Source organism: Staphylococcus caseorum (genome assembly GCF_049943195.1).
Taxonomy (GTDB): Bacteria; Bacillota; Bacilli; order Staphylococcales; family Staphylococcaceae; genus Staphylococcus; species Staphylococcus equorum_A.
This window is the reverse complement of sequence record NZ_JBNFUA010000001.1, coordinates 2422206-2537548: the sequence shown is the minus strand read 5'-3', so window position 1 is coordinate 2537548 and position 115343 is coordinate 2422206. Positions and strand designations below refer to the sequence as shown.

Genomic DNA, 115343 nt, shown 5'->3' with positions numbered 1-115343 from the left:
TATCTCTAGCTATAACGATTACGTTGGCACCTAGCTGAGCGAAATCGATTGCAATTTCTTGCCCAATACCTCGGTTGCCACCAGTTACAATAACAGTCTTACCTTCTAAATCATTAAAGTTTTTTTGCACTATAAATCATCCTATTTATTTTCTTGATCTTTCTTCAAAAAATACATCAATACTTCGTCACGCTTATCAATAATTTCTTGAGACTTGCTTTCTCCCCAATCATAAAACCCTTTCCCGGTTTTATATCCAAGGTTGCCTTTATCAACATGTTTATTCAAAGTTTCACCAGATGCTTTTTCAGTACTTAAATCTTCAAATAAATAATCAGATATGGCACTAAAAACATCCAACCCTCCTAAATCTGCCGTCATTAGTGGACCAACCACAGGATATCTTCTTCCCACACTATAGGTTACTGCGGCATCAATATCTTCCTTAGACGCTACACCTTGATCAAGTAATGATTGCGCTTCTCTAAATAGCGCATATTGTAATCTATTACCGATAAATCCTGATATTTCTTTTTGTATTAATATCGGCTTTTTGCCTATAGCATTAATTACATTTTCAGTACGTGCAACAGTTTCAATATCTGTGTCTTCATTTTTCACAATTTCTACTAATGGAACTAAATGTGCGGGATTCCAAAAATGTGTGATGATAAAATGATTGGGAAATTTATAATTTTTAGTTAATTGTTGTAATGTAAAACCAGATGTATTGCTAGCTAATATGGTTTTTTCATCTAATAAAGCATTTAATTTTTCATATAGTTCACTTTTAATAGTTAAATCTTCTGGCGCAGCCTCTATGATAAATGTAGTGTCTTCCACTACCGCTTCAACATCTGTGTCTAAGGTAATATTATTTTTGATGTTTTGCATTTGAACGTCACTAATTAAATCATTTTTATATAATAACAGTACCTTTTTATCAATTTCTGTTTCAGCTCTTTTTAAATCTTCTAGATTGATGCTGTAAACTTTCACTTTATAATTCGCCCAAGCAACGGATAGAGCGATTGAATGTCCCATCGTTCCACTACCTAATACAGCAATATTCTCCATCATTACACCTCTCTTGGCTAAACTTTTTTAATTTATTTATATCAGTAACTTTTCAAATAATTTTATAGACCTAACATAAATAGACCGATTGCGATAATCACTGCTACGAGCGGAACAACGACTGTCATAGCTCCGAACGCTCCATATGCATCTTTATGTGTTTCGCCTGCGATAGAACGAATCGTCGTTACGGTATACCCACCATGTGGCAGTGAATCTAACGTGCCTGAAGACATCGAAACAGTTCTATGCATTGCATCAGCATCTACACCCATATCTAAATAATGTGGTGCTAATATAGGTAAGGCTATCGATTGTCCACCAGAGGACGAACCGGTTAAGCCGGCGATAACCATGACCGCAAATGCACCTGTAATTAGGGGAGAACCTGGCAAATTCGTAACGTAATCAATAGCGTCATTAAAAGCTGGTGTCACTTTAGCAACACCACCAAAACCTACAACTGCTGACGTATTACCTAACGCAATCAATGCACCTTCAGTACCATTTCCGACTGCTTTCCAAAAATCTTTAAAATAACTTTTATTCAATAACCACGTTGCGATGATACCACTCGTTAAAGCGACTATTAGCGCTGATTGTTCTAACGTGTCATGTAAGAAAAATGATACTAACAACACAATAAATAATGGAATCATACTTAAAAATGGATTAGGTAGTTTATTCCTATCTTCCATTTGATCCCCTGTTCTACTAATAAAATATTCACCTTTTCGTTTTGCTTTTTTAATCATGTGCATCAACCATAGATAACCTGCAACTAACATAAACAATGCAGTGATGATACTAACAGTCCACCCTGCATATGGACTTGTATGTAAGTATGGTATTGGTATCCAGTTTTGTATTTCTGGAGACCCAGCTGAAGTCATTGTAAATGTAGTGGAACCTAAAGCTAAAGTAGCCGGAATAAATCTTCTTGGAAAATCAGATTCCTTAAATAAATTTACAGCCATCGGATAAACAGCGAAGGCGACTACAAATAGACTAACCCCGCCATAGGTCAATACACCACAGGCTAGTACAATTGCCAAAACGGCTCTTTTCATACCTACTTTTTTAATAATCCAATGTGATACACTTTCTGCAGCACCACTATCTTCCATGACTTTTCCAAAAATTGCTCCAGTTAAAAACATTAAATACCAAGATGTCACAAAACCAGAAAATCCATCCATATAACTTGTAACAAAATCCATTTCCTTACCTGTAGCAAGTTGAGAAAATAACGGTAAACCATTTAAAACGCCAACAAACAACGCAGATAAAGGCGCTGCGATTAATAGATTCACGCCTCTCATTACTAGAATAGTTAAAATAACTAACCCACCAACTAATCCTATAACACCTAACATATAAGTATGTCCCCCTTTAGAACATAAACGGTTTTATTTATTTCCTTTATCTCCATACTTTCTTACACGTAATAATGCTTGTTCTGCGTGTCCCGCGAAATTCTCATAACCGCATAGTCTCGCTGCATACTCACCCATAACTGCACTTTGGTCTTCAGATGTAATACGTTGATAAGTCACTGTTTTAATAAATTTACCTACCCATAAGCCCCCTGTATAACGTGCTGCTTTTTTAGTAGGTAGTGTGTGATTCGTACCAATGACTTTATCGCCATAAGCTACGTTTGTTTCTGGACCTAGGAATAGCGCGCCATAATTTGTTAAATGATTTAAAAAGTAGTCTGGTTCTTTAGTTAATACTTCAACATGTTCAAAAGCGAGTTTATTCGCTTCTATTACAGCTTCTGCTTCATCTTTCACAATAATCACTTGCCCATAATTTTCCCAAGATTCACTTGCAATATCAGCTGTTGATAACGTTTGTAATTGTCTTTCTATCTCTTTTAAAGCTGCTTCAGCAATTGCTTCAGAAGTAGAAATAATCGCACCTGGAGATGTGGGTCCATGTTCCCCTTGACCCAGTATATCTGTAGCAATCATTTCAGGTTCTGATGTTTCATCTGCGATTACTAATGTTTCTGTAGGTCCCGCGAGTAGATCGATACCGACTCTGCCAAATAGTTGGCGTTTCGTTTCTGCCACAAAAGCATTACCTGGCCCAACAATCATGTCTACAGAATCTATCGTTTCTGTACCTATCGCCATACCACCCATGGCTTGAATACCACCGAGAATATAAATTTCATCGGCACCTGCTTTGTACATTGCGTATACAGTTGTTTCTGGAATTTTACCATCTATTGGCGGTGTACAAGCTATAACACGTTTCACCCCAGCAACCTTGGCAGTTAAGATACTCATATGCGAAGAAGCAATCATCGGATATCTACCACCTGGAATATAACACCCTACACTATCAACCGGTATATTCTTTTGACCAAGTATGACACCAGGTGAATTTTCTGTTTCGAAGTCTTGTAAGGAAGCTTTTTGAGCTTCAGCAAATCTTTGAATGTTATTTTGCGCGAATGCGATATCATCTTTAACTTGTTGTGGAATATCATTAACAATGCTTTCAATTTCTTCGTCACTTAATTTAAAACTTTCTGGACTCCAGTTATCAAATTTCACTGACAAATCGCGTAAAGCTTTATCCCCTTCAGCTTCAATCGTTTTAATCGTATCACTTACAATTTGACTAACCTTCTCATCAGATTGTTTTATTTCTTCTTGGCTTTTACCATTTTTCAGTTTGTAAGACATTTAAAAATCCCCTCTCCCAGTGCGTGCGCATGCAATTAAACACAAAAAAAGAACTTTGCATACGTATGCAAATATTTCACTTTATGTTATAGTAAGCGTTTTCAAATGTCAAATTGTTTTCGTTGTTTTTCTGAATTTAAACTTCCCTTTTAACTTCCTTTGTTCTATCTCATCTAAGTTATCTTTTAATAGGATTTCAATTGTTTCATCGATCATTTCATTCAGTGGCTGTGACCAAGTAGACAACTGATGATTGGGCCATGAAGCCATTCGTATATCATCGAATCCTATCACTTCAATTTCATTAGGTACCTCAATATTCATTTTCTTCACTGCCTCTAATACACCGAGTGCTGTAATATCATTTGCGCCAAATATACCTCGAGGTCTGTTGCCATCCTTTAGATATTTCAATGTAGATTTATACGCTGTCTCAAAGGTGAAATCTCCCTCAACCACATCTATATCTTGTTTTTTTTCACTAAAATACTGCCTAAATCCATATAATCTATCTCTATTTGTAGAGGTGTTATGTTGACCTGACACGTACAAGTTGTGCTTGTATCCTTGATTATAAAAATATTCAGCTACCGATCTTGCTGCAAAAATATTATCACTTGAAACTGAATTACAATTTAAAGTTTCATCATATCTATTAAATAACATGACTGGAATATTTGAGCTTTTTAACTTTTTCACCAAATCTGACGATAAAACTGCATCCGTGATAATAATTGCTTCAACATTAAACTCAATAAATTGGTTAATTTCTTCTTGTTGAATTTCTTCATTTTCTGTATATACAAATAGTACAGAATAGCCAAATTGTTTCAGTTTTTGTGTAAATAATGCTAAGACTTCATGATAGAATGGGTTCTGTTTATTTTTCATAGCTAAACCAATGAGTTTAGATTTGTTAGTGATTAAACCTCTAGCTAAAGCATTGGGTTTATAATTTAATTCATTGGCAACTTTTAACACTTTTTGTTTTGTTTCTTCTGACACACTTTTACCAGGTGTAAAAACTCTGGAAACTGTAGATTGTGATACATTCGCTTTTTTAGCTACCAATTCTGCTGAAACATTCTTCTTTTTCAACTTTACCACCTCATCTATACGTCTTCATATTTGTATGTAGCACACTATATTTTATAACTCTTTATATTACATTATAGAATAAGAATTTCAAATGTTGCACTATTTTAATAGTAAAAACACTTCCGTAAGCATCCATAACATATGAATTTACACGAAAGTGTTTTTAGATTTTTATCTTAATGTGTATAAAATTTCAATATCATTCTTTATACTTTTCTGTAACGTTTAAGTCCAATGATATTTAGTATTGTAAATATCAAAATAAATAGCAACAGTATAACAATATCGAACCAAATAAATTCAAATCCCTGTCCCTTAATCATTACATTGGTCAGAGCATCACCGGCATATCTTAACGGAAATACATAGCCAATAGCACTAACCCAATTAGCAATGCTATCTAAAGGGATAAGTCCAGAGAAAAAGACTTGAGGTATAACAACTAACGGTATAAATTGAACCATTTGAAATTCTGAATTTGCAAAAGTTGAAACAAACAAACCTATAGCTAAAGCAGATAATGCAATAAGTATATTAATTAATAATACCCACCATATACTTCCTACAACCTCAACTTTCAGTAAGTATATGGAATAAAATACAATAATTAATGTTTGTAATACCGCAAACAAACCATAACCTGCTAAATAACCAAAGACAATTTCACTTCTTTTAACAGACGTTGCAAGTACACGTTCTAAAGTCCCTCTCGTACGTTCTCTTAAAAGTGCTATACCAGAAACTAAGAATACAAAGAAAAAGACAAAGAAACCAATGAGAATTGGAAATATTTTATCAAAAAATGTACTATCAGCATCACCATAAAGATAGTGACTATCTACGCTCAATGACTCTGTCTCTTGTCCATTGCTTTGTTTCATATTGTCCGGTATCTTTTCAACAATTTTAGTCATATCCTGCATCTTAGTCTTTTGGATTGCACTCGCTAACAATTGTTTCGTTGACCCTGTAAGACTTGGATCTTCATTTTTATAAGTGACTTCTAGATTAGACCCTTTTTGTTCAATATATGCATCCAACTCTGAATCCACAATTGTATCTTTAATTGAGCTACACGCATCATATTTTTCAATATCTACTTTATCTGAGGGCAAAGCGTTCACAATTTCATCTGGTACTGAAGCATTCATACCTATTTTTATATTTGTTTCATTATTAGTATCAAATATAAAATACATCAGTGTTAAAACCAAAATAGGTGCAAATAACATTAAAGCTAACGTTCTTTTATCTCGTAATAATTCTTTAATAACTCTGATGAAAATCGCCTTAAATCTCATTATCGCACCTCCGCTTCTGCTTTTATAAACACTTCTTCTATAGAATCAGCGTCAAATTTATCTTTTAATTCTTGAGGGGTTCCAATCGTAAATAGTTTCCCTTCAACAATTAAGCCTATATAATCACAACGTTCCGCCTCTCCCATAACATGGGTTGTAACAATCACCGATTTACCCTCATTTGCTAAACCATTCAATTGCTTCCAAACATCTTTTCTGAGTTTAGGATCAATACCAACCGTAGGCTCATCTAAAATAATAAGGTTGGGATTAGCTAACAGTGTTATAGCCAAAGAAAGTCTACGTTTCATACCACCTGAAAAATGAGAAACGACCTTTCCTAATTCAGGTTCTAAATTTACTATTTTTGTATTTTCAGCAATTGCTTCTTCTAATTTCTTACCTTTTAACCCCATCAAATTACCGAAAAACACTAAATTTTCTCGAGCTGTTAATGACTCATATAACGCATCACTTTGCCCCATATAGCCTACTTCATTCAGTACTTTACGATTTGGTATTTGTTTATTGAAAATTTGAGCCTGTCCTTCATCTAAACTTTCCATACCCATTAAACATTTTATTGTCGTAGTTTTTCCTGAACCACTAGGACCAATCAATCCTAAAATTTCTCCCTCAGTTAATTCTATATTAATGCCATCTAAGACTTTCTTTTGATCATAATATTTTACTGCGTTTGTTAACTTTGCTACAAGGTCAGCCATAGAGTTCCCTCTCCCATGTATATTATTGTTTATAAAACGAGTATATACCTCTCATTTGTAAAATCAATTTAGCACTAAAAAACTGTGCCGTACTTCCATAATATGGGCGTGCGGCACAGTTGAATCATAAATACACTTTTTGCTAATTTATTTTTTAATTAAACATACAATATTACTACTTTGATTTCACTGATTCACTAAAAGCTAGATAGCCTTCTCTTACATTAACGATATGATTAAAACCTTTATCTTCTAATATCCCTACTGCTATAGAACTTCTTACACCTGATTGACAGTGAACATATATTTTATCTTCTTTATTAAATGGTATATCTTCAATCATCAATTTGCCATGTGGAATATGAATCGCTTGTGATAGATGTCCATTCTGCCATTCTTCTTCAGTACGCACATCTAATATGTGTTGTTCTTTGCCAGTTATATCAGTTCTATGAATAGATGCTGTCATCGTTAAACTCTGTAGCAAACGGTATCCGCTAACATAATCGAATCCTATTAATTGTAGTGTGTGTACCGCTTCTTCTACAATTTCTTTGTCACCTATTAAATCAATGGGTTGATTATAATTTAAATACCACCCGATTTGGTTAATAAAGTTCTTATTGTAAGGGATATTGATTGTACCTTTAGTATGTCCACCATGAAAGGCTTCTTTAGTACGTAAATCAATTGCTAAATTATCTTTATTCAAACTAGGATAAACGTTATATGAATGATATAAGTTCATCCCAAACTGATTGATTTTTTTCATTTGTGCAAAGTGATGTGGTGGCGCGGGTTGATTTGACGTTAATGTCTCAATGAACGTTAGTTTATTCGTTTCATTAAACGCCCAATTGTTTATTTTTTCATAACCTAAGGTAGACATTGGCACCGCACCTAGTGACTTACCACAAGGACTGCCTGCCCCATGTCCCGGCCATATTTGAATAGAGTCAGGTAACTCTTTAATAGTCTCAATAGAGTGATACATTTGTTCCGCACTAACTTCAGTAGAACCTTCCATTTGAACTGCTTTTTCTAATAAGTCAGGTCTACCGATATCACCAACAAATATAAAGTCACCGCTAAATAACCCCATAGGTACTTGGCTCCCCCCACCTTCGTCAGTTAATAAAAAACTAATACTCTTCGGGGTATGACCTGGCGTGTGTAACACTTTTAATTTAATGTGACCTACTTTAATTTGATTTTGGTGTTTAACGTAATGTGTTTGGTCTGGCATATTTTGATAACTTAATTGGTTATCACCTTCTCCAGATACATAAATTACTGCGTTTAAACGCTCTGCGACATCACGAATACCTGAAGCAAAGTCAGCGTGTATATGTGTTTCTGCGGCATGTGTAATCGTAAACCCTTCACTATCTGCTACTTCTATATATTCTGCTAAATCGCGTATCGGATCTATCACTATTGCTTCACCTGTACGTTGACATCCTACTAAATAAGAAGCTTGCGATAATTGTTCATTATAAAATTGTTTGAAATACATAATAAATCCTCCTTTTTAAACGTTACACTCTTACTAAATAAATAAATTATGACTCGCGTTTTCAGTGTCGCCGATATACGTACCTACGCCGCCATATGCAACTTCATCTCTCAACTCTTCTTTTTTAATGCCCATAACATCCATACTCATCGTACATGCAATCAGTTTGATATCTTGATCTATCGCTTGGGTGATAAGTGATGGTAGTGAATCAACATTTTTCTTTTTCATTACATAACGCATCATCACATTACCCAATCCAAACATGTTCATTTTAGAAAGTGGCATTTTTAAAGGAGACTTTGGCAACATCAAATCAAACATTTTCGCAATACCTTGTTTACGCACTTTTGAAGTTTTTTCCTTTTTCAAGGCATTAAGTCCCCAGAAAGTAAAGAAGATAGTAACATCTCTGCCAGCAGCTTTAGCACCATTAGCGATAATCATCGCTGCCACTGCTTTATCTAACTCTCCACTAAACAATACAATTGTAGTGCCTTTAGTTGTATGCCTAACTTCCATAGTTTTGGGTTGTTCTTTTTGGATAATAGCTTTAATCTCATGCCCATCTTCATTTAAATTAACCAAGGTATGACCTGTTTGTTTCACCCAACTTTTAATATCACTAGAGAAGCCTGGATCTGTAACAGTAACCTCCATTTGGTCACCTTCTTGAATATTTTTCACTTCTTTACTGATATTAACTATAGGCCCTGGACATTGAAGATTACTGTAATTAAATTGTTTACGGTCTGACTTAATATCTCTTTCTACTACTGCGTCACCTTCACTCACATTGTTCTGTACATAAGCTTGATAACCACCTTCTAAATTAACTACATCATAGCCTTGCTCAGATAAATATTCGCTCACTTTAGCACTGCGATTTCCACTTTTACAGTGTATATAGTAAGTTTTATTTTTTTCATAATTAAATGTTTCAATGTTATCTACAGGATGTAGTATGGAACCGTTGATATGCCCTAATTCATATTCTTCTTCTGTTCTAACATCAATCAGTTGGCCCCCAGAAGCTAATCTTGCTAATTCTGATTCACTTAAATCATTGATATGTTTTTTGTTATATTTTTTCATATTCACCCTCCTAAAAATACCTACAGGGGTATCATAAAGTCTGTATACACTATTGTCAAATACCCCATACCCTATTTGACACTTTTAATTTATTCACTTAGTATGTAGGTAATTAGTTTTAATATGGAGGGAAAATTATGGATTACGATAAAAAAATGGTTAACCGCATAAAACGAGTACAAGGTCAGTTAAATGGTGTCATTAAAATGATGGAAGATGAAAAGCATTGTAAAGATGTCATTACTCAACTTAGTGCATCTAAAAGTTCTATCCAACGATTAATGGGCGTCATTATTAGTGAAAATTTAATTGAGTGTGTAAGAGAAGCAGATGAAAATAATGAAGATTCGCAAGAATTAATTAACGAAGCCATTGAATTATTAGTGAAAAGTAAATAATGGATATTCTCACAATAACTATTATGTTATTTATTGGAATATTTGGGGGATTTATCGCTGGGTTCGTAGGTATTGGAGGCGCAATTATTATTTACCCAGCTATCCTATTATTACCACCATTATTTGGTGCCCCTGCATATAGTGTATATATCGCATCAGGCCTTACTTCAAGTCAGGTTTTCTTTAGTACATTGAGTGGTTCAATAAAAGCCAGAAAAAAACCTCAATTTTCTCTACAACTTGTAATTTATATGGGCGGGGGTATGATTGTAGGAAGTATTTTTGGTGCGCTCCTAGCAAATTTATTTAATGCTGCATTTATAAACGGTATATATATTATAATCGCTGTACTAGCGCTAATACTGATGTTTATTAAAGTGAAGTCTTCTTCACAAACTTCTCAATTTAACGGTCCTTTACTCATAAGTAATGGAGTTATAATCGGTATTATTTCAGGTATAGTCGGTGCAGGTGGCGCCTTTATTATTATTCCTATACTACTCGTAGTATTTAAATTACCAATGAATACTGTTGTCGCTAATAGTATTGTCATTGCTTTTATGTCTTCAATAGGCGCTTTCGTTATAAAGTTTATGCAAGGTTATATACCTATGACAGATGCACTATTTTTAATTATTGGGAGCATTCTTTTTGCGCCATTAGGTTTAAAAGTAGGCAATAAAGTGCCAAGCTTTGTACAAAAATGGATTGTGAGTATTTTAATTATTATCGCAATTATGCAACTGATAATCTAACTTAATTTAAAAGGAGGCTTATAATGAATCATTGGGATGAAAAATTCGACTCAGACAATTATATCTATGGCGAGGAAGCAAACGAGTTTGTGAAAAATATTTTTCAAACTAACACTACAAACAATGAAAATATAGTATTATTCGCAGAAGGTGAAGGCCGAAACGCGATCTATCTTGCACAACTTGGTTACGATGTCACAACATATGATATGTCTAAAGTAGGTATCGATAAACAATATAAGCTAGCACAAGAGACCGGTGTTAATATAAAAGCAAATTATGGTGACATCACACAACCTGACCTAACAACTCAATCAACATTTGATTATAGTATTAATATTTTTGGTCATGTCCCTGCCGAGGGCAAACAAGCTATGTTTAATAATCTTATTCAATCATTAGTCAAAAACGGTCACAGTTATTTTGAATTTTACTCAATAGAACAACTAGAATATCGTACAGGCGGTCCTAAAGATAAGTCAATGCTTTATGAAATAGACGAAATTAAGCATTACTTATCTCAACACACTATTAAAATTCATATGCTAAAAAAGCGTGAAACATACCGCTACGAAGGGACAAAACATACAGGTCTGGCTTCTGTAATACAAGGTCATATTGAAAAATTATAATTCATCAATAAATCATCAAATTCTATTAATAACCCTTCTATGCAGTTCACAGCAGTATCTAAATTGTATAGAAGGGTTTAAATCACTTAAATCCCCCTCTATATTCCTCGGCTATTTAAAGTGCTGTTCAATAAAAAATTATAAAAACCAAAGGAAATACCTAATTCTTACAAATCCAATAAAATAAGTAATATTACACTTGGGCATAAAAATCCTCTAGTTAGGCAATTTCGTGCAAATTAACAGTGAAATATTTTATATTGTAGTTGATAAATTAAAACTTTGTTTTAATTTTAAATACTTGGAAAGGGGTGTTTTATATGTCAGCAATCATAGAAGCACTAAATAATGCCATCCAAGCAGGTATCGCTCATGATTGGGTAACTATGGGTACAAGCATTGCAAGTGCATTAGCTAGCGGTGTAGACTTTGTTTTAGGTTTCTTAAAATAAAGTCATTTTCCTCACAAAAAGGACCTTCTCTAAAATCACGTGTGATATTTTTAGAGAGGGTCTTAAATTCAACTTCTAAACATTTGTAATTTTTGAAAATAAAAAAATGGCTGAGACATAAATATATGTCTCAGCCTCAAAGTAATATTTTAACTATACTTTTTCAGTTTGTGCTTGTGCTTTTTCATTGTTTGACGCATGTGTAGCACCGATTGCTTCGATTTCTTCTAGTGTGCGTCCTCTAGATTCTGGAACGAATTTTTTCACAAATAGTACGCCGAGTATACAAATAATGCCGAATATCGCAAATACGATTTGTTGAGGGAAATACACTGTCATAATTGGGAATAGTAATCCAACTAAGAAAGAACCAATCCAATTTAATGAAGATGCAGCACCAGAAGCAAATCCTCTAATTGCTAACGGGAAGATTTCTCCTACGATCACCCATGTTAATGGTGCCCATGTAAATGAATAGAATGCTACATAGATACTTAAAAATACCACGATGAGTATCGGATTCGCATTTGGTAAGAACAAATGGATGATTGCCGGTAATATGAAGGATAATCCCATCACAGTACCACCCAACATAAGCAATGTTCTTCTGTTAAATTTATCCGCTATCCAAATGAAGAGTAATGATCCTAATACTAAAATTACACCTTGAATAATTGGCCACATTAAAGCTGTACTTGCTGAGCTACCAGTAGCTTGTTCAACAATTAATGGAATATAATAGAATATTGCATTTGCCCCTTGGAATTGTTGAAACGCAGCTACACCCAATCCAGCGATAACTAAATATTTATATTTGCCACTAAATAATGTTGCTAATGATTGGTTTACTTTATTCTTACTTTCTATTTGAATTGTCTTGTTTATTTCTTCAAATTCTTTATCTACATTTTGGTTATTTCTAAGGTTGCTTAAGACCATTTTAGCTTCTTTAAATTTATTATTTTTAATTAAAAATCTTGGAGACTCTGGTAATTTTAATACGCCCCAGAATAAAATGATTGGCGGAACTGCTGCTGCTCCTAACATTAATCTCCAACCCATTTCAACAGGTAAACCTCTTAAGAAATAGTCTACGATGTATGATAACAACATCCCAGATACAATCATTGTTTGGTTCATACCAGACAATTGGCCACGGTACTTGGCAGGAGCCATTTCTGACATGTAAGCTGGTACTAATGCTGATGCAGCACCAACTGCTAATCCCAGAATTACCCTTGATATAATTAAGAAATAACTACCATCATGTGGTGCGATACCTGACAAAACAGAACCAATTACGAAAATGATTGCAGAAATTAAAATCATTTTCCTTCTACCAAGCGTATCAGATAATTTACCTGCTAAAATACCACCAAATATTGCGCCTAGCATTACTGACGAAGTAATTAAGCCAATTATAAATCCACTATTAATATTCCAGTCTTCTCTTAAAAATGGTAACGCTCCGGTCATAACACCTATGTCATAACCAAAAAGTATCCCACCAAAAGCGCCGAAGAAATAGATAAAGCGATTCGAAACTTTACTGTTTATTTTCATCCCATTCACCCTTTTTTAAAACAAAATATGCCTTACATTACGTCATTTGATTAACGACAAATCTACTGTAATTTAATTTATTAATGTATATTCTGAATCAAACATGTTTAATAATATTTCTATTTGCGATGTATTCAATTTAAGTGACAGTACTGTGTGATGACCGCCGCCTTCTTCAATCCAACGTTTCACGCCTTGTTCTAATGATGGTTTAACATCCCATAACACTCTAGCTACTGGTAAGTTAGGTGCAGGTTCATCTAATTGTTTAGCAGTAATTTCATTCACAATAAACTTGAAGTGTGTGCCAAGATCCATCATTGTGACAACTACGCCGTCGCCTGCTTTTCCATCGAATACTAATCTTGCTGGATCTTCTTTACCACCTATACCTAGGGGATTTACAACGATTTTAGGTTTCTTATCTGCTAGTGTTGGATCAACTTCCAACATATGTGCGCCTAGAATATGTGATTGATGACTTCTTAAGTCGTACGTGTAATCTTCCATGAACCCTGTTGCTTCATTTTCTGCAGCAATTTTAAGTAAGCGGTCTAAAGCAGCAGTCTTCCAATCGCCTTCACCTGCAAAGCCGTAACCTTGTTCGTTAAGTCTTTGTACTGCTAAACCTGGTAATTGTTTCATGCCATGTAAATCTTCAAAGTTAGAAGTGAAAGCAGTATATCCACCGTCATCTAAAAAGCGTTTAATCGCAATTTCATATTTGATTTGTTCTTTAACAGAAGCATTAAATGCGTCTTCACTGTACGCTCTGTAATCAAAGTCATATAAATCTTCATATGATTTAAATAATTGATCTACTTCAGAATCTGTTACTTGATTCACATATTCTACTAAATCACCTATACCAAAATAATCTACAGTCCAACCGTATTGGATTTGTGCTTCGATTTTATCCCCTTCAGTAACAGCTACATTACGCATGTTGTCACCAAATCTTGCAACTTTTAAGTTAAAGCTTTCATTATAAGCATTGGCTACAACCATCCATTCGCTTAATTGTTTTTGTACACTTTCATCTTTCCAATGTCCAAAAATGATTTCATTTTTCTTATTAAGACGGCGGTTAATATAACCGTATTCTCTATCTCCATGCGCTGATTGATGTAAATTCATATAATCCATATCAATGTTTTCCCATGAAATATCATTGTTGTATTGAGTTGCTAAATGTAACAATGGTTTTTGTAATAATTTAGTACCTCTAATCCACATTTTCGCTGGTGAAAATGTATGCATCCATGTAATCACGCCTAAAATATCATCACGATAATTCGCTTCTTTCATAATATCTGTAATAACATCTGCAGAAATTGCTAATTTCGTTTGTAATTCAATTTCAAACGGTAATTGTGCCTGCGCGTTTAATTCGTCCGTAATATTTTGTGCATTTTGTTTAACTTGTGCGAGTGCATCGTCACCATAGAGTTCTTGTGATCCAATCACAAACCAGAATTTTTTTGTTGTAGCCATTTTATTTCCTCCTTAGTTTTGTCCGTAATAGGCATTAGCGCCGTGTTTTCTTTCAAAGTGTTTATCAAGTACTGCTTTAGGTAATGTTTCAGCGAATGGATTTAATTGTCTTGTGAAGATATTCATCTTACATACTTCTTCTAACACTACTGCGTTCATAACAGCTTTTTCGCAATTATCTCCCCAAATAAATGGTGCATGACCATGCAATAATACTGCAGGTACTTCATGTGGGTTAATATTTTTTTCTTTAAATGTTTCAACAATGACATTGCCTGTTTCATACTCATAATCTTTATTGATTTCTTCAGTCGTTAAAAATCTAGCACACGGAATTTCGCCGTAGAATGTATCAGCATGTGTTGTTCCCATAGCTGGCACGTTTAATCCTGATTGCGCCCACGTTGTTGCCCATGGTGAATGCGTATGTACGACACTGCCAATATCACCAAATTCTTTATAAAGGACAGCATGCGTTGGCATGTCTGAAGAAGGTTTTAAATCTCCTTCAACCACTTCACAATCTAAATTACAAACCACCATATCTTCTGGTTTCATGACATCGTAATCTACGCCACTCGGCTTTATAACAAATAATTGTGATTCTGCATCAAAGGCACTCACGTTACCCCATGTATATTTAATCAATCCTCGGTTTGGCAACTCTAAATTTGCTTTATAAACTTCAGCTTTTAACGCTTCTAACATGTTATTTGCCTCCTAAATACTTAACTATCGATTGTTCTATAGGTAAACCTTTTTTAACTTTTTCTACATAGTTATTAAAGTTAATCACTTCTTGTTCTGCTGGTTCCACAGTTACTTCTTCTGTGTTTAAAAATACAACTTCATTTAAAAATGTAGCTAAAGGTTGTTGAGATTCTTGTGCGCTATAGTAAGCTAAAACACTGACACCCCACGCGCCACCTTCACTTGCCGTATCCATTACGGTAATTTTATTTTCAAGTGCTGATGATAATACTTGCTGTGCGACACCTTTCGTTTTAAAAATACCGCCATGTGCTATTAATTTATCTATGTTAATCGATTCATTATTTTTCAATAAATCCATTCCAATTTTTAAAGTACTGAACGCACTATATAAATGCATTTTCATAAAATTAGCTAAATTGAAATTATAGTTTGGTTCACGTACAAATAATGGATAACCTGTCTCTACGTCTGTGATGTTTTCGCCTGAAACATAGTTGTATGAAAGTAAGCCACCAATGTTGTCATCACTTTCCAATGAACGCCCGAATATTTGTCCGTACAACTCATCTGATGAAAAATCAACACCCATGACACTTAATACTTCGCCAAATATGTTCATCCAATCATTAATATCAGAAGTACAGTTATTGGTGTGAATCATTGCTACTTCACTACCATCGGGCGTTGTTACTACATCAATTTCCGGGTACATACCTTTTAATGCATCAGATAATACAACCATTGCAAACGCACTAGTACCGGCTGATATATTACCTGTATTCTGCGCTACTGTATTCGTTGCTACCATACCAGTACCAGCATCACCTTCTGGAGGGCACATCACGCTACCAGCTTCAAGATTTCCTGAAGGATCTAATAATGTTGCACCATCACTTGTAAGACGACCACCATTTTCACCTGCCAATTTAATTTCAGGTAATATAGTTTCTACTGACTTTGCAAATCCTTTACTTTCAAATAAGTCATTGGCTTTATTTAATAAATCTGACCTATACGTTTTGTTGTTAACATCTATTGGGAACATGCCTGAAGCCTCGCCAATACCGACAACTTTTTCACCAGTTAAGTACCAATGTACATATCCAGCTAACGTTGTTAAATATTCAATTTGATTCACATGGGCTTCTTTATCTAATATGGCTTGATATACATGCGCAATACTCCAACGTTCTGGAATATTAAATTGAAACGCTTCGCTAAGTAACGTAGCTGCCTTTGCTGTATTACCATTTCTCCAAGTTCTAAATGGTACAAGTAAATCTTCATTATGATCAAACGCTAGATAACCATGCATCATACCGCTGATACCAATCGACTTCACTTGTTTTAATGTTAAATTATGTTTTTCTTTCATTTCTGTTGTCATTGCATTATAACTTTTCTGTAAACCGACCCAGATATCATTAATTGAATATGTCCAATATCCATCTACGAATTGGTTTTCCCATTCAAAATGTCCAGATGCTACTGTATTCAAATGCTGATCAATTGCTACGGTTTTAATTCTTGTAGAACCAAGTTCAATACCAATCGATATATCTTCACTACTTAATGCTTTCTTCAAACCATCCATTTCCAACACTCCTATTGAAACCGTTTTCAAGTATACTTTATAATATTTGTCCGTACATGTCAACATTTATTATTTTGTGTCCGTACATGTTTCTAGGAATAAAAAGACTCAAACCAATAGCGTGATTGATTTGAGCCTGCTTTTATATTTTTTTTACAGAATTACGTTCGATAATATATGTATCGATAAGTTGTGACGTTTGGTTTTTTTCTGTATCTATCGCGTTAATCATCCATTCTGCTGCTTTTCTACCAAGTAATTCTTGGGGATGTGACGTTGTAGTCAAATCCATCTCACTCAATTTACTTAGTACTGAGTTATCTTCGCCAACCACAGATAAATCGCTTGGTATCTGCACGTTTCGCTGTTTCAATCTTTGGATAACCTCGTAAGCAATTTCATCGTTATAACAAACTAAGCCAGTGATATTAATCTTTTTATCACAAACATGCTGAACAATTTGTTCGATGACTTGTGGCTTACTTTCGGTATCGAATGTATAAATATGTTCACCTTTAAAAAGAATATGATTACTTTCAAAAGCATTAAAATAACCCTTCATTCTTAATTTACCTTGGTTATCGTCTATTTTTGTGATTAAAGCAATATTTTCATGTCCTTGATCTATTAAATATTTTGTTGCTAAATAGCCAGATTTCACATCATCGATTGCGATATAAGGTAAATTCAACTCATCATACTTAGCATTAATCATTAAAATCGGAATATCTCGCTGTTTGAATAATGAATAATAGGACAAGTTCGGGTTATAGACATTACTCTTAGTAGGTTCTATAATAAGTCCCGTCACACCTTGATTCAGCATCATCTCTAAACATTTACGTTCTTCCTCATGATTATTATTCGTACTTGCTAATATTAAAGAATAGCCATGTTTTTTTAATACATTCTCAATGCCTCGAATAATACTCGGGAAAATATAATCCGATAAGTAAGTCACGATTACGCCTATTTTTTTAGTTTCATTGTTCTGATTTGTATTTAAGTAATTGTAACTCACATATGATCCAGAACCTTTTTTCTTTTTAATGTATCCTTCTTTGACTAATAAATCCATTGCTTGTCTGATTGTATAGCGACTTAAATTATATCTATCCTGAAATTGCTTTTCTGTAGGTAAGAGCATTCCAACTTGATAGCTTTTGTTAATTATTTTTTCTTTAATTTCGTCCGCTACAATTTGATATTTTGGCTTATTCATAATCGAAAATCTCCTAGTCTCACCAATTTGTCTTAATACCGCATATTATAGCATACGTCATATTTATTCAATGAATCAAATTTTAAGAAAAATTGAATTTCAACGCTAAATTCATCACATAATCTTAAGCATTTACGTACTTATTTAAACGTCGTATTTTATACTACATTCTCTCTTTAAAAACTACTGTAACACCATTGAAACGTCACTCACTAAAATCTTTTGACTTATGAATTAACTGTTGTTATATTAAAATTAAGAAGGAGATATGCGTGAACATACCTCCCTCACAGACCCGTTAAAAAGACGGTGGCTTTTGGTTAAAATAACCTTAACTTGTCCAAAGTTGGAAGGTTATTTTTTTTGGCTATTACAAACTAATATGAGTCCAATGATTGTTAACACAACCATTATGATTTCATAATCAGTCATCTTCTATCCTTTCTAGGAGGAGAGACCAAAATCATAGGCATCACCCCATTTTTTATGAGATTAGCCACCTTTATTCCAACTTGTCTGTAAAAATATTTTACTACATGAACTGCTTCACTCCTATCTTTTCTTCACTTTTTGAAAAATTTAACTATCCCTATATGAATAATTCTAATGAAGTCTTAAAACGTCTCTATGTAAGCTTTTAAAAATATAATAAAATCTTTTGACTTATGAATTAACCGTTGTTATATTAAAATTAAGAAGGAGATATGCGCTAACATACCTCCCTCACAGACCCGTTAAAAAGACGGTGGCTAGACAAAGTGAAAACAACGTCCCAACATTTATCTGCCTAAAGTTGGAACGTTATTTTTTTTGGCTATTACAAACTAATATGAGTCCAATGATTGTTAACACAACCATTATGATTTCATAATCAGTCATTTTCTATCCTTTCTTGGAGTAGAGACCAAAACCATAGGCATCGCCCCATTTTCAATGAGATTAGCCACCTTTATTCCAACTTGTCTGTAAAAATATTTTACTACACGCTCTGCCTCACTCCTATCTTTTCTTCACTTTTTGAAAAATTCCTCTCAAAATATAAAACGTTTTCATTTTATTAATAAGAAATTGATACATTTTACTTTGTACATGGTACGCTATAATTAATAAAAATATTACTTATTATATTAAATGGATAGATTGTATAAGGAGTGAACTTGGATGAAAAAAGTTTCTATCAAAGATGTAGCTAAAGCAGCAGACGTGTCTTTGACTACGGTCTCGCAAATTTTAAATAAAAAAAGTAACCGTTTTTCAGAGGAAACAGTAAACAAAGTCATTGCTGCTAAAGAGCGATTAGGCTACTTCCCTAATAAAAATGCGCAACAATTACGTGGTAGCAATACAAAATTAATCGGTGTGCTATTACCAAATTTAACTAATCCATTCTTTTCCACGATGATGCAAACTATGGATGATCATAAACCAGATGATGTCGATCTATTCTTCTTAACCACAAAGGAAGATAAAATCGAAGAAGGTATTATGCATCTTGTCGAACGAGGCATGGATGGTCTGATTATTGCGCAGATGATTAAGAACCCGTCTCGTTTAAATCAATATTTATTAAATCATAATATTCCCTATATCGTACTAGATCAAAGTGATGACCATGGATTTACAGATATCGTAAAAACAAATGAACGCAATGGTGGTGAACTTGCAGCCGCACATCTTATTGATTACGGCCACACGCACATTTCAATCATTCAACCTTATAATTTAACGAGTAATATGAAAGCAAGAACAGATGGTTTCATCAAATATTGTGAAATGCATGAGATACCATCGCCTATAATTATCGAAACCCCTTTAAATAAAGAAGGTGGATTTGCAGTCATCGATGACATTATAAAATCCAAATCCAGTGCTATTTTTGCAACGAATGATGAGATGGCTATTGGTATTATGCGTGGTCTCGCTGATAAAGGGGTTCGCGTGCCACACGATATTTCAGTAATTGGGTTTGATGATATAGATATTGCAAAGTATCTTGTTCCTTCCCTTACAACAGTTGCACAACCGATTAAAGAAATAGGCGAGTCAGCATTAGCTTTAATTACGCATAAGCTAATACAAAATGATGCAACTTTACATAATGTTGCTTTACATAATGAGTTAATTATTAGAGAAACAACGCAATATTTTAAAAAATAAAACACACATAATATAAGACCAAATGATATGTCATTGATGCTTAATTCGAGTTAGCAGTAATCAATTTTCAGTTTATCATTTAGGTCTTATATTTTTTTGCACGAATGAAAGCGTGTACAAAAATAGAAATTGATGTTACTATGACGTAGTAAAACGTTTTACTAAATCGTTTTACCTAAAAATTATCACTACATAAATATATATAGAGGTGTCTTATGGATATTATAGCAATTTTAATTGGACTTGGACCATTACTGGGTTGGGGGCTATTCCCTACCATCGCATCTAAATTTGGTGGTCGACCAGTTAACCAAATATTTGGTGCAACAGTAGGAACGTTGATTTTCGCATTATGTTTCGCATTCATTCAAGGTATCGATTTCCCAACAGGAATGAATCTTATATTTTCATTGATCTCAGGTGTTGGTTGGGGCTTTGGACAAATTATTACTTTTAAAGCATTTGGTCTAGTCGGTTCTTCTAGAGCTATGCCAATCACAACCGCATTTCAACTTTTAGGTGCATCTCTGTGGGGCGTTTTCGCATTAGGTGATTGGCCAGGAGTAACAAATAAAATTATCGGATTCGCTGCCCTACTTGTTGTGCTCATTGGTGCATATATGACAGTTTGGAGTGAAAAATCAGGACAACAGCATAATAAGAAATTAAGAAATGCAGTTATTTTACTACTTATAGGTGAAATAGGTTATTGGGCCTACTCTGCAGCACCTCAAGCAACTAATATCAGTGGCATGGAAGCATTCTTACCACAAGCAATGGGTATGGTGCTTGCTGCAGTCATTTATGCATTTATGAATATGAAACAAGGCAATGCTTTCTTAGAGAAAGTCAGCTGGAAACAAATTATTTCAGGATTATTCTTTGCATTTGGTGCATTAACATACTTAATTTCTGCACAGTCAGATATGAATGGTTTAGCGACAGGATTTATACTGTCACAAACATCAGTAGTGTTAGCGACGTTAACAGGTATTTATTTCTTGAATCAGAGAAAAACACCAAAAGAACTTATCGTTACTATTATTGGACTTGTAATCATATTAATAGCAGCAGCAGTTACAGTATTTATTAAATAAAGTATAAGATGGGAGATTTAATTATGAAAAAAACAAAGGTATTAAATAGTCATGTATCACATGCAATTGCAACATTGGGGCATTTTGATGTAATAACAATTAATGATGCGGGCATGCCGATTCCAAATGACGAACGTCGAATTGATTTAGCGATTACTAAAGATTTACCACGCTTTATCGATGTTTTAGAAAACGTGTTATCCGAAGTTGAAGTTCAAAAAATATTTCTTGCAGAAGAAATTAAAACGCAAAACGCTGACCAACTTAAACAAATCAAATCATTAATTGGTGACAATGTAGAAATTTCATTTATTCCACACGAAGAAATGAAACAAAATTTAAATCATTCACTAACAAAAGCTAATATTCGTACAGGGGAAACGACACCATTTTCAAATATTGCACTTGAATCTAACGTGACATTTTAAAGAAAAAAGGAGAATATACTATGACAAATAAAGTTGTAATTATTGGTTCTACCAATGTAGATAAAATTTTAAACGTAGATCGTTTTGTTAAACCGGGAGAAACGTTACATCTTCAAAATGCTCAAAAAATTTATGGTGGCGGTAAAGGCGCAAATCAAGCACTTGCAACTGCACGCTCAAATGCCCAAACAACTTTTATTTCTAAGATTGGAACTGAAGGCGATGCAGATTTCATGTTAGAAGATTTTGAACAAGCGCATATGAATACAGACTACATCATGACAACAGATACTGCTCAAACAGGTCAAGCATTCATAACAATTGATGCTAATGGACAGAATACAATTTTAGTTTATGGTGGCGCAAATATGGAATTAAATGACACAGATGTAAATAAAGCAGCTGATGCGATTGCAGAAGCAGATTACATTATTGCTCAACTTGAAGTGCCTGTACCTGCGATTATTAGTGCTTTTAAAATTGCTCGTGAAAACAATGTCACTACCATTTTAAATCCAGCTCCAGCAAGTGAATTGTCTAAGGATTTACTTACTTTAACTGATATTATTCTGCCAAACGAAACAGAAGCAGAATTATTAAGTGGTATCCCAGTTACAGATCGTTCATCAATGCATCAAAACGCAGAATACTTTTTATCTTTAGGTATGAAAGTTGTCATTATCACACTTGGCGAGCAAGGGACTTATTACGCAACAGCAAATTCTGCTGGTTTAATACCTTCGTTTAAAGTGAAAGCAGTTGATACAACAGCAGCAGGTGATACTTTTATCGGTGCACTAGCAAGTCGTCTCAATATGACAGACTTTAATATAGAAGAAAGTATTACTTACGCAAATAAAGCAGCTTCGCTTACAGTCCAAGTTGAAGGCGCTCAAAAATCAATTCCATTAGAACAAGATGTATTGAAAGCTTAAAGATATACTACTTATTTTATGCATCATCAGATAGTTCATAATCATTGCACATAAATAAAGGCGGTTCTCATTATTCTGAGAGCCGCCTTGTTCATTTATTTATATTTATTTACAAGTGCTTTAGGAAGATGACAGTAATCATCAGGGAATCTTGTTAGTCTATCTTGATTTTCTTCTGCACTTTTCACGTAATTTGTCAGTGGTAATACTTCTGTTGCAATCAGATGATGGTCTTCAATTGCGTCTATAAACGCTTGCGCCTCTTTTAAATGCTTGGCGTCTTCGCTGTATAATCCTGTTCTATATCTTAAGCCAACATCTTCACCTTGCTTGTTTACACTATAAGGATCAATAATTTCAAATAGGTATCCCATTAAGTCTGTAACTGTTACTTTTTCTGGATCAAATGTTGTCTTAATGACTTCTACATAACCATCATATTCTCCATCGAGTGTATCTGTAATACCGTTTGCCCTACCGCCTTCTGTATCTGCGACGCCAGGTAAAGTTTTAACAAAGGCTTGTACACCCCATAGACATCCGCCTGCCAAGTATACCGTTTCCATTTACATCTCTCCTTTTTCTACTAACAATTATCAATTCAGTATAGTAATAACCACATCTATTTGCAATTACTTATAGTTTAGCGCTTTCAAAGGTATATGATTGATTTTTTGTCAAAAGGGAAAACATTAAAGTAGTACACAAGGAGGAATTACATGCCTAAAGTTGAAGAAAGAATGTTAGAAGATATCGAAGAAAAACCTTCAAGATCACAAAGCGATTTAAGCTCTGAAAAAGAAATGCAGCAAAATGCCTTTGAAAGATTAGGCAAAGACGTCGTAATCATCGAAACTTTAGCAATTATGAACATCATTTTTGCTATAAGTACAATTGGCTTAGTGGCTGCACTTGTTTGCACAAACAAAAAGAAATAAGTTCATCATAGCTACTTCTAAATTTTAAGAAGTATAAAATAAATGCTATACACCTATGCTCTTTTCATGGTAATCACTTTTAAAGTGACGGCTTTGAGAAGAGCATATTTACTTTTCTATTTCTTAGAATGTACTTTTCATATATAATAAAAATATTGCACTAATTTAAATTAATAAATTGAATATTATCCTTTTTTTGTTATAATGCAATAAGGAGAATTTTGTTCTTTTACTCGAAATAATGAGTAAGTAAATTATAAATGAAGCATCACACTGCTTCAATACAACCAACCACTTCAACCATAAATTTTATATTAATAATAATGAAAAGAATAGATTAGAGGAGAATCGAATTATGGATTATAGAGTATTATTGTATTATAAATATACAACACTTGATGACCCCGAAACTTTTGCCACGGAGCATTTAGAATTTTGTAAGGATTTAGAACTTAAGGGTCGTATTTTAGTATCTACAGAAGGTATCAATGGTACTGTATCTGGAACAGTCGAAGCTACTGATAAATATATGGAACAGTTGAAATCAGATGAAAGATTTAAAGGGATTACTTTTAAAGTTGATGAAGCTGAAGGACATGCTTTCAAAAAAATGCATGTACGTCCAAGAGAAGAAATTGTTGCACTAGATTTAGAAGATGACGTTGACCCAAGAGAATTAACAGGAAATTACTTATCACCACAAGAATTTAGAGAAGCTTTATTAGCTGATGATACTGTAGTCATTGATGCAAGAAATGATTACGAATACGATTTAGGTCATTTCCGTGGTTCAGTTCGCCCTGATATCACGAGATTTAGAGACCTACCTGATTGGATTAAAGAAAATAAAGAGCAATTCATGGACAAAAAAATTGTCACTTATTGCACTGGCGGTATCCGCTGTGAAAAATTCTCTGGTTACTTATTAAAAGAAGGCTTTGAGGATGTTGGTCAACTTGAAGGCGGCATTGCTACTTACGGTAAAGATCCGGAAGTGAAAGGTGAATTATGGGACGGTAAAATGTATGTCTTTGATGAACGTATTAGTGTAGAAGTTAACCAAGTAGATAAAACAGTTGTGGGCAAAGAATGGTTCGATGGTACGCCATGCGAACGTTATATCAACTGTAGCAATCCAGAATGTAACAAACAAATTCTTGTTTCTGAAGAAAATGAAGAACGTTATTTAGGTGCTTGTACACACGAATGTGCAACTCACGAAAATAACCGTTATGTAAAAAAACATGACATTAGCGAAGAAGAAAAAGCAGCACGCTTGGAAAACTTCAAAAACCTTGTAAGCCAATAAATAATATAAAACACTGTTATGCATGATGCATAACAGTGTTTTATTTATCGTTTTACTCGTGTTATCAAACTTTCTACTAATCCTTCACTACTACTATTAATAACTTCTATATTTTTGTCATTTATGTTTTTGTCACCATTAAACCAAATTGGTTTCATGCCTACATTAAGTGAACCAGAAACATCATTTTCCCAAGAATCTCCTACATATATTGTATGCTCAGGTTTGATATTTAGCATATGAGTCACTTTTAAAAAAGCAGCACTATCAGGCTTTTCACTTCCAATATCTTCTGATATAAATATATTATTTTCAAAAATCTTATTTAATTCTAAACGCGCTATCTTAGTCGTTTGTTCTAAATTTTTCCCGTTAGTTAATATACCTATATTCACCCATGTTTTTAATTCATTAAGGTGATCATTTAATATTATATTAGGTTTAATATGTTGAATAATAATGTCAAAAAATGCTAAGAAATATTCATGAGCTTCTTTCGTTGTAATATTTTTCTTAAAATATTTTAAGCTTTCAATTAATCGTAGTTGCCTAAGTTCATCTAAAGTTATCTCTCCACGACTATATTCCAACCAAAATTTTTTATCGTAATAAGTATAAATTTTCAGGAATTCATCATATGCAATATCTTCTGCATATGATGAATGATTGAAAATTTGTTTATTCGCAACTAACCATAAATCATTGAAAGGAAATAAAGTATTATCTAAATCAAATAATACTAATTCTATATTTTTAATTAAAAACCCCTCCTTTAAAGAGTAATTAATATAGTTACATAATAATTATAAACTGCATTTTCACTTTTACTATGATAACTTTTTAACAAAATCATGAATTTTAAAGCTTGCTCTCCATAAATTTAATTCCTTTATGCGTGCAAACTAAAAATATTACATGTGCAATAGTCCAACAGATATAACCCGTGTATTGAAATTGAAAAATTGGGCTAACTGCCATATAAATTAATAATGGATACAGTGCTAAAAATGAAATCATGGCACAAATTAATGCCATATAATAATAATTCCCCCACTTTTTATAAATAAAATAGAGTGAAGCATAAAGTGAAATTGTAATACCTACATGAATTAAAAATTCCAAAATAACATTTGAAGCATTGTCATCTATTAAAAAATCTATATTCAGTAATAATGCCGTTAAGTGCATCGATTTAAATAAATCGAATAATAAAGTAGTCAAAAATAATATAATTGCTAACGTCAAAGCTACGATTAAATGTGCTAAAAGTTTTTTCATAATATCATATTATTCCCTTACACCCATTCGTTAATCAACTTTTAAAATAAATTTACTTACATATAAAAATCCCTGCCTCTACATGTGTAGAAACAGGGATTAGTTTATTCACTTAACTATATTTAATTTTAATTAGACATTACTGCTTATGTTATGCAGTAACCCATTGTGAAGCACCTTCAGATTCGTAAAGATCCATTGCTGCTTGATCTTGTACTGATTCTGGAGCTTCAGTTGGTGATTGACCTTGGTATTCTTCAGGTGCTACTGAATCCCAAGTACTTTGTAAGAATTGGTATTTACCTGCTGCACCTGATGAAGGGTTAACAGCTTTAAGGTCGCCACCTGATTCACGTTCAGCAATTCCTTTTAAGTGATCATTAACTTCTACTGATGAACCACTTGAAGCTTCACTTGAGCTTGACTCATTTGAACTTTCTGAAGATTGAGTTGAAGCTGCTTCTTGTTGTGGTTGTTGAGTTTCTTCAGTTTGTGGAGCTGATTGTTCAGTTGGTTGCTCAGCAGTTGCTTGTTGTGCTTGCTCTTGTTGTGGTTGAGCTTGTTGTTGACCACTATTAGTTGAAGCTTGTTCTGATGAACCATTTGAACCTTCACCATAGCTCCAAGTAAAGTTTGTACCATCTGATTGGAAGTTATAATTTACGCCATCTTGAGTAAAGTTATGATTATATGAACCCTCTTGTACGGGTGCTTGATTTAATTGTTCAGAGTTTGATTGAGCTTGTTGCGCTAATTGTGCTTGGTCTACGTTTTGTTCTGAAGCGTCAGCTGAATTTCCTGCTGCTGCTCCTGTTACGCCTAACCCTACTGCTAAAGTTGATGCAATTACTGTTTTTTTCATTATTAATAATCCTCCTAAGAGATAATTTCCATTTTATAGTTTTAAAATTAATTCGTAATTTCAATCATCGCTAAGACGATTTACTTTCCTCAATTAATTTACAAGACCTACTGTAACATCTATAAATAGCTTGTGGGTTACAGTGAAGTTAAAAAAACAATCGACTTTTTACACTCTCATTACACTAAAAATCTTAATAATTTCCAGAAAATTCAACCAAAATCCTCTCATGATAGTTCATAAATAGAATACTTGGCTTTACCTCTATGTAATCTCTATGTAATTAGTGTGACAACGGTGTATCTTTACACCAATAGTATACAGTTACTTTTTACTTCATTTTATTTTTATTTCACGTTATTTTAAATACTTTATTTTTTATTCTTACAATATATTTATGTCATTGAATTTATTCTACAATATGATAATATACTATGTTGATATATTTTTAATTATTTTTTAATATTGCGTACTAACTATGTAAAGTATTATATCGATTTGGAGGAGTTCAATGTTGATCAATGTCCTTTATGAGGATAATCATTTACTTATGGTCGAAAAACCTATTAATATACCAGTACAGGCTGATGACTCAAAAGATGAAGATTTATTATCTGTATTAAAAGATTACATTAAAGAAAAATATAATAAACCAGGAAAGGTTTACCTTGGTTTAGTACATCGTCTCGACAGACCAGTCGGTGGTGCTATGGTTTTTGCCAAAACATCTAAAGCTGCATCTCGTTTATCAAATGAACTAAGAAAACAAAACTTTGATAGAACATATTTAGCGGTTGTTCATGGTGCACCTGCAAAAAAACAAGGTGAACTTAAAGATTATCTCTGGAAAGATCGGAATAAAAACATCGTACATGTGGTAGATTCAAGAAAAAAAGAAGCAAAGCAAGCCATCTTAGACTATAAGATGATTCATAATGCTGAAAAGAAAAGTTTAGTCGAAGTACAATTACGAACTGGACGCTCACATCAAATTAGAGTGCAATTTGCGAATCAAAACCTACCATTATATGGAGACCAAAAATATGGACAACATATTAATAAACCTGGTCAACAAATTGCTTTATGGGCATCGCACCTTAGCGTAAAACATCCGACTAAAGATGAAATTATATCTGTAGAATCGATCCCAAGCGAAGGCATCTGGTCACGTTATTTGTAATACTTGCATTGCATTCATACTACACTTGCATTTCCTCGGAAATATTTTAATAACAAAAACAAGCACGATCTAGATTATTATCTAAATCGTGCTTGTTTTATTTATCTCAAATTATTTATTAAATCAAAAAACCTGCCTCTATATTATAGAAGCAGGTTTTGAATACTTTATTTAAAATAATTAATTACTGTTTAAATTATGCAGTAACCCATTGTGAAGCGCCTGCAGTGTTGTAAAGTTCAACTGCTGCTGCATCTTGTACTGATTCAGGTGCTTCTGCTGGAGATACACCTTGGTATGCTGCTGGAGCTACTGAATCCCAAGTGCTTTGTAGGAATTGGTATTTACCTGCTGCACCTGATGAAGCATTGATAGCTGTAATGTCGCCACCTGATTCACGTTGAGCAATTGTTTGTAAATGAGAGTTAACATTTACTGATGAACCACTTGAAGCTTCACTTGAGCTAGATTCTTTTGAAGTAGATTCTTGTTGTGGTTGTTGAGTTGTTTCAGTTTTTGGAGCTTCTTGTTGAGCTGGTTCAGCCGCTTGTTCAGCTGGTTCTGATTGTTGTGCTGGTTCAGCTGCTTGTTCAGCTGGTGCTTCTTGTTGAGCAGGTGCCTCAGTTGAACCTTCAGTTGATCCTCCACCAAAGCTCCAGCTAAAGTTTGTACCATCTGATTCGAAGCTATAGTCTGTACCGTTATGATTAAAGTCTATGTCATATGAACCATCTTGAACAGGTGCTTCATTTAATTGCTCTGGATTTGATTGAGCTTGTTGCGCTAATTGTGCTTGGTCTACGTTTTGTTCTGAAGCGTCAGCTGAATTTCCTGCTGCTGCTCCTGTTACGCCTAATCCTACTGCTAAAGTTGATGCGATTACTGTTTTTTTCATTATTAATAAATCCTCCCAGAAAGATAATTTTCATTTTTTATTTTATACGGTTGAATTTCAATTATTTAATTAAAAAATAATTTACTGCTTCAACCAACTCACAAATAATACTATAACATCCATAAAATGTTTGTAGGTTACAGTCAAATTAAAATATACGCATGTTCATTACATCTAAATTACAGTGAAAAAGTGACTCATAATGAATAAAAAGTGAAGAAAAGCTTTGATGAACGTCTGTAAACAGATTAATTTATAATATAAACACGTAATATTTATGTAATTTGTTTGTCAATTGTGTACAATTCCACCTTATTTTTCCATTTGCAATTTATTGAAAATCCTACTTGCACCCTTTTTAAGAATTATTTTACATTAGTTCTATATAAATCATACAAAATAACTAGATAACAAATTAAAAAAACCGCTCAAATTTTCATAATTTGAACGGCCTTCTAGATTCTACTATTTAGATAGTGCTATTTTAATATGTGCTAAGTGATGTTCTTCGTGCCAAGATAATTTTGCAACTTTTTCAGCTACGGTTATCTCGCCACTATCTTTTAACGTAAATGTTTGTACTAATTGATCTTCATTTAAATTGTTAGCAATTGCTACGATACGTTCGTTCATACCTTCTAACATCTTAATCGAGCTTTCGATAGGTAAGTCGTTATCCGGCAACATCACCCATTCATCTTGAATAAATGCTGGTACTGTCGGATTATTATCTGTGAGTGCTAACTTCAAACGCTGATACATATTTAATTGAGAGTCAGCAATATGATGTACAAGTTGACGCACTGTCCAACTCCCTGCACGATACTTTGCATTCAACGCTTCATCATCTAATGAATCTACAGTCTCTCTTAAGCGTTCAGTATAACCTTCTATTTCTTTCGCCCATTTTTGAATATCATCTAATGTTACTTTATCTGGTATTTCTAATTCTCCTATTGGAAACCTTACATCCATTTAATCACCTATTATCATTTATTTAAATTTACGCACATTGCTCTACATCATTATTATTCTCTGTTTCATAATAATTAAACATTTTAAAAAATACACACAATTTTTTCAGTCATTGTAATGTAAGTTCTCATCCTCTTCTTTTTATTTTCTGCTTAACTAAAGGCATTTTTATGAACTTTTTAATATTATAGTGAGCACGTTTTAGGTATTTGATATTATAAAATTGAAAAAATAAGAAAAGGAGCACTTTAAAGATGAAACAGCATTCAACTAAGAAGAAAAACACTACATTTAAACCGCTTTGGTTAATCATTAGCGTCATTGCGCTTGTGGTTATCATGGTATTACCAACGCCAGACACCTTACCTTTCATGGCTAAAAGTGCATTAGCTATCTTAATATTCGCCGTTATCTTATGGGTAACTGAAGCAGTCACTTATCCTGTATCTGCAGCGATGATTGTCGGTTTGATTATCTTGCTCTTAGGATTTAGCCCCGTACAAAATTTAACTGAGTCGCTAGGCAATCCACAAACAGGCGGTAAAGTTTTAGAAGGCAGTAGCTTATTCGGTACGACTAACGCATTGAAGCTTGCTTTTAGTGGCTTCTCATCTACTGCTATTGCACTAGTAGCTGCTGCACTATTTTTAGCTACTGCAATGCAAATTACAAATCTACATAAACGTCTCGCACTCATCGTTCTTTCTATGGTAGGTAATAAGACCAACCGCATCGTTATTGGCACAATTATTGTTGCCATTTTTCTAGCTTTCTTTGTACCTTCAGCAACTGCGCGTGCTGGGGCAGTTATTCCTATTTTGTTAGGTATGGTTACTGCTTTTGGCATTTCTAAAAATAGTAAACTTGCCGCTTTACTTGTCATCACGGCAGTCCAAGCTGTGTCTATTTGGAACGTAGGTATTAAAACGGCAGCCGCTCAAAATATCGTTGCCATCAATTTTATTAATGATCAATTAGGAATAGATATTTCATGGGGGCAGTGGTTTCTTTATGCTGGTCCGTGGTCTATCTTGATGTCTATTGCACTTTATTTCATTATGCTAAAAGTAATGCCACCAGAAGTACACGAAATATCTGGAGGCAAACAACTGATCAAAAAACAATTACATGAAATGGGACCTATCACTGCTAAAGAATGGCGTCTCATTGCTATTTCAATTGCATTACTTTTACTTTGGTCTACAGAAAAAGTGTTACATCCGATTGATTCATCTTCTATTATTTTATTAGCGCTAGCAATCATGTTAACCCCTAAAATTGGTATTATGACATGGAAAGAAGCTGAGTCTCGCATTCCATGGGGTACGATTATTGTATTTGGTGTGGGTATCTCCTTAGGTAATGTGTTATTAAAAACAACTGCTGCGCAATGGCTAAGTGATCAAACCTTTGGACTTATCGGCCTTGAACACTATCCATTAGTGATGACGATTGCTTTAATTTCTTTGTTTAATATATTAATTCATTTAGGTTTTGCAAGTGCCACAAGCTTGGCTTCAGCATTAATTCCAGTATTTATTTCACTCACGATGACATTAGATTTAGGAGAGCAGTCTATGGCTTTTGTGCTCATACAACAATTTGTAATTAGCTTTGGCTTCTTACTTCCTGTTAGTTCACCACAATCTATGTTGGCATATGGTACAGAAACATTTACCGTTAAAGATTTCTTGAAAACAGGTATTCCAATCACCGTTATTGGTTACTTACTTATCGTATTATTTAGTTTTACTTACTGGCAATGGATAGGTTTCATTTAAACACTTTTAGTTATCTAAAAAAGCGAACGCGCAATGATTAAAATTGAGCGTTCGCTTATATTTTCATGAAAATTAATATTTATATGGATCATCGTCTATTTTTTTTACATCTTCTTTTCTATTATCATAAGGCTCTTTAACTTCGTTTTGTTTATGCGTTGAATTACTGTGATTACTAAATGGATCATCATCTTTTACTTCTCTTTCATTATAAAGCGAAGTTTTAGGTTTTTTAACCAATAACATAATTCCAGAAACAATCCACAATATAGTAACAATCCAATTTCCAAATAATGAAATAACACCAATAATAATTAAAATAACTCCTGCTACTTTAGGTTTTTTATCAATCCACTTTGCTGAAAGAATTGCTAAAACTAATAGGACTATGCTTAAAATCAATCCAATTATTAAGAATACATTAGTCAGTTGAGATGAAGAAGCTGCTTCACTAGCTGTCATTGCACCATCTTCAATCATACTTTCTTTAACAGTTTCCATATTCATAAGAAATAGCAATAAACTTATTCCTAAAATTGTTAGAATTTGAAAACCTATACCTATCCACGTCATTACTTTTTCTGCTGTTCGCTTAATCATAATTTCACGCTCCTTCTAATCTTTAACAATGATTTTTACTGCATTTCATTATCGATACTTTCAATTTTACTTAGCACTTTTTCAATCTCTTTATTTTTGTCTTCATACCAATCTATTGTCCAAATTCTATGAATATTCCAACCTAATCCTTCTAAAACACTAGGTTGTATGATATTTCTATCATTTGCTGCTTGGGCTTGATAGTAATTCTGCCCGTCAATTAAAATAGCTAATTTATATTTATCATTATTCTCTGGGTCAATAATTGCTAAATCAATTTTAAATTTAGAATTACCTAGATGTACTTTTGCATTAATACCTCGATTATATAACTCCTCTTTAAGAATAGTCGCAATTCCATTTTTATCAGCAGAGATACTACTATTTATTGAAGGTAATGAATCAGCATTTCTAGCATATTCTACAAATCCTTTTAAGCCAATTACACCCTCTGCTTTTGTACGTTTTATATCAATAACCTCAGGATTAAATGAGGTTATAATTTTCATTTCTTTTCTTGCTCTAGTAATTGCTACATTTAACCTTCTCCAACCCCCACTATTATTTAAGGGGCCAAAATTCATTGTCATTTTCCCTTCTTCGTCAGGTCCAAATGTAGTTGAAAATAGTATAATGTCACGCTCATCACCCTGTACATTCTCTAGATTCTTAATAAAAACTGGTTCTTTAGCACTCATGTTTTTAGAATCTAGTAAAGGATATTTTGTTAGTTCGTTATTAAATAAATCTTCAATAGTATTTTGCTGCTGTATGTTAAATGTAATAACTCCTATACTATCTTTACTATTACTTTTCAAATGACGAATAATAATTTCCACAACTGCTTTTGCTTCTATTTCATTATTTCTCTGAGTTCCACGTTTATAAATTCCTTTTACATTTTCAAATGAAACTTTCGAATTTAAAGCATTGGATGAAGGATATGTCTGTAATGCGTTATTATAGTAAGTTCAATTACTGTAATGAATCAGACTTTCATGTGTAGAACGATAATGCCATTGCAAATATTTCTCTGGAAAATTCGCTGCTAAACAATCGTCTAATAAACTTTCTAAATCTTCCATTTCTAAATTATCTTCATCCATGTTATTAGCTCCAAAGAATGTGGTTGGAGGCATTTGTTTAGGATCGCCTACTACTATACAATTTTCTGCTCTTGAAATCGCACCTATTGCTATGTCAGTAGGAATTTGTGATGCTTCATCGAAAATAACTAAATCATACTTAGGAAAATCAGGGTCTATATATTGAGCTGTTGATAACGGACTCATTAACATTACTGGAAATAAGTCTTGTATAATATTTGATGTTTTATTAAATATTGTACGAATGGATTGACCTCGACCATTACTTCGAATCGCTTTTTGTAATAATAAAAATTCTGATTCAAAATCTTCGTTATTTCGTTTTTCTTTAATATTTTGAGTAGCTTTATTTACAGTATTATTGATACTAATTTCATTAAATTCTTTTTCTTTAAGTAATTGGACTTTTTGTTCTATTTCAAATCCATTAAAAGAATCTAGAACTTCATATTCAGAAAAATTTATTCTTATTAAATTTTCAATGATATCCTTCCAAACTATCATTTTAAGTTTATAGCTATTTTCTTCATCGAAGAATTTTTTTCTCACATCTATTTTTAATATTTTTTCTAATTCATCGAATTGTTCATTAATAAACGTCCAATTTTTAAAATCTTCCATACTAGTTTTCCATTTTTCCGTTTTAGTTCTTAATTTCTCTAATTGTAAATCTTTTAAAAATTGTTCATCTAAATTATAATCATTAATTAAACTGTTTGAAGATGATCTTAGTAAAGCAAAATTTTCTTTGAATAAGTTGAATTCATTAGGGTCCTCTATAACTAAGTTTATTAAATTTTTTATTGTGTTCTTTTCTTCTTCATTTTTATTATGAAGATTAATATCCTCTATAAACTGGATTTGTTGACCTAAAATAACTAAATCAGTATTTCTCCCTTTCCAACTATTACCAAAAGAATTAATAAAATCTTCATTTCTTTTTTGTAAAGCTTCTCTTGCCTTTTGAAATTCACTAATAAGTTGTAAATCATCGACAAATTCTTTTTCTTCTAATTCTCTTGGTTGCAATAATTCTATGGCTAAGTGATCTATTAGTTTTTTTGTTTTTTTACTTTTGAACATTTTTTTATTCAAATCTGCATATTCTGATTTTAAATATTGAGTATTGATATCTAATACTTTTTCTTTATACTTGTTCAATAATTTATTGCTTGTATCTCTATATGTTGTTAATACTGCACTAGCATAATTATAAGCACTTTCTAATGTAACTTCTTTGTATAGACTATACATATTGTCACTTAAAGGCTCACTAAGTTTGTATTCTTCTAATTTATCAATCTCATTTTCAAAGTTTTGAATATGGTTAATTGTTTGCAATTCATTAACATTTACATGTTTTTTTAATAATATTTGTAATTGAGAAATCGATGATTGTAACTGCATTATAATTTCCGGAAAATTATCCCTCTTTGAAATACTATATTTAGTAACTTTAAAATCACTTAAAGGATGATTATTTTTACTATATTTAAGCTGATTAACTGTATTATCAACAATAGTAGTAATATCATTAACTTTCACTATATCTGAGTTTTTAAATGTTTTAACTATATTAGAATTCAAATTTATATTACTAGGAATTGAATGATATTGTTCGTGTAACTGTATTAATTCATATAAGCTATATCCACTTAATCCTTTTTTATGAAGGGCTTCAACATAATCACTTAATTCATTTTTCAATTTATATAATTCATTAGATTTGTTTTCAATATCTAGATTTTGTAGTTCTAAATTATGAGCCAAACTTTTTTCTACCTTATCTAAAAACACAGATTTTTTTGTCTTGTTAGAGTGTAATTCTAATATAAAATCTTCTAACCCTAATTTTGTCAAACGATCATTCACAACATTTAAGGCAGCTCTTTTTTCAGCAACAAACAATACTTTTTTACCTTTGTTTATATTATGAATAATCATATTAGTAATTGTTTGAGACTTTCCTGTGCCAGGAGGTCCATGTAATACAAAGCTACTTTGATCACTTGCTTTAATTGCTTCTAATTGCGATGCATCTACTAAACTTCCAGTACTCAATTCATGAGGTTTATCTGTTTTCTCTATATTACGAGCATTTATTTCTTCTAAACTTCGGTCGATTTTATAGTTACCTTTGATTAAAGCTTGGACGTTAGAATTAGAACTGATTTCTTCCTTCCTTGCTTGTAAATCATTCCACATTACAAATTTACTAAAGGAAAAGTTGCTAATTGTAGCTATTTCTTCTATGTCCCAGCCTGCTTTATCCATTATTGTTTTTCTTATTGATGAAAATAATAATGGAATATCTATTCCTCTATTATCTTTAGGTAAGTTTATAAGATGTCTTAAGTCTATATTGAATTTTTGTCTTAAGTATTCTACTAATGTGACATTTAATTGGGGTTCATCATCACTTAATTCAATTTGAAACTTACTACTTGCACTTTTTTTCTCAATTGATAACGGAAGTAAAAGCAATGGCGCCCTATAGAATTTATTTGTCATTTCTGGTTCACACCACTTCAAAAATCCAATTGCAATAAATAAAGAATTAGCACCATTTTCATCTAGATTAGATTTTGCTTTTCTATATAGTGATTTTAATTGCTTTTCTAGCATATACTCTGTTAAAAAACTTCTGATTCTATTTTCCTTAAAATCTGCATCTATCATATCTTTAAAACGTGATTTTAGTGCTTTAGAATTAATTACTGAATTATTTGCTTCTTCTAAAGTTAAAATTTCTGGTTTTTCAATGACTTTAAAACTTTCATAACTGGATAATTCATCCTCTAACGACGCCAAGTCATAAACCATTAACTGAACGGCGCTTTTATTCATTCTAAAATTAATCATAGAATTTCTAAGTGTTAAATCCAACAAATTTCTACTCCAGATATCTGTTTTTTCAATAGAATCCACTTTAAATTCTACATTTCCTAATCTCTCAATAACTGTGTTAGGCGCTTCTGTTACAGTTTCTCTATCTCCATAACCCTCCATTATATAATCTGATTGATCTGATTTTGTCATTATAGGTGTAATGCCATATTGTCTACCGCTAGTAACATCTACTACTCCTTCAAAATTATAAGGACTAACTAAATTTTGATGAGCTATTATTATCGCATCTTCAAATGAAGCATCGTTGCCATTTACTAACGATGTTGTTTCAATAACTTCTATATCTTTAATATCTTGAGATAATCGTTTAGATATCGTTGCGTAATCTGATATATAAGGCTCAGTAAAATTTTTATCTAGTAACCAAAATCCTACGAAGGCATGGTCTTTAATAAATACAACTAATGGATGTAAGCCTATTGCTTCTAAACAAGCGGCATATAAAAACGTTAAATCTAAACAAGTCCCATTTTTATACTGTATAATTTCTTGGGGATAACGAATGTTTTGCCCAAACCTTTCAAAACTTGCTGGAGGGTTTTTATAAGCAATATTATCTTTTTGTAATACTGCATAAATAGCTGCAGCTTGTAACCTTACTTTTTCACTTTCACCTGCTTGATAACCAACAAAACTTGGGTCCCCAGTCCATTCTTTTAATTTCACACCTGCCTCAGCAACAATCCTTCTTATTTCATTATCATTAGGGACTATATACGTACATGTAAGTTCTGGATAAATTTTAGTACCTAACCAATGTTGATAAGGTAATATATTGATTTTATATGGCTTTTTATATAATGTTTCATTATTTTCATCTACAATTTCTATAAAAAAATGTGTTTTAATTCTTTCAGTAATTTCACGGAAATAATCATAATTATAAGAAATACTCGGTTTTTGTATTAATACATCATTCTCTTTATCAATAACTTCTATATCTCGCTCAAATTCATATATAAAACCTGAATTAGAATATATTTTTAATTTTGCATTTCTCAACTCTATGTCTTCTGATTCGTTTACTATATATATATTATTTATAAGTGAAAAATCGTTATGTGCAAGTGAATAGTTAATCATTTCTATAAAATCAACTTTGACATCTAACTCTAAATGAGCAAACTTGGATACTTCCATCGTACCTTCTCCCCTTTTAATTCATGTGTAATTATCAATTATTTTAAAAAACACCTTATAGTCAATATTAATAAATTTAAATCAATTTTAGTACACATTTTCAATTATATATATAAGAACCATTTTAATTTCCCACCTTACGATTAATGTTTTATACTATTGTTATTCATATTAATCAATAATTTTATTCGCGAACTAGATTAATCTCAATTCTGTATTAAACTCTATATTTGTAGGCACTTGAATTTTAAAATAAAATAAATCCTAACTAATCAAATAACTAGTTAGGATTTATTTTTACTTATATTTAAATTTTTTATTCACTAAATTTCTTATTTCAACCACTTGCCTGTTTCTAATTAAACGTTTTTCCAAAACCTACAATGATATCTTTATATTGATCTAATGAGTCTACTACGGCATATTCACCATCTCCATGCCACGCATCACCAGAAGGTCCGAATTCAATTGCTGGCACATCAAATCTTGAAAAGTATCTTGTATCTGCAAAGCCATGCTGTCCAAAAATATTAGCTTCTTGATTGCCAGTTACAGATTTGATTTCTTTTACAAGGTGTTGAATATAAGGATTGTCAATTTCATTTTTCACACTAGGACCTGACATATGCACAGCTATTTCATCATCTGTCACACCTTTAATTTGTTCTAGAATGTCATCTTTATCTTGGTTAGGTAAATAACGAATATCAATTGAAAGCGTACATGTATCTGGTACTTTGTTATAAACCTCACCACCAGAGATTTTAGCGAGATTGATTGAGGGACCATCAAAAATATCTGTAGATTGTTTCGCAAACGGTAAATCAATTATTTTTTCGTATACTTCATACGCTTTTATAATGGCATTGTCACCTTCCCAGGGTCTACTACCATGTGCTGACTTACCATTTAATTGAATATCAAATTGTAAAAGTCCTTTAGATTGATAGCCAATTCCAATTTGAGTTGGTTCAGCACAAATCACGAAATCACCTAAATAGCCTTGGTCAGTTAAATAAGCAGAACAATTATGGCCACCAATTTCCTCATCTGTGACTAATTGAAGTTGAACGCTGGCATCACCTAAATCAGCATCTTGAAGTTCAGTTATTGCAACCATAAATGAAGCGACACCTGCTTTCATATCAGCAGAACCGCGTCCATAAATTTTGCCATCTTGAATTTCAGGGTCAAATTGTGCTTCTTTACCACTCACCACATCAACATGTCCATTTAGAATGAGTCGCTTACTACCTTCGCCTACATTACATATAAGCATCTTATAATCATTGTTCGTTATAATTTCAGGTTTGAGTCCCTGTTCTTCTAACCACTGCTTACAATAATCAATGGTTTCATTTGCAACTTTTTGATTAGAACTATCAAAAGTAATTAATTTTTGTAATAAATCCAACGTTTTGCCCATTCAATCTACCCCCTATGCTTATTTGTGCAAAGTATAGTATATTATCTGAATATTGACAAGATTTAAAAATTTTAGTAACATTTGATTAACACGAAATTGAAAAGGGTTTCAATAATATGATTTTAGTTTTTTCCAAGTGAATAACAACTAAGCAAAGGCGCTTATATCTCAATTAACAAAAATTGAGTATATAGGCGTCTTTTTGCGTATTAAGGGGAGATTATATGACACGTAATTTAAATTATAACTGGGTAAACGGTGAAAAAGTTGAAACAGACAATAGCATCGCCGTCGTTAATCCAGCGAATGGAAACTCAATTGGCAAAGTACCAAGTGTAACTGAGGACATCGTGCAACAAGCAATTGATAGTGCGTCCACTGCTTTTGAAACATGGTCGAATTATACTGCTGAAACAAGGCAAGGTTATTTAGAACAATGGGCAGTCAATTTATTAAATAAACAAGAAGCACTCGCAACGATTATGAGTGAAGAACAAGGCAAACCTTACGCAGAAGCTTTTGGTGAAGTCGGAGTTTGTGCTAAATTCATTCGTTGGTTTGCTGAAGAAGGGAAACGTATTTATGGTGAAGTCATTCCACCTTCATCAGAGAATCAACGCATTTCAGTCACGAAACAACCTGTAGGCGTTTGTGGATTGATTACACCATGGAATTTCCCTGGCGCAATGGTTGCACGTAAAGTGGCACCTGCATTAGCTGCTGGATGTACTGTAATCGTCAAACCATCAAGTGAAACACCAAGAATTGCAATTGCGATTTTCGATGAATTAATGGCAACCGGCATTGATAAAGGAGTCGCAAATATTGTTACTGGTAGTTCTTCAGTCATTTCAGACAAACTATTTGAGGACAAGCGTGTTAGAAAAATGTCGTTCACAGGTTCCACACCAATTGGTAAGAAATTAATGAGTAAAGCTTCTGATCAAGTCAAACGTATCTCGCTCGAACTCGGGGGCAATGCACCAGCGATTGTGTTACCCGATGCCGATTTAGATAACGCTGCAGACGCGATTGTTGATAACAAGTTCGAAAATAGTGGTCAAATGTGTAATGGTATCAACGTTGTACTTGTACACAAAGATGTTAAAGCAGAGATGACACAGAAAATTATCGACCGTGTAAAAACTATCAAAGTCGGCCCAGGTGATCAAGAGGATACGCAAGTAGGACCGCTCATTAATCAAAAAGCGATTGATAAAGTTGAACACTTAGTCGCAGATGCTATGAAACAAGGTGCTCAAGTTGAAACTGGCGGAGATAAAGCTGACATTTCTACATCAAGTCTTTTCTATCAACCTACTGTCATAACAGGAGTTGAACGAACGATGGCTATTGCACAGGAAGAAATATTTGGCCCTGTCGCACCGATTATTACATTCGACGACGAAGATGAAGCGATTGATATTGCAAATGCTTCACCATATGGTTTAGCTGCTTACTTCTTTTCTAATAATATTAATACGGTTTATAAAATCAGTGAAAAATTAGAATTTGGCATGATTGGTGTTAACGGTACTCAATTAAGTGTCCCTCAAGCACCATTTGGCGGTATTAAAGAAAGTGGAATGGGTCGTGAAGGCAGTCACTTTGGATTAGATGGGTTCTTAGAATTGAAATATATTTCATTATCTTTACTTAAATAAACTAATAAGGGGTTGTCATATATGAATAACAATATTAAAGGCAAAAAAGTAACTGGCGATATTACAAAGGAACAATTACTTGAATTAGTTAAATCTGATGATATCGATACACTTATCATGGGCTTTTGTGACATGCAAGGCCGTTTGATGGGGAAACGAATCACGGGTGATTTCATTTTAGAAAATGATATATCTGATGGTACACATTTCTGTAACTACTTGTTAGGTACAAACTTTGAAATGGATACGAACGATAATTTTGAATTTATGAACTGGGACAAAGGTTATGGTGATTATTTAGCTGTGCCTGACTTGAATACTTTAAAAGTGGTGCCTTGGTTAGAACACACTGCGATGGTCTTTTGTGATGTGTATGCCGTAGATGGCAGTGAACCGATTGCAATTGCGCCGCGTAACATTCTCAAACAACAAATTGATAAAGCAGAAGCACAAGGCTTGTCACCACATATGGCAAGTGAACTTGAATTCTACTTATTCAATAATTCATTTGAAGATATTTCGAAACAAGGATACGACAATTTAGAAGCTGCCGGTCATTTAAATGAAGATTATAACTTATTGCAAGGTAGTAAGAATGAACCAATTTATCAAGAAATTAGAAATCAAATGCACTTAATGGGCATTACTATCGAATCTTCAAAAGGTGAAGCGTATAAAGGACAGCACGAAATCAACTTAAAATACTCAGACGCCTTAGATGCTGCTGATCAACATATTATGTTCAAACATGGTATGAAAGAAATCTGTATCCAAAATGATAAATCCGTAACATTCATGGCTAAACCTTACGAAGCATGGACAGGTTCAAGCGGTCATATTCATTTAAGTATGATGAAAAAAGGCACGAAAACGAATGCTTTCTATGCAGGTGATGACGCAGAAGAACCAAAATCTGAAACGATGAAACATTTCTTAGCAGGTATCATTAAATTTACGAGAGATTTTTCATTAATGTTTGCGCCTTACGTAAACTCTTATAAACGTTTTGCGCCTAACTCATGGGCACCGGTAAGTATTGCATGGAGCCAAGACAATCGTTCTGCTGGCTACCGTGTTGTAGGAGAACAAAATGCATTACGCTTTGAATCACGTATTTCAGGTGCAGATATGAATCCATACTTAGCTTACTCTGCTTTAATTGGTGCTGGTTTATATGGTATAGAAAATAAAATCGAACTTACTGATGAACTAGTTGGTAATGCTTATGAACAAGATAATATCGACCGTATCCCATCATCGTTACACGAGGCTATCTTAACTTGGAAAAATAGTGATGTTGTGACAAAAGTCCTTGGTGAAGATGTCGCGAATCATTATTTAGAAGCTGCACAATCAGAACAGAATGACTTCGATTCTTTCGTAACAACTTGGGAACGTTCGCGTTACTTTGAACAAAGCTAAATATACTACTGAGGAGGAAAACGATTATGAGATTACAAGACAAAGTATGTATTATTACAGGTGCTGGCGGTGGCATGGGTAAAGTAGCTGCACAAATGTTTGCAAATGAAGGCGGTAAAATCGCAGTATTCGAAAGAGATGAACAAGCCGGTCAAGCGACTGTGAAGGCAATCACAGATAATGGCGGAGAAGCTTCTTTTTTCAAAGTGGATATTGCTAATGAAGCCAATGTTAAAAATGCGGTCGCCGATACAGTTGAAGCTTATGGAAAAATTGATGTGCTATATAATAATGCTGGTGTCATGCCAGAAGCAGATAACTCTGTCGTCAATACAAGCGAAGACGTATGGGACTTAGTTATGAATATTAATGTTAAAGGTATTTTCTTTATGACAAAATATGTTATTCCAGAAATGGAAAAAAACAACTCTGGATCTATCATTAATATAGCTTCATTTGTTGCTGAAATGGGTTGTTCAGTGCCTCAAGATGCGTACACCGCTTCAAAAGGTGCCGTCGTATCTTTAACGAAATCATTAGCAATTCAATTCCGTCCTAAAGGCATTCGTACAAATGCAATCAGCCCTGGTCCGATTGAAACACCCTTATTAATGGAATGGTTAGTTGCAGATGAAGAAGCTAAAAATGCGAGATTAAACAGACAACCTACTGGAAGATTTGGCAAACCAGAAGATATTGTCAACGCCGCGTTATACTTAGCGTCAGATGAATCGGATTGGACAAACGGTGCAAACATGAACGTAGACGGCGGTATCACTGCAAACTACTTCTAATACCTCTCTATAGAATCAGCCTTTAAGGAAGCAGGAACACGGAATCAAATTCTACATTTTGATTTCATATTCCCGCTTCCTTTTACTGTGTTCTAAATAAATTTCATGACGTGTTTCTTCAATTATATATAGTTATATAATTGAACCATTTTTGTAAAGCGCTGACGCCTAGGGAAATAGTATGAGTGAGAGACTATAGGCTCGAGCCATACTATTCCCCAGGCAAGCATGCGCTTTTAAAATCGGATTATTTTAACTTTAAAACACCAATCCATTAGAAAATAATAGATTGGTGTTTTAAAATTGAGACTGAGGTATTTATGACCCGTCCCTGTTTTTCAGTTTATTTATCTAAATATTCATGCTCTCCAATGATGCCGGCACGTCTATCAATTTCTTCCAATTTTCTCGCTTTCGGGATACATAGAATGTAAGCAAAGCATATTGCTATAATACCCGCACTCAATTTACCAATTAATACAGCTGGTATGAGCGTTGGCTGAAAATTTGCCGTATATGACAAATGATCTCCTAATAAGAATGCACCACAGACACCGAATGCGATATTTAACACTTTATCTTTAGGTGGCATATCTCTTACTAACTTGAGCATAGCTAGAATATTAGCAATTGTAGCGATAAACCCAGCACTACCTACTTCACTGAGTCCTACTTTACTACCAACAGTATGCAAACCTTTAGAGAAGTACTTACGTATTAAATAAACCATTGGAAATGCACCCGATAACATAATAGCAATATTCCCTGCGTTCTCTAATGCCCTAAAGTTATCTTCACTATCCGCCATAATTGGATCGAATCCCCAGACACCAAAAACTGTTGTAAATAATCCTGTAAATATTTCTACTACTGAAAATACAAAGACCAATTTAATACAAGAATCTAGTATTTTACCAAAGACAATAAAGATTTTAATCATAATATCCGAGAAGAAATACAGTCCAATGGCTGTTACTACTACAAAAATAATTAATGGTAATAAGTTGATAAATACAGTGGATAAACTGATTTGAAAAACGTGAGTGGCTGCACTCGTTGTATCAATCACTGTACGGATTTTTGTATGACTAAATAAAATAGTTACCGTAGAAATAAATACGCCAAAAGGAATGGCTAACAATCCTGATAGAATACCCAAAGCCATGTATTTATGATCTCGTTTATCAAGCATTGGTAGACCAAGCGGTATTGTGAACACGATTGTGGCACCAGCCATAAAACCAACAATCATTGCCATAATCCAACCTTCATAGCTATCCTTTAATACATCTGCGAGTTGATATCCCCCCATATCTGTCGCGAGTATTGATGTTGCAGCTATAGCGGGATCCGCACCAATTTTATCAAAAAGTGGTCCAAAGAATTTTTCTATAAACTGCGATATGAATGGAATAGAAGCCATAATACCTGCTGAGTTAGCAAAGATAGGTCCGATGGTATAAATACCTTCCATAAATTCCTTCCCTATACCTTCATTCGCATTCCGAATTGCACCAAAAGCACCTAACACTGCACATACCATAATAATGTAAATAATCACTGTACCAATATGTTCCATGATAGTTCCCCCCATTTTTATGAGCTATAAAAAAACAAAAAGGTGCCTATTTGATTAATTCAAATAAGCACCTTTGCTTGATTATATTCACTTGTATTGTAATGCTATTACCCCAATTGTTTAATGATTGCTGAAGCTTCTTTTTCAATAGCTATTTGGTTATCCATACTGTTTCTCCTAAGCTTTTGATAAGCAGCTTCTTCCGTTAAATCAAGTTGCTTCATTAATAAGCCTTTTGCTTTTTCTATACGTTTCCGATGTTCCATTTGCAAACGTGTATCACTCACTTCTTGCTTGAGTTTACCCATACTATCTGATTGCGACATTGCAATTTCAATAGCTGGTAGCAATTGTGACTCAGATATAGGTTTAACGATATAACCTACGACATTTTGTTGCTTAGCTTCTTCAACGTACTCACAATGACTATATGCTGTCAGGATAAGTATCGGAATATCATGTTTCTTACCAATAATTTTACTGGCTTTTAAACCATTCAATTTCGGCATTTTAATATCCATGACAATTAAATCTGGCCGAAATTGATCTGCGGCTTCAATTGCTTTTTCTCCATTACCTACTTCTGCGACGACATTGTAGTTTGCTTCCCCAAGCATTTCTACTATATCCATTCGGACAATCGCTTCATCTTCAACTACCATAATAGATTTCATTTCAATCCACCCCTTTGTGTTGAAATTCAACTTTACCTATTGTTCCAATTGAATTACGGTCAATGTTAAATGTACCTTCTAAATCATTTTCTGCTATAGTAGTAACAATTTTCAATCCAAATGATGGTAGAAAAGCACTCTCTTCTTCGCCTGTATCTTGAACTTCAAGCTTTACGGTATCCGATTCTGTATCGTAAGCTAGCGTTACGCTTATTATACCCTCAGTCTGATTGTTGAAAGCATGTGTTAGACAATTCGTAATTAATTCATTCGCAATCAACGCTACAGAGACTGCAATATTAGATACTAAATTAATATGTTCATCTGTCTGATATGTAATATGTAAGGTTTTATTCGATGATTCGTTATAAACGACCATATTACCTATCTTTTTAATCAATTTATCGATATTCACCGTATCTGTCGATGATTCATCTAGAATGACTTCATACACAGATGCGATACTTAGAATGCGATTTAAACTTTCTTGGAAATATTTTTCACTGCCATTTGGCAAACCGCGTCTCATCTGTAAGCGCAGTAAACTGGCTACGGTCTGTAAATTATTCTTCACACGATGATGTACTTCTCTAATTGCTACAGATTTAGAAATAAGTTCGCGTTCCTTTTCTTTCAAATCTGTAATATCTTTCAGTAGAATTAAATGACCTGTCATTACGCCTTCTTCAAGTAACTGAATACATTTCACTTGAAAGTAGTGTCCTTTAAGCTCGCGTTCTTCAATTGTAATAACACGACCATCTGTAAGCATGTCTTTAATGCTCGGAAACAATGCTACGAAATTCAATCCCGCTTCACAATCGACACCCACTAAATCTCTAACCATTGTCTCACCGGCTAAATTATAGTAGCGGATGTCTAATGTGTTGTCTAAATCAAATAAACTTTCTTCAATCATATCCGGTACAAAAATTGGATTATCACTATTTTGCGAGACGATATCACTTAATGTTGTTGTTGCCTGTGTCAAAGCTCTTAATCGTTTTTCTTCCATTACTTTGTTGCTTACATCTATTTCCATAATCAGCGTGCCAACAATGGCATTTTCCAATTTAATTGGTGTAACACTTTGTTCTACGACTTTACCTTCTTGAGTGATTGCACGATGTTGTGCAAAATCATCTCCTTCCAACACTTGGAATACAGCGGGTTCAAATTTTTCATACACGTTTTCACCAATGACTGAACCTTGGTATAAACCTTCGTCATTTGTAGGTATGGCTTCCGCTACTACTATAACTTCTCCATCTTTTTTAGTAGGACAATCAATAAACACATTCGCCCTATTTAAATCAGCAATCATTTGTAAATGATCAGATACTTCTACGATATGTTGTGTAGCCTGTGGTGTTAAACTTGTATGCGTTTTACATAAATTTTTCACTTCGTTGATAGTCATCATTCCAAACATAGTTGTGCGAATTTTTAGATTTCTCATATATATAACTACCATTATGAAATTTTGACGATTATATGTCAATGTATAATGAGATAATTTAAAAATTTATAGTAATTTTTCATCATTATTGCGTACTCTCACTTATTCTACATCGCATTTTTATATGGCTCATATATGTGTTGCTCTACGCTTCTTATAATTAAAACGAGAGCAGAATAGAAATCAAAATTTGATTTCCTATCCCGCCCCCACAAGACTCTCTATAAACAAGCTCGGTTGTAAATTATTTATTCATCTAACTGCATATATACGATATGTGTTCTTAAATATTCTTCTAAGCCATGCTTACCGTCTGCTCCACCAACACCTGATTGTTTTACGCCTGCATGGAAACCTTGAATTGCTTCAAAGTTTTCTCTATTTATATATGTTTCACCGAATTCTAATTTTTCTACTGCTGTAAATGCTTTTTGGATACTCTCTGTATAGATAGAAGATGTTAAGCCGTACTTACTGTCATTTGCTAATTCAATTGCTTCTTCAAAAGTATCAAATTCAACAATTGGCAATACAGGTCCAAAGACTTCTTCTTGAACAATATCCATACTATTTTCACAATTTGTGATGATTGTAGTTGGATAGAAGTAACCTTGTTGCTCAGGTATTTCTCCGCCACATTTAATTACGCCACCTTGTGCTTCAGCTTTTTTAACATGATTATGCACACGCTCTTGAGCCTGCTTATTAATTAAAGGACCCATGTCGTAATTATGTTCTAACGTATTACCAAAACGAACTTCGCTCATTTTTTGAACTAATCGTTGTGTGAATTTTTCACTTATACTGGAATGTACATACACTCGTTCAGCACAGTTACACACTTGCCCCGTATTAATAATACGTGAATCTATAATATATTGAACTGCTTTATCTAAATTAGCATCTTCTAAGACAATTGCCGGTGCTTTACCACCTAATTCTAAATTAACTTTAGTTACATTTTTACTTGCAGCTTCCATTACTTTTTTACCTGCTGAGACACTACCAGTAATAGATACGAGTGCGACTTTACTATTACTCGCAAGCTCATTACCCACCACGCTACCTTCACCGTTCACTAAATTAAACACACCAGGTGGTAAGCCAACTGTATCTAAAATCTCAGTGAATATTTGCGCATTTATAGGTGTTTCTTCTGAAGGTTTAACTACAATTGTATTTCCAGTAATAAGTGCTGGCGCTGTTTTGCGTGCGATTAAGAAGAACGGGAAGTTCCATGGCAAAATACCTGTAGTAACACCCAGAGCTTTTTTGTACATTAGAATATGTTCCTTCTTACGATCACTCTGTATGATTTCTCCTTCATATCTTCTTGCCCACTCTGCCATATAATCTATATAATCTGCTGTAAAAAAGGCTTCCGTGTTCGCTAAATCATATATTTTACCACCTTCTTGCATAATGACTTTGGTAATTTCTTCACTACGTTCTCGAATACCTGCTGCAATTTTTTTAAGGTAGTTGCCTCGCTCAATTGCTGGCAGTTCGCTCCATTTCGTTTGGGCTTTATCTGCGTAGTCGATAGCTTCTTTAGTGTCTTGTTCTGAACCTCTGTATAACTTTGCAATTGTTTCTTCAGTTGCAGGATTTTTCACATCAATTGCATCTTCCATGTTTCTTTCTACAAATGAACCGTTAATATAATCTTTAATATTTATCATATTTTACTCTCCCCTTCTTGAATCATGGTATTTGTTTCTGGTGTAATGCTTACGCTACTATTTGCCCTTTCTCCATATCTTTCACGTTCAATCTGTTCTAACGTCTTACCTTGTGTCTTAGGAGTTAGGACAATGCCAATGACTGCATGAATAACTAAAAATGAAATCATAATGATTCCAGTAATTTTGAATCCAAGTGATGCTAAAATGGTAGGTAATACAAATGTATATACTGATATTCCTGCTCGTACTATAAAGTACATCAAGCCTTGCGCACAGGCACGATAACGGGTTGGGAATAGTTCACTTGTCCATAATGCATAAAAGGCTTGGGCACCTATACCTGCTGCTGATCCCCATAATAAAACAAATAAAATCAGTGATATCCAATTCATAGGTGCAAAGGTCAATATAATCCAAGCAACAATACCCATCGTTGCACCAATACTAAATAGTAATCTTTGACTGATACGGTCTCCTAATTTCATAAATCCAAAGTAAGTCGTAATCACTGTACACAGCCATAAAATCGCTTGTAAAATGTTGGCTTGTGCACCACTCAGACCACCGACGCTTTCATAAATAAAGGGCATAAAGTACCCCATGGCGCCAGACGTTAAATTCCAAAATAAATAAATTCCTATAAGTAATAACATTGCTTTTAAATTCACTGGGTTAGTAAATAATTCTTTAAAAGCTGATGTCTTTTTAACATTAAACGAAGCTTCTCTTTGTTCTTTTTCCTTCTCTTCTTCCCAGATTTTAGATTCTTCCATACCTTGTCTAATCCACCACGTAACACCCGCGATGATAAACAAATGTAGAAAAATTAATCTTGAGCCTAATAATCCTAATGGCGCTAACATAACTGCTAAAGTAAAAGTAATTGCTGGTCCAATAGACCAAGCTAATTGTGCAGTTCCTACACGTTTTGCTCTTTCTTTTTCTGGTGCTTCTTCTGCAATATATGTCCAAGCTACAGGTACCCCTATACCTACAGCTATACCAACAATGATTGTACCTGTAAGTAACATTGATAAATTAACAGATAGCATGATAATTAAAATACCTACCATATATAATAATAGATCGTATTTAAAGATAAATTTTCTACCTAATTTATCTGTTAATGGACCACCGATTAATGCACCAATTGCTGCACCTAACGCGTTCGCACTTAATGCACTCAGTAAGCCCATCTGCCAATTATCAATATTTAAATATGCTTGCCAGAGTGATAAACTACTCGCTGCTGCAATAATTGAACCCGCTTCTATATAATTGGCCATCGCAACTGCAATTGTTGCCAGCCAGCCATTTGTCTTTTTAGGTTTTAAACTCATAACCTCATCCCCATTTTTCGTTTATTTCAAATAGAACATCTCTCTCAATTCAGTTGATTTAGGACTGTTATCTTCATTCACTTGCATGATATCAGCCATGTAGTCCCACCATTTCCGACAAATCGGATTTTGCGCCATATTGTCATATGCTGTTTTATCGGTAACATCAAGTACTGCAAATAATTCTCCAGTGGCTTCATTTAGAAAGATACTGTAGTCATGCACGCCGTTCTCTTTTAATAACTGTTTCATTTCAGGCCATAGTTCATCATGTCTTCGTTTATATGCATCATAAGAACCTTCATTGACATACATCACCGTTGCAATTCGCGTCATCTATCTCACCTCAACCTCTAAGTAACCTTCTTTAGGTTCAACATTAAATCCTTGAGCTAACTCCCATAAATTCTCATCCGAAATCGTTTGTTTAATACCACCTTGTGCTTGCGCATACGTATATACTTCAGCTGCTTTTTCAATGGTTTCAATCAGACCAAACACTTCGTCTAAATCATGTCCTGCTCCAAATACACCATGAAATGGCCAAATCACAGATCTTTGCTGTTTCATTTTTTCTGAAGTGAGTTGTCCTATTTGTTCTGTGCCAGGTACCACCCACGGAATAATACCAATTGCATCTGGAAATACAACGAGACATTCTGTACACATTTTCCATAATGTTTTCGTAAATGCCTTTTCATCTAATTCGTGCGTATACGTCATCGCAATCGTATGTGTGGCGTGACAATGCATAATAACGCGGTGTGTAGCATCGACTTCTAAACGTTGGATATGATTCATTAAATGCGTTGGCAATTCACTTGTTGCTACTGCATCGTTCACAAAACCCCATAAAATGTTATAGCTTTTACCGTCTGCTGCAATTTTAATTAAACCTAATGCATCTTGTGGATCGTCTATAATATTTTTGAAGTATTTTCCTGTACCAGTGACAAGAATATATTTATTCGCTAATGGACGCACCTCAAATGGCAGACTTACGTTTCTTATATTTCTTCCATCTTCTGATAAATACGGTTGAACCTTGGCAGCATCTAATATCCAAGATATGTTGCCTCCGTTACGTTCGTCCCAACCTTTGTGATACATTAAATGTGTAATCTTAGATAATTCTTTAACCGAGGGAGAATCTACAAAGTTTTCCAATTAAATTCCTCTTTCCTGTAAAATATTTTCTTCGTATTTTTTAATTGGCTCATACCAATCCAATCCTGGTTCAGCATCGTTTCTGCTACAAAATTCATTCCATATCGCGCCAAACGGATACATCTTCATTTCTTCTTGTAACGCTAAACGTCTCGTAAAATCACCGCTTTGTTCAACTTCTTTTAATTCATTAATAGGATCTAATAATGCTTTAAGCAATGCTTTTTGCATATTTCTAGTACCAATAACCCATGCAGCCACTCTATTAATAGATGCGTCAAAGAAATCTAAACCAACTGCTGTACTCTTAAGTAAATCGTTATAAATGAGTTCTTTGGCTATCTCATTCAATTCGTCATCCAATGTAACCACATGATCGCTATCCCATCTTACTGGTCTAGAAACATGTAAACTTAAACCTTTTGTAAATAAATTGAGTGCCGATAATTTGTTAGACACCACTTCTGTTGGATGATAATGTCCGGCGTCTAGTAATATTTGTTTATTTCTTGTTAAGGCATAACCCATATAAAATTCATGAGAACCCACAACATAACTTTCAGAACCAATACCAAATAATTTACTTTCTAATGTATCGATATTGTAGCTTTCGTCTATTTCTTCTTTTAAAATTTCATCCAAACTCTCCATCAAACGTTTGCGAGGTGTTAAACGATCTACCGGTGTGTCTTTATAACCGTCTGGTACCCAAATATTTGTTGTTGAAGGTTGACCGAGCTCTTTACCAAAATATTCACCGATTTTTCTAGATTGTTTACAATGTTGTATCCAAAAGTCTCTAATTGATTTATCCGGATGCGCTAATGTAAAGCCATCTTCTGACTTCTCATGACTGAAGCATGTTGGGTTAAAATCTAATCCCAATTCATTCTCTTTTGCCCAATGCACCCACTTTTCAAAATGCTTTGGCTCGATTTCATCTAAATCGATTGCTTCTTCAGATTCGGCATAAATACAATGTAGATTAATTTTATGTTTTCCTGGAATATGCTTTAAAGCTTCTTCTAAATCACTTCTAAGTTCTGCTCCATTACTTGCTTTACCTGGATGATTACCAGTAACTGATATGCCTCCTGATAATTCTTGATTGAAAAGGAAACCTTCTACATCGTCTCCTTGCCAACAATGGATAGAGATTTTAATATCTTTTAATTTAGCTAATGCTTTCTCTACATCAACGCCTAATGTCTCATATTGTGTTTTTGCTGCTTCAAATGCTTGCTTATTATACGTACTCATAATGAGTAACCCCCTTGAATGTCTTAATATCTTGATTTGCTATATGCTTTAACTCCGGTTTGTCTATCTTTGTCGTATCTGTAGAACGCTTAATTACCGCTCTAGCTTCTTGAATATTTTCAAACTCACCTGTGCCAATCATTGTTGCTGCCAAATTCCCATAAATTGTCGCTTCTGTTGGCCCCACAATGACGTCACAATTTGTATACAAGGCCGTAAGTTCATTTAAATAGTCATTGTTGGAACCACCGCCAACAATATTGATTACTTCGATTGGTTCTCTTGTTATTTCGTTTAACTCTTCTATGGAAATTGCATAAATTATTGCCAGATTCATATAGACGCTTTGCACAATTTCACCTAACGTTTGTGGCACTGTTTGGTTTGTCTGAATACAGTAATTTTTAATTTCATCCACCATACAGTCAGGATTAATAAAGCGTTGATCGTTAAAATCGATATAAACTTTAAAGTCTTGATGTTGCTTTGCTTCCTCTACCATTTCAGGAAATGTATAATTTTCAGGCCAATCTTTGCGTATCCGCTGTATAATCCACATACCTATAATATTTTTTAAGAAGCGATAGGTGTGATTCATACCGCGTTCATTAGAATATCCAAGTTCTAATGCTTTTTCAGTTACGATTGGGCTTTCTAATTCTTTACCTATTAATGACCAAGTCCCACTTGATAAAAAAGCCCATTTTTTAAATGCATCTCCAACAGAACCTAAAACAGCTGATGCGGTATCATGCGATGCTGTGGCATAAACATGTGTCACAGGTAAATCATCCTGGATGTTTAAGTCTGCATTGATTTCGCCTATGTATGTGCCAGGTTCAATCGTGTTTGGAAATTGTGCCTTATCTATTCCTATTGATGTTAGTAACGCTTGATCTAATGAATGATCATGCACTGAGAGTAATTGTGTCGTACTTAAATTGGTAATTTCATTTCTTTTCTCATTGGTAAGTAAATAATTCAAATAATCAGGAATAAGCAAAATATCATGTGCTTGATCTTTTAATGCGTGTGTCTCTTCAAACAACTGATAAATTGTATTAAAAGTTAAAAATTGAATTCCAGTTTTTTGAAAAATATCATATTTGGAAACTTCAGTGAATAATTTATCCATCGTTGTATCCGTTCTTGAATCTCTATATGAGACGGCATTTTGTAAGCGCTTCCCTTTGTGGTCTAAAAAAAGATAGTCTACGCCCCACGTATCTATACTTAAATAACACTCTGTGATGCCCATAGCTTTAGCTTTTTTCAAAGAAACAATAATTTCTTCAAATAAATAGTCAACATCCCACACTTCCTGTTGATTCTGTGTTGTAAAACCATTGGCGAAACGATTGATTTCTTGTGTTTTAATCTGGTTATTGTCGATATTTGCTAAGATAGCTCTACCACTAGACGCCCCAATATCAACAGCTATATAATGCTTCAACTTATCACCTCTTTGGTTATGATTATAATCAAACAATCCACATAAATCAACATAAAACAAAATATTTTGATAATTAATGTGGTTTATGTGTTGGTTTCAGTCTTTTTTTGTGAGATTAAAAGCGGTTTTATGCTATAATGATGACAATATATATTTAGGAGAAATTTATTATGAAGCCATTTGAAAGAAGAAAGTCACTACTAAATCATCTCTATTTAAACAATGTTGTTTATGTGAATAAATTAGCTTCTGAATTTAATGTTTCAGAAGAAACAATTCGTCGAGATTTAGAAAAATTGGAAAAAGAAGGTATCGTAGAACGGAATTATGGTGGTGCGAAACTAATCAAAACTGAAGAACTGCCTTATTCTGTAAGACATACGCGCAATAAAGATAGCAAAGTCATTATTGCTAAAAAAATTGATCAATTTATACAAAATGATACAAGTTTATTTGCTGATTCCAGTTCTACAATAAATGAAGCATTAAAGCGTTTTGCTATTTCTAATAAAAGAATTCATATCATAACAAATGCTGTAAACGCACTATATGAACTTAACCAAACATCTATGGAAATCAACTCAACAGGTGGCAAATTATTAAAACATTCTTCTGCATTAGTTGGTCCTCAAACGACAGAATCAATTAATAAATTCCATACTGATTATGCGATTTTAAGCTGTAAAGCCTTGTCTAAAGATGGCATCATCACCGATTCTAATGAATACGAATCTCACATTAAAGAACTCATGATCAATAAAGCCAAACAAGTTATCTTGGCAATTGATGTTTCTAAATTTGATGGCAATAGTTTAATAAGCTTTGGTCACCTATCCAATATCGACTATATCGTGACAGATACTGAATTTGATGACGAATGGAAAAGCATCCTAGAAAATCATTCAGTAAAGATAATATAATTTCTCTTTTTAACTTTCATATCTTATAATCAATGAATTAAGAATGAAATTATTAAAATAATAAACATATTATACGATAAGCACTTATCATTCCAAATGCGATGGTAAGTGCTTTTTCTCGTTCTAATCACAATGATGTACATAAAACGGAAATGCATTTGTGTCTAATGAGTGTACAACTCTTTGATTACCTGTGCTAAATTAGAGTCAACAACAAGGGAGGGATTCAAAATACAAGCAGAAAACTTTAATATCATTACCGAAATGATTAAAAATCCGAAAATTAAAGGCAAAGACTTAGAAGTAATGTTCAACATGTCTCGCAGACAACTTGGCTATCGAATCCAAAAAATCAATGAATGGTTAACTGAACAAGATTGCCCAACAATTGAACGCACAAGCCAAGGATTCTTCATCGTTGATGATATAATCAAAAATTTTCTTAATGTATCACTTGAACCTATTCCACAGGAAGATGAGCAAGTATATACTGCTTACCAACGCGCGCATCTCATTTTACTGATGTTGTTTAGAGAAGATGAAACATTGTCATTAAATCACTTTGCAATCGATTTAAAAGTAAGTAAGAACACAGTGTTAAATGATTTGAAAAAATTAAAATTATTACTAGAACCATATGATGTCACTCTGAAATATTCACGACAGGAGGGTTATTATTTAGTCGGTAATGAGTTTGAAATTAGAAGACTTTTAACACGCTTAATTGATAAAGTATTCACTTTAAATATTTCAAAGGATGATATTTTAACAAGTTTAGCTTTGCAAGAAGATAAACTTCAAATCATCGATCTTCAAATTAACAAAATAGAACAATATTTAGAGAATAATTTTATTGATCAAAGTACTGAGACATTACGCTATAAACTCTATTTCATCATGAGAAGAATTCAGCACGATAAGATTGTCTCACCTTTTTCAATTGGATACGATGACCTTTCCGACACTGAGGAGTATCAAGCGACTGAAATACTAACTTCAAACTATCCTGATATTCCTTGGCAAGAGAAATTATTTATAACATTGCAGCTCTTATCAACAAGTGTGCAATGGTCAGAATTAGATGACGTGAAAGTTTTACCGGAATTAAAAACTGCACTACAAAGCATGCTTGATCAATTTGAGAAAATTACTTTTATCACTTTTGAAGATCGTGAAACGTTGGTCAACCAATTGTTGTTTCATATGAAGCCCGCCTTTTACAGAATTAGATATGAGTTATCTGATGTCGACAGTTTACAGAATAATCTGAAAGATGATTACAAAGAATTATTTCATCTTGTTAAACTCTCTTCCAAACCTATGGAAAAGTTCTTTAACCAACCATTACCTGATAATGAAATCGCATATCTAACCATACTCATTGGCGGTATTTTAAGAAGACAAGATGAAGACATCGACAAAAAAGTAAAAGCTGTGGTGGTTTGTACACAAGGTACGTCAATTTCTCAACTCATGTTACAAGAATTACGGAGTGTGTTTCCAGAATTCATATTTTAAGATGCCTTATCACTACGTGAATTTAACCAGTATACGCTAGACTTTGATATTGTCTTTTCACCAATGCACGTGATGACACACAAAAGATTATATATCACAAAGGCAATATTAACTGCCAAAGAAAAACACGATCTTCGTCAGTACGTATTCGGTCAACTCAACAATAATTTTGAGACAGATATACACGCTGAAAAGATGCTCGCCATGATACGTGAGCATGCAGATATTCATAACGAAGATGCTTTACTTAATGAAATTAAAAACCAATTTGATGATATTCATGCATACGCTTCAATCAAATCGTCTTCAATTTCGTTAAATGGTCATTTGAATTTACAAGATTTATTGCCAGTACACCATATTCAATTTGCATCTCGTGTTTCAAATTTGGAAGAAGCAATTCGGCTTACAGCTGAACCACTTTCTAGTCAAAGCTATATAGATGCAAATTACATCGATTCGATGATTCAATCTTTCGACGATACTTATATGGTTATCAATCAAAACATCGCCATACCGCATGCTGAGAACGAACAAAATGTAAACCGTACGTCTATGAGTATGTTGGTATTAGACGAACCATTGACGCTAAGTACAGGACGTAATGTACATGTCTTTGTAGTTATCGCAGCAACAGATAAATTCAAACATTTAAGACCCCTATTACAGTTACGAGATTTAGCACAAGACAATGAAAGTATGCAAAGCATCATACAAACAGATTCAAAATCACAAATATTTGAAACGATTAAACAATTTTCAAAAATAGACTAAAGCAAAGGGGTTGCGTCATATGGAAGGTTTAACAGTTGATGCCTCGAATGTTGTCATTGGTTTAGAGGCCACAACAAAGGAAGACGTCTTAAGTCAATTAGCCGATTTAATGCATGACAATGGTTACGTCAAAGCATCATACAAAGATGCAGTCATCGAAAGAGAACAATCATTTGCTACAGGGTTACCTACAGTATATTTTTCTGTAGCCATCCCGCACACAGATATCCAGCACGTGAATTCAAAATCAATCGGTGTGGCTGTCCTTAAAGAAACAGTTCCTTTCGTCATTATGGGCGAAGTTGAAGAAACAACGGATGTGAAATTAATCTTTATGCTCGCAATGGATAAAGAGGATGCACAGTTATCATTACTACAAAAATTGATGGGCATTTTCCAAAATGATCAAATACTTGAAACCATTGCCAACGCAACAGATAGCAATCAAGTCGTAGAAGTTATTGAGCAAGAATTAGCAGACGCATAATCATTCAATTTATTAATAAAAAATATAACAGGAAGAGAATTTAAATATTAAGTTCTCAAATTAGGAGGAAATTATTATGAAACAAGTATTAGTAGCATGTGGCGCAGGTATCGCAACTTCAACGGTAGTAAATAGTGCAATCGAAGAAATGGCAAAAGAGCACAATATCAAAGTAGATTTAAAACAAATTAAAATTTCAGAAGTTGGTGTTTACGCAGATTCAGCAGATTTATTAGTTACAACTGCAATGACGCAAAAAGAATACGACTTCCCTGTCATTAACGCACGTAATTTCTTAACTGGAATTGGCGTTGAAGATACTAAAAAAGAAATCTTAGACGCATTACAAGAATAATGAGTCATTTAATTTAACATACCGAATCAACTGTTGGGATAAATATCAAAAAAGAAGTTCATGGTTATATCAAAATGGCGTCTTAATTTATACCAACATCACTTTATATTAAAGAGGATGGTGTAAGGGATGAGTGGATTTGTAGATTTTATTCAAGCTTTTCTAGATTTAGGGGCAACAGTAATCCTTCCAATCGTTATATTTTTACTAGGATTATTCTTTAGGCAAAAAGTCGGAGCAGCATTTAGATCAGGTTTGACGATTGGTGTCGCATTCGTAGGGATTTTCTTAGTTATTGATTTACTTGTAAACAACTTGGGACCCGCTGCCCAAGCGATGGTTAAGAACTTAGGTGTAAGCTTAAATGTTATTGATGTGGGTTGGCCAGCAACATCTTCTATTGCATGGGCATCTGTTATCGCAGCATTTATTATTCCTTTAGGTATTGTAATTAACATTGTCATGTTACTGACAAAGACTACTCGAACAATGAACGTAGATATTTGGAACTTCTGGCATTATACATTTATGGGTGCCATGGTTTACGCCGTATCTGATAGCATTTGGCAATCATTAGTGGCTGCAGCAATATTCCAAATCGTCTGTCTAAAAGTGGCTGACTGGACTGCACCAATGATGAGTGAGTTCTACGATTTACCTGGGGTATCGATTGCCACAGGTAGTACAATTTCATATGCTCCAGGTATTTTCTTAGTAAAAGGTTTACAAAAAGTGCCTGGTATCAAGAAACTAAATGCAGACCCAGAAACGATTCAAAAACGTTTCGGTGCATTTGGTGAATCCATATTCGTCGGTTTAGTACTTGGTTTAATCATTGGTTTGTTAGCTGGTTACAACGCTGGCGATGTTATCAATCTTGGTATGTCAATGGCTGCCGTTATGGTGTTAATGCCTCGTATGGTTAAGATTTTGATGGAAGGTTTAATGCCTGTTTCCGAATCTGCACGTACTTGGTTAAACAAACGCTTTGGGGATCGTGAAATCTACATTGGTTTAGACGCTGCGGTTGCATTAGGCCACCCAGCAGTTATCTCAACTGCTTTAATTTTAGTTCCGATCACAGTATTATTAGCAGTTATTTTACCTGGTAACCAAGTCTTACCATTTGGTGACTTAGCAACAATTCCATTTATTGTCGCATTTATCGTAGGTGCTGCACGAGGTAATATCATACACTCGGTTATTGTCGGCACAATTATGATTGCCATCTCTTTATATATCGCAACAGATGTTGCACCGATATTCACAAGCATGGCAGAAGGCACAAACGTAAACATGCCATCTGGCTCATCTCAAATTTCAAGTCTTGACCAAGGTGGTAACATCTTAAATTACATTATTTTCAAATTCTTTAGTTTATTTAATTAACAGATAGGAGCTGACATTACATGAAAGCACTCGTTAAAACTGAACCAGGATTCGGGAATCTAGAAGTCTTAGATAGAGAGATACCTTCACCGAACGCAGATGAAGTAAAAATAAAAGTCCATTATGCAGGTATTTGTGGTACGGATGTACACACATACGAAGGTCATTATAAAGTGAACTTTCCAGTAACACTTGGACATGAATTTTCAGGAGAGGTTGTAGAGACAGGCGCTAATGTCACCGATTTTAAAATTGGTGATCGCGTCACTTCTGAAACAACATATTACATTTGTGGTGAATGTGAATATTGTCAAAGTGGTGATTATAACTTATGTAATCATCGTAAAGGTTTAGGCACACAACAAAACGGTGGCTTCACGCAATACTTAGTTGCACGTGCAGCGAGTGTCCACCGTATTCCTGACAATGTTTCATATAAAGCAGCATCTATGACGGAGCCATTAGCTTGTGCCCACCATGCCGTTTCTAAAATTGAAATACAGCCTGACGATGTCGTAGTCGTTATGGGGCCTGGACCTATTGGATTACTTGTCGCGCAAGTCGTTAAAAGTAAAGGTGCAGAAGTCGTAATCACTGGATTAGATAATGATCAAACAAGATTAGATAAGGCAACAGAACTTAAATTAGATCATGTCGTCAATATTCAAAATACTGATTTAAAAGACTATGTAAACAGTATTACCAATGGTTATGGTGCAAACGTAGTTTTAGAATGCTCTGGTGCAGTACCCGCTGCCAAACAAGGGTTAGATATCTTACGTAAAAAAGGACAATATGTCCAAGTTGGTATCTTTAAAGATCCAGAAATTTCTTTTGATTTAGAAAAAATCATACAAAAAGAAATACGAATGGTTGGTACGAGAAGTCAAAAACCAGCCGACTGGGAACCTTCTTTACAACTGTTAAGCAGTGGTGATGTCAATGCTGAAGCATTAGTCACAAATGAACTTGATATTACGCAATGGGAAGAAGGCTACAACCATATCAAAGGTGGAGAAGGCATCAAAGTACTTCTTCGCCCTATCGATTAACTTGTTTCAAATAACCATCATTTAGCACTTAAATGATATAAGGAGATAATTATTATGGTAGAACATATGTTAGATTTCATGCTTGGGCCATTGAGAGGTATTACAGATTTATATATGAATAACTTACTTTATTGTAATATAGTCGTTTTTCTTGGTTACTTCGGCGCAAAATTTTTTAAAAAGAAAAAAGTTACTTCTGAACAAAATTAATGCGCTTATTATTCAGAAGATAAGAGGTGAAATACTTTGAAAGCTTTGAACCTATACGGCATTGAAGATTTAAGGTACGAAGAAACAAAATCTCCTGAAATTGAAGACAGTAATGATGTCATTATTAAAGTGATTGCAACTGGTATATGCGGTTCGGACAATTCCCGCTATAAAAAGTTAGGACCTTATCGTGAGGGCATGACGTTTGGGCATGAATTTTCAGGAGTTGTGGAAAGTATAGGCAGTAACGTAAATCATGTGGCAGTTGGCGATGCAGTCACGGGTTGTCCAGCTATCGCTTGTCACGCCTGTGAACAATGTGAAAAAGGTGAATACTCTAGATGTGAACATTTATATGTTATTGGCTCTTATGAACCTGGCTGTTTTGCAGAATTCGTTAAACTACCTGCAAATAACGTCTTAAAATTGCCAGCTAATGTAGACTTTGATACAGCTGCTATGGTCGAGCCTTCTGCAGTAGTAGCACATGGGTTTTATAGAACAAGCATGAAACCTGGTGCAACGGTAGCTGTTATAGGGTGTGGCAGTATCGGTTTACTAGCCATTCAATGGGCTAAAATATTTGGTGCTGCTAAAACGATTGCGATTGATATCGACCCAGATAAATTAGCAATTGCTAAGACGCTCGGTGCAGATTATACGATTAATTCTAAAACAGAAAATTTAGATGACGTTATCGCTACGATTCCTCATAACATAGATGTCGCTGTTGAATCGGCAGGCTCACCATTTACGATTGGGCAAGTCTTAACGTTACCAGCTAAGGGTGGGGAAGTCTTACTGTTAGGCATACCTTACTCCGATATTGAAATGGATCGTGTTCATTTCGAAAAAATATTACGCAATGAACTTAATGTTATCGGCTCTTGGAATGGCTTATCCGCCCCATTTCCAGGCGAAGAATGGCATGCGTCCCTTCATTACATGTCTACAGGAGAGATTCAAGTGGATCCGATGATTTCAGATCGCTTAGATTTAGCAAAAGGTCCTGAAACATTTGATGCATTAGTTAATAAAAAGAAACATTTTGATAAAGTAATCTTCCACCCATAATTAAAATCTAACATTGCCATAATATTATAAAAAAGTCCTAACACTGATGACAGTATTAGGACTTTTTAATGCGTATTTATATCCACACATATTTTACATTACTGTACTTTCATAAAGCCATTCCCCAAGACATCTCGCACATCATGAATAACAAGAAAAGCATTTTCATCGTGAGCATTAACGATTTTCTTAATTCTTGATAATTGGTTTTGTGGTACGACAACATAAAGCACATTCGTCTCTTTTCGTTCATAGCCACCGACTCCATTCAATAATGTTGAACCTCTACCTGTTTCTTTATTAATCCCCTTACTAATTTCATTATTATAATTTGAAATAATTGTAATTGCTTTTTTAGGATTAAAACCTTCTATTACAAATGACATACTTTTCTCAACTATAAAAAGCATAACAATGGTATATAAAACATTTTGCGCGGGAAGGATAATTAAGAAAGATAGCACAATGATTGAATCAAGCATAAACAACGCTTGAGAAGTTTTGATTTCAGTATATTTATTTATAATTTTAGCAATAACAGATGTGCCACCTAATGTACTGCGTGCTGAGATTACAAGTCCAGTACCGACACCAAGTAGTAAGCCGCCAAACACTGTATTTATAAAATCAGATTCAATCTGCATATTAAATGATTCAGTTAGTCCTAAAAACATTGAACTCGAAATGACTGTAATCAGTGTGTAAACTGCTGTCGTTTTACTTAAATATTTCCAACCTACCGCAATTAATATCATATTTATAATTAGAGAGGTAATTGCCGGTGATAAGCCTAGTGTATATTTTAGATTTAACGAAACACCTACCGTACCACCCTCCCCAAAATTAGCAGGAATTACAAACACATTAATGCCTATACCTATAAGAAATGTCCCTAAAATACAGAAACATATATTTTTAAAATGAATTTTGTACAACATCCCAATAACACCTCATTTCTTTTATTTGAAAATCACTCAATTCTACTGTTTTATTCCATTTATATTGATCGGCTAGAAAGACCGACATAAAAAGAAACTTTTCAGTTATTAACCAAAAAGTTTCGAAAGATATATTTTTTGTTATTTTTTTAGCACAAGTATATATGATAGTAGAAATAGTCATTTATTTCAATTGAATTAGGTTAATTTGTTTTATAAATTGTAATTGAATCCGTTATTTTTATTATATATTAGCAATAATGTTGAATTAAAAAGACAAATTAAACGATATGACGCGTCCAATTTGTCTAATATATAAATTGCGAATTGCTTAAAACGCATTCTGATTGAGCCATTGTCCGCCATCCATAGTCATGCAAGCGCCATTAATATAGTCTGCATCATCTGAGAACAAGAATTTAGCCAAGCCTGCAATTTCTTCAGGTTGACCCATTCTACCTACTGGCACACTATCTAGTGTCTGTTGACGTGCTTCTTCAGATAGACTTAATTTTCCTGCACCACCCGTATTTTCGATTGGTCCAGGTGCAATGGCATTCACTGTAATACCATATTTAGAACCCCATTCCACTGCAAGTGTTCTCGTCATTGCAAGGACGCCAGCTTTGGCACTTGCCGAATGAATGACACCCGGACCAGATCTCCAAGCATACGTCGCAACCATGTTCAAAATACGACCTTTCTGACCATTTTTAATCCATTCTTTACCTACTGCTTGTGTACAATACCATGTACCATTTAATACAATATCTACAACTGAATTCCACGCATTAATCGATAAATCTTCTGCAGGGCAAATAAAATTACCTGCTGCATTATTCACAAGACCATCTATCTGTCCAAATGTTTTTACAGTCTCATCTACTGTATACTGCACACGCTCTGGATCACGTACATCCATATCTATACACAGCACTTGACCTTCATATTGTTCAATTTCCGCTTTAGCAACTTCAAGTCGTTCTAATGAGCGACCTGTTATAACTACTTTGGCACCTTCTTCAGCAAATCGTTTCGCCATTGCTTTGCCCATGCCACTACTACCGCCCGTTATCATCATCACTTTGTCCTTCATTTACATTCTCCTTTTAAAAGCTTGATTTAATATGATTCAAATAAATTAGTAAGCGCTTACATATCATTGTACATTAATTGTACTTTTTTAGTAAATTATCTTATTTTAGTTTTTAAAAAGATTGCTATTAAATTGAAAAAAGCAAGAAAGAAACCAAACTTGGAAATTTGGTTTCTTTCTCGCTCTCCAAGGATTACTAGATATTAAAATTTACAACATAACATGTTTTATTTATGCTCTAGTCTCTTAAAACGTTATTGTTTATGCTGTAAAAAACGATGGTATAAATATTTTCCGGCAGTTACGAACATTAATAATAGCCCCAATGCCACAAATATAAAACCAAATTCCACTAAAAACCATGGTTCACGTGAGGTGCCATCTTGATCAACATGACTAGGTAAAACAATAAATAGCCCTCCCATTAAAATTCCAAAAATCATGCAAAAAATACTTGAAAAAAATAATTTTTTACTCATAATCTGTATATAACCTCCTAAATTTATTAGCCAATTAGCTGGCTGCTTTCAAGTTTTTATTATCAAATATAGAATTAATTAATAAAAGAAAGCATCACAAGACATAGCTGTTTTAAGCGACAGTATGTCTTGCGGGAGGTGTAAAGTGTTGCTTGCAATCTCATAACAACAGCTTTCACGAAGAATCTAACGCTATAGAGATTGGAGGAAAGATCGTATGGATTTTGGAAATCAAATTAAATCAATTAGAAAAGAACATCAACTCACACAAGAACAACTTTCCGAACAGCTTAATGTATCCAGACAAACAGTATCAGCTTGGGAAAATAATAGATATTTACCAGATATAGAAATGATTGTGCATATCGCTAAAACGTTCCACTTGTCACTCGATGATTTAATCTTAGGCGATGACGTTATTAAAGATAAGCTCGTTAATGATGGGAAAAGCATCAAACGCATACGTCTAAGCATTGTAAGTATGATTTTAATTTTGATTGGTATCACCTGTGCGATACTTTTCTTAGTCATCCCCTCTTACGTTTCACAAGACGGCATACTGCATGAGCCTTGGTTCCTTGTACCCCTTGGATTGTATGCGATGATAGGCGGTCTCATCGTAGGACTTATCAATTTAATGTTAATATTCTTGAGTCACTACAAACATTCACGTCGTTAATGATAGAGAGGGCGACACTTTATATTTAAATTAAGGCTACGTTGAAATCTCGACGACTTAATTATATATATTTCTATTAACTTATTTTCATAACAACATAAAAAAACGGCAAACATATTTAGTTTGCCGTTTTTTATAGTACAGACAAAGTCTCCGACTTTGTTGGCACTATTTTGTGCATGCTTTCCGCGGGCACGGCCTCAGCCTGTAGTCTTCGGCCAGTGCCTTTCCCGCAGGAGTCAGCCCAAATTAGTGCCACTTTCATAATAATATAGTATCTTCAATTATTTATTATCATTCATTGTTTAAACTTATATAAAGGAAATATTTGCTATAAAAACTACAACTATTTCACTTTAAACGCAGTCATAGATTTCTCTAAATGAGATTTCATCGTGTTTATGATAGCTTCCTCATTTTTGTATGATAGTGCCTTAATTATTTCATTATGTTCATCAATAACTTCTATCATTCTTCCTTGGCTTTTTAATCCTTGAGTACCAATAAGAATGGATAGGTCATGTTGCACATTATAGCTTTTTAAAAATAACTCAAACTGAATAATTTCCATTAAGTAGGTATGGAAACTTTTGTCTAATAACATAAATGTATAATAATCATCATTTTGAGCTGCTTTTATTTGTTTTTCAATAATAGCTTTTAAATCATGAATATGATCTTCATCTATTATTTGTACAATAAAGGGCACACAAGCAATCTCCAGTGATTCTCTCAATAAAAAAATTTGGTCAATTTCATGGTTAGTAAATGTATTTACTTTATAACCTTTTCTTGGTTTAAAAATCATAAGTTGTTCTAATACTAATTCATTGATTGCTTCCCTAACCGGTGTACGAGAGACGTCTAGTAAATTAGATAATTCAACTTCAGTAATAAATTGATCAAGTGGTAATTCATTATTAAATAATGAACGCTTAACTTGATCATATATTTCTTGTTTTATTGAATTTCTATTAACTTTTTTTAAAGAATCATACATCCTTGAACCTCCTAGAGAATTTATTTAAATAACGAAACCGGATAAGTAATTAACCATGGTACGTACGTAATGATTATTAATATTACAATTAAAATAGCTAATTGTGGTGTAACTGATTTGATAATTTTTTTAATATGCACTTTACTTATAGATGATACTACAAATAAACAAACTCCTACCGGTGGCGTTATCATTCCTATAGATAAATTTACAGCCATTACTACGCCAAAATGAATAGGATCTATATCTGTTGCCATAATTAATGGTAAGAATATCGGTGTGAAAATAGTAACTGCGCTTATTGTATCTATAAATGTACCTGCTATTAATAATACAATATTTATTACAAGTAATAGTAAAATTGGATTATCTGCAAAAACACCTAACATAGATTGTAGTTGTTCTGGAACATTATTAAAGGAAACAAACCAAATAAATATTGCTGCACTTCCTATTAAAAATATGATACCAACGGAAGTCTTTGTACTACTAATTAATGCTTCATACAATTTTTTAAAGTTTAATTCTCTATATACAACACTACTTATTATTATCGCATATAAAACTGCAATTACACCAGATTCTGTAGCAGTAAATAAACCGCTAACAATCCCACCTATAATAATTGCTGGCATCAATAACGCCAAAATAGCATCTTTAAACCCTAAGAGTATATCTTTTAATGGTGGAAAACTATCCATAGATTTATAACCTTCTTTTTTACCTACAAAGTAACTATAAATCATCAACCCGACACCCATTAAAATACCGGGTACAACTCCTCCAATAAATAAATCACTTATAGATTGGTTTGCCATAACACCAAATAAAATAAATATAATACTAGGTGGTATAATTGGTCCGACTGTCGCAGCCGAAGCAACTAATGATGCAGAAAAACCTTCATCATATCCTTCTTTTTTCATTAATGGTAACAACATGCCACCTATTGCGGCGGCTGCAGCTATTGCTGTACCTGTTAACGCAGCAAAAAATACGCTCGAAATTATTACTACCATTGCTAAACCACCAGGCAATGGACCAATTAGTAGTTTAGAGAATTCAACAATTCTTTTAGACATACCACCTTTTGACATTATTTCTCCAGCTAATACAAATAGAGGTATAGCTAAAAGTGAGAAATTATTTATGCCAAAATACATTTTCCTCGGTATAATTTCTAAAAATTCTATACCAGTCCATCCAATTCCTATAATAGATACAGTCATTAAAGAAAACGCAATTGGCATTCTGATAATTATAAGTACAAATAACAATATAATTAGAAATAATATCATGATTTATCACCCGGCTTCCAAGTAAAATAAATCATCAATATGAAACATATTGGCATTGGTATATACATAATCCATCTACCGATTGGCATAGAAGTCATAACTTGCCCCGCACTTATACTTAAATTCACTTGTAAAATACTATAATAAAAAATTATTAATAGTACGAATGTGATAACACTTTTTACAAAATAATCTAGCGCTTTTTCTAACTTCTTAGGTAACTGTTCAAACAAATCAACTTGTAAATGCTCTTGTTTATACATCAATACCACTGCCCCAAATAAAATACTATAAACAAAAAACAACATTAAAAGTTCTTGTGACCAAAAAATTGAAGTTTTAAAAACAAAACGTGTAAGAAGCTGCAAGAATATAGTCAAAATCGATAAAATCATAAAAACTGTCATTAAGTGAGTAAGAATAGTTATAAATTTCTTCTCTATTATATTTAATTTTTTCATATTTATCCCCCTTATTCGCTAAATTGGCGAATGATGGATTTTGGTACTTGATCATTGATTTCTGACTGTACATCATTCGTATTCTTTTTAAACTCATCTCGATTTACTTCAGTAATAACCATGCCCTCATCTTTTAGTTGTTTCTTTATTTTTTGTTCTTGGTCTGCAATATATTTACGTTGATATGTCGTTGATTCATCAATACTTTCATTAACTATTTTCTTCTCCTGCTTAGAAAGGTTCTTATAATAATCTTGATTCATTAGTACAACTGCAGGTGTATAAGTATGATTGGTTAAAGAAATATATTTTTGCACTTCGTATAGCTTTTGAGATGCAATTGTTGGCAAAGGATTTTCTTGCCCATCGACAACGCCTTGATCTAAAGCAGAATATAATTCACTGAAACTAATCGGTGTAGGTATTGCGTCTAAAGCTTTTAAATGCTCATTCCATACTTTTGCAGATTGCACTCTTAGCTTAAGATTTTTCATATCTTCAGGATGCTTTACCTCCCTTTTATTATTCGTAAAATGCCTAAACCCTACTTCCCAATAACCGAGACCTTTCATATCTTTAGATTGTGCTAATTTCAATAAATCTTTTCCTGGTTTGCCATCGAGTTTTGAATATACATCTTGTTTATTTTCAAATAAATAAGGTATGCCAAATAAGTTCATTTCTGGTATTGTGTTTGATAAGCTACTATCAGCTGCCACAGTAGTCATTTGGATTGAGCCAGTCATCGTTTGATCTACTAACTCATCTTCATTCCCCAAACTTCCATCTCCATAGACATTAACTTTTAACTCGCCTTGAGATTTCTTTTCAACTAATTCTTTGAATTTTTGTGAAGCTACATTATATTGGTGCGTATCTGAACCAGTATGTGCTAAACGTATTGTTTTTACTTCCTCATCTTTAGTTTTATCCTCACCACTTTGACAGCCGCTTAATATTAAAACTATTAATAAAGAAAATGAAATAAATCTTTTCATAAAATGTCATCCCCTTAAAGGCTCATTAAGAATATAAATCTACCCTTCTATTTTTAAATACGGGTATACTTTCGCGTATTTCATGAACGAGCGCCACATCTATTTCTGCAAAAATTGTACTTTCACTTTCTTCAGCCTCTTTAATAACATTTCCTCTTGGATCAACAATCATAGAGTGTCCTGCATATGTCGTTTTGCCATCGCTTCCACATGAATTACAGGCTATAACATACACTGCATTCTCAATTGCTCTAGCAATATTTAAGTGCCTCCAATGATACAACCTTGAATCTGGCCATTCTGCAACAATAAAAATCACTTTAGCACCATTTACTGCCAATTGACGTGTTGATTCAGGAAATCTTAAATCGTAGCAAATAATGCCTCCCATATCTGTATCCATCAATTGAAAAGATTTTGGTAAAAAATTCCCTCCAGCCATGAACTTAGGCTCGTCTAACATTGGAACCAAATGAATCTTATCGTAATCGTAAATGAGTTCGCCGTTCTCATTAAAAACAACTAACGTATTATAAACTTCATCTTGTTTTTTATTCGAAACAGATCCTGCAACGATGCTCACTTTATATTCTTTAGCTAAATTTGAAATAAAGTTTATAGTTACTTTCAGGTTATCGTCAGCCTTTTCATTTAAATTTTCTAAATCATAACCGTTATTCCACATTTCTGGTAATACAACAATACCTGTGGTTTTTAACAATTCCTCACTAAATAATTGCATGACTTTATTTTTATTTTTTTCGAAGTCACCTAAAGCAACATTAAATTGAAATAATTGGACGTTGATCATAATTTTTTTACCTCATATTCTAATCTAATATATTTGTTTTTAGATGGATCTACTAACTCAGCTTTAAAAGCATTTGGATATTTAAATCCACTGACCAATGGCACAGTACCACAATAAACAACAGCATTTTTTAAATTTGCGTCTTCTTGATTTAAAGAAGTTATTAAATCCTTATAAGGTAAAATACTGCTCACTTTATCTTCTTGATATAATTCCCAGTCCCCATCTACAAATACGAATGACCTTAGTTCTAATTCATCCCAATGTTCTTCTACCTCAGTAAAATCCCATATAGTACTGGCGATTGGCTTTGCACACAATTGCTTAGACTTATGAATACTCACAGTTTCTAGTTCACGATCAGTGTGATCACTACCAAGTGTCACATAGCGCTTATCATTATCAAAAATAATAACAATTTCTGCTTCTCCACTAGATTTATCACCAATAATTGCAATAGAATTATTTTGTCTAAAAAGTAAAGGATCCAAATGATAAATTTCAGGAACTGAATTAGGTTCAGGAACCCCTAGTTCTTTTAATTCAGCTATATGCGCCTTTGTCTTTTCAATATTTCTTCCTGAATATCCAATGCAGTAAGCATTCTCAAAACTTAAATCTACTTCTTCATAATCTAATTTAAATTTCATTTTTACACCCCTTTTAATGTATACATTATACAGTGTACAGTAATTAAGTGAATATTTACAACATTTTTATAATTTTTATCTTATCTTTCCAAAAACCACTTAATAAGCAAAGTTTCTTTTTAATTACGAAATTTAGCTATAAAGAATATTACAAAATATGATAAGTTCTTAATGTTTATGTAAATTCAATCTCAAACAAATCTATAAATGATACATTGATATCGGAATACGATATCGACTTTCGATATATTGATTGGGAAGGATGGATGAATGTGGAATCAAAATTAGAAAGACGCATGTTTTTAAGTTATATATATATTCACATCTTACATCATGCGAGTGAACATCCTATCTATGGTAGTTGGATGATTGAGGAACTTCAAGAACACGGTTATACGATGAGTGCTGGTACGTTGTATCCCCTCTTACATAGTATGGAAGACGAAGGATTACTCGTTAGCGAGAAAAGTGTGGTAGCAGGTAAACAACGCAAGAATTATACTATCACTTCATTCGGTAAAGCAATGTTAGTAAAAAGCCAACAAAAATTAAAAGAGCTTGTTGGCGAAGTATAATTTATAAATTGGGAGGTTACCGCTAATGAAATATCTTGAAGTCTTTTTGGTCGCACTGCGATTAGGTTGTACATCTTTTGGTGGCCCAACAGCACATCTCGGTTACTTCTATGATGAATACGTTAAACGTAGGAGATGGCTTACAGAACAGCAATATACAAATTTAGTCGCGTTGTGCCAGTTTTTACCTGGTCCTGCAAGTAGCCAAGTCAGTTTTGGTATCGGCATAACAAAGGCAGGTTTACTTGGTGGTGTTATTTCATTTATTGGTTTTACATTGCCTTCAGTTATTGTATTAATGCTTTGTGCGACGCTGCTCCTTACTTACAGCAATGATTTAGGTTGGACGCATGGCTTAAAATTAGTTGCAGTGGCCATCGTACTTAATGCCATTATTGGCATGGGAAAGAAACTTTTACCTGATGTGAAAACAAAGCTTCTTGCGCTCTTCACATTAGTTATGGCAGTCACAGTGATTCATCCACTGTCACAATTAGGTGCATTAATTATTGTGGCGCTGGCTGGATTATTACTCTTTAAAGAAAATGAGGAAAGTAAATCATCAATAAAAATATTCAATATTCCTAAATTGGTTGGTGTCGTTGCACTTATACTATTTTTCAGTTTTTTATTAATTTTACCTATTATTAATTACTTCACAGCCAATTCTTGGGTAAGTATGATTGATCATTTTTATCGCTCAGGTGCACTTGTTTTTGGGGGCGGCCATGTTGTTTTACCATTATTAGAACAAGCATTTGTCGCAACAGATATGATTAGTGCGAACGACTTTTTAACAGGGTACGCTTTAACACAGGCAATGCCAGGTCCATTATTTACCTTTGCCGCATATATCGGTACAGTAATGTCTGGCATTACAGGTGGTATCGTCGCAACGATTGCTATTTTCTTACCTGCCTTTTTACTATTAGTAGGTGTTTTACCATTTTGGGAACATGTGCAGTCGAATCGCTATGCTAAAGGAATGTTAAAAGCAGTCAGTGCGGGTGTCGTTGGTATTCTGATTGCAGCATTGTATGATCCTATTTTCACATCATCCGTCAATTCACATATGGATTTCGCATTTGCTGCTATATTATTTGTCTTGCTAGCCTACTGTAAAGCTCCGTCATGGTTAATTGTAATTTTAGGTTTAGTGCTTGGCATAACATTTTATTAAATTGATACTTTGTACTGTTTTGCGAAAAGTATTTACTAATTACAACTCATATTCAAGTCATTTATTTTGCCAATCACATTGTAATTAGTTACAATATTATCAAATAGAATAGTTCTCTTATTAAGAGCGAGTGGAGGGATTTGGCCCTGTGAAACTCCAGCAACAGCTTTAACGAGCGATGTGCTAACTCCAACAGTTCATTTTATATGGACTGAAAGATGAGAAGATGTGCGGAAGCTCTTCTTGTCTAAGAAGGGCTATTTTATTTGTAAAAAATGAAAAGGTGGTATTTTTTATGAAATCATTGCACGAATTATTCACGGAACTTGAATATTGGGACAGCTACAAACCAAATAATATGCCAAGTAGTATGGCCAAAGTACAGCATATTCATCATCTCGAAAATGAAATCTTAAGAAACATCGATGTTCGCGATTATAAAGCAATTATTTTAGACAAAGAACAGTCATAAAATACAAAAAACTGAGGTGCGTCGTATAATACGCATCTCAGTTTTTTTATTCTACATTCATAATTATTTCCTAGGACATAATCATGGTATTATTCTTCGCTACCAAAAGGCACATACTTAACTTTTGTATCTGCTGGTAAGCCTTCATACTTATTGAATAGTGTTTGATATTTATCACTTGTCGGTGTTACATGATGTAAATAATGTTCAAATGGTAGTTTCTCCATCGTATAGAAATCCTTATCTGGATTTGCTTTAACTTCTTGTTTCAAATTCGCGATTCGCGTCTCATTTTGATAATGAATATAGCAAAAACCACTCAAATAAATAATGCCAAACATAATTGCAATTCCCACAACCATGTTACGCCACAACGTATGTATGACGTTGAGCTGAACAAGCAATATCAGTAAAATAATGCTATAGATTACATATACTGTATAAAAATTCCTTGGACCGAGTGGTGATACAATGACTAAAGGCGCACATACAAGTAAAGTTGAGGCTAAGAGTAAATATAATGTATAACGTACTTCCTTTTGCCCGATTATTATATGTATTGCATAAATCATTGCACTTAAGAATACAATACAAATCAAAGTATTGAGCAGATTTGCTATAGTCATTGAATGGAAATTTTGTAATGCGAACTGTTTATATATGAAAAAGTAATACATAGGTAATATCAATAATCCACTAACAGTCAGCCCTATTTTTACCTTGGATAAGCTATGCAGTGCAGTATTTCGATATAGCATAATTAAAACCACAGCAATAATCATAGATAAAATCACAATTTGATTGAAAAAGACCCAATCTGGAATTGTCGTAGTCATCGTATGGAATATTTTATCGAATAATCCTGTTTCACTCGATATATTCTGATAACTGCTGCCTTCAAAAAATATTTTACGATAATTGGGGTTTAAAAACATTATTACTGTGCCAGCCACAGATAATAATAAACCAACAATAAATTTAGGATTAATTTGTCGATAAAGTAATAAGTTCAGAGCGATAGCTAACACCAAAATCATACTATTAAAGAGCGTCGTATTTTCCATGAAAAACTGCCCAATAAAACAAATAATATAAAAGACAATATTGATTACAGGTGTAAGTCCTTTCCGTTCAAATAAAACTGTAACGATAAACCATAAAATGAACAGCACACACAACGTGGCTGGGACATAATTATAAAAACCTGCAAACCATCCATAAGTTTGTTTGTATATCTCATTTGGTATTGTAACCATAAGTATAAAAGCTATTAAATAATATAGTGGCTGTTTCGTATTATGAGTAAAACGAACAATAATATATATCATAGCCATGCTAATTAACGCGTAAGATATCCACCTAAACCAATCCAAACGAACTGCTATCGTTTCTAAAATATTACCCAAATAACGCCCATTTAAATTCGCATATTTTTCCTGCCACATTTGCACGCCATACTGACTATACCAATCCCAATCATCATGAGTTAATGGTAAAAAGAACGCCATAAAATAGTAAAATAAAAATAGTGCGGTAAGTGTCAGGTACATCTTGTCCAAATTTAGTGATTTCATATTAATTTACCTCATGTTTATTTAAATTCGTCTTATGTATAATAAATAATGGTCTCTGTTTCACTTCATAATAAATTCTACCTATATATTCTCCAATAATACCTAAAGAAGTCAGCTGCACGCCGCCTAGGAACAATACTGCAAAAATAGTAGTGAAATAACCAGGCGTAGATACACCATAACTCAGTGTATAAATTAAATTGAATACAATATAGAGAAAGCTCATCAAACAACTAAATAATCCTAAATAAATAATAATACGTAACGGTCTATTATTAAAGGAAATCAGTCCATCTATACCATAATTTAACAATGAACTAAATGACCATTTAGACTCTCCTTCTTCACGTTGTACATTTTGATATTCAATGACTTTTGGCTCAAAGCCGATCCATGCAAATAATCCTTTTGAAAATCGATTTTATTCTCCTAATTTCACAACTTCTTTAACGGCACGCTGACTCAGTAACCTAAAATCTCCTATGCCATCCTCTAAGGTAACATCTACCATTTTATTAATCATTAAATAATACATTTTAGACAGATGCTTACGTAACCAACGTTCTCCAGTTCGATCTCTTTTAGCCACCACTTGATCTTCACCATTTCTGAAATCTACAATCATTTGCGGAATCAATGACGGCGGGTGCTGTAAATCTCCGTCTATGATTATCAACGCCTCAGCTTCCGTACTCGCTTTCAATCCTGCATACATCGCAGACTCTTTACCAAAATTACGTGAAAACGAAACATATTTCACCCTACTATCTAATTCAGATAATTGTTGAATTATTGTTAATGTTTGGTCCCTACTACCATCATCCACGAAAAGTAATTCATATGTATAACCGTTAATATAACTATCATGTTGCATAATTTCTGTTAATTTATCATAGGTTTGTTTAATTACAAACGCTTCATTAAAGCATGGAATCAATATTCTAATCATTAAAACGGTACACCTCTTTGAATTATAATTATATAAAATGTATTATACAATATAACAAATCAGAATGTACCATATATTTTGTACATTCTGATTTATCGAGTCTTTATGTGTATTACAGTGGTTATTTCACCTTATTTACTTTCCATTTTACCTACTACATAATTAATATCCCGTTGGATGTTTTCTGGTTGTTCACCTATATCATAATTATATTCTAAAGTCAGATGTGCGTTCGGCGTATATTGATGATACATTTCAAAAAATGCATCCATATCTAATGTTCCTTCATGTAATAAATTGTGGTCATCATGCTTACCATCATTGTTGTGTAAATGATAGAATTTAATCTTATGCTTAAGTTGTTGAACCACATGTTCTAAATCCCAATTATTAGCATTAGCATGTCCCACATCAATTAATACACTGTTCTCTCTTTCTTTACAGAAATCAATAAATTCTGATTCTGTTAACAGTTTATTTTGCTTAGTATCTACCCCTACATTTTCCACTAAAATGTTTACACCTTGTACTTTCGCTTCTGACGTAATATTGTCTAAATTATATGCTGTCTCAGCAATCATTTGCTGTTTATTGTTAATAGCTACATTATTTACATGGTAAACAATATCTTTAATCCCTAATGCCACGCAGTGTTCAATTGCCAATCTAATTTGTTTTAAGCTATATGGGTCTGCTTCTCTAGGACGCGAATGCTCTACATCAAAAATTTGTTCGTGATATGTTAAGAAACGTTGTGAATCTTTACCTAGCTCAAGTAATTCCTTCGTATAAGCTTCATCTTGATTGTTACCAAAAAGTTCTATGCCTAAATTGGGATTTACTTCTAATAGACTATAAATTGGTGCTAACCCGCTTCTAATATATGCGTTTGTACTTAAGATTAATGCCATGATTATCGCTCCTCAATATTTATTTCTGTATTTGGGTCAAACAATATTACTTTATTCATATCAAACTTTACATTTACAACTAATTGTTCAGGTTTGTCATAGCTTTTCACAGTTAGTGTCTGTTGGTTTAACTTACCAATGAGACTGTAGCATTCACCTAAATTTTCAATATCTTCTATTTCAAATTTCAGCTCCGTTGGTTCGTCTGTAATATGAACTGCTTCAGGACGAATACCAACTAAAAGTTGATGCCCCTCATACTGATTTAGATGTTGTTGTTTTAAACTTTCTGCATTAATTGAAAGTTGGTCATCAAATTTAAGTCGATTCTTTTCATATGTTGCATCCAAAATATTCATCGGAGGTGCACCAATAAAACGTGCCGTAAAGACATTACGTGGATGATTATAAATATTTTCAGGTGTGTCGAACATTTGTATTTCACCCTTATTAAACAATGCAATACGATCTGCCAATGCCATCGCTTCTAACTGATCATGCGTAACAAAAATAAAGGTATGTTGGTACATGTCATGTAAATGCAACAACTCTCTTCTTGCAGAAACACGTAATAAGGCATCTAAATTAGACAACGGTTCGTCTAACAAGAAATATGAAGCATTCTTAACAACTGCACGCCCTAAGGCAACCCTTTGACGTTGTCCGCCTGATAATTCACTCGGTTTACGCTCCTTTAAATGATTTAAATCAAGTATAGAAAGTGCTTGATCCAGTCTCTGGTTAATCTCTTCTTGTGGTACTTTATTCCGTTTCAATGCATAAGTAATATTTTTCTCTACACTCATATGCGGATACAGTGCATAGTTTTGAAAGACCATCGCAATATCTCTTTCCCCCGGTTCATAACTTGTTACATCTTTATCATTAAAAAGAATTTGACCGTCTGAAACACTTTCAATACCTGAAATCATTCTGAGTATCGTAGACTTTCCACACCCAGAAGGACCTAAAAACACAACACGTTCACCGTCATTTATTTTTAAAGTTAAATTCTCAATTACTTTGGTATCACCAAATGATTTACTTAAATTTTTTAATTCTAAAGTACCCATTGTCATCCTCCTATTTAATTCCACTAGTAGTAAAGGTATCGATAATAAAACGTTGGAACACTAAATATATAATGAGTGGAATCGCCATCGTTAACACACTTAATGCCATCGCCACGGTAAAGTTCGTCCCACCCTCTGAACTTACGAACAGTTGTAATGCTAAAGGTAACGTATAATTTTCTTCATTTTTCAACATTAAATTCGGCCAGATATACTCATTCCATGACAATATGAAAAACCAAATACTTGTAGATGTTAGTGCAGGCTTAGTAATCGGCACAATCACATCTTTCATCGTGTGCCACACTGAAATATTATCTACTTGAAGCGAGTCTAATAAAGCTCTCGGAATATTACGCATAGACTGCGTTAACATGAATATGCCAATTGCGTCTGCAAGCTGCGGTAAAATGACGCCCCAAACTGAATCCACAAATCCTAAACGTGCCATAATAATGTAGTTCGGAACCATTGTTACTGTAAATGGCACGAAAATCGTTGCTACAAGTACCATATATGTCACTTTTTTAAATTTAAATTGGTAAAAGACAATGGCAAACGCTGCTAAAAATGAGATTGCCACTTTAACAATCGTAATCACACTTGCAATTACAAATGTATTCGTTGTAATTTGTAGTAACGGAATATCGTTAACTAACTTATCGAATTTTTCCATCGTAAATGGTATCGGAATTAAATTAAGCATGGAGTCATACGCATAACTTAACTTTTTGAATGAATTACTTACCGCAAAAATAATCGGATAAATTGCCAATAATATACACGTAATTAATACAATATGCGCAATATAAGATTTAGTTTTCATACTTAACCCTCCTCTCAACCACTAAAAACTGAACCAGTAATAGTAAAAAGAAAATAACTAGCGTAATTGTTGATACTGCAGCAGACATTCCTGTCTTATATAAGGTAAAGCCTTCGTGGTAAGCGTGATAGATTAAGTTACTACTCTGATAATTTGGGCCGCCTTTAGTAATGACACTAATGGGCGTAAAGACATACTGTAACCCTTGAACAATCGTCATTATTAAAATATAAAACCCTGTCGCCGAACTCATTGGTAAAATAATATCAATAAAAATACGCGATGGTTTTACATTATCTATTTTTGCCGCTTCAATCATCTCTCTTGGAATACCGATAATACTTGAATATAGTACTAGGAAGTTATAACCAAATACTTTCCAAGCAACGATTAAACTAATCACAAATATGACCCAGCCATTTGTTGTAGTCCAGTTCGGTATCGATAAGCCAAACACACCAAGTATTTGCGCTACAGGTCCTGATACAGGATTCAGTATCCAAAGGAACACCATCGCTCCTACCACTAAAGAAATTACGGAAGGTATAAATAATACCGTTTGATAAATCCGTTTACCTTTGCCTACAAAGTAATCTACAATAAATGCAAAAATATAAGTCATCACTGTATTAAATACGATAAGTAGTGCAATATAAGCAAATGTCTGAACGATAATCATATAAAATTTAGGATCTGTAAAAAGATCAATATAATTATTCAATCCCACAAATTCTTTATGTGTTTTAACCATATTCCAATCAAAAAAGCTTAAATATACGGTATAAATTAAAGGAATAATGTTAAATATTAAAATGATGATTACAGATGGTAATAACAGTGCGTAAGGTAACCATTTTTTATTCATTACGTGTCCTCCTCAACTCGTTAATCTAATTCCTGATTAATTCTATTTTGTGTTTCTTTCATTGTTTGGTTTACATCTGCATCTTCACCGAGTATCTTATCTCGCATATCAATGAGCTGTTGCTCGGCTTCTAAACCACTATTACCAGGGAAAGCAGCCCATGGTACAACATTGCTCATCTGTTTAATTGCGGGTTGCATCATTTCATTTTCTGCAACATATGATTTCAAGCCTTTCGGATTATCTACAACATCGTTACTTGGCGGCACATAGCCTGTACCTTTTGTCCATTTCGCCATGTTCTCTACTTTATATAGATACTTCATAAACTTCCACGATGCTTCTTGTTCTTCTTTTGTATCTGAAGTAATACCTAGCATTGATCCACCAGCTAGGACTTTTTTCTCTTTTCCTTCCCATCCAGGCATTTCTATCGCTTCCACATCAAACTTGGCGTTATCTTTAATATGTGTTTGTTTCGCATTAGTTGTAAATAACATACCAACTTCACCGTTAATAAAGCTTTGTTGACCTTGTTCATCATTTGTATGTAATGCTGATTTATTTTTCACCATATCTTGCATCAATTGATACGCTTCTACGCCCTCTTCACTCGCAAATGATGCTTTTCCATCTTTAACAATATTGCCACCGTTACTATCAACGATTGCTTGTTGTGCCCAGCTATCAGCCGGTTCTTGTATAAACACGCCATATTGATTTGATTTATTTCTAATCGTTTCAGCGTATGTTTTAACTTCTTCCCATGTTTTCGGACCACTTTCATCTAAATTTGCCTTACGTAAAATATCTTTATTTATAAACATTACGGGGCTACTGACAGAATATGGCAAGCCTAATTGTTCGCCTTTTTCATCCTGTGCAATACTCAACATTTTATCGTCGAATTTTTTCTCTATAAATTCCTTGTCTTCTGGAAATGATTCGTTGATGATTGCTTCAGGTGATGTATATTCAAAGTTATCCTTGTAATAGTTTTTAAATGACCAACCAATTTGAACAACATCTGGTGTCCTTCCTCCCGCGGCTTCAGACATCATATTCTGTATTAATCCTTTATACATGTCCGGATTATATTTAGATTGCACGTAAACATCATCACTTTGCGCATTAAAATCTTTCACAAGCTCTTTTACTGTTTTACCACCTTGCGTCTCAGCATTGACATGCCAATATTCTATTTTGACCTTGCCATCCTTTGTCTTATTGCTGTTTCCTTCAGCGCTACAACCGGCTAAAATTAACAATCCAATACACAATAGAAAACCAATTTTTTTCATTTGCCTTAAAACCTCCCAAAAAAATAGCCAAATAAACGTGTAAATACACGCTTATTTGGCTCTCCAATTGCCTATCGTTTACTTGTCATATTCAATGTAACAAATCAATATTGAGTTTCATCAATGCTCATGTAAAAATTTAGTAAATTCTCTTCTCCACATCTCTTCATTCGCTGTCGATACGCCTAACGCACCATCTTCAAGTGCTTGAGTTAAGTAACTTTCTTTATCTACTAATCCCCCCATAATAATTGGTATCTTCACTTGTGACTGAATCGAGTTGATTAAAAATGATGTAATTGTTGGCATTATTTCTAACATATCAGGTTGGCTTACACGAGCAGTATTAATGATATTTTCTTTCATATCATGATCCGCTAAGAAGAAACGTTGAATCACAAAGATGCCATTTTTCTTAGCTAATTTAACATGGCTCGTTTTTGTGGTTAGAACACCTTGGGGTTGGATCATTTGTTTTATGTATTTAAAACCAAAATCATCTAATTTTAATCCTTTAATCATCTCTACATGAATATAAACATCAATGGCATATGATTGATACAGCTTCACATACTCTTTTATGTTTATAAAGTTGCCCGTTAAAATAAACACTGCTTTTATATTATCTTTATATTTTAGAACAGTTTCTAACTGTTTTTCATTTGTCACAGATGCAATCACTACTCTATTGTCTTTCATTTTATCCTCCACTTTATAAATATCTATAATACTATTTAAGCATTATTTTATTAATACAGATACGCCTTCACATTTAAAGTTTGTTAAAATTATTTGAAGCTTTAATATTGAGTCAAATACAACACACGAAAAAATTGCCGACAAAGTCTGAGTCTTTGTCGGCAATTTAATTTAGTTAAATATTACTTTTCTTTATCTTTGTTTTCTTTTGATTCGTTCTTTAACTCTTGTTTGTTTTCTTTTAATTTTTCCTTATCTGCTTCAGGTGTATAGTCTACGCCTGTTGTATAATCATTCGCAGCATTCCATAATAAGAATTCATTTACACCATGATCTTTAAGTGCTCGGACTTGGTCTTCAATAGCTTGACTATCGTACGCTTTATAATTTCCTTCACCCAAATATTGAGCAGTAAAATCTTGTAACCATGGACGTGATTTTGGTTTATCTTTGCCTAATGCATTTAACACTGACGTTTCTTTATCTAAATACTGATCTATTGCTTTATATGGTTCTTTATCTGGTGCATCAAGACCGAAATCTCCTGGACTCCAATGAGAAGGATAAATCATAGATGAAATCGCGTCTGTATTTTTAGCAATTTTAGGGAAGCTTTGACCTATGCCAGGTGCTTCTTCGACCATCGCTGCATAGCCAAATACATCTGCTGAGACTTTCACATCATAATCTTTCAATTCTTTTCTAGCTGTACCTAAAAATTGAGTTATTGTATCTACGCGTTGATCTACATCACTTAACTTACTATTTTTATATGAACCTTTGTTGTATTGCAAACTACTTTCCACATTTTCAAAACCTTCAGGGAAACGCACATAATCGTATTGAATATCTTTAAATCCAGCCTTAGCCGCCTCTTTAGAAATATCGATATTATAATCCCATACATTTTTATTAAATGGGTTAATAAACTTATCGTCACCATCATTTTCCCAAACTGAGCCGTCTTCTTCTCTAAATGACCATTCTGGGTGATCTTCAGCTAGTTTCGAATCTTTAAAGGTAACTATTCTCGCAATTGGATAAATATTCTTTGATTCCATCTGCTTAAGTAATGGCTTTGCATCCACGATGTCTATCGTATTATCATCAATCTGCTTATTACCAGTATTGAAATTGATTGTCACATTACCAGTGTCATCTTTAACATCAATGACCATCGCATTTAAGTCAGTCTCATCAATAAATTTCGTTAATTCTTTAAATTTTTCTCCATTTGTTGAATTTGCACTAACATAAATACCTTTTACGCCATCTTTAGGATACGCAACGTCACTATAAGGTTTACCATTTTCTTTATCTTTTGATTCACTTGCATGATTTTTATGCTTATCTTCTTCGGAACCCTTTTGTGATGATTCATTCGCACACCCCGTTAATACAAGCGTCCCTGCAAGTATCGTTGATAAAATCAGTTTTTCTTTCATTATTAATTTACCCCTTAACATAAACTTAGGTATCCCTTCACGTTCGAATGCCTTGATTTTAAGTTTAGCACAATACACTTATGTTGCAAGCGTTTAATTATATAAGTTATTGTTTATTATTGAGTCATTTTTTGTTATAACAAAATAATTGGACACTTTATATATTTAGCCATTGTAAAATTAAATAATTTGATATTCAATTTATTTATGCCATTTTAAGGGTAAATATTAATATAAAATATTCGTGAATCAGAAAAGGAGGATACTTTTGTCACATATAACAATTAAACCTGCCTACCCCGAATTACAAGAAGGTGGGTATTTTAACCTATTAGCAATTGATGATATGGCCAAAGTCTTTTTCAATACAGAGGATGAATCTAAACTTGAACAAGGCATGCAAAGTTTATGGCGTCAAAATGGCAATCGCTTTAGCTATAACAACACGATGATTGCTTTTGTAGATGGTCAACCCGCTGGTGCTATCTCTTGTCTCCCTTATGATACGCTTGAAAGTCAGACGCTAGCCACTGTCGAACAGATAGTAAAAATACAGAAACTCCAAATTGTGCCTCAGTTTATCAATAACTTTAAAGCTATAGTCGCTTTGATTAATTTAGATGAAGGTAGTTCTGGAGAATATCATGTAAGCATGCTTGCCACACTTTCTCAATTTAGAGGTATGGGTATAGCTAAAAAACTACTTACTTATGCTGAACAACTTGCCTTACATAAAGGCTATAATACTATTTCACTGACAGTAGAAATCAGTAACGCTTCTGCCCAACGCTTGTACCAGAAACAAGGTTACGATTATGTAGGTGAAACAGGCGAAGGCGATATTAAAGTATATAAAATGCGGAAATATCTAGACTAATAGTTACCTTATAAGATATGAAAAGCACGCACTCCTTTTAGCTAAGAAGTATGTGCTTTATTGTTGTTTTTGAGACGTCCGTTATTGTTCGGCTAGACAACCCGATGACTGACCTTACTGATGTGAAGGGATTTACATGTTCAATCACTCAAAAAACAGATTGTTAACTATATCGATATCTATGAGGCCCCCTTGTCATATATGATGAGCGGCCTTATATAATAAATAAAGCATGAGTTGATTCGAATGTTACTAAACGACAATTATAGCAACATATTTATTTTGTGATTTTCATATAGTAAACATAAAATACACTAAGAACTATAAAACACATGCCACATAATCCATATGCCACCCATTCATTATAATCGATTGTTAATATCGCTAAGACAATGAACGTTGTGGCTAGCATCAAACACACCACAAATAAATACACTATGTTATTAATTTTACTTTTAGGAACTTTGTGAGGTTCTATTGATGCTATGATTTTAATGTTTTTCGTTTTTATAATATAAAAAGATGTGAGCAACGACGTTATAAAACAAAGTAAACTAATAATAATGTCTAAATTCATTAATTAACTTAACCTCTTTGCTATTGATTTGGTAAGGCGGTAAATTCACCAACACCGATTCTCTGATTAATCTAAATATAGCATTCAATTGATAACACGTTAATATTCTTTTATTAATCTTACACGTACAATTATTATAATTTATCGTCAAAACAAAAAAGAGATCAAACAACTTATCGTTGCTTAATCTCAAATATATTTCTTTTCCACTTTTACTTTAAAAATTCTCTTATTTATATTCTTCAACCAATTCTTTATAAAACTTACTCAACGCTTTGTTTTCGGTTTCTTTAAATTGTTGGTCTGGGCGTAAGTTGGGATCTTTACCAGTATGATCTTTTGGTGCGAAGCCTGATGCTAAAGTCACATCTTCCTTATCTTCAAATTGGTATTCGTAGACCTTACCCTCTTCTGTGAAAATGTATTTTGTCACTGGCTTACTTAAGTCTGCGACTTCTTTGTAGCCCTCTACATTAGAAAGATCTTCCGCTTCTTTATCAAAGCCTGACTCGCCATCTTTAGGTGTGTATGTAAAAGCACCAGTAACAGCATGCAAATCGAATGCTTCAGGCCCAGGTTTGCCTGTATTATTGATTTGAATTTCTCCCTTTTCCGTACCTGCATACCAATCACCATCAGAAATACTACTTGTACTAAAATAACGATTGGAGACTGCCTTACCGTCTTCTTTTTTATTTTCAGCTAACCAATCTATCATTTTTTCTTTTATTTTCTTCTGCTCGTCATCAGAAATTTGAGTTTTATTTGATGTTTCTTTTTTACTGGACTCTTGCGCTACTGCTTCTTTTCCAGAATGATTATTTGTCTCAGTTTCTTCATTACTACAACCCATAAGTAACGCTGTACAAATAGATACTATTGATAATACTTTAATATATTGTTTCATAAAACAAAGTCTCCTTTTTCAAAGGAAAACCGATATACCTAAGCTATAAAATAAATTACAGCTTAGGTATCAGTTTTAATTATATTTAATCTTTTTGAATACCAAATTCATCTACTAATTCTACGCTACGTTGTTCACCTTTACTGATATCACCACGTAGTTGATAAATTTTAACTTTTAATTGATCGCCTTCTACTTCATATACTGAGAAGTTTTGAGCTGATGAATCTCTGTTATTTTCGTGTTTATCTTTAAATGCGTCTGTTTCTTGTGGCTGCTCACCTAGTTTGAATAAACTATTGTAATGATCTAAATCTTTCTGAGTTAACCAGCTTAATTCTGGTCTAACCTTTTTAATGTGTTCTAATGAACGGTCATAAATACTGTCATATTCTTTCGTACCACCAGTGTTAGGTAATACATAGACTGAACCTTCTGGATCATCATAATATTTCACGCCATCTTCGCCAACGAATTGTTCCGTATCTTCTTTCTTCGCATTCACAAAACTATTTTTCGTTGATGTGTGTTCTAATGGATGTGTACGTGATAACACGTGGTCGTGACCTTGTAATACTAAGTCAACGTCAAGATTATCAATTTCTTTTGTTAATTCATCTCTTACTTTCTTCACATCTTCATCTGAAAGTGCATGATATGATTTAGAATACATTGGTTTGTGTAAGTTTAAAACAACCCATTTTGCCCCATTGTCTCGCGCCTGTTTAATATCTTTCTTAATCCACTCCATCTGTTCATCACCGATGGCTTTTTCATCTGGATTGTCTTTTGATTTCTTATTGTCGTTTGTATTCGCTACTACCATGTGTGCCCCATTATAATCAAATGAATAGTACGAACCGCCATTAACAGCGTCATTTTCTTTTGGTACGTTCATGTGCTCATTGAATTTATTCAATAATTTTTCATCTTCTTCGTTTAATGCATACTCATCATGGTTACCTGGTGCTGAGGCAACTGGTAAAGACATAAATGATGGTCTAGATTGTTTATATAAATCTTTCCATTCATCTTCAACTTCAGCAGTTTCTACAAAGTCCCCTGTATGTAGTGCGAAGTTAGGATCGCCTGCTGTTTGAATTGCATTTTTCAATGTATCAGCACCAAATGCTGCTTCATTTCTTACATTCTCATTCCAAAAAGCATTTTGCGTATCTGTGTATTGTACAAAGCTAAATGGATCGCCTTTATCACCGGAAGTCTTGAACTTACCTATTTCACTTTTCTTCCCACTTTCACTACCCACTTTGTAGTAATATTGTGTATTCGGTTTTAAATCTTTAGCTTGTGCTTTGTATGTATATTCTTTTTCTTTGATTAAATCTGTTTTACCATGCTTGTCGCCGCTCGTCCATTCAGGGCCACCTGCATTTTCATCGGTATAATAACCATTTACTTTAGGTTTGCCATTTTTTTCAATAGGTTCGCCTTCATCATCTTTAGCTACATCTTTATAGATGATATTTCCCTCTTTATCTCTTTCAAGATACTTTGAGTCTACTTTTTTAGGTTTAGCATCAAATGATTTTGCGTTTGAAAAATCTTTAGATTCTGAAACCCATACTTTAGTGTCTTTGAACTTGTCAGTGGTATACCAACTAAAACCCATTTCTGATTTAGTGTCACCTTTAAAATTTGTAATTACACGGTTAGGATTATTGTTCTCTGGAACCTCAGCTACTTTAGGTTTTTTATCCAGTAATTCAATATCACCCTTTTTTTCGCCTTCTGTTGCACTACCTGAACCACTTGCATCAGCTGTTGGTGCTGAAACTGTAGTAAATACTATAGCTAGACTCATTACAGTACTTACAGCAATAGAACGATACTTATTTGCCATCACACGTACCCCCCAATAGGAATTTTTAATGTTTCATTCACTATTTTAGCAATGTAGTATTAATTTAAAGTTAATGCTATATGGATTTTGTAAATTTCAAATTACTATTTAATTTTATTTAGATATATTATAAAAAGTCTATTTAAAGGACTAATTTATAACAGTTTTTAAATAATTACGCTAATCTTCATATTTTGTTAGAATTAAATCAAACGTAAAATTTAGGAGGAAGTATTTTGAAGAAAAAAATTGAAGTTGTGGGTGCTGTCATTTTTTCTGAAAATAAGGTGCTATGTGCACAAAGAAATGAAAATATGAGTTTACCTCTATTATGGGAATTCCCGGGCGGAAAAATAGAAAAAGATGAATCAGAAATTAATGCTTTAAAAAGAGAAATACGAGAAGAAATGCTATGTGATATTGAAGTTGGTGACAAAATCACCACTACCGAATATGAATATGATTTTGGTATCGTAAAACTAAGCACTTATAAATGTACATTAAATGAAAAATTACCAACTTTAACAGAACATAAAGAAATCAAATGGGTAGCAATCCAAGAATTAGAAAAATTAGAATGGGCGCCAGCAGACATTCCAGCAGTTGAAATCATTGTAAATGAGGAATAATTATGACTAATTTGTTAGAAGACTTTAATCAATCATTACATAAAGGATTTATTGACCGTACTATTGCTCATAAAGGAAACTTTATGCCGAAATTACTGGTAAACAATAAAGAAGAGTATGTTTTGTCTACAATTATAGACGAACTTCATAAGTGTAAGTCATTTACGATTTCAGTAGCTTTTATAACTGAAAGTGGCTTGGCGAGTTTGAAATCCTATCTTTATGACTTAAATGAAAAAGGAATTAAAGGCAAGATTATTACTTCAAACTATTTAGGTTTCAACACACCCAATATGTATAAAGAGTTATTAAAACTTAAAAACGTAGAAGTTAGATTAACGGATGTGAATGGTTTTCACGCAAAAGGTTATATGTTTGATCATAATGATTATTCATCAATAATTATTGGAAGCTCTAATCTAACCTCTAATGCATTAAAAATAAACTATGAACATAATATCCTTTTTTCAACACAGCAAAGTGGTGACCTTATATATAACATAAAATCACAATTTGATGAATTATGGGCAACAAGTTTACCTCTTACACATGAATGGATAGAAGCGTATGAAAATATATTTGAATATCAAACATTTAAAAATACAGTTAGAGTTGCAGAAACGCAATCACTAATTGGAACACAAACGAAAGATTTAAATATAATTGAGCCGAATTTAATCCAAAGAGAAGCCTTAAAATCATTAACGTCACTGAGAAAAAATGCAAAAGATAAAGCACTTATCATTTCGGCAACTGGTACAGGGAAAACTATTTTAAGTGCTTTAGATGTTAGAAACTATGATCCAAAAAAATTCTTGTTTGTAGTACATAACGAGGGGATCTTAAACAGAGCAATAGATGAATTCAAAAAAGTATTATCTCAATCAAATAACGCAGATTTCGGATTATTAACTGGTAAAAATAAAGATATTAATGCTAAATATTTATTTGCTACTATTCAAACCCTTTCTAACGAAAATATATACAATCAATTTAAAAAAGATCATTTTGATTATATCGTTTTTGATGAGGCTCATAGGTCTGCAGCGGCTACTTATCAAAAAGTATTTAATTATTTCAAACCTAATTTTTTGCTAGGTATAACAGCTACGCCTGAGAGGACAGACAGTCTAAATATATTTGAAATGTTTGATTATAATATTGCTTACGAAATTAGATTACAAAAAGCACTTGAAAGCGAAGTGCTATGCCCTTTCCATTACTTTGGAGTAACTGATTATATCCATAATGGAGAAAAAATTGATGAAGTAAGTAATTTGTCGGATTTAACTTCTAATGAAAGAGTTGAGCATGTCTTAGAAAAAACTAGCTATTATGGCTACTCAGGTGATGAATTAAAAGGTTTGATTTTTGTAAGTAGAAAAGAAGAAGCTTATGATTTAGCAAAAAACTTGTCATTACGTGGTGTTCCTTCTATCGCACTAACTGGAGAAGATAATCCTCAAAAAAGAGAAGAAGTTATTCAACAGCTTAAATCAGGTGAAATTAATTATATAATAACTGTTAATTTATTTAATGAAGGTATTGATATACCTTCTGTCAATCAAATTGTAATGTTGAGGGAAACAGAATCTAGTATTATTTTCATCCAACAGTTAGGTAGAGGGTTAAGAAAAAGTAGTAATAAAGAATATGTAACAATCATAGATTTTATTGGTAACTATAATAAAAACTATCTAATTCCAATAGCCTTATCTGGAGATCAGTCGCAAAATAAGGATAACTACAGAAAGTTTTTAACAAATAATTCAGCACTTAATGGCGTATCGACAATCAATTTTGAAGAAATAGCTAAGAAGAAAATCTATGACTCATTGAAAGCAGTTAAATTAAACTCAGCCAAATTAATTAAAGAAGCTTATACAACAGTTGAAAGTAGAATTGGTAGAACACCTATGTTAATGGATTTTATTGAACAGAATTCTATCGATCCAAGCACTATATTTTCTACTAAAAGTAACTATAATAATTATCATGAGCTTCTACTTTCAATGAAAAAAGTAGAAGATGAATTAAATGAGAATGAGAAAAAGAACCTAACTTTTTTATCTAGAGAACTTTCACAAGGTTTAAAAAACGCTGACCATGTTATTTTGAGAGCTGTTATGAATCAAACACAAACGGTAGAAGAACTACTTACTATAGCTAAAAAAGTGGATCACTCTGTTTCTATTGACGATATTTATACAAGTTTGAAAGTTTTAGATTTTAGTTTCTTCAGTGAAAATATAAATGTATCTTATGGTCAGCCCATTATCAAGGTAGATAATAATAATGTTTATTTAACAGAAACCTTTACCGAATCTTTATCCAAAGATTTGTTTAAGTGCTATGTAGAAGATATTTTCAAATTGGCTGAATATAATAATGAAAAACATTATGATGGTAAAAACTCGCTTATTTTATATAATAAATATTCACGAAAAGATTTTGTAAAACTATTAAATTGGGATAGCGATGTATCTTCTGTTGTAAATGGTTACAAATTTGGTTTTGGGACACTACCTATTTTTATTACTTATCATAAACAAGAGGATATAAGTGACAATACAAAATATGAAGATGAATTTCTAAGTCCTGATAAACTTAAATGGTTCTCAAGATCTAATAGAACATTAGAGTCAAAAGAAGTTAACCGGATCTTAAGTCATCAAAAAGATGGAATTGATATGTATATTTTTGTAAAAAAAGAAGATGCTTCAGATGGAAAAGAATATTATTACTTAGGAAAAGCACATTACATTGAAGGTACAGCAGAACAAACGACGATGCCTAATGAAAAACAAGTTAATATTGTAACAATGAATTTATCACTAGAAACACCCGTAAAAGATGAACTTTACAGATATATCATAGAAGAATAAAATAATTTAAAATAGTCATCTTATAAAGATGGCTATTTATTTTAGTTACTAATTTATTACTCCTTCTTTCCCTCAACATCCACCCTAGTCGTGAATTGTAGTTTTTCTTTTTTAATACGTACTCACCATTGTAAATGCGACTTAACCCTCACTTTTATTTTCCACTACCATAAACCAGGCCAAACTTAATATTAATTTACCCTAGCTTAACAATTCCTTTGAATTAGCTTTGTTACAATATAATTAAATTTGAATTTTAAAGGGGAATGGTTTTGAAGAAATTAACTTGGTCATTTATCACGTCTATGGCATTAGCAACTACTGTCATAGCACCTACTACACTTCACGCAACAACAACAGAGAAAGATGCGCAAGATACAAAAGATAGTTCGACAAAAAGTATAGAAATTCACGATATCCAAGGCGAAGGTCATCAATCACCTTACGATGGTAAAAAAGTGAACAACATAAAAGGGATTGTCACATATCAATATGAATTAAATGGTGGCAAGTACTTACATATTGAAACACCTGACGATAAACAGGATAATAACCCGAATACATCTGAGGGTCTTATCATTTATACGGGTAATCAAAATTATGACGCTCAAAAAGGTGACTTAGTTAACGTTACAGGCACTGTCGATGAATATTATATTGATGGTTATGATGATAAACAGGAAACAGACTTACCAGTAACTCAAATTAATGCACGTGATGATAAAGGTGGCAACGTGGCTATTGAAGAAAGTAACCAACAATTGCCTGAGCCCTATGTGATTGAAAAAGTACCAAGTAAAATTTCTGCAAATGATAACTTTCAGACCTTTGATCGTGAGCAATACGCAATTGACTACTGGGAATCGCTAGAAGGCATGCGTGTTGAAGTTGGCGACGTCAGAAGTGTTGGCCCACAAGAACACGGTGACCTTTTCACTGTTTTAGACGACCAACCAGCTGAAACGGACAATGGCGGTGTACGTTTAAAAGAAAATGATCAGCATGGTGAACGTATTCCTTTTAAAATGTATGATAATCATAAAGCACGTGATTTTGATGTAGCAACAGGCGATAAATTTAAAGGTCCAATTATTGGTCATGTGAATTATGGATACCAAAACTACAAATTAAATGTAGATTTAGATGACATGAAACAAGCTCATGTTGAGGGTGATACTGAGCCACAACCAACTTCCATAGAACCGAGTAATCAAAAGCTCAATGTTGCATCTTATAATTTAGAAAATTTCTCTAACAATTCATCATCTACAACAGAGGATAAAGCGGATAAAATTGCGAATGGTATCACAGAACATATGAAGAACCCTGATATTATCGGCGTGACTGAAGTACAAGATAATGACGGTCCAAAAGAAGGCGGACCAGAAGCTAATAAATCTTACGAAAGTTTAATTAAAGATATTGAAGAAGCTGGTGGACCAAAGTATAAATATTTAAATATCGATCCTTCAATGAATGAAGACGGCGGACAGCCTGATGCGAATATCCGTGTTGGTTTCTTATATAATCCTAAACGTGTTCAATTTGATAAATCTATTGAATCTGGAGATGCAGACACAGCAGTATCATATAAAGATGGCGACTTAACATTAAATCCAGGTCGCATCGACCCGAATAATCCGGCCTTTGATGATTCTAGAAAACCATTGGCTGCTCAATTTAAATTTCATGGAGAACAAGTCATTGTATTAGCGAATCATTGGAACTCTAAAAATGCTGATACACCACTATTCGGTAGTCAACAACCTCCAGTATTAGAAAGTGAAAATCAGCGTGTTGAAATTGCCAAATCAGTTGGACACTTTGTAGAACAAGTCCAAAAAGACAACCCTAATGCCAATATCGTATCCGTTGGCGATTATAATGATTTCCAATGGTCAAAACCGTTAAAAACATTTGAAAGCTTTAATATGAGCAATATGATTTATGATTTACCTGAAAGCGAACGTTATTCATACAACTATCAAGGTAATTCACAAGCACTCGATCATATATTCGTTTCAAATAATTTGAAAAACCATACAGAATTAGATCCAATTCATGTAAACAGTGATTTCACTGATATGTCAGGTCGTGCGAGTGACCATGATCCTCTATTAGCTCAAATTGATTTAAAAGAGGCCCGTAAAGATGAAAAAACTAAATAGGCAAAAAAAATTGCCGACAAAATCAAAAGACTTTGTCGACAGAATGGGGAGTGGGACAGAAATCTAATTTTTCTAATAAAATTTCGTCGTCCCACCCCGGCACAGCTGACTAGAACTGAAAAAAGCTTGATATAAGCGCATTTTCAATTCAGTCAGCCACTGCCAATATAAAAAATGATCCTGAGACATGTTCTATGTCCCAGGCTGTTTTTCTATTTATAATTAAGACGTCATTGCTCAACTAAATAGACTTTTTCAGAGTAACAACGTACGCTATCCATTTTTTTCTCTAAGAATTGATTCCATTTTACATCTCTATTTAGCTCATTTTGTTCTTTTAAAATTGCTAACGGCACTTGTAAGTTAAGACAGCGACCAGAAATATTAAAACGTGTGACACCGGCTGGGACAGTTTCTCCTCTATTAACGATTGTTTCGATTTCTTTAAAACCAAGCGACTGATATTTCATCAAAATATGTTGGCTAGATACACAAGTATTATCACTCTGTGCCATACGTTCCACATCATAAGTTTGACTATAACTGGCAACGACCTTTGCCCACGCTTCTAATTTCTGTTCTCCTAAATCTTCTATATATAAATATTGTTCGTCATAGCCTTTGCACATTGTAATAAATGGCGTGGTATTTTTAATTTCTGTCGTCCATGGCAAACTATCATCTTGTCGTAAATTTTCCCACCACTGACCAACAGGTACTTTATGATTCCATGTACTAATGGAATATTGTGTCTCATTAATATCTTGTACTGGTACAACGCGGCATCCAAGTGCTTTGAGACTCGTGAAACGATGCACACCGTCAATGACCATATATCTACCTGATTGTGTTTGTGTAACTAATACTGGATGTCTCATAATTTGTTCCGCTTCAATACTTTGCTTTGTCTTTTCTAAACGCTTCGGCTCAAATGTTTCATGTAAGTCTATGTGTTCCACTGGTACAAGTTTTAATGCATTATACATTTGTTCCATTTTAGTCCTCCTTATTGATCAGATAAATAGATAAATGTCGGATGTGGATGACTTAAAAAATCATGGTGAGAAATAGACCAACCATAAGCGCCAGCGTAATTAAATATTACGACATCCCCAGTTCTTACAGATTTTACTGGTGTTTCTTTTGAGAAAACATCTTTCGGCGTGCAGAGTTGACCGACGAATGTCACCTTTTCATTAGCGACTTCCATGCGTTCAAAGTGATAGGGATTATGGTCAATATGACATATTTCAAAAGGATGATTGTGTTGCCATGACACTGGTAGTCTGAATTGTTGCGTGCCCCCTTTTAAAATAGCGTAATACGCATGATGCACTTGCTTGATATCAATGACTTCAGTCGCATAGTAACCGATATGCGCAACTAAGTAACGGCCACACTCAAAGTTCAACGTAACATCATTCATCGCTTCTTCATTAATCACATATTGAAAGCCTTCAACAAATTGCTGCCATTCGAATTGTTGATTTAAATCTGCGTAATTGACTCCAATACCTCCACCGATATTGATATGTTTCAGTGGAAATTGAAAGGCCTCTGCCCAAACTTTGGCTTTGTGAAAATAGAGTCGTATAACATCTAGATGTAACGCTGCATCTAAGTTATTTGAAATAGAATGAAAATGAAATCCTTCTAAGTTGATATGCGGTAGTTCAAGTGCAAGTTTGATTGCTTGTTCGACTTCATTTTCTGATATACCAAATTGGGTTGGTCGTCCTGCCATGTGTAGCGTCGCATTTGGAAAGGGCCCTGATAAATTCACACGTAATAAGACATCCATCTGTTCATTTTTGGTATCAAGGATAGCATTTAACCTTTTTAACTCGTATATACTTTCTACGTGAACGCGTTGAATGCCTTTATCGATGGCAAATGCTAATTCTTCATCTGTTTTGCCTGGACCACCAAAAATAATGCGGTTCGCTTTTTTATGTGCTAAACCTTTTTGTATTTCACCTTGAGATGCTACTTCAAATCCAGCAACAGATTCACTCATCGTCGCTAAAATGTCTTCTTCACTATTGGCTTTCATCGCATAATACATCTCACAGTTCTCTGGTAAGGACGAAACGATTTTGTGCACATGTTGACGTAATGCGTTTAAATCATATATATAATGACAAACAGGAGCGCCACTCTGCTTGATTTCTTTAATTTTGTCGGATATTTGTGTCACGTTCTGCCCCTCCTTTAAATGAGGTTAATTCTGATTTTAAATTACGGTAAAGTTTGCCACGATCGTCTCCAAGTACAAACGTATTAACACCACGTTGTGACCACATATCTTGTTGTTCTTTATTTCTTGGTAATGCACAAAAGTGTTTATTGTAATCACTTGTCACGTCATGCATGTAACGTAATGCTGATTGTACGACTTCACAGCTTGTCTCCCATGGCATGCCAAACGACTGAGATAAATCGGCAGCACCTTCAATAATCATGTCTAAGCCTTCAACTTGTACAATGTCTTCTATTGCACTGATGCCCTCTTGATCTTCAATCATCGCCATGACAATAATTTTATTGTTCGCATCTGCCATATAATTTGTTAATGGAATTTCACCAAACTTGGCCATGCGTCCACCATTTAAACTGCGCATACCTTGAGGATAATAACGACTTAATTCCACAATATGTTCTACGGTCGCTTTATCTTTAACATGAGGGATAATAATACCTCTTGCACCCATGTCTAACACTTTGATAATATCTCGCTCAATGACTTGAGTGACCCTGACAATTGGTGTGATTTGCGCTGCTTCAGCTGCACGAATTAAATGTTCTAACGTTTCATCATTAATGGCAGCATGTTCAGTATCTATAATTACAAAATCATAACCACTTGCTGCAATGATTTCAATAACAAGTGGGTTCGGAATCGAATTGAAAATGCCATAGACTTCAGCGTCTTGTGCCAATTTATCTTTGAGGGATAACGTCATCATGATGAATCACTCCTAACGGGTTACTTACGTGATGGATTCTTATTTCCGTATCTTCTAACAATCTTCTTGTTGTTAATTTTTCTACTTGTATCGTTTTTTCAAATAGATCAAAATGCTCATAATTAGGCAAGTCAGGATGGGTTTGACGATACTGCTCGATTTCATCGTATACATACATCCATTGTTGAGGTTCACTCAAATTGTAGTGACGTTCAAAGAACATAATGATTTCAGAAATATTAATAAAGAAAAATGCATCTAGAGCAAAGTCTCTAACAAGTTCTACATCTTCTGTTTCGATAAATGAATTACGATTAATTTTCTTATGTTCTTCTGGTGTATCTTTTAATTGAGGATTTTGTGCCTCTGTACTTAGTAATCCACGTTTAAAACGCACACCATCATGAAAATCTTTAATTGCTACACGCGTTGGCCAACCGTCTTCATGAATGAGCATCATATTTTGCGCATGTGATTCAAGTGCAATCCCATGGTAATAAAGCATATGAATAATCGGTTGCACTGCGACTTTGATGAATTGTTTAACCCAAGCTGCTACACCATATTGTGCAATCCATTGCTGAATAATTGGATTCTGTTGTTGGTCCAAACTATAAATCGCATTAAATGGTATCGCCTCTTCTGTTTCAGTTAAGTAACTGTGTAAGTTCTCTCGCCATATGACAGATACTGCACCATAAATGGCTTCACGCTTTGATTCATCTAAATTATCATTAATATAAGACATTCCTAATATTTCACCTAAGAAGACCGTTTTTAATTCTTTATTTAGATAGCTGTCTTGTTCATGAATATGCTTTAACCAATCTGTAATCTGCGCTGCATTTTCAATCGTATGTGGCGCTAATACACGTTTAGTGGATGTATTCGTAATACTTAAGGGCACTTTAATATAATGTTTAGACGTGTCCACAGGTGATAATGTACGAATCGATTGTTGCGGTGTATAGTATTCTTCCGATTCGCCTAGTAATATAATTTCACCATTAATCCATTGTTCAGCAAGTTCATTCGCAATAATGTGATCAAATTGCCAAGGATGTACAGGCAACCATTCATAGTCCGTTAATGATTTATCTAATGCTATAAGCACTTCTTTAAACTGCTGCACAACTTCATTACCTAATTGTTGTTGAAGTAATTCTTGCGATTCAATATTTTGAGAGACAGTCTGTTCAATATATTGTTTTGGAATTGCGAGCCATTTCAATGTAAATGTCGGCTGAAAATCAGGACCATATTGCAAATTATCTACAAGAGTAAAGCCGAGACGTGATTTATAACTTGGGTGATAAGGATGACCTTCCATCGCATAAGATTCAAGTGCATCGAACGTTAATTTAACACTACCCGCAGTCATCTCTTTATATCGCATGGCTTGTGTATCTTTCAGTTCCGTTTGTAGTAATTCATTGATAAACGCCTCTACTTTTTCACTATTTTTATCAAATGTATAGATGACTTCTCGTAACATTGTGGCGTAATCAACCGTTACTGCTGTATCGCCTTCACCTGTGATTCGCCATACAGGTGATGTAAGTTCTAACCTTTGAAAGCTATCTAATTCTCTTACTTCAGCACGATACGTTGCGTCTTCCGCTTCAATTGTTACTGTCGTAGTAGCACCTTGTTGTGTCACCTCATATTGCACAACATCCTCATATATAATAGAAGTTACAAGTTGATTCATAATGCGCTGTTTTACTTGTTGTTCAATATTGTGCATCATGTTGTCGTACCTCCTCTTCCATAAACATTGGGTTTGGTATATTGGTATAAATTGGGTTATCACCACACGCTTTTATTTTGCTCAAAAAGTTTGCTTTTGCGGAAAATGTTGAACTTTCGTATAGGTCATCCACATAGATTTTCATTTGTGTTGATATACTTGCGTCTTGAGACCAATCCAATAATTTATTGCGAAGCGTTTGCCATAATATCGTTTCACTACCAACGCGTTTGCCCATTGTAGCCACCAAATGCCCCAAATGATTTACAATAATGTAGTATTTAAAACGATGCCACGCTGCTTCATTACTGTAGACAACTGGACTTTCGCTTTGTATTATATGTGGAATAATTTGCGCACGCTTTGCGATATCTTCTGCGATGCATACGCCTTCCAAATCTCTGACATAACACACTTGCGGATGGCCATCTTTAAATTCAATCAAAGTATTTTGTACATGACCTTCTAGACTAATGCCAGTTTCAGATAATAATTCAAGCATTGGATATAAGGTGATGTCTAAGTATGCACTTAACCATTCCTCATCTGACAAGCCACTTTGAGTAATCATCTCTCCTAACATAGAATCCGGCTCATGTGGCATGGTTTCAAATAGACTTGCTAACACATGAATTTGTTTCTCCGAGTGATAATCTTCAATACCTTCACGCACAATCATTGCGGTGTTTGCTAATAAATCGAAAGCACCTGCTTCAGGCGAATCTTTCAATGCACGATAACCTTCTTCAAACATCAGCTTAAAATGCTTTGTTTCATAATCTGGTTTTATCGATGCGATGACACTTGCGGCATCAATTGTACGTTCTACTTGTTCATGATCATTCGTTCTTACGAAGTTTGTGATTTTGACATTTATCGGTAATTTCAGGTAAACGTTATGCTCTTTTGAAAATACCGTGCGAACAGAAGACGTCGGATAGACGTAATGTCCGCTGATACCGATATCTTTAATAAAGCCGTCATCCATCCATTGTTTAAACTTAGCGTTGTCTTTTAATACAGCTATTTGATATGGGTGCACAGGCAATAATGTATAACCGGCTTCTATGTCATCAGTATCTAACTGTGCCAACTGTAATGCCAATTCATTTACTGCGGCGGCTCTGCCTTCCACATATCTTTCAAGCATAATAGAACGCTCAACTTGTATATAATACAGTTGAAATTGTGCCTGGCACTCTGGTGCATAATTCAATAAATCTTCTTCGCTAAATCCGACTGAACTCTTGGGCGTTGGATGAAACGGGTGACCCAAATAAAGGGATTGTTCCGAAATAATATACTCATCTTCAGTTTGTTGTTGTTGCGCACGTGTTAAATAGAGTGCGGTGCGTTTTACACTATTGTTAATATCTAGGTAAATATTGTGTAGTATTGCTCTTAATTCACTTGTCTCTTCATCTTCCGTTTGTTGCGCAAGCATCTCAAACAAGTGTTCAATCACTTCCATTGGTGCTAACTGTGAAGATGTGCCATTGTCTTGTGCACACATCACTGGGTGGTATGAGTGATGACCCATTTCTGACCAATAATTAAATTTACCTATTAACGTTTTAGATGGCCCGAGCGTGATGAACCACATGTTCTGCTCTGGTTGCGCATTGTACAAATTTTGTTCTCTAAAATATACATTCAATATACGTTCTACAGCTGCATGTTCAGCTATTTCCATATTCTGATTACTTTGCACGTTTATTATTCAACTCCCATACATTCATTGTTAATTTATAATCTTTCACAGCGTTTAATTGCGATGATAATAAGACAACACAACTGCTTATAAATATGCCGCCCATCACGATAAATGTAATCGTAGGGTTATAGCTACTTGTAATCACAGCGCCTAGCATACTGCCTGCAACTTGTCCTATAACTAACATGCTGTTAGTGGAACCAACGAAGGTGCCTTTTAAATCTTGGTGACATGCTTTAACAACGACATACATCACACTTTGAATTAATGCACTATACGTGAATCCTTGTATCACTCTAAAGATGATTAGCATCCACAGTGTGCTCGACAGACCTTGGAATATGACACTTAAGCCACAAATGAGTGCAGTGATTAAATAGACATATTTGACATAGTTTTTATCATTTAAGCTTCCCCATAATGGGGCACTTAAAATAGAGGCAGTCCAAAATGCAGATTGAACAAGACCTACTGCTGCTTTATCATCTAAAAATGTCTGGTTTGCGCCAGTTGTTAAAGGGGCGAGTGCAGTCATCATGCCATACATCGCAAGATTAGCAAGCATACCAACGATAATGAAGCGACATGTCACTTGAGAACACAGTAAACATTTAAATGATTGTCTTACACTACAACGCATAGGTTCTGCTTCACTACTGTTATGCTGATGTGTGGTTTCTATAAGTAACTTAATGCCTACTGCACAGACAATAAATGTCAAAATAGCAATCACTAATAATAACGACTGAAATCCAACAATACTTGCTGCAACGCCTCCGATAAGGGGTCCAACTAGAGATCCCGCGCTAATAGAACTTTGCAATTTTCCAAGTACTTTACCACGCATTTTTTCCGGTGCTTCACTCGTCGCAAATGCATTAGAAGCATCTACAACACCACCAAATAAACCTTGTAACAATCTGACCAACACAAACTGTAGTGGCGTCGTACAGAGTGACATCAATAATAAACAAACTGCTAAACCTAATAATGCACGGAGCACCATCCATTTCCGGCTGATTCTATCGCCAAGTTTGCCCCACAACGGTGATGAAATCATCGTTGTGATAGCGGGCGCTGCAATCGCAATCCCACTCCACATTTGAATTTCTGTAACAGATAAATCCTTGAGCGATGCAATATAGATTGGCAACAAAGGAACGAGTACAGTCAGTCCAGCTATCGAAATAAACTGGCTCAACCATAAGATGCGAAAGTTCCTATACCAAATCGCTTCACTGTTCATGACGCATCATGGGGTTTGGTATTGTCCCAATACTGGATGGCATACTACCGCCACCTGATTCTTGTTGATGTAAAAGTGGTAAAAGTACGCGTTTAAAAGGCCATGTTTGCTTCTCGAATAAAATATGTTGCACTTGTGCTTTATCCGCTTCCGAACAATCCATCTGTTGCACATGCTTTGAAAGTGATGCTTTTATTTTATTCATTAACACGATTTCATCCAATCCAAAAACGTGATGCATCATATCTACAATTGCATACAAATTCACTGATACTGCTAATGTTTGAAAATATGTAAAGAACGTTTCTATATCTTCATTAATTAACGTATTCGGAGAATTTTTGCTTATCGCATATTGTGGCATATCAATGTTATTTTCATGCATCCACTGTGGATAAATACGTACTGTATCGTGATCTCTCAATATGAATTGATCCACGTGCCCTTCTTTAAATAAAATCAAAATATTTTGTCCATGCACTTCTGGTAAGACACCGTTTTTCATAAATTTAAGCATAATATGAATAAAGTAATCTACCATCTCATCAAATAACACTTCTAATTGCTGACTTTCCATTTGAGCCTGCGCTATGCCTAGAATATCTTCATATAATGTGGCATCATGGGCCGCTAATGCAGCCATCGATACGAGTTGAGACGATGACGCTGTTACTTGGTTAGGATAACTTCTAATCTGTGTTGTCAGATGGCCAATTTGATCTTGGAATATATCTTTGTCTGCATTAATAAACGATAACCACTGCTTTTCATTACACAGCGCTACCTTATTTTCTAAAGTGCTGTCTTGAGCTATAATTTCACTTAATAATTGTTCTGCCTTTTCACCATTTAATAAGTAGCGTGTCGGTGTTAATCTCAGTGCACCTAACGACTGCATTGAAAACGGTACTTTAATATGTTGAAACGGGCGATGAATATCAATGAGCGAACGCATAGATGATGATGGCAAAAACGTGCCGAACTCATAATCTAGTGGCACAATAATATGCGCTGCGATTTCTGCTTGAAACATTTCGGGAATCACATGTATCATTTGCCAAGGATGTACAGGAAATACCATATACGACTCTGAAGATAAGCCTGCCTCCTCAAGCGTGTGTGCTAATGTGCCCTCATCTTCGATTGCTAAGGCTTCATTGAGTAAACTTTCGTTTAAATACTCACTCTTAAGAATGTAATCACGATGTATCGCAACCGTTTTTAAAGAGAAAGTTTTAAAATATTCTGGTTGATATTGTTGATAATCTGCTGTAACTAAACCTCGTTTTTCTTTAGCTAAAGGATGAAATGGACGATCCTTTAAGCTCGCAAACTGTTCTGATTTGATAAAAGGATGTTCTGATAAGGTTAATCCTTCTAATTGAGCTGTTAACTGATCCATCGCAACTTCAAGGCCTTCTCGAAAACGTGCTGTATTCAATTCACGGCTCGACGATGTATTCATTTCAACTAGTGTGTCCCACAACGCTAAAGCATTTATTTCATGTTGTTCGTCATTTTCTTTTACAAAGACGGTCGTTCCTTTTAATCTATAAATATTTAAACCACTATGATAAACAGGTATATAGAGCGCCTTATCTTCATTGCCATATTTCAATAGCGTATCTGAAGCGATTTGCAATGCTTCACTTTTTGTCAAAAGACCAAAGACATCTTCAAATAATAGACCATCCACTAGATTTCTTAAAACAGTAGTGTGCGCATGATTTTGTTGATGATTCGCTGTACCTTCTATCACTGAACGACACTCCTTAATATAGACTTAATGTTGTTCCGATTTGCTGTTGCTTCGCTTCTTTATAAATATAATAAGCACTTGAAATATCTTCGATTGCCATACCCATTGGATTTAATAAAATAATTTCTTCATCATTTTCTCTTCCTGGTTTAGCACCCGTTAATAATTCTCCTAATTCAGCATGTAAGGCTTCCCTACTAAAGCGCCCTTCTAATACAAGTTGATTAATTGTCTTTTTCTCGCGATTTGCTTGTGACCAATCGTCTACCAAGACTTTATCTGCTTGTGTAAAGACTTCTTTTTTAATATCCATAATTGAAATATTGCTAATAAATGTGCCTTTTTGAATCCAGTCATATTCAATGTATGGTTTGTCCGTAACTGTGCAAGTAATGACTACCTCTCCATTTTCAACTGCTTCTTTCGCTGTCGTCACTTGAACAAAGTCAATATCTGGACGTGCTTCAGCCCATTTTCCAATAAAATTAGCGCTGGCTTTTTCAAATTGATCAAATACGTATACTTGTTTAATATGATCAAATTGCTCTAACATACTTTGCAATTGTCTATCACCAATTAGACCACAGCTGATAATTGTTAATCTTTCAAAGCCTTTTTTCGCTAATTTCTGAGCAGCAATGACTGAAACAGCAGCCGTTCTCATACTACTGATTAAGCTCGCTTCCATCACTGCAATGGGATAGTTTGTTTCGGGATCATTCAAAATAATAACGCCACTTGCGCGTTCAATCTTTCGTTCTGAAGGATTATCATGTTTACTACCTATCCATTTAATACCTGATACTGGATCTTGACCGCCAATATGACTTGGCATGGCAATAATACGATCCGCAATATGCCCTTCTTTATCATTTGCGCGTAAATATGGCTTTAATGGTTGCACAAAATCTTGATTCGCGTGGGCTTTTAATGCCTCTGTTAATGCATTTACATAAACTGTTGAATGATTACCTCCTGCTTGTTCAATATCTGATCTATTTAAATACAACATGTCTTTGTTCATCGTGTTAGTGCTCCTTTTTTATTTTTTACATCATCAAACCATGCATCTGAATAAACCAAATCTAAATAGCGATCGCCTCTATCAGGTAAAATCGTCACAATTGTTTTATCTTTATCGATGGAATGAATGACTTTTTCAATCGCTGATATAATTGATCCTGTCGATCCACCAGCAAAAATACCTTCATAATCAACTAAGCGTTTACATCCAAGTGCTGATTGGTAGTCATCGACATGGACAACTTGGTCTATTTCTTCTTTATTTAAAATTTCAGGCACTCTACTCGCGCCAATACCTGGTAATTCTCTATCTGTAGGTGCGTCACCAAAAATAACTGACCCTTTCGCATCCACCGCAATAATATGTGCATTCGGGTGATGTTCTTTTATCTTTCTACTCATGCCCATAATGCTGCCTGTCGTACTCACTGGCGCTATAAAATAATCAATTGGGTTTTCTATTTGCTCTACGATTTCTGCACCAGCACCATGATAATGTGCTTGCCAATTTAATTCATTTGCGTATTGATTGATCCAATATGCGTTGTCAGTTGAATCGAGTAATTCACGAACACGTTGAATGCGCGTCATTAAATACCCACCATTTTCATCCGCTTCGTTTACCATATCTATATTTGCACCATAACTTTTAATAATTTTTAAATTTGTTTCTGAAATCTTCGGGTCTACCACACATGTTAGTGTTAATCCTTTTATCTTAGCTATCATTGCTAGAGCAATACCTAAATTTCCTGAAGTACTCTCAATTAAATGTGTACCTTTAGTAATTGTTCCTTTGTTAAAACCATCTTCAATGATGTATTGAGCTGGTCTATCTTTCATACTGCCGCCTGGATTCATATATTCTAATTTTGCGAAAACATTATGTTCCGGAAACAGTTGTTTGAGCTGTATCATAGGCGTTCCACCTATACATGAAAGTAAAGAATCATGACAATGCTTAGGTTCTTGTCTCACTTAAATTCCTCCTAAAAAATATGGATTATCGATAACACTACGATAATGATAACGATTATCATTATCAGTAAACTGTATTCTAGGTATCCTTATTTAAAATGTCAAATCTTTATTTAATTTTTTAAAAAATTTAAAATTTTTGTTGACATATCGTTTACTTTATAAGATATTAGGATTGATAATGATTATCAATCCTAGTTGGAGGTTTTAGAGAAATGAAGCATTTAACAAAAGTATTCATTACTGTTTTAGTAGCCGTTATGGTGTTAGCAGCTTGTGGAAATAGGGAGTCCGAAAAGTCATCGGAGTCAAAGGAAGATAGTAAAACAACGAATATTAAACATGCTATGGGGACCACTGAAATTAAAGGGAAACCAAAACGTGTCGTAACATTATATCAAGGCGCGACTGATGTATCTGTCGCATTAGGCGTCAAACCCGTCGGTGCTGTAGAATCTTGGACGCAACAACCTAAATATGATTACATAAAAGACGACCTAAAAGATACAAAAATAGTAGGTCAAGAACCTTCACCAAACTTAGAAGAAATATCAAAGTTAAAACCAGATTTAATCATCGGTTCTAAAGTCAGAAATGAAAAACAATATGAACAACTTTCTAAAATCGCACCAACCATTACGCACGATACAGTGTATAAATTTCAAGATACAACGAAAATGATGGGTAAAGCACTCGGTAAAGAAGAAAAAGCTGATGAGTTATTAAAGAATTATGATGATAAAGTTGCACAATTTAAAAAAGATGCAAAAGCTAAGTATGGAGATCAATGGCCAATGTCAGCTTCAGTTATCAACTTCAGACCAGATCATGCACGTATTTATGCAAGTGGTTACGCTGGAGACATCTTACATGACTTAGGATTTAAACGCCCAGAAGGACAACAAAAACAAGTTGATAAAGGTAAAGACATCATTCAATTAACATCTAAAGAAAGCATTCCACTTATGGATGCTGACCATATCTTTATGTTCAAGTCTGATAAAAGTGCTAAGGACGTAGAATTAACTAAGAAAACAGAAAAAGAATGGACATCAAGTAATCAATGGCAAAACTTAAATGCAGTAAAAAATGATAAAGTATCAAAAAATGTGGACGAAATCACATGGAACATGGCTGGTGGTTACACTTCATCACTTAAGCTCATTGACGATTTATACAAAAAATTAGATATTGAAAAACAATCTTAATCAATAAGGAGTTACCTCATGTTACTTAAACCGTGGTATAAATTAATGCTTTCTGGTTTATGCCTTATCGTTGTAACGATTTTAAGTTTAATCATTGGAAACACGCTTGTATCACTTTCACAGTTGGTACAAGCGTTGTTTCACTTTAATAGTAATAACGATATACATATTCTACTTGCCGAATCCCGTGCATCCAGAACAATTATCGCTATACTTACTGGCGCTGCATTCTCTGTATCTGGTCTGCTTATGCAAGTGTTAACACGTAATCCAATCGCTTCACCTGGCCTGTTTGGTGTCAATTCAGGTGCCGTGTTCTTTGTGATTTGTGGCTTAACATTTTTTAAAGTGCAATCATTTGAAGCACTCATAGCGATTTCATTTATCGGGGCAATCATTGTTACTGTTCTTGTTATTACACTTGGCATGTTTAAGCAAGCGCAATTTTCACCTAAACGTGTGATATTGGCTGGCGCAGCGATTTCAGCATTATTCGGAGCATTTACACAAGGCATTTTAATTATGAACCAAAGCAATTTACAAAGTTTTCTCTTTTGGCTAAGTGGTTCTGTTGCAATGCGTAATGTGTGGGAAGTGCCTTGGGTCATTCCAATTATTATTATATTTCTACTCATTGCCTTTGCGATGTCGTCACACATCAACATTTTAATGACGAGTGATGAAATTGCTTCTTCACTTGGTCAAAAAGTTAAATTAACAAAAATGATTATGGTATTAACTATTAGTGCGCTTGCAGGTATTTCGGTCTCACTTGCAGGATCTATTATGTTTATCGGATTAATCGTACCGAATATTAGTAAAAAGTTAATGCCAGCTAACTATAAATATTTGATACCTTTCACTGCAATGAGTGGTGCTATGTTAATGACATTATCCGATATTTTAGCCAGAACAATAATCCAACCACTCGAACTTCCTATAGGTGTTATCACAGCAGTCATCGGCTCAATTACACTTATTTATATTATTAGGAAAGGAATTCAATGTATATGAATGAAACACTCCATAAAAAAGATACCAAACGTTTAGTCATTGCCGTTCTCATATTGATTATTTTTTCAATCTTGAGTTTAATGCTGGGGTCTACTTTTATATCGTTAAATAGTATCCTTTCTTATATGATTGATCCTATTTCAAGTCCTGATCAATTCACCATCGAAGTGTTGCGTTTGCCAAGAATTATATTAGCGATTGTAGCTGGTGCAGCACTTGGTGTAAGTGGCTTGATTTTACAAAATGTACTTAAAAATCCTATCGCTTCTCCAGATATTATAGGTGTAACAGGTGGTGCAACATTTGGTGCAGTGGCATTTATTGCGTTTTTAGGAGATATTGGTGTCCATTGGCTGCCGGCGTTTTCGCTCACTGGTGCAGCTGTTGTGATGTTCATCTTGATGAGTTTCCAAAAAAAAGGCAATATACAGCCCACTACTCTAGTTATTATTGGTATCGCACTACAAACGTTATTTATGGCACTCGTGAATGGCACGCTTGTCCTTACAAAACAACTTGCTGCGTCTAAAGCGTATACCTGGCTTGTCGGTAGTTTATCTGGTGCTACATTTGAAAACAGTTTGATATTGGGGTTATTTATAGTGTGTACTTTGCCATTGTTGGTTATTGTACTCCCAAGAATGAAAGTATCCGTTATGCATGATAATGTTGCCACGGGTTTAGGCGTAAAGGTTAATCAAACACGCCTCATTCAAATGGTGATCACAACAATACTTGCTGGCGCAGCGATTAGTTTTGTAGGGAACATTGGCTTTGTGGGTTTAATCTCACCACATATTGCTAAAGCTTTGATTAAAGGTAATTATTTAAAACGGATATTGATGTCAGCCATTTTTGGCGCACTTTCCATTGTCATTGCGGATCTTATAGGCAGAACAGTATTTTTACCAAAAGAAGTACCGGCTGGTGTTTTCATCGCTGCATTCGGCGCCCCATTCTTTATCTATTTATTACTGACTGTGAAAAAATTATAATTTCTTTGTTAAAAAAGACGTATCTTATATAAGATACGTCTTTTTATTACGTTATTTCCTTATAGATAAAACTGTTTATTTTTACTTTTACAATAAAAATATTTTCTAAAATATTTATGTTAAAATTGAAGAAAATATTATTTGAGGTGACTTAAACTATGAATTATTGGATTTTTCAAGGTAACCCTAAAAGATTTGAAGTTGATGAAATTATTTATCCAGACGTAAAAAATATGGATGATTATATTCTTAATAACCAAATTATCGATTGGAATATAAAACAAAAACACTTTATTGATGATTTACAAGTAGGTGACAAAGTATTTATATGGCGCTCTAATGGCGAAGAAAAAGGTTCTGGTGGTATTATTGCTTTAGGAGAAATTAAAAAACTATCTACACAAGATGATAGCCCATCAGTACAAATAAAAATATCTGAACGTAAAATGACAAAAGAAGAAGGTAAGCTATCAATTTCTCATTTAAAAAACATACCTGAAACTAAAAATTTATTAATTTTAAAAGCACCTCAATCAACAAATTATAAATTAACTGAAAAAGAATTCGATATATTATTTTCTTTTTGGAAAGAACCGCAAAATTTAGAAGACAAAGTGAATCAACCCAATATTGATAAGTATCTTGAATTCTATAAAAATAATCAAGATACATTTAATTCTGAGTTTGACTTCTTGAAAGAAAGCTATTTATACTTTAAAAAATTTCATGAACCTGGCTATATTGACCAAATGGAATGGGAAGATTTTCAAGAAATGGGAAAACATTTGAATGCTTTTGGTATGGCACTTACACGCTCAAGAGCATTGGGTAGACCAAATGCAGATATTGAAAAATATAAAAAATCATTTAATTACTTAGTTTATAGCGATGACCCAATAGAATTAAAGATTAATAATTTTCTTCAAAATAATAATTACAGCCTTTTTGGATTTGGAGATAGTGTGTTAAGCGAGATTTTAGGAAATTTATTTCCAGATAAATTCTGTTTCTATAATCAACGAGATAAGGGGGCAATTCAAAACGTACTTCAACTTCCTTTGAATTTTCAAAGAGGAGATCAATATTCGGATAAATTTGTAAAATATCAAAACGCAATAAATGATTATAATATAGTGGATAAATATAAAACAATCATAGGTAAACAGACTAATTTGCCCATTCATTACGAAATTGATCAATTCTTTAGCTTTTTATTCGAAAATTATAAAAAAGAAGCTAAAACTACTTTTGAACATGATTACTGGATGTTAACTATAGATTCAGATAAAAAATGGGATGATTATAAATCTCAAAACAAAATTTTCAATTCCTGGCATAAGTTGGGTAATTTAAATGAACTATCTTCAAAAAAAGCAATTAAAAAGAAACTAACTGAAATTTATGATAATGAAACCAACCCAATTAATGCAACTTTATCAAATTATCAATTTGCATATGAAATGAAAGAAAATGATACTGTTTTTCTTAAAGATAATACCAATTCTATTGTTGCTGTAGCAAAAATCATAACTGCCTATAAATATTCCACGGAATTTGGCTCATATAGAGATGTAGAATGGCTAGAACAAGGAAATTGGGAATTCAAAGATTTAGATATACATTCAAAATTTTTAACAAAACTCACTCCATTTCCAGAAGCTGTTAATACTTTAATCCAAAGATGTACCACACAACCCAATAAAGACGAGAACACTAAAATAGTTGATGCAAACCCATCTGAAGACATTTATACATTAGAAACTCATTCAGATGATTTGTTTATGGAATTTGATGATATTGAGGACGCAATTGAATCTTTAAATTATAAACAAAATATAATCCTACAGGGCCCTCCTGGTGTAGGTAAAACATTCATTGCCAAAAGATTGGCTTATTTCCATATGTCTCAAAAAAAACCGGAGAATATAGAAATGGTTCAATTTCATCAATCTTATTCTTATGAAGAATTCATACAAGGTTTCAAACCCAATAGTCAAGGTACATTTTCACTTCAAAACGGCGTTTTTTTTAATTTTTGCCAAAAAGCCAAACAAAATAAAAATGAGAACTATTACTTTATAATAGATGAAATAAATAGAGGGAATTTATCAAAAATCTTTGGCGAAGTTATGATGTTAATCGAAAAAGATAAACGTGATTATAACAATGCTATTAAACTGACTTATAATTCTGATAGCGATGATAAATTTTATATTCCTGATAATGTTTTTGTCATAGCAACAATGAACACAGCAGATCGTTCATTAGCTTTAGTTGACTATGCATTACGTCGTAGGTTTTCATTTATAAATCTTGAACCTAGACATAACACTCAAGCTTTTATAGATTTCTTACTAAATTCCGGTATCACTTATGATTTTGTTGAAAAAATACAATCATTTTTAAATGAAGTGAATCAAATGATCTTAAATGACCATATTAACTTAGGTAAAGGTTTTGAAATTGGCCATAGTTTCTTTACCCCTTCTGAATTTATTCAAGATGAAAACACTTGGTTTAATCGTATTTTAAAACTTGAAATCGAACCTTTACTAAATGAATATTGGTTTGATGAGGAGGACAAAGTACATGACCTCGCAAGTAGATACAAGTAGAATTCCTATTAAGAATATCTACTATATGCTTGTCTATTCATGGGGATACCCACAAGAGCAAAAGTTAATCCCTGTTTCACAACGAGATGAAAAAGACCTAACTAACCTAATAAGCGGAGTATTAATTTCTAAACTTAAATCATTAATCAAAAAAGGTATATATAAAGAATATATAGAAGAACATGACATCTCAGGTATCATAAAAGGAAAAATTAATTTCAAAGAATCTATAAATGACTTTTCTTTTAAAAAAGGAAAAATGCATATTCAATATGAGGGATTAACAGTAGACAACTTATTCAATCAAATCATTAAACGTATTACCATACACTTACTTCAATACAATGGGCTAGAAAAGAATTATAAAAACGAACTTAAACGCATATTAAATTACTTTAATTCAGTTTCTGATATTAAAATTAAAGATCAGGATTTTAAAAATTTAATTTTTCATAAAAATAATTATCATTATAAATTCATAATCCTACTATGTCGTTTTATTTGGACGAAACTGTTGTTGCATGAATCCGAAAGTGATGATTATTTCAATGATTTCACACGTAATCATCAAGAACTTGCTAAATTATTTGAAAAATTCGTTAAAAATTTTTATGATACAGAACTCACAGGCTGTACAGTCAATAGTCGAAAACTTCATTGGGACTCCAGCGGGTCAATTGAATCATTTTTACCTAAAATGTTCACTGATATATCTATTGATTTTCCCGATGAAAAAATAATTTTGGATACAAAATTTTATCACAGTGCTTTCACCCAATCGCATAACAAAGACATTATAAGAAGCGCACACATTTACCAAGTATTTGCTTACTTAATGAATAACTCACAATTTAATATAAAAAAACAAACAGGCATGCTACTTTACCCAGAAGTTGATACTGAAATCACGTTACAAGGTACCCTACATCAGTTTGACTTCAAAGTATGTACCGTGAATTTATATGATAATTGGAAAAATATACATGATAGATTATTAAACGTGATAGCCTTATAACACATTTATAAAAAATCTAACCTTTTAAAGTAAAATCTTAATAAAAATAAATACTTGTACCCTTTATCTCTCCTGTATAAATATTATCGATTTATAATATGATTAACTTAAGACGAATGCATGAATATTCAAGGGGGTTTTTAAAATGAGAGAATTAGTAGGAAAATGTTCTGTCTGCCAAAAAGATATTTATTGTTTAAATGGTTTCTTGAATGGTGAATATAATGACAATCATTTATATTGCTTTACATGTGCATCAAATATTGAAAAATAATAAAATTATAAAAAGCAGTCACAAATCATTAAAATTGTGACTGCTTTTAAAATTCATCTATACTTGTCAGATTTTGAAAAGTTTAGCTCCAAAGCATAGTATGATTGAGGATGCATACTATAAAAAAGTAACCAGACACGTTCAAAATCGTGTTTTTAAATAATAGTAGTTTAGGATTCTTGTCGTATTCGAAAATGCTATATTACATTAGTGCGAGACACTTTTAATAAAGTTACTACTTTTGTATGCTTCTGTTAAAAGTTGTCCATCGTTTGATACGTAAAAATATTTTTCATCAAGTGTAGACACCTCCGTCGGGAACAGCCAATACAGCTTACCCTTTTCAAAGGATTTGTCTTGTTTGATACATAAATATCTACATTCTGATATGCTCATTTATTGCTGCCTCATTTCAAGATCGAAGTAGCTCTAGCTCTGTATTATTTAATAATCGTGTTATTAAATACAAAACTAGGTTCTGCACCTAAAACGATAAGGAATATTTGTGAGTAAGCTACAAATTGGAATTTTAATATCATTTCATTCACATATTCGAATTCATTATTTTCTTTTACTTTTTCAACTTCTCGTTCATATAACTCTAAAACAGAATCTCTAATTAAAATAGGTCTGTTGTTTTGAATAACTTCATTATTGTTTGAAAACATAAGTAGTCCTAAATATTTATAATGAATACTTAGTTGTCTTGTTAAACTTGCTATATATTCTAATTGCTCATATAAGCGAGGTGATTCTTCTCTCAAAACTTTTAAATCTAATTTGAATTGTGTTAGTTCATCCATTTCATTAACCATTTTTATCACTTCTCCAATTCCCATGGTTTACTTAAATCAAGAGACTTAAGTAATGTTTTACTTTGTAACCTTCTCGTTTTACGCACTTTTGCTCTTTCTTCACCATACATAAATAATGTTTTTTCGTCTTTAGTCTGAGCTGTAATTTTAGGTACTTTAATTGATTTTTTATTTTCATCTAAGGCTACAAAAGTAAGAAAAGCGATAGCAGCAATTTTTCTTTTTGCTGTAATCATATCTTCCGAAATTACCTTACAAAATATCTCCATAGATTTTTCTCCTGTATAAACTACAGAAGATTCTATACAAACTGAATCTGACTGAGTAATAGGATGTAAAAATTCCACACTATCTGTAGATGCTGTGACACATTCTTTAACTCTTGCATGTCTTCTAGCAGACAAAGTTGCATTATTATCAATTTTTTTCATCAATACGCCACCAAATAGTGTGTTGTAATTATTCAAGTCATTAATTAAAACTTGATCGGTACTGACAATTTTACTATCGCTCGGATATTTATAATTTTCCATGAAAAACTCCCGTTCTATAATGTTTATGTCACAAATTATAGAACGGGAGCATATAAATAGAAAATATCCTTTTTTTATAGGGCCATAAATTATGTGAATGACCTCTACGTTTAATGATGTAATAAGTAATTTTCTTGTATAAATTTAATCCAATTTTTTGTTAATGAATCAACTATGATATCTTTTCTCCAAATAATGGCGAGTTCCCATTTCATTGAAGGTTCATTAATACTAATAGCTTTCAAATCTTTATCCAATAAATCAAGTATCCCCTCAGGTAATATACAAATGCCCATATTATTTATTAACATTTCTTCTATAAAGCTCCACTGGGTCGTTTCAAAAATAATATTAGGATTAAATCCATAGTTTCTACACGTATTCTTTATTTTATCGTTTAAGTAAAAATCAGAATTAAATAAAATAAATTCTTGATGTTCTAAATCTTCAATATCAATCGTATCACTATTAGATAATGGATGATCTTTATGAACTACAAGTTTTAACTTTTCTTCTAAGAAAGTGAATGTACTGAAAATTTTATGATTCGTTGGTAGGACAGTAATCCCCATATCCAAATCACCATAGTATATATCATTTTCAATTTTTTTACTTCCATTTTCAAAAAGTTGAAACGTTACATTAGGATAAGAATCATGGAACTGAGAGATGAGTTTTATTAGTCTTCGAATATTAATAATTGTAGGAATTCCTATTTTTAAATGTCCGCTTTTCAATTCTAAAAGATTACTTAATTCATTAGGGATGTTTTCATACATTTTCAGCATTTCTTTACACTGAAAAAAGAATGCCTCCCCCGCATCAGTTAGGTATATTTGGTTTTTATATCTATTAAATAATGTTACTTCTAATTCTTTTTCTAGTAATCTAATCGTATTACTAATTGTTGGCTGTGTAATGAAAAGTTTAGCTGCTGCTTTCGTCATACTTTTTTGTTTTACGACTTCAACAAAATACTGCATATGTCTAAGTTCCAATAAAATCACACCTTCTTTTTATATTATGAGTGTAGCGTTCTATAGTTCAATTATTTTTATATTTTATAATCCTGAAATTTTTAGCGTTCTTGTTAATATTAATATTAGCATGTATTGGAAATATAACACCAAGGTTTATTTTTATGTCGCCTTATTATTTCCAAGAAAATAGTTAAATCACTATTTATCATGAAGATTTAATTCAAAAAAGGCCGTTACCACATTTCGTGATAACGGCCTTTTCAAATATAAAATAAATTTCTGAATTGCTGATTAATATGAGTGAAATACCTTAAACACTAGCTACTCAAAATTCAATTTAAAATTAAATTTGATTTGTGTATCATTGAGTCGATAAGCTTCATTTAATTCTGGACCGCAGCTATTAGAACCAATGCCACTTTGAGCATAATCAATATAAAAATACGTATAATCTTCGAGCTCTAATTGGTCTTTATGTGTCTTATGCGTTAACTGATTTAATGAATAATGTGTTGTATTAAAACTGAATGTGTCCCCACTAGATACAACAATAGCATTTCGACCATTTGAAACTTTGACAAATGTACTCTGATTATGGCTTCCTGATTCTTGAGGATTGATATGGTTACTTACATTATCTGTCACTGTTGTTTTGAAATAATCTAAATATGTTGCGACACCTTTATCTTGGTAACTACTATAAGGTCCATTTCCATAATAGTCGACTTGCTCATAACCACTTGGTAAGGTCATGGCTAAACCGAACCGTGGAAGAAATGGCGCTAATGTATCTTTCTCTAAATCATAGTTTACGTTAAGCGTACCATCGTTTTGAATTGTCCACATAATTGTACCCGAAAGTACAGGAGGAACCGCTTCATTAACCAGTGCAATATCAAAAATAAGACTGACGTCACTCTTATTTTCATCGATTCGATAACCATGCACACGCGTAGTAATATCTTTATATCCAGCGTATGCCCAATCTTGCTTAACATTAATATCATTATCTGTTGGTGCACGCCATAGGTTATTTTGTGTTTTCTGATTCATAATAATTATGCCCTCATGCACAACTGTTTTTAAACTCGCGTCTGTTTTATCAAAAATGTATACCCAATCATCAATAGCAACGTGAATTGTACGAGCCTTGTCTCTGCATGCTATTGATAATGGTTTCATATTCTGATGCGTCATCGATTGTCGCTGATATACGATTTGATCATATCCTAATTCAAAATGAGCCGAACGTAACTTATCTGCATATTTCAATTTATAGTGTAACATCACATCACTGAGTTCATTTATATTAATATAGTCACTTAAATCAATCTTTTGTGTTGTATGGGGTGCAAATTGAGCAAAAGGAACTTCAAACGTCTGACGCGTTCCATCTAAAAAAGTAGCAGTTGCTTCAACACTTAAATAATCTTCTATATGCGTGAAATCAAGTTGATTACGTAATGATAGTTTATAGTCATCCCGCTTTATTACTTTTAACGGTCTATGTTCATGTTTAAATTCATAGTATCCTTCGTGAGGCACACGGTCAGGAGAAACAATACCATCCACACAGAAATTACCATCATGTAGACGTTCGCCGAAATCCCCACCATACCTAAATATTGGCTTACCATCTTTCAAACCTGTCTGGATACCGTGGTCACACCATTCCCATACGAACCCTCCAATAAAGCTATCGTATGCCTCAACAAGCTTTTGATAAGCATGAAGATCGCCTGGTGAGTTCCCCATGGCATGCGCATATTCACACACAATAAAGGGTTTATCTAGATTCGGATTCTTCAAATATGTCATTTCAATTTCTTCAGGAGATGGATACATTCTACTAATCATTTCAACGTTAGATAAATCATAGTCTTTTGATTTATCACGATGTAATGTGCCTTCATAATGAAGTGGTCGTGTAGCATCTAATTCTTTCGCACGTGCCAAGCCTTTAACCACATTAACGCCAAATCCTGATTCATTACCCATTGACCATGAAACAATTGAACTATAGTTTTTCAAAGGGATTATAGACGCTTCAATACGCTCGATAATTGCAGTTTGATATATAGGGTCATCCGTAATGATATTAAAGTGCTCAGTGTTCTCTTCACCATATAAACGAACTACACCATGCGTTTCTAAATCCGCTTCACTCATCACATAAAAACCATATTGGTCTGTTAATTCATAAAATAAAGGTGATTTCGGATAATGTGCCGTACGAATTGCGTTAAAATTACCTTGCTTCATAAGCTCTAAATCTCTCATAAATTGATCTTCATTTATCGTATAGCCTGTTTTAGGATCACTATCATGATGATTGGTACCACGTAATTTAATAGATTGTCCATTAATAAAAAATTGATTATCTCTGATTTTAACTTCTCGAATACCAATTTTTTGTGTAATAACTTCTTGAGCAGTAGTAATGACTAACGTATAAAGTACAGGACTTTCTGCTGACCATAATTGTGGTTTGTTAACTGTAAAGCTATACTGTTCAGAAGCTTGAGTACTGCTTACCAATTTGCCATCTGAATCATATAAGTGTAGTTCAGCTTGGTCTAACGCTTGTTTACGTACTAAGTTCACATCTATAGTGGCCTTATTCAAATCATCATTTAAATGTGTTTC

103 protein-coding genes, 2 pseudogenes and 1 riboswitch (2 of these 106 cut by a window edge) are annotated in these 115343 nt (G+C 33.6%); of the genes and pseudogenes, 38 read left to right on the top strand and 67 right to left on the bottom strand.

From position 1 onward, the window contains the following. The 9 genes from ACP3TL_RS12750 to ACP3TL_RS12710 all read right to left on the bottom strand — a co-directional run. Positions 1-130, bottom strand: partial view of an SDR family NAD(P)-dependent oxidoreductase gene (locus ACP3TL_RS12750; protein WP_285336816.1) — the beginning only. 635 nt of this gene lie to the left of the window's left edge; 130 of the gene's 765 nt are visible here — the first part of the coding sequence; the start codon lies at positions 128-130; the stop codon falls past the left edge of the window. A gap of 11 nt (positions 131-141) precedes the next feature. Further along, positions 142-1077 (bottom strand): 3-hydroxyacyl-CoA dehydrogenase family protein, encoded by a 936-nt coding sequence (locus tag ACP3TL_RS12745; RefSeq protein WP_069832751.1) that lies wholly within the window; start codon positions 1075-1077, stop codon positions 142-144. Between the two features lie 62 nt (positions 1078-1139). Further along, on the bottom strand, positions 1140-2453 hold the full coding sequence (locus ACP3TL_RS12740) for a GntP family permease (RefSeq protein ID WP_069818098.1): 1314 nt from the start codon (positions 2451-2453) through the stop codon (positions 1140-1142). Between the two features lie 33 nt (positions 2454-2486). Continuing rightward, complete coding sequence (gene hisD / locus ACP3TL_RS12735) at positions 2487-3776, bottom strand: histidinol dehydrogenase (protein ID WP_069818097.1); 1290 nt, start codon at positions 3774-3776, stop codon at positions 2487-2489. A 108-nt stretch (positions 3777-3884) separates the two neighbouring features. Then, positions 3885-4874 (bottom strand): LacI family DNA-binding transcriptional regulator, encoded by a 990-nt coding sequence (locus ACP3TL_RS12730; RefSeq protein WP_069832752.1) that lies wholly within the window; start codon positions 4872-4874, stop codon positions 3885-3887. A gap of 206 nt (positions 4875-5080) precedes the next feature. Continuing rightward, a complete protein-coding gene (locus tag ACP3TL_RS12725; protein WP_069832753.1) occupies positions 5081-6175 on the bottom strand; it encodes an ABC transporter permease in 1095 nt (364 codons plus the stop codon). Beyond that, a complete protein-coding gene (locus tag ACP3TL_RS12720) occupies positions 6175-6900 on the bottom strand; it encodes an ABC transporter ATP-binding protein (RefSeq protein ID WP_069832754.1) in 726 nt (241 codons plus the stop codon). Before ACP3TL_RS12720 ends, ACP3TL_RS12725 begins: the two co-directional genes overlap by 1 nt. A gap of 175 nt (positions 6901-7075) precedes the next feature. Further along, positions 7076-8416, bottom strand: a complete 1341-nt coding sequence (cstB, locus tag ACP3TL_RS12715; RefSeq protein ID WP_285325875.1) for a persulfide dioxygenase-sulfurtransferase CstB — start codon at positions 8414-8416, stop codon at positions 7076-7078. Between the two features lie 33 nt (positions 8417-8449). Beyond that, a complete protein-coding gene (locus ACP3TL_RS12710; RefSeq protein WP_069832756.1) occupies positions 8450-9511 on the bottom strand; it encodes a DsrE/DsrF/DrsH-like family protein in 1062 nt (353 codons plus the stop codon). 137 nt (positions 9512-9648) lie between these two features. Here ACP3TL_RS12710 and cstR point away from each other — a divergent pair, with 137 nt between their 5' ends. From cstR to ACP3TL_RS12690, 4 genes are all read left to right on the top strand, one after another. Beyond that, a complete protein-coding gene (gene cstR, locus ACP3TL_RS12705; protein WP_002506435.1) occupies positions 9649-9909 on the top strand; it encodes a persulfide-sensing transcriptional repressor CstR in 261 nt (86 codons plus the stop codon). Then, complete coding sequence (locus ACP3TL_RS12700) at positions 9909-10664, top strand: sulfite exporter TauE/SafE family protein (RefSeq protein WP_069832757.1); 756 nt, start codon at positions 9909-9911, stop codon at positions 10662-10664. Before cstR ends, ACP3TL_RS12700 begins: the two co-directional genes overlap by 1 nt. A gap of 23 nt (positions 10665-10687) precedes the next feature. Next, a complete protein-coding gene (locus ACP3TL_RS12695) occupies positions 10688-11296 on the top strand; it encodes a class I SAM-dependent methyltransferase (protein ID WP_069818090.1) in 609 nt (202 codons plus the stop codon). Positions 11297-11616: 320 nt separating this feature from the next. Then, on the top strand, positions 11617-11748 hold the full coding sequence (locus tag ACP3TL_RS12690; RefSeq protein ID WP_002506432.1) for a beta-class phenol-soluble modulin: 132 nt from the start codon (positions 11617-11619) through the stop codon (positions 11746-11748). Between the two features lie 153 nt (positions 11749-11901). Here ACP3TL_RS12690 and ACP3TL_RS12685 read toward each other — a convergent pair whose 3' ends face one another. The 5 genes from ACP3TL_RS12685 to ACP3TL_RS12665 form a co-directional block, all read right to left on the bottom strand. Beyond that, positions 11902-13311 (bottom strand): sugar porter family MFS transporter, encoded by a 1410-nt coding sequence (locus ACP3TL_RS12685; RefSeq protein WP_277575684.1) that lies wholly within the window; start codon positions 13309-13311, stop codon positions 11902-11904. Positions 13312-13383: 72 nt separating this feature from the next. Continuing rightward, entirely contained in the window at positions 13384-14805 is a 1422-nt protein-coding gene (gene araA, locus ACP3TL_RS12680) for an L-arabinose isomerase (RefSeq protein WP_069832759.1), read from the bottom strand. Positions 14806-14817: 12 nt separating this feature from the next. Further along, on the bottom strand, positions 14818-15513 hold the full coding sequence (locus ACP3TL_RS12675; protein ID WP_069818087.1) for an L-ribulose-5-phosphate 4-epimerase: 696 nt from the start codon (positions 15511-15513) through the stop codon (positions 14818-14820). Position 15514: 1 nt separating this feature from the next. Continuing rightward, a complete protein-coding gene (locus ACP3TL_RS12670) occupies positions 15515-17113 on the bottom strand; it encodes a xylulokinase (RefSeq protein WP_081325309.1) in 1599 nt (532 codons plus the stop codon). Positions 17114-17255: 142 nt separating this feature from the next. Next, entirely contained in the window at positions 17256-18335 is a 1080-nt protein-coding gene (locus ACP3TL_RS12665; protein ID WP_069818085.1) for a GntR family transcriptional regulator, read from the bottom strand. A gap of 1161 nt (positions 18336-19496) precedes the next feature. Between ACP3TL_RS12665 and rbsR the strand changes: the two genes are divergently transcribed. The 4 genes from rbsR (at position 19497) to rbsK (ending at position 22952) form a co-directional block, all read left to right on the top strand. Continuing rightward, entirely contained in the window at positions 19497-20492 is a 996-nt protein-coding gene (gene rbsR, locus ACP3TL_RS12660) for a ribose utilization transcriptional repressor RbsR (RefSeq protein WP_069832761.1), read from the top strand. Between the two features lie 215 nt (positions 20493-20707). Continuing rightward, a complete protein-coding gene (gene rbsU, locus ACP3TL_RS12655) occupies positions 20708-21589 on the top strand; it encodes a ribose/proton symporter RbsU (RefSeq protein ID WP_069832762.1) in 882 nt (293 codons plus the stop codon). 23 nt (positions 21590-21612) lie between these two features. Further along, entirely contained in the window at positions 21613-22017 is a 405-nt protein-coding gene (gene rbsD, locus ACP3TL_RS12650) for a D-ribose pyranase (RefSeq protein ID WP_069832763.1), read from the top strand. A 20-nt stretch (positions 22018-22037) separates the two neighbouring features. Then, positions 22038-22952, top strand: coding sequence for a ribokinase (rbsK, locus tag ACP3TL_RS12645; protein ID WP_285336814.1), 915 nt, complete (start codon positions 22038-22040; stop codon positions 22950-22952). Between the two features lie 95 nt (positions 22953-23047). Here the strand turns inward: rbsK and ACP3TL_RS12640 are convergent, their stop codons facing one another. Next, entirely contained in the window at positions 23048-23518 is a 471-nt protein-coding gene (locus ACP3TL_RS12640; RefSeq protein WP_069818080.1) for a peptide-methionine (S)-S-oxide reductase, read from the bottom strand. A 153-nt stretch (positions 23519-23671) separates the two neighbouring features. Here ACP3TL_RS12640 and ACP3TL_RS12635 point away from each other — a divergent pair, with 153 nt between their 5' ends. Continuing rightward, positions 23672-23890, top strand: coding sequence for a hypothetical protein (locus ACP3TL_RS12635; protein WP_069818079.1), 219 nt, complete (start codon positions 23672-23674; stop codon positions 23888-23890). A 355-nt stretch (positions 23891-24245) separates the two neighbouring features. Then, on the top strand, positions 24246-25199 hold the full coding sequence (trhO, locus tag ACP3TL_RS12630) for an oxygen-dependent tRNA uridine(34) hydroxylase TrhO (RefSeq protein WP_069818078.1): 954 nt from the start codon (positions 24246-24248) through the stop codon (positions 25197-25199). Positions 25200-25243: 44 nt separating this feature from the next. On the opposite strand, the gene ACP3TL_RS12625 is transcribed toward trhO, so the two are convergent. The 3 genes from ACP3TL_RS12625 to ACP3TL_RS12615 all read right to left on the bottom strand — a co-directional run bounded on the left by ACP3TL_RS12625 (position 25244) and on the right by ACP3TL_RS12615 (position 27339). Continuing rightward, positions 25244-25948 (bottom strand): HAD family hydrolase, encoded by a 705-nt coding sequence (locus tag ACP3TL_RS12625; RefSeq protein WP_285325986.1) that lies wholly within the window; start codon positions 25946-25948, stop codon positions 25244-25246. 109 nt (positions 25949-26057) lie between these two features. Then, entirely contained in the window at positions 26058-26477 is a 420-nt protein-coding gene (locus tag ACP3TL_RS12620; RefSeq protein WP_069832765.1) for a hypothetical protein, read from the bottom strand. A 151-nt stretch (positions 26478-26628) separates the two neighbouring features. Beyond that, positions 26629-27339, bottom strand: a complete 711-nt coding sequence (locus ACP3TL_RS12615) for a transglycosylase family protein (RefSeq protein WP_277575685.1) — start codon at positions 27337-27339, stop codon at positions 26629-26631. A gap of 511 nt (positions 27340-27850) precedes the next feature. Here ACP3TL_RS12615 and ACP3TL_RS12610 point away from each other — a divergent pair. Next, a complete protein-coding gene (locus ACP3TL_RS12610) occupies positions 27851-28519 on the top strand; it encodes an RluA family pseudouridine synthase (protein WP_069818075.1) in 669 nt (222 codons plus the stop codon). A gap of 196 nt (positions 28520-28715) precedes the next feature. Here the strand turns inward: ACP3TL_RS12610 and ACP3TL_RS12605 are convergent, their stop codons facing one another. After that, positions 28716-29414, bottom strand: coding sequence for a transglycosylase family protein (locus ACP3TL_RS12605; protein ID WP_069832560.1), 699 nt, complete (start codon positions 29412-29414; stop codon positions 28716-28718). 465 nt (positions 29415-29879) lie between these two features. Next, positions 29880-30389, bottom strand: a complete 510-nt coding sequence (locus tag ACP3TL_RS12600) for a YfiT family bacillithiol transferase (protein ID WP_069832559.1) — start codon at positions 30387-30389, stop codon at positions 29880-29882. 254 nt (positions 30390-30643) lie between these two features. Between ACP3TL_RS12600 and ACP3TL_RS12595 the strand changes: the two genes are divergently transcribed. Further along, entirely contained in the window at positions 30644-32170 is a 1527-nt protein-coding gene (locus tag ACP3TL_RS12595) for an SLC13 family permease (RefSeq protein ID WP_069832558.1), read from the top strand. Positions 32171-32242: 72 nt separating this feature from the next. On the opposite strand, the gene ACP3TL_RS12590 is transcribed toward ACP3TL_RS12595, so the two are convergent. The 5 genes and pseudogenes from ACP3TL_RS12590 to ACP3TL_RS12570 form a co-directional block, all read right to left on the bottom strand. After that, on the bottom strand, positions 32243-32770 hold the full coding sequence (locus ACP3TL_RS12590) for a DUF4064 domain-containing protein (protein WP_069832557.1): 528 nt from the start codon (positions 32768-32770) through the stop codon (positions 32243-32245). Between the two features lie 35 nt (positions 32771-32805). Next, entirely contained in the window at positions 32806-33279 is a 474-nt protein-coding gene (locus tag ACP3TL_RS12585; protein ID WP_285325988.1) for a hypothetical protein, read from the bottom strand. Continuing rightward, positions 33277-33672 (bottom strand): annotated as a pseudogene (locus tag ACP3TL_RS12580) (DEAD/DEAH box helicase); the annotation flags it as partial. The pseudogene ACP3TL_RS12580 and the gene ACP3TL_RS12585, both read right to left, overlap by 3 nt. 69 nt (positions 33673-33741) lie before the next feature. Further along, complete coding sequence (locus ACP3TL_RS12575) at positions 33742-37926, bottom strand: DUF4011 domain-containing protein (RefSeq protein WP_285325891.1); 4185 nt, start codon at positions 37924-37926, stop codon at positions 33742-33744. Positions 37927-38281: 355 nt separating this feature from the next. Next, on the bottom strand, positions 38282-39352 hold the full coding sequence (locus ACP3TL_RS12570) for a M20 family metallopeptidase (protein WP_069832555.1): 1071 nt from the start codon (positions 39350-39352) through the stop codon (positions 38282-38284). Positions 39353-39576: 224 nt separating this feature from the next. Here ACP3TL_RS12570 and ACP3TL_RS12565 point away from each other — a divergent pair, with 224 nt between their 5' ends. From ACP3TL_RS12565 to ACP3TL_RS12555, 3 genes are read left to right on the top strand one after another with little or no spacing between them, the layout of a single operon-like run. Further along, positions 39577-41016, top strand: a complete 1440-nt coding sequence (locus ACP3TL_RS12565) for an NAD-dependent succinate-semialdehyde dehydrogenase (RefSeq protein WP_069818070.1) — start codon at positions 39577-39579, stop codon at positions 41014-41016. A 21-nt stretch (positions 41017-41037) separates the two neighbouring features. Then, positions 41038-42438 carry a glutamine synthetase family protein gene (locus tag ACP3TL_RS12560; protein WP_081325294.1) on the top strand — a complete coding sequence of 467 codons (1401 nt, stop codon included), beginning with the start codon at positions 41038-41040 and terminating at the stop codon, positions 42436-42438. 26 nt (positions 42439-42464) lie between these two features. Beyond that, entirely contained in the window at positions 42465-43232 is a 768-nt protein-coding gene (locus ACP3TL_RS12555; RefSeq protein ID WP_069818069.1) for an SDR family NAD(P)-dependent oxidoreductase, read from the top strand. Between the two features lie 343 nt (positions 43233-43575). Here ACP3TL_RS12555 and eutH read toward each other — a convergent pair whose 3' ends face one another. The 9 genes from eutH to ACP3TL_RS12510 all read right to left on the bottom strand — a co-directional run bounded on the left by eutH (position 43576) and on the right by ACP3TL_RS12510 (position 53849). Beyond that, entirely contained in the window at positions 43576-44811 is a 1236-nt protein-coding gene (gene eutH, locus ACP3TL_RS12550; RefSeq protein ID WP_069816919.1) for an ethanolamine utilization protein EutH, read from the bottom strand. Positions 44812-44918: 107 nt separating this feature from the next. After that, positions 44919-45485 carry an ANTAR domain-containing response regulator gene (locus ACP3TL_RS12545; protein WP_069816917.1) on the bottom strand — a complete coding sequence of 189 codons (567 nt, stop codon included), beginning with the start codon at positions 45483-45485 and terminating at the stop codon, positions 44919-44921. A 1-nt stretch (position 45486) separates the two neighbouring features. Then, entirely contained in the window at positions 45487-46944 is a 1458-nt protein-coding gene (locus ACP3TL_RS12540) for a sensor histidine kinase (RefSeq protein ID WP_226957499.1), read from the bottom strand. Positions 46945-47192: 248 nt separating this feature from the next. After that, positions 47193-48626: an aldehyde dehydrogenase gene (aldA, locus tag ACP3TL_RS12535; protein ID WP_069832553.1), complete on the bottom strand. Its 1434-nt coding sequence runs from the start codon at positions 48624-48626 to the stop codon at positions 47193-47195. Further along, the gene (locus tag ACP3TL_RS12530) at positions 48623-49969 is read right to left on the bottom strand and encodes an MFS transporter (protein WP_285325897.1); all 1347 of its coding nucleotides are present in this window, start codon (positions 49967-49969) and stop codon (positions 48623-48625) included. Before ACP3TL_RS12530 ends, aldA begins: the two co-directional genes overlap by 4 nt. 21 nt (positions 49970-49990) lie before the next feature. After that, positions 49991-50305, bottom strand: a complete 315-nt coding sequence (gene rhaM / locus ACP3TL_RS12525; protein WP_277580060.1) for an L-rhamnose mutarotase — start codon at positions 50303-50305, stop codon at positions 49991-49993. Next, the gene (rhaD, locus tag ACP3TL_RS12520; protein WP_069832551.1) at positions 50306-51136 is read right to left on the bottom strand and encodes a rhamnulose-1-phosphate aldolase; all 831 of its coding nucleotides are present in this window, start codon (positions 51134-51136) and stop codon (positions 50306-50308) included. Beyond that, positions 51137-52396, bottom strand: a complete 1260-nt coding sequence (gene rhaA / locus ACP3TL_RS12515) for an L-rhamnose isomerase (protein WP_285325899.1) — start codon at positions 52394-52396, stop codon at positions 51137-51139. Continuing rightward, the gene (locus tag ACP3TL_RS12510) at positions 52383-53849 is read right to left on the bottom strand and encodes a rhamnulokinase (RefSeq protein WP_069832549.1); all 1467 of its coding nucleotides are present in this window, start codon (positions 53847-53849) and stop codon (positions 52383-52385) included. The genes rhaA and ACP3TL_RS12510 overlap by 14 nt, the downstream gene beginning before the upstream one ends. 170 nt (positions 53850-54019) lie before the next feature. Between ACP3TL_RS12510 and ACP3TL_RS12505 the strand changes: the two genes are divergently transcribed. The 9 genes from ACP3TL_RS12505 to ACP3TL_RS12465 all read left to right on the top strand — a co-directional run bounded on the left by ACP3TL_RS12505 (position 54020) and on the right by ACP3TL_RS12465 (position 61628). Then, positions 54020-54769, top strand: a complete 750-nt coding sequence (locus ACP3TL_RS12505; RefSeq protein ID WP_069832548.1) for a DeoR/GlpR family DNA-binding transcription regulator — start codon at positions 54020-54022, stop codon at positions 54767-54769. Positions 54770-54952: 183 nt separating this feature from the next. After that, complete coding sequence (locus tag ACP3TL_RS12500) at positions 54953-56287, top strand: BglG family transcription antiterminator (RefSeq protein ID WP_285336813.1); 1335 nt, start codon at positions 54953-54955, stop codon at positions 56285-56287. 204 nt (positions 56288-56491) lie between these two features. Further along, complete coding sequence (locus tag ACP3TL_RS12495) at positions 56492-57061, top strand: PTS sugar transporter subunit IIA (RefSeq protein WP_285336812.1); 570 nt, start codon at positions 56492-56494, stop codon at positions 57059-57061. A 19-nt stretch (positions 57062-57080) separates the two neighbouring features. After that, entirely contained in the window at positions 57081-57548 is a 468-nt protein-coding gene (locus ACP3TL_RS12490; protein ID WP_285325902.1) for a PTS sugar transporter subunit IIA, read from the top strand. 76 nt (positions 57549-57624) lie between these two features. Continuing rightward, a complete protein-coding gene (locus ACP3TL_RS12485; RefSeq protein WP_021338961.1) occupies positions 57625-57903 on the top strand; it encodes a PTS sugar transporter subunit IIB in 279 nt (92 codons plus the stop codon). Between the two features lie 129 nt (positions 57904-58032). Next, on the top strand, positions 58033-59292 hold the full coding sequence (locus tag ACP3TL_RS12480) for a galactitol-specific PTS transporter subunit IIC (RefSeq protein WP_069816902.1): 1260 nt from the start codon (positions 58033-58035) through the stop codon (positions 59290-59292). Positions 59293-59312: 20 nt separating this feature from the next. Next, positions 59313-60344, top strand: coding sequence for a zinc-binding dehydrogenase (locus ACP3TL_RS12475; RefSeq protein ID WP_069832547.1), 1032 nt, complete (start codon positions 59313-59315; stop codon positions 60342-60344). Between the two features lie 54 nt (positions 60345-60398). Next, entirely contained in the window at positions 60399-60554 is a 156-nt protein-coding gene (locus ACP3TL_RS12470; protein ID WP_002506404.1) for a hypothetical protein, read from the top strand. 36 nt (positions 60555-60590) lie between these two features. After that, positions 60591-61628: a galactitol-1-phosphate 5-dehydrogenase gene (locus ACP3TL_RS12465; protein ID WP_069832546.1), complete on the top strand. Its 1038-nt coding sequence runs from the start codon at positions 60591-60593 to the stop codon at positions 61626-61628. Between the two features lie 98 nt (positions 61629-61726). Here the strand turns inward: ACP3TL_RS12465 and ACP3TL_RS12460 are convergent, their stop codons facing one another. From ACP3TL_RS12460 to ACP3TL_RS12450, 3 genes are all read right to left on the bottom strand, one after another. Further along, complete coding sequence (locus ACP3TL_RS12460; protein ID WP_069816892.1) at positions 61727-62566, bottom strand: YitT family protein; 840 nt, start codon at positions 62564-62566, stop codon at positions 61727-61729. A gap of 331 nt (positions 62567-62897) precedes the next feature. After that, positions 62898-63662, bottom strand: coding sequence for a 2,4-dienoyl-CoA reductase (gene fadH, locus ACP3TL_RS12455; RefSeq protein WP_002511678.1), 765 nt, complete (start codon positions 63660-63662; stop codon positions 62898-62900). 254 nt (positions 63663-63916) lie between these two features. After that, positions 63917-64141, bottom strand: a complete 225-nt coding sequence (locus ACP3TL_RS12450) for a DUF3955 domain-containing protein (RefSeq protein WP_285336811.1) — start codon at positions 64139-64141, stop codon at positions 63917-63919. 217 nt (positions 64142-64358) lie between these two features. On the opposite strand from ACP3TL_RS12450, the gene ACP3TL_RS12445 reads away from it, so the two are divergent. After that, positions 64359-64820, top strand: a complete 462-nt coding sequence (locus ACP3TL_RS12445) for a helix-turn-helix domain-containing protein (RefSeq protein ID WP_069832545.1) — start codon at positions 64359-64361, stop codon at positions 64818-64820. A 346-nt stretch (positions 64821-65166) separates the two neighbouring features. Here the strand turns inward: ACP3TL_RS12445 and ACP3TL_RS12440 are convergent, their stop codons facing one another. Genes ACP3TL_RS12440 through ACP3TL_RS12415 form a run of 6 tightly spaced genes read right to left on the bottom strand, consistent with a single transcriptional unit; the run spans position 65167 to position 70038 of the window. Next, positions 65167-65820 carry a GntR family transcriptional regulator gene (locus ACP3TL_RS12440; protein WP_069832544.1) on the bottom strand — a complete coding sequence of 218 codons (654 nt, stop codon included), beginning with the start codon at positions 65818-65820 and terminating at the stop codon, positions 65167-65169. Between the two features lie 20 nt (positions 65821-65840). Beyond that, the gene (locus ACP3TL_RS12435; protein ID WP_069832543.1) at positions 65841-67118 is read right to left on the bottom strand and encodes a TRAP transporter large permease; all 1278 of its coding nucleotides are present in this window, start codon (positions 67116-67118) and stop codon (positions 65841-65843) included. Then, a complete protein-coding gene (locus ACP3TL_RS12430; RefSeq protein ID WP_256092660.1) occupies positions 67115-67579 on the bottom strand; it encodes a TRAP transporter small permease in 465 nt (154 codons plus the stop codon). The genes ACP3TL_RS12435 and ACP3TL_RS12430 overlap by 4 nt, the downstream gene beginning before the upstream one ends. A gap of 11 nt (positions 67580-67590) precedes the next feature. Next, positions 67591-68577: a DctP family TRAP transporter solute-binding subunit gene (locus tag ACP3TL_RS12425; protein WP_069832542.1), complete on the bottom strand. Its 987-nt coding sequence runs from the start codon at positions 68575-68577 to the stop codon at positions 67591-67593. A 25-nt stretch (positions 68578-68602) separates the two neighbouring features. After that, entirely contained in the window at positions 68603-69385 is a 783-nt protein-coding gene (locus ACP3TL_RS12420) for a carbon-nitrogen family hydrolase (RefSeq protein ID WP_069832562.1), read from the bottom strand. Further along, positions 69385-70038, bottom strand: a complete 654-nt coding sequence (locus ACP3TL_RS12415; RefSeq protein ID WP_069832541.1) for a DUF2848 family protein — start codon at positions 70036-70038, stop codon at positions 69385-69387. The genes ACP3TL_RS12420 and ACP3TL_RS12415 overlap by 1 nt, the downstream gene beginning before the upstream one ends. Positions 70039-70310: 272 nt before the next feature. Here ACP3TL_RS12415 and ACP3TL_RS12410 point away from each other — a divergent pair, with 272 nt between their 5' ends. From ACP3TL_RS12410 to ACP3TL_RS12400, 3 genes are all read left to right on the top strand, one after another. Continuing rightward, entirely contained in the window at positions 70311-70613 is a 303-nt protein-coding gene (locus ACP3TL_RS12410) for a PadR family transcriptional regulator (protein ID WP_285336810.1), read from the top strand. A 25-nt stretch (positions 70614-70638) separates the two neighbouring features. Then, on the top strand, positions 70639-71793 hold the full coding sequence (gene chrA, locus ACP3TL_RS12405; RefSeq protein ID WP_285336809.1) for a chromate efflux transporter: 1155 nt from the start codon (positions 70639-70641) through the stop codon (positions 71791-71793). A gap of 114 nt (positions 71794-71907) precedes the next feature. Next, positions 71908-72018: riboswitch (SAM riboswitch) on the top strand. Between the two features lie 70 nt (positions 72019-72088). After that, the gene (locus ACP3TL_RS12400; RefSeq protein ID WP_176722986.1) at positions 72089-72265 is read left to right on the top strand and encodes a hypothetical protein; all 177 of its coding nucleotides are present in this window, start codon (positions 72089-72091) and stop codon (positions 72263-72265) included. An 89-nt stretch (positions 72266-72354) separates the two neighbouring features. Here the strand turns inward: ACP3TL_RS12400 and ACP3TL_RS12395 are convergent, their stop codons facing one another. The 9 genes and pseudogenes from ACP3TL_RS12395 to ACP3TL_RS12355 form a co-directional block, all read right to left on the bottom strand. After that, positions 72355-73839, bottom strand: a complete 1485-nt coding sequence (locus ACP3TL_RS12395) for a DUF6056 family protein (protein WP_277575691.1) — start codon at positions 73837-73839, stop codon at positions 72355-72357. Position 73840: 1 nt separating this feature from the next. Beyond that, positions 73841-74788, bottom strand: a pseudogene (locus ACP3TL_RS12390) (glycosyltransferase family 2 protein). 131 nt (positions 74789-74919) lie between these two features. Continuing rightward, complete coding sequence (locus ACP3TL_RS12385) at positions 74920-75699, bottom strand: sugar phosphate isomerase/epimerase family protein (protein WP_277575692.1); 780 nt, start codon at positions 75697-75699, stop codon at positions 74920-74922. Positions 75700-75701: 2 nt separating this feature from the next. Then, complete coding sequence (locus ACP3TL_RS12380; RefSeq protein WP_069832536.1) at positions 75702-76772, bottom strand: ABC transporter ATP-binding protein; 1071 nt, start codon at positions 76770-76772, stop codon at positions 75702-75704. 10 nt (positions 76773-76782) lie between these two features. Further along, a complete protein-coding gene (locus tag ACP3TL_RS12375; protein ID WP_285336808.1) occupies positions 76783-77598 on the bottom strand; it encodes a carbohydrate ABC transporter permease in 816 nt (271 codons plus the stop codon). Beyond that, the gene (locus ACP3TL_RS12370; protein ID WP_069832534.1) at positions 77588-78463 is read right to left on the bottom strand and encodes a carbohydrate ABC transporter permease; all 876 of its coding nucleotides are present in this window, start codon (positions 78461-78463) and stop codon (positions 77588-77590) included. Before ACP3TL_RS12370 ends, ACP3TL_RS12375 begins: the two co-directional genes overlap by 11 nt. 20 nt (positions 78464-78483) lie before the next feature. Beyond that, on the bottom strand, positions 78484-79764 hold the full coding sequence (locus tag ACP3TL_RS12365; RefSeq protein WP_285325912.1) for an ABC transporter substrate-binding protein: 1281 nt from the start codon (positions 79762-79764) through the stop codon (positions 78484-78486). A gap of 120 nt (positions 79765-79884) precedes the next feature. Then, positions 79885-80463, bottom strand: a complete 579-nt coding sequence (locus ACP3TL_RS12360) for a glycerol-3-phosphate responsive antiterminator (RefSeq protein WP_069832532.1) — start codon at positions 80461-80463, stop codon at positions 79885-79887. Positions 80464-80645: 182 nt separating this feature from the next. Then, positions 80646-81908 (bottom strand): putative glycoside hydrolase, encoded by a 1263-nt coding sequence (locus ACP3TL_RS12355; RefSeq protein ID WP_285325914.1) that lies wholly within the window; start codon positions 81906-81908, stop codon positions 80646-80648. A 268-nt stretch (positions 81909-82176) separates the two neighbouring features. On the opposite strand from ACP3TL_RS12355, the gene ACP3TL_RS12350 reads away from it, so the two are divergent. Then, on the top strand, positions 82177-82785 hold the full coding sequence (locus ACP3TL_RS12350; protein ID WP_069832530.1) for a GNAT family N-acetyltransferase: 609 nt from the start codon (positions 82177-82179) through the stop codon (positions 82783-82785). An 806-nt stretch (positions 82786-83591) separates the two neighbouring features. Here the strand turns inward: ACP3TL_RS12350 and ACP3TL_RS12345 are convergent. After that, on the bottom strand, positions 83592-84269 hold the full coding sequence (locus ACP3TL_RS12345; protein WP_285325917.1) for a hypothetical protein: 678 nt from the start codon (positions 84267-84269) through the stop codon (positions 83592-83594). 85 nt (positions 84270-84354) lie between these two features. Next, positions 84355-86130 carry a purple acid phosphatase family protein gene (locus tag ACP3TL_RS12340; protein ID WP_141714428.1) on the bottom strand — a complete coding sequence of 592 codons (1776 nt, stop codon included), beginning with the start codon at positions 86128-86130 and terminating at the stop codon, positions 84355-84357. A gap of 236 nt (positions 86131-86366) precedes the next feature. Here ACP3TL_RS12340 and ACP3TL_RS12335 point away from each other — a divergent pair, with 236 nt between their 5' ends. From ACP3TL_RS12335 to ACP3TL_RS12325, 3 genes are all read left to right on the top strand, one after another. Then, positions 86367-86759: a (deoxy)nucleoside triphosphate pyrophosphohydrolase gene (locus tag ACP3TL_RS12335; RefSeq protein ID WP_002511701.1), complete on the top strand. Its 393-nt coding sequence runs from the start codon at positions 86367-86369 to the stop codon at positions 86757-86759. Between the two features lie 2 nt (positions 86760-86761). Then, positions 86762-89644, top strand: a complete 2883-nt coding sequence (locus ACP3TL_RS12330) for a DEAD/DEAH box helicase (protein ID WP_285325920.1) — start codon at positions 86762-86764, stop codon at positions 89642-89644. Between the two features lie 266 nt (positions 89645-89910). Further along, positions 89911-91812 (top strand): DUF8508 domain-containing protein, encoded by a 1902-nt coding sequence (locus tag ACP3TL_RS12325; protein ID WP_370736936.1) that lies wholly within the window; start codon positions 89911-89913, stop codon positions 91810-91812. 230 nt (positions 91813-92042) lie between these two features. Here the strand turns inward: ACP3TL_RS12325 and sbnI are convergent, their stop codons facing one another. Genes sbnI through sbnA form a run of 9 tightly spaced genes read right to left on the bottom strand, consistent with a single transcriptional unit; the run spans position 92043 to position 103248 of the window. After that, positions 92043-92807, bottom strand: a complete 765-nt coding sequence (gene sbnI / locus ACP3TL_RS12320) for a bifunctional transcriptional regulator/O-phospho-L-serine synthase SbnI (protein ID WP_069832767.1) — start codon at positions 92805-92807, stop codon at positions 92043-92045. An 11-nt stretch (positions 92808-92818) separates the two neighbouring features. Continuing rightward, a complete protein-coding gene (locus ACP3TL_RS12315; protein WP_069832768.1) occupies positions 92819-94009 on the bottom strand; it encodes a type III PLP-dependent enzyme in 1191 nt (396 codons plus the stop codon). Continuing rightward, complete coding sequence (locus ACP3TL_RS12310; protein WP_069832769.1) at positions 93984-94778, bottom strand: HpcH/HpaI aldolase family protein; 795 nt, start codon at positions 94776-94778, stop codon at positions 93984-93986. The genes ACP3TL_RS12315 and ACP3TL_RS12310 overlap by 26 nt, the downstream gene beginning before the upstream one ends. Next, on the bottom strand, positions 94753-96525 hold the full coding sequence (gene sbnF, locus ACP3TL_RS12305; RefSeq protein WP_256092663.1) for a staphyloferrin B biosynthesis protein SbnF: 1773 nt from the start codon (positions 96523-96525) through the stop codon (positions 94753-94755). The genes ACP3TL_RS12310 and sbnF overlap by 26 nt, the downstream gene beginning before the upstream one ends. Next, on the bottom strand, positions 96512-98239 hold the full coding sequence (locus ACP3TL_RS12300) for an IucA/IucC family protein (protein ID WP_069832771.1): 1728 nt from the start codon (positions 98237-98239) through the stop codon (positions 96512-96514). The genes sbnF and ACP3TL_RS12300 overlap by 14 nt, the downstream gene beginning before the upstream one ends. Further along, positions 98229-99488 (bottom strand): MFS transporter, encoded by a 1260-nt coding sequence (locus ACP3TL_RS12295; protein WP_069832772.1) that lies wholly within the window; start codon positions 99486-99488, stop codon positions 98229-98231. The genes ACP3TL_RS12300 and ACP3TL_RS12295 overlap by 11 nt, the downstream gene beginning before the upstream one ends. Next, complete coding sequence (sbnC, locus tag ACP3TL_RS12290) at positions 99478-101247, bottom strand: staphyloferrin B biosynthesis protein SbnC (RefSeq protein WP_069832773.1); 1770 nt, start codon at positions 101245-101247, stop codon at positions 99478-99480. Before sbnC ends, ACP3TL_RS12295 begins: the two co-directional genes overlap by 11 nt. Positions 101248-101260: 13 nt before the next feature. Further along, positions 101261-102271, bottom strand: coding sequence for a 2,3-diaminopropionate biosynthesis protein SbnB (gene sbnB / locus ACP3TL_RS12285; protein ID WP_285336807.1), 1011 nt, complete (start codon positions 102269-102271; stop codon positions 101261-101263). Then, entirely contained in the window at positions 102268-103248 is a 981-nt protein-coding gene (sbnA, locus tag ACP3TL_RS12280; protein ID WP_069832775.1) for a 2,3-diaminopropionate biosynthesis protein SbnA, read from the bottom strand. The genes sbnB and sbnA overlap by 4 nt, the downstream gene beginning before the upstream one ends. Before the next feature lie 215 nt (positions 103249-103463). On the opposite strand from sbnA, the gene ACP3TL_RS12275 reads away from it, so the two are divergent. The 6 genes from ACP3TL_RS12275 (at position 103464) to ACP3TL_RS12250 (ending at position 110369) form a co-directional block, all read left to right on the top strand. Continuing rightward, positions 103464-104456 carry an ABC transporter substrate-binding protein gene (locus ACP3TL_RS12275; protein WP_410529855.1) on the top strand — a complete coding sequence of 331 codons (993 nt, stop codon included), beginning with the start codon at positions 103464-103466 and terminating at the stop codon, positions 104454-104456. A gap of 18 nt (positions 104457-104474) precedes the next feature. Beyond that, positions 104475-105470: a FecCD family ABC transporter permease gene (locus ACP3TL_RS12270; protein WP_069832777.1), complete on the top strand. Its 996-nt coding sequence runs from the start codon at positions 104475-104477 to the stop codon at positions 105468-105470. Beyond that, positions 105467-106465, top strand: a complete 999-nt coding sequence (locus ACP3TL_RS12265; RefSeq protein WP_277575698.1) for a FecCD family ABC transporter permease — start codon at positions 105467-105469, stop codon at positions 106463-106465. Before ACP3TL_RS12270 ends, ACP3TL_RS12265 begins: the two co-directional genes overlap by 4 nt. 158 nt (positions 106466-106623) lie before the next feature. Next, positions 106624-109080, top strand: a complete 2457-nt coding sequence (locus ACP3TL_RS12260) for an AAA family ATPase (protein ID WP_285325929.1) — start codon at positions 106624-106626, stop codon at positions 109078-109080. Continuing rightward, positions 109055-110095 (top strand): 5-methylcytosine restriction system specificity protein McrC, encoded by a 1041-nt coding sequence (locus ACP3TL_RS12255; protein WP_069832779.1) that lies wholly within the window; start codon positions 109055-109057, stop codon positions 110093-110095. Before ACP3TL_RS12260 ends, ACP3TL_RS12255 begins: the two co-directional genes overlap by 26 nt. A 145-nt stretch (positions 110096-110240) precedes the next feature. Further along, on the top strand, positions 110241-110369 hold the full coding sequence (locus ACP3TL_RS12250; RefSeq protein WP_256092662.1) for a hypothetical protein: 129 nt from the start codon (positions 110241-110243) through the stop codon (positions 110367-110369). Positions 110370-110809: 440 nt separating this feature from the next. Here the strand turns inward: ACP3TL_RS12250 and ACP3TL_RS12245 are convergent, their stop codons facing one another. From ACP3TL_RS12245 to ACP3TL_RS12230, 4 genes are all read right to left on the bottom strand, one after another. After that, positions 110810-111184, bottom strand: coding sequence for a hypothetical protein (locus ACP3TL_RS12245; protein WP_285336806.1), 375 nt, complete (start codon positions 111182-111184; stop codon positions 110810-110812). Positions 111185-111189: 5 nt separating this feature from the next. Further along, positions 111190-111717 carry an acyl-CoA thioesterase gene (locus ACP3TL_RS12240; protein ID WP_069816845.1) on the bottom strand — a complete coding sequence of 176 codons (528 nt, stop codon included), beginning with the start codon at positions 111715-111717 and terminating at the stop codon, positions 111190-111192. Positions 111718-111827: 110 nt separating this feature from the next. Next, entirely contained in the window at positions 111828-112715 is an 888-nt protein-coding gene (gene cidR, locus ACP3TL_RS12235; protein WP_069816843.1) for a cidABC operon transcriptional activator CidR, read from the bottom strand. Positions 112716-113018: 303 nt separating this feature from the next. Further along, a protein-coding gene (locus ACP3TL_RS12230) for a glycoside hydrolase family 2 TIM barrel-domain containing protein (protein ID WP_277575700.1) crosses the window boundary here: on the bottom strand, positions 113019-115343 show its 3' portion. 651 nt of this gene lie beyond the right edge of the window; the window shows 2325 of its 2976 coding nt (coding positions 652-2976); the start codon falls outside the window, past its right edge — the gene reads right to left on this strand; it ends in the stop codon at positions 113019-113021.

Coding starts and splice junctions, on each gene's coding strand:
- ACP3TL_RS12695 (WP_069818090.1), top strand. CDS start 10,688: ATGAATCATTGGGATGAAAAATTCGACTCAGACAATTATATCTATGGC.
- ACP3TL_RS12295 (WP_069832772.1), bottom strand. CDS start 99,488: ATGAACAGTGAAGCGATTTGGTATAGGAACTTTCGCATCTTATGGTTG.
- ACP3TL_RS12265 (WP_277575698.1), top strand. CDS start 105,467: ATGAATGAAACACTCCATAAAAAAGATACCAAACGTTTAGTCATTGCC.
- ACP3TL_RS12380 (WP_069832536.1), bottom strand. CDS start 76,772: ATGGGTACTTTAGAATTAAAAAATTTAAGTAAATCATTTGGTGATACC.
- ACP3TL_RS12610 (WP_069818075.1), top strand. CDS start 27,851: ATGTTGATCAATGTCCTTTATGAGGATAATCATTTACTTATGGTCGAA.
- ACP3TL_RS12720 (WP_069832754.1), bottom strand. CDS start 6,900: ATGGCTGACCTTGTAGCAAAGTTAACAAACGCAGTAAAATATTATGAT.
- ACP3TL_RS12240 (WP_069816845.1), bottom strand. CDS start 111,717: ATGGAAAATTATAAATATCCGAGCGATAGTAAAATTGTCAGTACCGAT.
- ACP3TL_RS12260 (WP_285325929.1), top strand. CDS start 106,624: ATGAATTATTGGATTTTTCAAGGTAACCCTAAAAGATTTGAAGTTGAT.
- trhO (WP_069818078.1), top strand. CDS start 24,246: ATGGATTATAGAGTATTATTGTATTATAAATATACAACACTTGATGAC.
- ACP3TL_RS12440 (WP_069832544.1), bottom strand. CDS start 65,820: ATGTATGATTCTTTAAAAAAAGTTAATAGAAATTCAATAAAACAAGAA.
- ACP3TL_RS12340 (WP_141714428.1), bottom strand. CDS start 86,130: ATGGCAAATAAGTATCGTTCTATTGCTGTAAGTACTGTAATGAGTCTA.
- ACP3TL_RS12530 (WP_285325897.1), bottom strand. CDS start 49,969: ATGAGTTTAAAACCTAAAAAGACAAATGGCTGGCTGGCAACAATTGCA.
- ACP3TL_RS12245 (WP_285336806.1), bottom strand. CDS start 111,184: ATGGTTAATGAAATGGATGAACTAACACAATTCAAATTAGATTTAAAA.
- araA (WP_069832759.1), bottom strand. CDS start 14,805: ATGGCTACAACAAAAAAATTCTGGTTTGTGATTGGATCACAAGAACTC.
- ACP3TL_RS12425 (WP_069832542.1), bottom strand. CDS start 68,577: ATGAAAAGATTTATTTCATTTTCTTTATTAATAGTTTTAATATTAAGC.
- ACP3TL_RS12675 (WP_069818087.1), bottom strand. CDS start 15,513: ATGTTAGAAGCGTTAAAAGCTGAAGTTTATAAAGCAAATTTAGAGTTG.
- ACP3TL_RS12385 (WP_277575692.1), bottom strand. CDS start 75,699: ATGGCATTAATCTTAAGTACAAACGCATATATTAGAAGCGGGTTAGCA.
- ACP3TL_RS12665 (WP_069818085.1), bottom strand. CDS start 18,335: ATGAATAAGCCAAAATATCAAATTGTAGCGGACGAAATTAAAGAAAAA.
- ACP3TL_RS12400 (WP_176722986.1), top strand. CDS start 72,089: ATGAAATCATTGCACGAATTATTCACGGAACTTGAATATTGGGACAGC.
- hisD (WP_069818097.1), bottom strand. CDS start 3,776: ATGTCTTACAAACTGAAAAATGGTAAAAGCCAAGAAGAAATAAAACAA.
- ACP3TL_RS12620 (WP_069832765.1), bottom strand. CDS start 26,477: ATGAAAAAACTTTTAGCACATTTAATCGTAGCTTTGACGTTAGCAATT.
- ACP3TL_RS12575 (WP_285325891.1), bottom strand. CDS start 37,926: ATGGAAGTATCCAAGTTTGCTCATTTAGAGTTAGATGTCAAAGTTGAT.
- ACP3TL_RS12275 (WP_410529855.1), top strand. CDS start 103,464: ATGAAGCATTTAACAAAAGTATTCATTACTGTTTTAGTAGCCGTTATG.
- ACP3TL_RS12470 (WP_002506404.1), top strand. CDS start 60,399: ATGGTAGAACATATGTTAGATTTCATGCTTGGGCCATTGAGAGGTATT.
- ACP3TL_RS12270 (WP_069832777.1), top strand. CDS start 104,475: ATGTTACTTAAACCGTGGTATAAATTAATGCTTTCTGGTTTATGCCTT.
- ACP3TL_RS12355 (WP_285325914.1), bottom strand. CDS start 81,908: ATGAAAGAAAAACTGATTTTATCAACGATACTTGCAGGGACGCTTGTA.
- ACP3TL_RS12670 (WP_081325309.1), bottom strand. CDS start 17,113: ATGGATGGTTTGAAGAAAGCATTAAGTAGTGAAGATATATCGATTGGT.
- ACP3TL_RS12505 (WP_069832548.1), top strand. CDS start 54,020: ATGAAGCCATTTGAAAGAAGAAAGTCACTACTAAATCATCTCTATTTA.
- ACP3TL_RS12375 (WP_285336808.1), bottom strand. CDS start 77,598: ATGAAAACTAAATCTTATATTGCGCATATTGTATTAATTACGTGTATA.
- ACP3TL_RS12585 (WP_285325988.1), bottom strand. CDS start 33,279: ATGAAAATTATAACCTCATTTAATCCTGAGGTTATTGATATAAAACGT.
- ACP3TL_RS12740 (WP_069818098.1), bottom strand. CDS start 2,453: ATGTTAGGTGTTATAGGATTAGTTGGTGGGTTAGTTATTTTAACTATT.
- ACP3TL_RS12310 (WP_069832769.1), bottom strand. CDS start 94,778: ATGATGACGTTATCCCTCAAAGATAAATTGGCACAAGACGCTGAAGTC.
- ACP3TL_RS12635 (WP_069818079.1), top strand. CDS start 23,672: ATGCCTAAAGTTGAAGAAAGAATGTTAGAAGATATCGAAGAAAAACCT.
- ACP3TL_RS12555 (WP_069818069.1), top strand. CDS start 42,465: ATGAGATTACAAGACAAAGTATGTATTATTACAGGTGCTGGCGGTGGC.
- ACP3TL_RS12445 (WP_069832545.1), top strand. CDS start 64,359: ATGGATTTTGGAAATCAAATTAAATCAATTAGAAAAGAACATCAACTC.
- chrA (WP_285336809.1), top strand. CDS start 70,639: ATGAAATATCTTGAAGTCTTTTTGGTCGCACTGCGATTAGGTTGTACA.
- ACP3TL_RS12450 (WP_285336811.1), bottom strand. CDS start 64,141: ATGAGTAAAAAATTATTTTTTTCAAGTATTTTTTGCATGATTTTTGGA.
- ACP3TL_RS12590 (WP_069832557.1), bottom strand. CDS start 32,770: ATGATTAAGCGAACAGCAGAAAAAGTAATGACGTGGATAGGTATAGGT.
- ACP3TL_RS12255 (WP_069832779.1), top strand. CDS start 109,055: ATGACCTCGCAAGTAGATACAAGTAGAATTCCTATTAAGAATATCTAC.
- rbsU (WP_069832762.1), top strand. CDS start 20,708: ATGGATATTATAGCAATTTTAATTGGACTTGGACCATTACTGGGTTGG.
- ACP3TL_RS12685 (WP_277575684.1), bottom strand. CDS start 13,311: ATGAAAATAAACAGTAAAGTTTCGAATCGCTTTATCTATTTCTTCGGC.
- ACP3TL_RS12475 (WP_069832547.1), top strand. CDS start 59,313: ATGAAAGCACTCGTTAAAACTGAACCAGGATTCGGGAATCTAGAAGTC.
- sbnF (WP_256092663.1), bottom strand. CDS start 96,525: ATGCACAATATTGAACAACAAGTAAAACAGCGCATTATGAATCAACTT.
- ACP3TL_RS12370 (WP_069832534.1), bottom strand. CDS start 78,463: ATGAATAAAAAATGGTTACCTTACGCACTGTTATTACCATCTGTAATC.
- ACP3TL_RS12615 (WP_277575685.1), bottom strand. CDS start 27,339: ATGAAAAAAACAGTAATTGCATCAACTTTAGCAGTAGGGTTAGGCGTA.
- ACP3TL_RS12595 (WP_069832558.1), top strand. CDS start 30,644: ATGAAACAGCATTCAACTAAGAAGAAAAACACTACATTTAAACCGCTT.
- sbnB (WP_285336807.1), bottom strand. CDS start 102,271: ATGAACAAAGACATGTTGTATTTAAATAGATCAGATATTGAACAAGCA.
- ACP3TL_RS12725 (WP_069832753.1), bottom strand. CDS start 6,175: ATGAGATTTAAGGCGATTTTCATCAGAGTTATTAAAGAATTATTACGA.
- ACP3TL_RS12690 (WP_002506432.1), top strand. CDS start 11,617: ATGTCAGCAATCATAGAAGCACTAAATAATGCCATCCAAGCAGGTATC.
- ACP3TL_RS12325 (WP_370736936.1), top strand. CDS start 89,911: ATGGTTTTGAAGAAATTAACTTGGTCATTTATCACGTCTATGGCATTA.
- ACP3TL_RS12480 (WP_069816902.1), top strand. CDS start 58,033: ATGAGTGGATTTGTAGATTTTATTCAAGCTTTTCTAGATTTAGGGGCA.
- ACP3TL_RS12640 (WP_069818080.1), bottom strand. CDS start 23,518: ATGGAAACGGTATACTTGGCAGGCGGATGTCTATGGGGTGTACAAGCC.
- ACP3TL_RS12495 (WP_285336812.1), top strand. CDS start 56,492: ATGATACGTGAGCATGCAGATATTCATAACGAAGATGCTTTACTTAAT.
- ACP3TL_RS12710 (WP_069832756.1), bottom strand. CDS start 9,511: ATGAAAAAATATAACAAAAAACATATCAATGATTTAAGTGAATCAGAA.
- ACP3TL_RS12545 (WP_069816917.1), bottom strand. CDS start 45,485: ATGAAATCTATTATGGTAGTTGAAGATGAAGCGATTGTCCGAATGGAT.
- ACP3TL_RS12415 (WP_069832541.1), bottom strand. CDS start 70,038: ATGAAATTTAAATTAGATTATGAAGAAGTAGATTTAAGTTTTGAGAAT.
- ACP3TL_RS12490 (WP_285325902.1), top strand. CDS start 57,081: ATGGAAGGTTTAACAGTTGATGCCTCGAATGTTGTCATTGGTTTAGAG.
- ACP3TL_RS12600 (WP_069832559.1), bottom strand. CDS start 30,389: ATGGATGTAAGGTTTCCAATAGGAGAATTAGAAATACCAGATAAAGTA.
- cstB (WP_285325875.1), bottom strand. CDS start 8,416: ATGTATTTCAAACAATTTTATAATGAACAATTATCGCAAGCTTCTTAT.
- ACP3TL_RS12430 (WP_256092660.1), bottom strand. CDS start 67,579: ATGAAAAAATTAAATATAATAGAGAAGAAATTTATAACTATTCTTACT.
- ACP3TL_RS12435 (WP_069832543.1), bottom strand. CDS start 67,118: ATGATATTATTTCTAATTATATTGTTATTTGTACTTATAATTATCAGA.
- rhaM (WP_277580060.1), bottom strand. CDS start 50,305: ATGACGCGAATTGCAACGGTGATGTATGTCAATGAAGGTTCTTATGAT.
- aldA (WP_069832553.1), bottom strand. CDS start 48,626: ATGATAAATATTAAAGATTATATTAACGGTTCATTTGTAGAAAGAAAC.
- ACP3TL_RS12460 (WP_069816892.1), bottom strand. CDS start 62,566: ATGTTGTACAAAATTCATTTTAAAAATATATGTTTCTGTATTTTAGGG.
- ACP3TL_RS12365 (WP_285325912.1), bottom strand. CDS start 79,764: ATGAAAAAAATTGGTTTTCTATTGTGTATTGGATTGTTAATTTTAGCC.
- ACP3TL_RS12485 (WP_021338961.1), top strand. CDS start 57,625: ATGAAACAAGTATTAGTAGCATGTGGCGCAGGTATCGCAACTTCAACG.
- eutH (WP_069816919.1), bottom strand. CDS start 44,811: ATGGAACATATTGGTACAGTGATTATTTACATTATTATGGTATGTGCA.
- ACP3TL_RS12345 (WP_285325917.1), bottom strand. CDS start 84,269: ATGAAACAATATATTAAAGTATTATCAATAGTATCTATTTGTACAGCG.
- ACP3TL_RS12360 (WP_069832532.1), bottom strand. CDS start 80,463: ATGAAAGACAATAGAGTAGTGATTGCATCTGTGACAAATGAAAAACAG.
- sbnI (WP_069832767.1), bottom strand. CDS start 92,807: ATGGAACAAATGTATAATGCATTAAAACTTGTACCAGTGGAACACATA.
- rhaA (WP_285325899.1), bottom strand. CDS start 52,396: ATGAGTACGTATAATAAGCAAGCATTTGAAGCAGCAAAAACACAATAT.
- rbsD (WP_069832763.1), top strand. CDS start 21,613: ATGAAAAAAACAAAGGTATTAAATAGTCATGTATCACATGCAATTGCA.
- ACP3TL_RS12745 (WP_069832751.1), bottom strand. CDS start 1,077: ATGGAGAATATTGCTGTATTAGGTAGTGGAACGATGGGACATTCAATC.
- rbsR (WP_069832761.1), top strand. CDS start 19,497: ATGAAAAAAGTTTCTATCAAAGATGTAGCTAAAGCAGCAGACGTGTCT.
- cstR (WP_002506435.1), top strand. CDS start 9,649: ATGGATTACGATAAAAAAATGGTTAACCGCATAAAACGAGTACAAGGT.
- ACP3TL_RS12540 (WP_226957499.1), bottom strand. CDS start 46,944: ATGAGAAATCTAAAAATTCGCACAACTATGTTTGGAATGATGACTATC.
- ACP3TL_RS12565 (WP_069818070.1), top strand. CDS start 39,577: ATGACACGTAATTTAAATTATAACTGGGTAAACGGTGAAAAAGTTGAA.
- fadH (WP_002511678.1), bottom strand. CDS start 63,662: ATGAAGGACAAAGTGATGATGATAACGGGCGGTAGTAGTGGCATGGGC.
- rbsK (WP_285336814.1), top strand. CDS start 22,038: ATGACAAATAAAGTTGTAATTATTGGTTCTACCAATGTAGATAAAATT.
- ACP3TL_RS12700 (WP_069832757.1), top strand. CDS start 9,909: ATGGATATTCTCACAATAACTATTATGTTATTTATTGGAATATTTGGG.
- ACP3TL_RS12605 (WP_069832560.1), bottom strand. CDS start 29,414: ATGAAAAAAACAGTAATCGCATCAACTTTAGCAGTAGGATTAGGCGTA.
- ACP3TL_RS12330 (WP_285325920.1), top strand. CDS start 86,762: ATGACTAATTTGTTAGAAGACTTTAATCAATCATTACATAAAGGATTT.
- ACP3TL_RS12570 (WP_069832555.1), bottom strand. CDS start 39,352: ATGGGCAAAACGTTGGATTTATTACAAAAATTAATTACTTTTGATAGT.
- ACP3TL_RS12560 (WP_081325294.1), top strand. CDS start 41,038: ATGAATAACAATATTAAAGGCAAAAAAGTAACTGGCGATATTACAAAG.
- ACP3TL_RS12250 (WP_256092662.1), top strand. CDS start 110,241: ATGAGAGAATTAGTAGGAAAATGTTCTGTCTGCCAAAAAGATATTTAT.
- ACP3TL_RS12395 (WP_277575691.1), bottom strand. CDS start 73,839: ATGAAATCACTAAATTTGGACAAGATGTACCTGACACTTACCGCACTA.